Source organism: Xanthobacter sp. NM-59 (genome assembly GCF_021401125.1).
In the GTDB taxonomy this organism is placed as follows: domain Bacteria; phylum Pseudomonadota; class Alphaproteobacteria; order Rhizobiales; family Xanthobacteraceae; genus Xanthobacter.
This window is the reverse complement of the sequence record NZ_JACBFQ010000005.1, coordinates 1-115,343: the sequence shown is the minus strand read 5'-3', so window position 1 is coordinate 115,343 and position 115,343 is coordinate 1. Positions and strand designations below refer to the sequence as shown.

The following is a 115,343-nucleotide window of genomic DNA, read 5'->3' as shown; positions in this document are numbered from 1 at the left end:
GCGCCCTCGACGCTTTCGTGACGCCCGAGCGCGGTGTCTACCGTTCCGGCGAGACGGTGCATCTCACCGTATTGCTGCGCGACGCGCAGGGCCGCGCGGCCACCGGCGTGCCGCTCACCGTGGTGCTGCAGCGGCCGGATGGCGTGGAGGATCGCCGGCTCGTGGTGGCGGACCAGTCCGCCGGCGGGCGCACCGTGGACCTCACCTTGCTCAAGGGCGCCATGACTGGCACCTGGCGCGCGCGCGCCTTCACCGATCCCAAGCTGCCCGCCATCGGCGAGGCGAGCTTCCTGGTGGAGGACTATGTGCCGGATCGGGTGGAATTCACCCTGTCTGCCAGGGATGAGAAGGTCTCGCGCACCCGTCCGGCGGAGATCCTTTTGGAAGGCCGCTTCCTGTTCGGTGCCCCCGCCGCCGGCCTCGATGTGGAGGCCGAGACGGAAGTGCGCATTGCGGAGAGCCGCAAGGGCTTCGAGGGCTATCGCTTCGGCAACAGTGAGGACAATGTCTTCCCCGAGCGTCAGCCGGTGGCCGACGCGCCGCGCACCGATGCCGGCGGCAAGGCGAGCCTCAAGATTTCCGCCGCCAACCTGCCGCGCACCGATCGTCCGCTCGAGATGGAGACGCTGGTGCGTCTCGTGGAAGCGGGCGGCCGCGCCGTTCAGCGCACCATCGTGCTGCCCGTGGCGCCGGCCGGCAGCGTCATCGGCGTGAAGCCCCTTTTCTCCGACCGCGTGCGTGAAGGGGAGAGCGCGAATTTCGACGTCGCCGTGGTGGGCGTGGACGACAAGCCCCTGGCGGCCCCAAGCCTGACGTGGCGCCTCTCCAAGATCGAGACCCGCTACCAGTGGTACAAGGTGGGCTCCTCCTGGGACTTCGAGCCGGTGAAGGTGGTGACCCGCGTGGGCGAGGGGCGCCTTGCGACCCCGGCCGATGGACCGGCGCGCCTTGCGGTTCCCACCGAATATGGGCGCTACCGCCTGGACGTGACGGGCGATGGCCTGCCGCTGACTTCCCTGGCCTTCGAATCCGGCTTCGGCGGCGACGGCACGGCCGACACCCCCGACAAGCTGGAACTGACCCTGGACCGCCCGGCCTTCAGCACCGGCGATAATCTGGAGGCGACGATCACCGCCCGCACCGCCGGCACCGCCACTGTGATGGTGGTGAATGAGGGCCTGCTGGCACAGAAGGTGGTGCCCGTTTCCCCCGGCGCCAACAAGGTGAGCTTCAAGGTGGCGGAGAATTGGGGCCCGGGCGCCTATCTGGTCGCCTTCCTGCACCGTCCGCTGGATGTGGCGGCCGGGCGCATGCCGGGCCGGGCCATCGGCTTGGCGTGGTTCTCCGTGAACCGCGACGCCCGCACCCTGAAGGTGGAGCTCTCCCCGCCGGGCGAGATGCGGCCAGACCAGACCCTGGCCGTTCCCGTGCGCATCTCCGGCATCGAGCCGGGGGCCAAGGCGTTCGTGACGGTGGCGGCGGTGGATGTGGGCATCCTCAACCTCACCGGCTTCAAGCCGCCGGCCCCCGACGCCGTCATCTTCGGCCAGCGCCGGCTGTCACCCGAGATCCGCGATCTTTACGGCATGCTCATCGACGGTATGCAGGGCAATGCCGGGCGGCTGCGCTCCGGTGGTGATGGCGGCGAGGCGGCGCTGCAGGCGAGCCCGCCCACCCAGGCGCCGCTCGCTCTGTTCTCCGGCATCGTGCCGGTGGCGACGGATGGCACGGCCCTCGTCTCCTTCCCCATCCCCGCCTTCGACGGCACTGTGCGGCTGATGGCCATGGCCTGGAGCGCGGACAAGCTGGGCCACGGCTCCACTGACGTCGTGGTGCGCGACAAGGTGGTGGTGCTCGCCACCTTGCCGCGTTTCCTGGCTTCCGGTGACCGCTCCACCTTGACCGTTGATCTCGCCAATGTGGAGGCTCCCGCAGGTACCTACCGTCTGGACGTGACCGCCACCGGCGCCGCGGCCATTCCGCAACCGGCCGGCGAGGTGACGCTGGCGGAAAAGCAGCGCACGGCACTGCGCCTCGCGGTGGATGGCAAAAGCGTGGGGCCCGCCACCATCGACGTGAAGTTGACGGGGCAGGGGGTGGAGATCCTGCGCAGCTTCGCGCTCAATGTGCGGCCCGCTTATCCGCAGATCGAGCGGCGCACGGTGCGCACTCTGGCGCCGGGCGAGAGCCTCACTCTCTCCAAGGCGCTGTTGGGCGATGTCCTGCCCGGCACTGGATCAGTGGCGGTGAGCGTGACGCCCAACAGCACCATCGACGTGCCGGCGCTGCTCGCGGCGCTGGATCGCTACCCCTATGGCTGCGCCGAGCAGATCACCAGTCGCGCGCTGCCGCTGCTCTCCTACAATGACCTCTCCGCCCTCGTCGGCCGCGTGCCGGACCCGGGGGCGGATGGGCGCATCCGCGATTCGGTCACCCGCCTGATGGCCCGCCAGGGGTCGGACGGCTCGTTCGGCCTGTGGTCCGCCGGCGGCGAGGACACCTGGCTCGACGCCTATGTGGCCGATTTCCTCACCCGCGCGAAGGAAAAGGGCTTCGCCGTGCCGGAGCAGGCCTTCAACCTAGCCCTGGACCGGCTGCGCAACACGGTGAACCTGGCGGGGGCGGAAATGCAGTCCGGCTCCGAGGGGCTCGCTTATGCACTCTACGTGCTGGCCCGCAATGGCCGCGCGCCCCTGGGTGACCTGCGCTACATCGCCGACACCCGGCTGAAGAACCTCACCGGCCCCCTGGCCCAGGGGCAGGTGGCGGCCGCCTTGGCCCTGCTGGGCGATCGCACCCGCGCCGAGCGGGTGTTCAACGTGGCGCTGGAGGGCCTGCCTGCGACGCCCGCCGACCCGCAGGCGGGCCGGGCCGATTTCGGCTCGGTGCTGCGGGATGCGGCGGCGCTCACCGTGCTCGCCCGCGAGGCCGGCATGGAGAAATATGCCGACATCGCCCTGGCCCGCGTGGACGCGGCGCGCACGCGCACCGAGCGCACCTCCACCCAGGAGAATGCGTGGCTCATCCTGGCCGCCACCTCTCTCGTCAACAGCGCCAAGGCCATGGCCCTGGACGTGGACGGCGCCGCGCAGAGCGGCGTGTTCGGCCGCACCCTCTCCCGCGCTGATCTGGAGCGGGCGCCGCTCACGGTGCGCAATTCCGGGCCGGAGCCGGTGAAGGTGGTCGTCTCCATCAATGGCGCGCCGGTGGCGCCCGAGCCCGCCATTGCCCGCGGCTTCGAGCTGGAGCGGCGCTATTACACCCTGGACGGCAAGCCCGCCGACCCGTCCAAGGCCACCCAGAACCAGCGCTTCGCGGTGGTTCTGAAGGTGAACGAGACCGAGAGCGCCCTGGCCGACATCCTGCTGGTGGACTATCTGCCCGCCGGTTTCGAGATCGAAAATCCGAACCTCGTGCAGGGGGGCGAGGATGGGGCCTTCGCCTGGCTCGACGAGACCAGCGAGACCAGCCATGTGGAGTTCCGTGACGACCGCTTCGTCGCCGCCGTGACGCGCCAGGAGGGGGATGACCCGTTCGTGGTGGCTTATGTGGTGCGCGCGGTCTCGCCCGGCCGCTATGCCCATCCGCCGGCGGTGGTGGAGGACATGTATCGCCCCGACCGCTTCGCCCGCACGGGCAGCGGAACCGTGGAGGTGGCCCCCGCCAAATGAGCCCGCTCCACCCCGAGAGCCGGAAGGGCGTGCCTGGCGCGTCGCGCTTTCCATTGGCGGCGCGGCTGGCGGCGGTGACTGCTCTTGCCGTGGCGCTCATCGGTGGCGGCGCGGTGGCGGGGCTCGCGGGCCTGCGCGCGGCGGCCCCACCGGCGCCCCATCCGGCCGTCTCGCGGGAGGTGGTGGATCGGGAGGGGCGCCTGCTGCGCCCCTTCGCGCTGCCCGATGGCCGCTGGCGCCTCGCGGCCACGGTGGACGATGTGGACCCGCGCTTCATCGCCCTCATCGAAGCTTATGAGGACAAGCGCTTCGCGGCCCATGGCGGCATCGATCCGGTGGCCCTGGCGCGGGCCGCCTGGCAGGGGTTGTCGTCCGGCCGGGTGGTGTCCGGCGGCTCCACCCTCACCATGCAGGTAGCGCGGCTTCTGGAGCCGCCGCGCCCGCGCACCCTCTCCGCCAAGCTGGCCCAGATGCGCCGGGCGCTGGAGCTGGAAGCGCGGCTCTCCAAGGCGGAGATCCTCTCGCTTTATCTCACGCTTGCGCCTTATGGCGGCAATATCGAAGGGGTGCGGGGGGCCTCGCTCACTTATTTCGGCAAGGAGCCGCGCCGGCTGACCCTGGGTGAGATGGCGCTGCTGGTGGCGCTGCCCCAGTCTCCGGAAGCCCGCCGCCCCGACCGCGCCCTGGAGCGGGCCCGTGCCGCCCGCGCCCGCGTGCTCGACCGGCTTCTGAATGACGGCGTGATTTCCGCCGACGAGGCGCGCGTGGCGAAGGCGGAGCCCATGCCTCGCGGGCGCCGGCCCATGCCGCGCCTCGCGCCCCATCTGGCTGAGGACATGGTGGCCGAGCGGCCGGCCCTGTCCCGCCATCTCCTCACCCTGGACGCCCCCTTGCAGGAGCGTCTGGAAGCCCTGCTGCGCGAGCGCACCGAGGCGCTCGGCCGTGGCCTTTCCGCGGCCCTGGTGGTGGTGGACAATGACGGCGCGGAGGTGCGCGCCTATGTGGGCTCCGCCGATTTCGCCGATCGCGCGCGCGCCGGCGAGGTGGACCTTGCCCGCGCGGTGCGCTCCCCCGGCTCCACCTTGAAGCCTTTCATCTATGCGCTGGCGTTCGATGATGGCATCGCCCATCCGGAAACATTGATCGAGGACCGGCCCGTGCGCTTCGGTGCCTGGCGGCCGGAGAATTTCGATCGCGGATTTCAGGGCACGTTGTCCGTGCGCAAGGCGCTGCAGATGTCGCTCAACGTGCCAGCAGTGCGCCTTCTGGATGCGGTGGGCCCGCAGCGCCTCGCCAGTCGCCTGAAGGATGCGGGCGCGCGGCTGGAATTGCCCGCCGGCGCGGCGCCGGCCTTGCCCATGGGGCTGGGCGGCGTGGGAATCCGCCTGACCGACCTCGCCATGCTCTATTCCGCCCTGGCGCGGGGCGGGGAGGCGCAGCCCCTGGTGTATCGGCGTGCCGACGGTGCGGTCACGACGCCGCGGCCGGCCCACCTCGTGGGAGCGGTGGCTGCCTGGTATGTGGGCCAGTGCCTGCTGGGGACCCCCGCGCCGGAAAATGCCCTGGGCGGGCGCATCGCCTTCAAGACCGGAACGTCTTACGGCTACCGCGATTCGTGGGCGGTGGGCTTCGATGGCCGGCGCACGGTGGCGGTGTGGGTGGGGCGGCCCGACGGGCAGCCGGTGGCTGATCTGACGGGGCGCGCCGCGGCAGCTCCCCTGCTGTTCGATGCCTTTGCCCGCATCGTGCGTCGCCCGGCCTCCCTCGGCGCTGCGCCCCATGGCGCTCTGGTGGCGGGCAATGGGCGCCTGCCGCCGCCGCAACGGCATTTCGGCGGGGTGCTCGACGGCGCAGCCATGCAGGTCGTCTACCCGCCGGATGGGGCCCGCGTGGTCCGGGACGACGGCCAGACGCCCGATGCCGAAACGTCGCCGTTCGCGGTGAAGGTGGAAGGGGGGCTTCTGCCGTTGACCTTGCTGGTGGACGGGCAGCCGGTGAGCCATGCGCAGGATCGGCGCGTGCTGTTCTGGAACCCGGCCGGGCGCGGCTTCGCGCGCATCACGGTCATCGATGCGGCCGGCCGGGCCGATAGCGTCACCGTGCGGGTGGAATAGAGCGTTTTCAGGAAACGCGGAAACGCTCGAGCTCCGGGCAGGATTGCGATGCTTGAGCGCAAGACAAGAAAAATCCCGCACATCATGGATGTGCGGGATAAGTCTCGGGAGGAAACGAAACTCGGGAGGAAACGAAACTTCAGAGCCGGCCGGGCCGGCTGGAACTCAGTGGCGGGGATGGAGAACCGCGTGGGGCTCGTCCTCACGGCTCAAACCCATGCGCTCTGCCTCGCTATTGGCAAGGTGGGTGGGGTTTTCGAACCGATCCGCCATGCGGCGCGCATCAGCGACAGACGCGAAGAACTCGGACATCGCGGCGCCCACCCGAGCGATGAAACCATGCCCCTCATGGGCATTCGCGTGAACCGTAGCCATCTTCAACTCCATAAGCTGACGCAGAGATAAGCGGATCCGGTGCGTCGCAACAGGTGGCCTGCTGCATGGCACCAATGCGTCGCCTGAATGCGTCTCAGCCTGTGGATTATTCAAAAGGGGGCTGGACCGCCCCCCGCGAATTGCGTAATAAGCGCCCCTGCCTTCGGGCACACACCTCGAACCACCGCTCTTCCAGCCCCTCGGGCCTGGCGGCGGCAGGCGAGATGGTGGGGGATAGTTCAACGGTAGAACCGCGGACTCTGACTCCGTTAATCCTGGTTCGAATCCAGGTCCCCCAGCCACTCTCTTCCAAAATTCAATACCGTGATATGGGTCGCCTCCCAGGCGCCCCTTACGCGCGCGTCGCAGCCGGGCGGCGCTGGCCGTGTAGTGACTCGGACCAGATCCGCCTCGCGCTGTGGCGTTCGGCGTGCCCGGCAGGCTGACGGCGCTTTCAATCCGGGCTCTTCGATTGCGGCGGCCGGCGGGCTGGTGACTGGGCGGGCTGGTGGCTGGGCGGCTGGCGTCTTGGCGCCGAGAGGTGGCTTTACTCGCGAAGGCGACGATGGCCGTGATGGGCCATATTCCCAGTTTCAGATCTCGGCATCGTCCGGGCCGGGCTTCTGGCCCATTGGGGGCGGGTTGGCTTTCACGGTCCGGGATTATCGCAACAGGCCGCGCCGGATCACGCCTTCAGCTGAAGCCGCGGCTGTGAGATGGTGGCGATGCCGAACCGCCGCGGCGCCGGCTCGGCCGCCGTGAGGCCTCCGAGAAGGCTGCTCTTTTGCCTGTCGCGTGGGGGGCGGCAAGGGCTAGCCCTCCGCCCCCACCTCCTCCTCGGTCGGGGGGCTGTCCGCAGGGCGCCCGGCGAGGGTGGGCAGGGTGATGGTGAAGATCGCCCCGTCTGGCCCGTTGCGCACGCTCAGATTGCCGCCATGGTTGCGGATGATGCCGAAGCTCACGGAGAGGCCGAGGCCCGTGCCCTTGCCTGGCGGCTTGGTGGTGAAGAACGGCTGGAAAACGCGCTCCAGGATCGCGGCGGGAATGCCCCCGGCCGTATCGGAAACCTCGATGCGCACCTCCTTGGCCGTGGCGGGCTCGAGATCCCATGACACATTGATGGTGATCTGCAGCAGCGCGCCCGGCTCGCGCCCCGCACTGCTGTCCAGCAGCGCGTCACGGGCGTTCTGGAGCAGGTTGATGAGCACCTGCTCAAGCTGGTCCTGCCGGCACAGAACCTTGGGCGCGTCCGGCGCGATGTGGGTTTCCATGCGGATGTTGTCGAGCCGGATCTGCGCGCCCACCACCTGCAGCGCGCCTGCCACGGCATCGGCCGGGCTGCAGGGCTGAAGCTCGTCATCGCTCTTGCGGCCGAAGATGCGCATATGGTCGATGATGCGGCTCATCCGCTCGGTCTGCAGGATGATGCGATCCAGCTTGGCGGTGACATAGTCGAGCTTGACCCCTTGCTTCATCGCCGTCAGCGCATTGCTGGCGGCAAGGCGGATGACGCCAAGGGGCTGGTTGATCTCGTGTGCGAGGCCGGTGGCGACCTCGCCCAGGGAGGCGAGCTTCGACATCTGGTAGAGCTTGTTTTCCTCCATCCGGCGGCGGGTCTGGTCCACGGCGAAGACGACCACCTCGCGCTTGTCGGGGCTTGTGCGCTCGGTGGTCAGGGTCTTGATGGGCGCCACCACCATTTCCAGTTCCCAATCGCGGGTGCCGTCATTGAGGTGCTCGTTGCGCATCAGGGGAGCCCTGAGGCCGGCGACCAGGGTCCGGAAGCGGCCGCTGCCGGCAAATTTGCGCACGGCGGTGGCTAGGGCTGTGGTGGGCACGGCGCTGACTTCGCTGGGGCCGGTTTCATCCACATGCAGGACGCTGATGCCCGGAACGCGGCTGATGGCGCCGAGCACGTCGGCCTCGCGCTGCCGGGCCTGGGCCTCCAGCTCGCGGGCGTTGAGCCGCTTCTGCATGCTCATGTAGCGATTGGCGAGCAGGGCCAGGATCAACAGGGCCGCGGCCAGCCCCACCGCCGTTCCCCAGATGGCGGTTCGGAAATCCCGGGTCTGCTGCTGCACGAAATCGGTCGAATAGGCGACGACCACAGATATGGGGTAACGCTGCGAGTGGATGACGGCGCCGATGCGCTCCACCCCGTCGATCCGGCTCGTGAATTCATAAATTGTCTCCTTCGCGCCCATGATGCTCCGGAAGGCGGGGCTGTTGGAAACGTCTTCACCAAAGCTCGTCTCCTTGGCCGCACGGGCGCGAATGATGCCATCGTCGCCCACGAGCGCGATCAGCATATTGTCCTCAAGCCGCAACTGCTTGAAATATTCGATGAAGTCGGAGATCGCATAGGAAGCGACGACGACACCGCCAAAGCCGCCATTTCCATCATTCAGCGGCCGCGTCAGCTGCACCGTCCACAGGTTCGACACGCGTCCCAGGACAGGCTTGCTGATAAAGAGCTCTCCAAGGGCCGAATTGCGCTGCATGTGGACGCGAATATGCTCGCGGTCCTTCAGGTCTACGGGCTTTCCACTGGGCTCGGCGAGGTTGCTGGCAATCAGTATTCCATCCTTGTCCACCACTGCGAGTTGCACAATGGAGGTGGGCAGCTTGACTTCCTTCAGCGCCTCGTACGCTTGAAGTGGAGTCCAGTTGGCGTCGAATGTATTGGCGAAATTCTGAAGCAGGGCGTCGATGGGCTCAATGGAGCGTTCGAAGCTGTGCAGCAGAAGCTTGGCCATCTTGGCCGCGCTGTCCGTCGCCCTGTGAACCTCCGTCTGGCTGTGGAGGCTGTAAAGGGTCACTGCGGCTGCGAACGGCAGACAGCCGACCAGGATCAGCAGCGCCGCGAGCAGCAGCGTGACCGGGTTCAGAAAGCTCCGCAGCGGCGGGCTGTCATCACGACCGTCCATCGCGGCCCCCCAGCTTCACGAGCACCTCGCAGAACGGTTCGAGCGCGAACGGCTTGGGGAAGCAGGCGGCGGCCCCGGCGGCCTCGGCGCGGCGAATGTCCTCCTCGGAGGCATGCCCCGTCATCACCACGAATTTCATATGCCGGTCGGGAAAGGCGATCTTCAGCGCCTCGATCAGGGAGACGCCGTCCATGTCCGGCATGCGGATGTCGGTGATGACGATTGAAATGTCGCGATTGGCGCCAACGGCTTCGACGGCGTCCGCGGCCCGCCGCACGCAGACGGTGGGAAGTCCCCGCAAGGCAAGGGATTCCGCCAGTTCCTCGAGAAAATCGGGCTCGTCGTCCACGACCAGTAGATGGCTCATCGTCTCGACTGCGTCCTGACACGCGGGCGGATTTCATCAGCGCGTATGGAAGAACTGTGCTCGCCGCAGGGTCAACGAGGATTCACTCCGGGAATGAAATGAAAAAATCTGACCGGTCCGGATCTGCTGCGGCGGGTGGTATTATTGTGCATCAATGGGGGCGAATGGTATCGGCGGGACCTTGGCATTCCCTATGATGGTACTTATTTTTGATTGTAGAGCTTGTGCTCTCCTCGCATTGGGCGAAAATCCGGTTCGACAAAAAACAGTGCGGAGAATCCCGTATTTGACTTTTAAGGGGTGGGGATCGAACAGTTTTCCTTCTTGGGGGCGTGGCAATCCATCACAAACCGAAAGTAAGCCTCACCTCGCCTCAAGAGGTTCGGCTCCTCTGGTCAGGAGTTTGTAGAACCCGGCCTGGCATTAGGCTCGGGTCTGCGGCTTTCGCGGGCCAATGGGCGGAGCGGAACCACGCGAGTGTAAGTGGAGGCTCCGATCTGTCGTCCCGATCCGCCGCCCTTGGCTCGATGCAATCCCCTCGCGCCGAAGACAGGAAAGAACACCAAGACCATGAAGAAGCGGGTCCTCATTCTTGATGACGACGAGGCGTTCCGTGAGGATCTCGGTGAGTTGCTGGACATGGCGGGTCATGATGTGGAGGCCATCGGCAGCGTTGCCTCGCTCACTCCGGAAAGGCTTGGGCGATGTGATGTGCTGTTGCTTGATCTTTCCTTGCCGGGCCTTGATGGCACTGAGGCCCTGCGTCGGCTGTCCCGGTTTCCGCGACAGCCCGGGATCGTGCTGATCAGCGGCAGTTGCGAAGATATCATCTGCGCTGTGGCGGATGCGGCGCGGCTGCGGGGGACGCCGATCCTCGGCACCTTCAAGAAGCCGTTCGCGCCGGAGGATCTGCTGCGCCTCATAAATGCGGTTCCCGATCAAGCGGGAAGGTCGCCACGACGTGCGCTTGAGGCCAGCCAGGCGGATATTGCCGAAGCCCTTTCCTGCGCGATCACCCGCGGTGACCTGCCGGTGATGTTCCAGCCGAAGGTGGATGCGCGAACCCTCGCCTTCCATGGCGCGGAACTGTTGCTGGGCGATCACCTGCCGGGCATCGGGCACCTTCCGGTGCTGGAGGTGGTCGCCGCGGCGGCCAGCGTGCCGGGCCTCATGAAACGGCTGTCTCATTACACCCTCGACGCGGGGGCGCGGGGGTGCGCGCGGTGGCGGGCGCTGGGGTGTGAAGGGCCGGTCAGCGTCAATCTGCCAATGGACGTGCTGCTGGCCGCGGATGCGGCGCGGGAGCTCGCCGCGGTTGTGCGGGCGGCGGGCCTGGCGCCCGCGCAGGTGATCTGCGAGCTGACCGAGGATGCGCTTTATGACAGCTCCAGCGAGTGCCTGATGGCGCTGGCGCAGCTCCGGCTTGCGTGCTTCGGCCTTGCCCTCGACGATGTCGGGCAGCGGCAGAGCGGGCTGCTGCAGCTGGCGCGGTTGCCGGTGACGGAGCTGAAGATCGACATGGATCTTCTCCACCGTGCGCGCAGCTCGGCCAAAGCGGGGGAAATCTTCGCTTCGCTCGTGGGGCTTGGACGCCGGCTCGGCATGAGCGTGGTTGCGGAAGGCGTCGAGACGATGGAGGATCTCGCCAGGGTACGTGCCAATAAGGTTGACCTCATCCAGGGCTATCTCGTTGCTCGGAAGATGCCGATCGATGATTTGATGGCGTGGCTGATGTCGAATCGACAAGATCTGAATGTTCAAGACAATCTCGTCGGGGGGGATGCTCATGAATGCACAGACGCCACAAAATCCTTCCATATTGCTGGTGGATGACGACGCAGACAATTTGAGTGAGCTGCATGAAGGTCTGGAAATGCTTGGCATTCCGACCCTGACGGCCACAAGTGCGTCCGAAGCACTGGATCTGGTGGAGGTGCATCCGCATCTTCAGGTCGTGGTGACGGATCTGGAGATGCCGCGCATCGACGGCATCGAGCTGCTTCAGAAGCTTTCCGCACGCCGACGCCGGGCGCCGCTGGCGGCCATCGTGGTTACGGGCCACGCCTCGCTGGACCGCGCGGTGGGGGCGCTGCGGCTGCGCGCGGTTGATTTCCTGCAGAAGCCGGTGACCGCCGACGAGGTGGCCGGCGCCATTGCGCGGGCGTTGGCGCTGGTGGGCGGCGAGACGGCGCGGCCGCGCCCTCCGGCTCCGGCCACGCCGGGGGGCGTCGACTGGGCTGAATATCTGCGTGTGATGCTGGCCGCGCAGGCCGATCGCGCCGCGATCTTCGAGCCCAACCTCTTCGGCGATCCGGCTTGGGAAATGATGCTGGACCTGATGATGTCCGAGGCACACCGACGGGAAATCTCGGTGACGAGCCTGTGCCTGGCCTCAGGCGTTCCGACGACGACGGCCCTGCGCCGCATCGACGAGTTGATGGAGGCGGGGTTCGTCTCCAAGCATCCGGATCCTCATGACCGCCGGCGCATCATGGTGCGGCTGACGCCCCTGGGGCGGGAGCGCATGGAGGCGTTCGTGTTGCGCCAGTCCAAGCGGCTGGGACTCGAACTCGACTGATGGAAGACCAAAGGCCCGGAGCGGGTTTCGGGGCCTTTCGTCAAACCCACGCGCACCTGAATTCAACTTATGCTCCTCGCTTCGTCTTGATCTGAAAGTCAAGACGAAGAAGAGGTCGTTGTCTTTCTGCTGGCGTCCGCCTTCCGGCGGCGACGCGTTCGGCGGTGGGCCCATACGCCCCGCCCCATTCGATGCACCTGCAGAAGCATTAGGTCCCTGCCATCGGCACAAGCACCCTTTGCTGCGTTCAGCGCGGCGGGCGGCAGCGCTATGAATATCCCACGACGTCTCATGCAAATGGGTGTCATGATGGAACAGGACCCTGTAACGCACGCGGAGTACGATGACGCGCTTGATTCACCGTTCGGTCTGGATCTTGCTCTCGGAAGCGAATTTGGCGACGTCATAAGTATTTCTTCGATTGAACGCCTCCTGGAAAGCCTCTCATTCATACAGAATCCTAACGACACCGGCATGGTGGTTGGTGTTTCCGCTACAGCCGATGCGGTGGGGACGGATACTTTTACATCCCTTGACCTGTTGGTTCAGTTGCAGAGCTATTCCTGGGGTGCTGTGGCCGTGGGCTACGCGTCATTGGAAGCTTTGGCGACGGGGTGCGAAGGTGATGCCGTGCTGGCGCAGACGGATTGTGCCGTCGATTTCTACGGCGCCGATCTCATCGTGATCATTGACCGTTCGCAATACGGAGGCGGGTTGGCCGATGGCACCGTTTGGACGGCTTCGACCACTGACGTCTTGTTCCTGGCCATCGATATCGCGGGCTACACGCCGGCCAATGGTCCGGTGACACTCGAACTGGATTTCGATTCCGAATTCTGCCAGTTGCCATCACTCATCTCGGGCAACCTTGCGCTCTACAACATTGAAAACGTCGCCGAGGGCGATGATGGGGCCGTGACGGCCGATGTCTCGGTGCTGACCGTGGAAGACCTGCTCTCCAGCTCCTCGGCCACCCTGACGGCCGCAGTGGATTATCAGGACGATTGCGGCTGCGGGGGAGACCCCGGCACGGATCCCGGCACTGATCCTGGGACCGATCCTGGGACTGATCCTGGGACTGATCCTGGGACCGACCCCGGCACGGATCCCGGGACTGACCCTGGGACCGACCCCGGCACGGATCCTGGCACGGATCCTGGGACTGATCCTGGGACTGATCCTGGGACCGACCCCGGCACGGATCCCGGGACTGACCCTGGGACTGATCCTGGGACTGATCCTGGGACCGACCCCGGCACGGATCCCGGGACTGACCCTGGGACTGATCCTGGGACTGATCCCGGCACGGATCCTGGGACCGATCCCGGCACGGATCCTGGGACGGATCCCGGGACGGATCCTGGGACGGATCCCGGGACGGATCCTGGGACGGATCCTGGGACGGATCCCGGGACCGACCCCGGCACGGATCCTGGGACTGATCCTGGGACGGATCCCGGGACCGATCCTGGGACCGACCCCGGCACGGATCCTGGGACTGATCCCGGAACGGATCCTGGGACCGACCCCGGCACGGATCCCGGGACGGATCCTGGCACTGATCCCGGGACCGATCCCGGCACGGATCCTGGCACGGATCCCGGGACCGATCCCGGCACGGATCCTGGCACGGATCCCGGGACCGATCCTGGGACCGATCCTGGGACCGATCCCGGGACCGACCCTGGGACCGATCCCGGGACCGATCCCGGGACCGATCCCGGGACTGACCCTGGCACCGATCCTGATCCCGAAACGGGAGGTGGCTTTCCGAGTTGTTGGGCTGCGTGCGGGGCGCTTGTGGCAACGTTCCTGGGCGTTTTCTGTGGCTCCGCCGCGGTCGCGCATGGAGTTCCCGCGGACCAAGTGGAGGGGCCCTTCGGCTGGACCCCGCAGGGCGGACATGTGGACTTCAACCCGTTCCACTTTTGGTAATTGACGCCGGGCGGAAGACTCGGGCGTCGGGGGGGTGAGGCGCTGCCGCTTGATGGTGGCGCCTCACCGCTTCCCAGGGTTCCGCAAAGGGCCTCCTTCGCCCGCGCCGCAGAAGCGTGGCGGCGGTAGGCGCCGGACGCGCCACAGATCGGCTTCGGTCTGCTTCTTCAGCCTCACGCCTTGGCGCATGCCGCCCCGTTCGTCGGGCGGCCCTGTTCCAGCCAGCCCCCCTCCAACCCTCCCTTCCAAACTCCTGCCTCCGGGCCGCCAGTCCTTCGTGCCGCGAATGCAATGCGAGGGATCCGTGGGCGTGCCAGCCGCGCCCATGGCGGCACAGGCGAGGCGGACTTACCCCCCTTGGGCCGAAGTGATGTGTGCGCCCCGCGAGGCCCTTGGGCAGGCGCCGTCGTGGCCGCACGCTCTCCTCGGGCTGGGTGTTCCGTTGTCGTCAATGAGGTACGGCATCGCGGGAGCGCGAACATGAGCGGGGAGGGAGGGCAGGGGCACCGGGCTCACCTTTGGGCTGTCCATGGCGTTCGCCCCGTTGCTGCGAGCGGGGCGCGGCGGTGCGCATCAGCGCAGGAGGGACAGGCGCCGTGGCTTCTGCATGAAGCGCTGGAGGGCACGAAGGCGCATTTCGGCGCCGGGCCAGCGGAGCTTTCCGGCGTGCCAGCCCACGCAGTGCAGGCCGGGCAGGCCGCGGCTCTCTGTGGAGCCTTTCCCGCGGCCGCGTCGGCGGCCGAACAGGCGGCCCGAGAGGCCCGGGCGTGGGGTGCGGGCGATCAGCGCGCCGGGTGGGAAAAACGTGCCGCCGCCCATGATGAACGACAGGGCGTTCATGGCGATCTCTGGAGCGATGCCGGTGTGAATGAAGCCCTGGGCGCCCATGCGCAGCGCGCTGACGGCTTCCTCGTCTTCGCTGCGGTCGGAGATGATCACGAGCGGCGCGCCGGCGTAGTGGGAGAGCAGGCCCCCGATCCACCCCGACACGGTGCGATCATTGATCGACTGACCGCCGAGATTGAGGATGCACAAGGCCCAGGCCTGGCTGGGCTCAGGGGTGAATTCCGGGTTCGCCAGCTCCGATGGATCGAAGGGGCGAAGGGCCACGCCATGGGCTTCGGCCCATTCGTGTAAAAGGCGCTGGGTGCCCTCCCGCCTGAGGCAGAGGATATCTGCCACGAGGACCGACCTGGGCTCCGCTGAGACGAGAATGGACAAGGCGGCACCTGAGCATTGGATCCTCCTCGCAACGGCCTCGAACATCACGCCGGACAGACGGTCTATCGGATCGCACTCTCAAGGCCGAAGAGAGTTATTCAAATCATAGTGAAATCGAATAAATTCAACAATTTGTCCTGATGAATGACTCACCTTATCGGTGTAGTTGGTCCCCATTTTCGGCCAATTATAGAGTATTGCTGCGATGTTCTCCCTTCGGGCTTCTCGGCCTCTGATCTTGGCGCGCCATCCCGTCACGGCTGCCCCGCGCGCCGCCGCACACGGGACGAGCCGCATCGAGGTCGCGGGCCTAGAGCAGCAGCGGGGAAGAGACGGTTTCGGCTGCAAGGCTTGTGCGCGGGGCGGCCTCGCTCGCCGTTCCCTGCTCGATGCCGCAGAGCGCGGCCTGGGTGCGGTTAGAGGCGCCCAGCTTTCGCATGATCTGGCGGACATGCACCTTCACGGTGGACTCGCACATGGCGAGCTCCCGCGCGATGTGCTTGTTGGAGTACCCCTTTTGAAGCAGGCGCAGCACCGAGTTCTGCCGCGCGGTGAGGTTGGAGCAGTAACTGGCGTCCTTGCCCCCGCGGGATCGGGACCAGTCGTCGCTCCGGTCCGCTTCATTGGCGCGCAACAACGCATTGGCGGGAAAGTAGACGCCTCCGCCCATGATGAAACGCAGGGCCTGAAACACCACCGCCGGAGCGATGCGGGAGCAGATGAAGCCGCTCGCGCCCGCCTTGAGCACCTCCACCACCTCGCTCACTTCGTCATTGTCGCAGATGATCACAAGGGGCACCCGCGGCAAGTCCTGGCGCAGCGCTTCCACCCGCGCGCGCAGGCCAGGGCTTGAAAGGGACGCCCCGCCGATATTGAAGACGATGAGTTGTGCGTCCGTTTCCTCGATCTCGGACTTGATGTTCTCGGGCTCGAGTGTGTCCAGTTGAAGTTCATCTTCGCCAGCCCAGTCTTCCAGAAGCCGCCTGATGCTGGCACGCCGAAGCGGCAGATCATCAATCAGCATCAAACTCAACCGCCCCTGGGACTTTTCGATACCCGTGTGCATGACGCCCTCCGTCTTATTGCTCGCGAGTGGTGAAAGGTGGGCGGGTGTGACCCCGCTCCTCTCACCTGCCCACCCTGTCTTCGTTCGAAAGACGCCGCGCGGGGCGCATGAGATCGCCTCAGGATTTGGAGAGGAGGTTACGCATCTCCCCAATATTAAAATATAACCTTCAGCTACTCCCGCGTGACGTCAATACTATTAAGACTCAGTGCAGTCGTAGGAAGTAAATAAATGCCGCTCGATGCCAATCAAAGGAGGTATCGTTACCCAAGTACGCCTCATACCTCTGGCATCTAATGAATTACGCTTCGGCAGATACGCCATATGTGACGCACTTTGTGACGGAATACAACCCGAATTTATCAAAATCGCTAAATGGAAGTATTCCTTATTTATATATATATTTTCTGAATTCGGGTTGTGTTGGAGCTATATTCATACCTCCCTGAAGCTTCTTCTCATGGAATCTCGGATTGGCTCGAGGAGGTAATCAACGAATGTCCGTTCTTGGGTGACAATTAGTACCTCTGCCGGCATGCCGGGGAGGAGTTCTATTACATTCTTAAGTCGTGTTAGCTCTCCTCGATCAACCTGAACGCGTGCCAGAAAGTAGGCCTGGCCGGTGCCTTGGTCGACGAGCCGGTCCGCCGACACGGACGTAACGGTGCCGTCGATGCGTGGCAGGGCGCGTTTGGAAAAGGCGGTGAGGTGGATCTGCGCGGGAAGGCCCTGGTGCACCACATCGATGTCCACTGGCGAAACCCGGGCCTCGATGAGAAGCGGTTCGTCGTCGGGCACGATGTCAAGGATGGCTTCGCCCGGACGGATCACGCCGCTCAAGGTCTTGAAGTGGAGGTTCACGATGGTGCCGCTGATGGGCGCCGTCACCACGGTGCGGGCCAGCACGTCCCGGCTCGCCTGAAGCTGCTGCGTCAGGCTGGCGAGCTCCACGCGCACCTTGTCCATCTGTTCGGAGATGTCGTCGCTGCGCTCGGCCTCTAGGGAAAGGAGTTGGACCTGCGTCTCCCCGATCTCCTGCTTGGCGCGGGCAATCATGCCGAGATATTCGCCCCTGCGGCCTTCAATATCGGCGCGCGTGCGTTCCAGGGCCAGCATTTCGGGCTTGCGAATAAGGGCCTTGGCCAGCAGCACGCGCTTGCCCTCCAGCTCCTCGGCGATCAGTTGCAACTGCACCTGCGCGGCCGCCGCCTGGGCTTCCAGGGCCTTGATCTGCTGCAGGGATTGCTCGATCCGCTGTTGCAGGATCTCGCGCCGGCGTTGCAGCGACACGCGCCGGGTCTCGAATACCACGCGCTGACCGCGAACCACCGATACCAGCTCCTTGCTGGCTCTCGGCCCCACGAGCTCGGGCGGGAACTGAATGTCCGGCAGGTCCGCGAGCTCGGCGCGCAGCCGCGCCTGGGTGGCAAGCAGGGTATAGTATTGCCCGAGCTGGGCATTCATGGTGGATTCCGCCTGCACCCGCTCCAGAACGACCAGGGGCTGTCCGGCCTCCACGCGGTCGCCGTCGCGCACCTTCAGCTCGGAGATGATGCCGCCTTCCAGGTGCTGGATGGTGCGGCGGCTGCCGTCGGGGCTGATGACGCCCGATGCCACAGCGCCGCCGGCGAGGGGGGCCGTGAGACCCCACAGCAGGAAGCCGCCGAGAAAGAAGAAAATCAACAGCACGCCGAGGATGGTGGGGGCGTGCAGCGCGTGGTGCAGGGCGCCGTCGGCGCCGGGTGGGGGCGAGGATTTCCCGCGCTTTGGCTCGTCGAGCACGGTCAGGGACTGGGCCATTGGATGTCTCCCTTGGGCCACTTCGAGCGAGGCGAATGTCGGCTCGCCTGAAGGGAATGGATGTGCACAAATCATCGGAACGGCGGGCGCGGGTCCGGCTTCCGGCGTCACGACTGGGTGGCGTTGGGGGCGGGGCGGCTGTCGTTCACTGCTTGCGCGGGGCGCGTGCCGGGTCGCGGCCGGGCACGCGTCCGGATCTCAGGATGCCGGGGTCGCTGCGGCGGCTCCGTCCGCCGGGGCGATGCGTTCGGAGGGGGCCGGGCCGGAGGCCACGAACCGGAGGCGCTTCAGCACCTCGTCGCGGGGCCCGAAGGCCTCCACGCGCCCGTCCCGCAGCAGCAGGATCTTATCCGCCTGCACGATGGTGGAGGGGCGGTGGCCGACGATGAGCAAAGTGGAGCCGCGCCGCTTCATTTCCTCGATGGCGGCCGAGAGCGCGGCCTCGCCCTGCTGGTCGAGGTTGGCATTCGGCTCGTCGAGCACGATGAGCGGCGGCACGCCGTAGACCGCGCGGGCGAGGCCGATGCGTTGGCGCTGGCCGCCGGAGAGCCGATGCCCGCCATCGCCCACCGCCGTGTCATAGCCGTTGGGTAGACGCTGGATCATCTCATGGGCATGGGCCAGCATGGCCGCCTCGATGACGGTATGCTCGTCGCCACCCTTCATGCGGGCGATGTTCTCGCGCACGGTGCCGGGGAACAGCTCGGTGTCCTGCGGCAGGTAGCCGAGGTGGCGGCCCAGCTGCTCGGGGTCCCAATGGGCGAGGTCGGAGCCGTCGAGGCGCACCTCGCCGCTGGATGGCCGCGCCACGCCCACCAGGAGCCGGCACAGGGTGCTCTTGCCGCTGGCGGAAGGCCCGATGATGGCGATCGCCTCGCCGGGCTTGGCCTGGAAGGACACCTGGTGCAGCACCGGGCGCCCGCCCGGCGGCGTGTAGGTGACGGCATTGGCCGAGATGATGCCCGTGGGCGTGGGCAGCGCGAGCCGCCGGCGCTCATGGGGGGCCACCTGGAGGCGGCTCTTCAGGCGGTGGTACGCCACGCGGGCGACCGTGAAGTTCCGCCAGGTGCTCATGGCCAGCTCGACCGGCGCCAGGGCCCGGCCCAGCAGGATGGAGCAGGCGATCATGGCGCCGCCGGAGAGCTCGCCCTTTAGCACCAGATAGGCGCCGAGGCCGAGCGCGGCGGACTGCATGAACAGCCGCGCGAACTTGGTGATGCCGATGATGAGGCCGGCCCGCTCGCCCGCCGATTGGGCGGCGCTGACGCTGGCATCATTGGCGACGCGCCAGCGCTCGATCAGGTCCGGCAGCATGCCCATGGCGCGCACCACCTCGGCATTGCGGATCACCGTTTCCGCCTGGAGGGTGGCGCTGATCTGCGCCTGGCTCGCCGCCGCCGTGGCGCCGCGGGTGGTGGCTTCGTTCAGCAGGCCCAGGGCCAGCAGGATGAAGGCCGACGACACCGCCAGGATGCCCAGGGCCGGATGCAGGATCCAGATGAGCCCCAGGAATACCGGCGACCAGGGCGCATCGAAGAACACGCTCAGGCCCGGGGAGGCGACGAAGGCCTGGATCTGGGCGATATCCCGCAGCGGCTGCGCGCCCGAGGCGTCGCCCAGCAGGCGTGCGCGGACGCAATGGGCCAGGTAGACCGGCCCCAGCCGATCGGAGAGCCAGGAGCTCATGCGCACCGCGAGCACGGCCCGCAGGGCATCGAGTAGCCCCAGCAGCAGCATCGCCGCCGCCGTCATGATGGTGAGCAGCACCAAGGTGTTGATGCTGCCGGTGACCATCACGCGGTCGTAGATCTGCAACATGTAGATGGGCGAGGCCAGCATCAGCAGATTGATGGCCAGGCTGAAGAGCAGGAGGGTGCCGGCTGAGCGCCGGCACTGCTCCATGGCGAAGTCGAGCTCCGTCCCGCGCCCACCAGGCGCCTTGCGATCCCGTCGCGACATGACCCCTCTCCTCCCTCGTGCGCGCGTTGCCGGTGTCAGGCGATCAGGTTCGCGTCCACGAACAGGTCGTGCTGGATGAAGTAGGTGGCCGCCGCCTGCGCGGAGGCGACATCGGCGGTCGTGCCCACCACCACGTAGGTGGTATGGGTGGAGCCCACGAGCGACACCGCCACCAGCGATCCCGAGACCACCGTCAGGCCTGGCGACTGGGTGAGGCTGTTCACGTAGACGTCCTCGCCCGTCTGGTAGTCGACGATGAGGTTGGTTCCACCCAGGATCTTGAAGGTATCGACGCCGGCGGTGCCGCCGTCGGAGATGCCGTCTCCGTAGATGGTGTTGGAGCCGGTGCCGGTGGCCACCATCACGTCCGCGCCGGAGCCGCCGCGCATATTGTCGTTGCCCGAGCCGGAAACGATGGTGTTGCTCGCGGTGCTGCCGTAGAGCGTGTCGGAATAATTGGAGCCGATGATGTTCTCGATGGTGTTGAGCACATCACCCGCCGCATCGCCGCCGCTGCCGGTGGTCGCCGCTGCCGGGTTGGCCGTGAGCTGAAGGGCCACGGCCGCCGAGGAGGTGGAATAATCCACCGTGTCGATGCCATCGCCGCCAATCAAGGTGTCGGCTCCGGCGCCGCCGCGCAGCAGGTCGTTGCCCGCCCCGCCATCCAGCCGTTTCACGCCATCGCTGCCGATCAGCGTGTCATTGTAGGAAGAGCCCGTCAGGTTCTCGATGCCGGTGAGCTGGTCGCCCTGGGCATCGTTGCCGGTGCCCACCGTGGTGCCGGTGGAGCTGAGCGCCACATAGACGCCGCCAGCGGAGGTGGAATAGCTCGCCGTGTCGATGCCGTCGCCGCCGATGAGCACGTCGGCGCCCGCCCCGCCGCGCAGGGTGTCGTTGCCGGCGCCGCCCTCCAGGCGGTTGTTCTCCGTGCTGCCCACGAGGGTATCGTTGTAGGCGGAGCCGATGAGGTTCTCGATCTGGCTGAGCTGGTCGCCCTGGGCATCGCCGCCGGCGCCGGTGGTGACGATGTTGGGGTCGTCGCTGGCAAACAGCGCGACGCCCACGGCGCTGGACGAGGTGGAATAATCCGCCGTATCGATGCCATCGCCGCCGATGAGCCGGTCGGCATCGGCCCCGCCGCGCAGGGTGTCGTTGCCGGCGCCGCCGTCGAGCCGGTTGGCGCCGGCCCCGCCGACGAGCACGTCGCCATAGGCCGAGCCGATGAGGTTCTCGATGCCCGTGAGCTGGTCGCCCTCCGCATCGCCGCCGATGCCGATGGTGGTGGCGAGGGCATCGAGGGTCACAGTGACCCCGGCGCTGGAGGAGGAGTATTCCGCCGTATCGCTGCCGGCATTGCCGATGAGGATGTCAGCCCCCGCGCCACCCATGAAGGTGTCGGCGCCCTCGCTGCCGATGAAGGTGTCATCGAAGGCGCTGCCGATCAGCCGCTCGATGAGAATGAGAACGTCACCCTCGGCATCGCCGCCAAGGCCGGTGCCCGCTGCGGTGGGGTCGGCCGCGGTGGCGTTGAGCTGGATGGTGACGGCGGCATCGGAGGTGGAATAGTCCGCCGTGTCGAACCCGCTCTGGCCCACCAGGGTGTCCGCGCCCTTGCCGCCGGTGAGGGTGTTGTTGTTGGAGTCACCCACCAGCACGTCGTCGGACGCCGAACCGATGATGTTCTCGATGGAATTGAAGGTGTCGCCGGCGGCCGCGCCGGACGTGGCGTTGGCGCCGAGATCGACGCCGACGGCGCCGCCCGCCGAATAATCGGCGGTGTCGTTGCCGTCGCCGCCATCCAGCAGGTCCGCTCCCACGCCGCCGTCGAGCTTGTCGTCTCCCGCGCCGCCGTGGAGTTCATCGTCGCCGGCGCCGGCGAGCAGGTAGTCGTTGCCGTCGTCGCCGTTGAGCACGTCGTTGCCGTCGCCGCCGTTCAGGTCATCGTCACCGTCGCCGCCGGAGAGGATGTCGTCTCCGCTCGAGGCGTTCAGCATGTCGTTGCCGGCGCCGCCAATCAGCGTGTCGTTGCCGAAGCCCGCGAGCAACTGGTCGTCGCCATCGCCGCCATCCAGCAGGTCGTCGCCGTCACCACTGCTGAGCAGGTCCGCGCCCATGCCGCCATAGAGCTTGTCGTTGCCGAAGCCGCCGAGCAGCGTGTCGTTGCCGCCGCCGCCATAGATCTGGTCGTCGCCGAAGCCGCCGTCGATGGTGTCGTTGCCGCCCTCGGCGGTAGTGTTCACGCCATCGGGGATGCCATCGCCGTCATCGTCATCGGGCACGCCGTTGCCGTCCGCGTCGACGATGGCGTCGCCGATGAGGATGTCGTTGCCGTCATTGCCGCGCAGCACGTCGTTGCCCTGCAGGCCGATGAGCGTGTTGTCGAGGCTGTTGCCCGAGAGAATGTCGTTATAGGCGGAGCCGATGACGTTCTCGACGCGGATGATGGTATCGCCGGTCGCATCTCCGCCGACGCCGCGCGCGCTCTTGGTGGGATCGAGGCTGAGCGTGATGCTGACGTAGGAGGCGGAGGTGGAGTAATCCACCGTATCGATGCCATCGCCACCGTCGAGGGTATCGCTGCCGGCACCACCCCGGAGCAGGTCGTTGCCGGCCCCGCCATAGAGCTTGTCGGTGCCCGCGCCGCCGTCGAGGATATCATCGGTCGCTGCCGCGGTGAGGGTGTCGTTGCCGGCCCCGCCGTCCAGATAGTCGTTCCCCGTGCTGCTCGCGAGCACCGAGATCGTATCATTGCCGCCAAGGCCCTGAATCTTGAAGCTGCCCGAGGCCGTGAGCTGGTAGGTGTCCGCTGACGCCGTCAGCGAGATCAGCTGGTAGGTGGGGACCACCGTGGCCGTCGTGACGGAGAAGGCGCTGATGGTCGCGGCAACGCTCATGCCGTCCAGCAGGGCTGTGTTCTCCGTGGACGAAGTCGTGGTGCTGGTGGGGGTGGTCGAGGTGGACGATGCCGTGGACGTCTTCAGCGCGGCGGATGTGGAGCTCGTGTCCACCGTGGACGTCGTAGCCGATGATCCGAATACCACTCGTGAAATTCGTATAGCTTTCGGCATCTTTCACTCTCCTGTTTTCCGATCCATTGTTCGGATGGAGTGGGAGAAACCTTAAATGCCGTGCCCTACGCCAAACAACAGTCCACATGGGGCGCCCACCGTTTAGGCGGGTGGGGTGTAGGCATCTAATACTTAGGTGAGGTGACCTAGCGCAAACGCGTGCGGAATTATGAGAGTATATTGCGATGCAATATTATCGACGGTGCTATTGTGACTGAATAACTTCATATGCGAATAGCGTGATATCGGGCGCGGTAGGCGGGTGGTCGCTCGCCGGTACGGCCGATGCACCATGGATGCTGCATGTGGCAAAATAAAAAAAGAGCCCTGGTTGCGGCGGCACCAGGGCTCTCAGGCAACTGGAAACAGAGTCCGTTGCCGCTTCAGTGCGGCATTCAGGCGACCGCGGAGTAGCCCGACAGGGCGATGCTGGAGTAGTCGTCCGTGGTCACCACGGCGAGGTTCACCTCGGTGGCGCTGTTGTCGCCGACGGCCTGCACGTCGACATTGAAGCCGGCGAAGTTGCCGGAGATGTCGATGCACATGTCGAAGTTCACCGACGGGTCGAAGCTGCTGTCGTAATTGGTGTCGGTGGTGAAGTTGAGGTCGACCGAGGACGTGAAGTCATAGTTGACGTCCAGGTTCCAGTTGAAGTCGGTGGCTCCATCGCCGGAGGGATCGCAGTGCCAGGGATCGTAGGACATGTTCGTCTCCATTGCGAAGATGCCGGCTATCTCGCCGACACCGAGAAAGTAGATTTTCAGTTCTCTCGGGTCAAAAGAGCAACAGGATGACTAAACCAAGGGGGTATATTGCATAGCATTCCGCTGCCGTATGGATATGGTGGTGGTATGGCGCTGGAGCGGCGATGTGCGTGGGGGTATCTCTTGCCTGTATGTGATTGTACTTGTCTCGCGGTGCGCCTGCGGAGTGCCTCGTGTGCGGCTGGGCAGGGGTGGGTGATGGTGTGCCAGGGCGCTGCCTTGAGCGACGCGGATGCCAGCTTGCGTGAACACAGGGCGCCAATTCATGGGGCGGTCATGTTTCGTCGAAGTTGTGAAAAGGGGAGATGAACCCGCCCTCCGAGGCATGTCCTTTTGGAGGGCGGCTTCGCGGAGGATCGCGCAGCGGTAGCATGCCTCGCCGGTGATGTGCATAAGGCGTAAGCTACAAAATAAGCTTATCTCCTACCGCGTTCGGCTTCGGACTGCTCCTTGGGATAGTAAAGCCTAATCCCCAATTTCCTTCGACAGTGCCTTCGCTACACTGTTTGCGGCTCTATAGCGAGAGACTGCCATGTCAACCGCATATGCTTCGACTTTCAGCCTGAATCTGTCGGTCGCACAGACCGAGACCGTGGCGGACAGCGAAACAACATCGCTCGACACGACATCTCTGTCGCTCGATGTTAATGCTGAGGCGTCGCCCTCTACCTCAGGGGAGAGCATGGCCATCACCCTAGGTGGTGATGCCATCGCCATCGGGGAGGACACTCTGGCCACCGCGCAGGTGGATGTGAGCCTCTCCGGTGATGCGGATATGCAGACAGCCTACGCTTTCGGTGAATTTACCGCCTGGGGCTCTGGCGACGCCTCCAGCTATGCCGCTGCCACGAGCTATGTCGATTTTATCGGTGATGCCGATTACACGTTTGATCTGAATTATACTGCCGTGACCACCAGCTTTGATGGCTCCTCCTCCGAGTGGTCCGCCTCAGCTCTCACGGAGGTGTTCGCCTTGGACATCGACGGCATCCCGACCGGCGAGATCGACAGCACTCCCCTAACCGCTGACACGTCGACGGACGCCGACCCGGTTGCGGATATGACGGCAGTGACGCCGGACTGCGGCTGTGGAAATGACGACGGCTGGGACATGACGGTGGACGGAAATCTGGCGCTCTTCGATGTCACGGCAACGGCGGTTGGCGACGATAGCTTTACCCAGGTCGATTTCTCCGCGTTGACCGTAGAGGACCAGCTTTCAACCGTGTCGGTGGTGGTGACGGCTGCAATCGGTTAGGTCCAGCGCCACACGTTGCGCTGTATGTTGGTGCGGCTCCGTCGCGCAGGCTGGCCACGATCTGCGCCGGCCGAGCGATCTGCGCCGTCGGCGGCATCGTGCCTCCGGTCCGGCTACGCCCTCTTGCCCACACGACACCGCCGACACGACCAGGGCGGCCGCTGCCCAATCCGATCGGGAGCGGCAGACTTCACGAAACCAGGTGGCAAAGCTCGGCGCCGATCCAGGGTGAACGCTCTGTGCCGATTGACTGCTGATCGGCTGGACCGGTGCCCTCTTGAGGATCATCCCAGCATGAAGGCGTGTGCGCCGGGGCTTTCGGGGGTGGCATTGCCGTTCTGGCGGACGTGCGCGGGTACGCGCAGCGGTCGCGTTGGGGTGGGCCGTGCGGTTCGACCCAGCCCCTTGGGCATCCGCACGATGTGCCGCTGTGCTGGGCAGGGAGGGTGCTGCGGTGGCTCGGGCTCGCCAATCCGAGCGAACCTTCGGTAGCGGACAGCGAGGCAGATGCGCCGCACGGTGGCCAGGCTGCAGTGGCATCGCGGGCATTTGTGCTGCTTGCATCTTGCTGGGCAGCGAAGCGCTGCGCGGAATCGCCACTACGAGAGGTTCGTGCGGAGGAGGGGCGGTGTCTGAAGCCGCTCAAGCGCCCGGCCGGTTGCCCGGACGAGTGGGGCCTGCCCGCCGCTTTGCGGGGGCGCTTTCCTGCTGCGTTGCTGCGTCTCAGCTACGCCAGATGGCGTGGAAAGCGCGACGCTCCGCCGGCTTTTCACCGCTCAGGCGTTTATCGATCTTCACAGGATGAGAAACTATCTGCACACCGCGAATATGGCGATGCTGATTTGATCCGCAGACATGCCTGGCGCGCCGGTGAGGATGAAACTACGAACACTTATGTTTTTGAAATTAAAGCAACTTAAGAATGTCCGCTTTGTTGCCATCTGTCGAAATGTGGACGAACCTTAAGGGTCGCGCTGCCGACCTTCGACAGTATTGACTCGGTCTTCGGTTCCATTGCTCCGGACTCCGGCTCGCAATGCGATTGGCCCTATCGGAGCGGTGTAATTGCAGCTCCACGCTACCGATTATCCATCCAGCATCTTGGACGCAAAATCGCTGGCATCATGGCGTTCGTGCAGTTGGTTGGAAGGGGAGCCGGTGATGCGGTTGACCATACGCCCCCGCCTGACGGCCGGTCGTTCAAGGATCATGTCGGCCCAGCGCTGCACGTGCCTGTAATCCTGCACCTGCAGAAAATCGGTCGCCTCATAAAGCCAGCCTTTGGCGAGGCCTCCATACCAGGGGAACGCAGCGATGTCGGCAATCGTATAATCGCTGCCCGCTAGGAACGTGGTTCCTGCAAGCCTGCGGTCGAGCACGTCGAGCTGCCGTTTGGTCTCCATGGCAAATCGATCTATGGCATATTCGATCTTGGTCGGCGCATAGGCGTAGAAGTGACCGAAGCCTCCGCCCACATAGGGGGCGCTCCCCATCTGCCAAAACAACCAGGACAAGCATTCGGCGCGCGGACCGACACCGGTCGGGAGGAAAGCGCCGAACTTCTCGGCCAGATAAAGCAGGATGGCGCCCGACTCGAACACACGGATCGGTTCCGGGGCGCTGCGGTCCAGGAGTGCCGGGATCTTGGAGTTGGGATTGATCTCGACGAACCCGCTCCCGAACTGATCACCATCGCCAATACGGATCAGCCAGGCGTCATATTCCGCAGCCTCATGGCCGAGCGCGAGCAGCTCTTCGAGCAGGATCGTGACTTTTTGACCGTTCGGTGTCGCCAATGAATAGAGTTGCAGCGGATGGCGACCAACCGGCAGTTCCTTGTCATGCGTTGGTCCCGCCGTCGGACGGTTGATGTTCGCGAATCTGCCGCCATTGGCCTTGTGCCAGGTCCAGATTTTTGGTGGCGTGTATTCTGGCGAGTCGACCATCATAAAAACCTCATTTCTTTAATATATCCGAGTGGACAGCAGTGCACGTGCCAAGGAATTGGAGGTGCTACGAAGTTGATCCGAGCTATGATAAAGGGCTTCCATAATTGCCAGTCCACGCGTGAAGGTAACGAGGATCTCCGCGGTTTCTTCCGGCGATAGCTTGAGACCGGCGCGGATCTGATCGATCGCAAGCGCCGACTGCATGATCGTTCGCAGATCGTTCAGCAACTGGCGCAGACGCGCCTGAACGAGCTCGCCGGCAGCCTCCGATTCCGCGACCATCTTGGTTGTCAGGCAGCCTCGCGGCGGATGGCCTGCGGTCATATTCGCAATCGCCACGTCAAAGAAACGGTTCAATGCAACGGCAGCCGAAGGCGCATCGATCGCAGTGCGCACGTCCGCGAGAAAGCGTTGCGCGTAGGATTCGAAAGCCAGCAAGAACAGAGCTTCCTTGCCGCCATAGGCATTATACAACGAGCCGCGCTGGACCCCGGAGGCCTCGGCAAGATCGGACATGGAGGTTGCCTGCCATCCCTTCCGCCAGAAGACGTCGAGAACAGTCGCCAGCAGCTTGGCTTCGTCGAATTGTCGAACGCCCACCATTCTTGATTCCGTCCCTTTTTTGATTCTTGACACATCTGTTAAGATTGGCAATGCTGTCAAACATAGCCGATGTTCGTGCATTGGTGAACAGTCCCGACATCAGAGCCTGTGGCGCGCAATTGCGTGCCACAGAATGGGTATGGCAGCCCTTCGTCGACAGTGCGACCGTTCCGCGCTGATACGGTGACGTGCGCGGAAGCCAGTTTCTCCTCTTCTTCACCGATGGAAGGAAAACGCGAATGGTCTCGAATAGTCGCATCCGTTACGGCTACATCAATGTCATCGCTCCGGCCGAGCACAAAGGTGTCCTGACACTTGATGCCGCTGAACGCTACACGGAGGGCTTCGCCAAGCCCGCCTTATTTCGCCAGCTTGCGCCCATCAGCGTGAAACTCTCTCAAAGGGCTTTTTTTGATCAGGTGGATCCGGAAAAAACCCTGCAATGGCGCGCCAAGACAGGAGATCACGCCGTTTCCATGCGGTCGAAGGATGGAGCTTCCGACTACAATTATGTGACGGGGCGCATCGGAACCGGGCGCGAATTTCTCGACGATATTTATGAGCGCCAGATCGACGTCTACTCACATCTCGGCAGCATTTCGTCCGGTTACAACGACCCTTATGAATGGGGGAAGGAAACATTCAACCTCGTGAAGCAGGAGATTTTCGGGAACTCCTGGTTTGGGATCAATTCCTGGGACATCACGGGGCACATGTTTCTCGGGTACAGCACGCAGGAATACGGTGAGCCGTCCAAGGGGGCGGTTGGAAGCGACTGGCATATCTTTCCGACGCTGAACGTCTTTGTGATGATCGCCGGCATCAAGAAGTGGACCACGCGCCCGCCGGAACTCGGCGACCAGTTTCGCCACTACGATCTGATGTTCGCAACCAGCAGTGGGCGGGAGGCCCCCGGAGGCGATTTCGAGGGCGACGTCGTCTATCTTGAGCCTGGCGACGTGCTGCTCAATCCGCCATTCGAATGGCACAAGGTCCTGAACGCGCGCGGGCTGAGCATTGGCGCGGCCTTCCGGGTGATCGACACAGCATATCTCGATCGGCTCAAGGGGCGCTCGAGCCTCGATATCAGCAAGGTCGAGCGGGAAGGCAGGAACGCGTCGGATATCGAGGAACTGGCGCACTTTCTGACCAGCATCAACTATGCCTCTCGACACCTCAACCGTGCGCAGATGATTCTCAACGACATCGAATATGCCTATCTACGCAAACGCGGAGGCAGTGACGTCATCCAGATCGGTCACCAGTGACCTTGCCTCACGCCGAAGCGATGATCCGACGATGTCTCACAGCGCATCTCCTTCAAAAGCCCGCTTGAACGGCATCCTCTGCGGCCTCGCTTCGGCGTGTATCTGGGGCGCCTTTCCTGTCGTGACCCGCCTTGGGCTGACCCATACGCCGCTGGATGGCTACGATATCACTTTCATCCGGTATGCGGTCTCAGGGGTGGTGCTCCTGCCCTACCTAATGCGCGCAGGCCTCAGGGGACTCAGTTGGAAGGCCATCGCGTTGATGGTGGCCGGCATCGGTGCGCCATATATGCTGGTGGTCTCGTTTGGCCTCTCGCATGCGCCGGTCGAGCAATTCGCCGTCGTCACCCCGGCCAGCATGATTGTGTTTTCGACGCTCATCAGTGTATGGGCGCTGGGCATGCGCTTCGCAGCTCAAGCTTTGGCGGGCATAGCCATAATCATCCTTGGTGTCGCGCTCGCAGGGTATCAGGGTCTGACGTCACCCCACGCGTCGTCGCTGGCTTTCTTTATATTTCTCGCAGGTGGACTGCTTTGGGCCGTCTATACGGTCTCATCTAAGGTATATTCGACTTCAGCGTTGCATGGAACGGCCGTTGTGTCTGTGTTCTCAATGCTGCTCTACTCACCATTTTACCTTGCGCTCAACGGTGCGCGGCTTTTGGACATCCCAGTGATGGACCTTGTCGTCCAAGCCGTTTACCAGGGCTTGTTGGTGTCGGTCGCTGCATTATTCTTCTACAGCAGCGCCGTGCAGATGCTCGGCGCCGCGATCGGTGCCACCTTCGCGGCGTTGGTGCCGGGATCGGCGATCGTTCTGGCGGCGCTGATGCTTGGGGAACCCCCGAACATGGTGGCGATAGCAGGGCTGCTCATCGTAACCACGGGCATGGCCATGGCGCTGTGGCAACGGCACCCGGCACATCGTGCCTCCACACCTGCCACGGATCCGAAAGGCGTAATTCGATGATCGCGTGCGATCCGCCTGTCCGTGGCGATTGGAGACAGCGACGCAGTGATGGGGCGTCCGTCGTCAGGAGGATAGTCCATGCATGAAGCCAGATTGACCCTTTACGAGCTGGCTGGCGCCGACCTCGAATTGCGGTTCAGCCCCCATTGCTGGAAGACCCGAATGGCACTCGCGCACAAAGGTCTCGTGGCACGATGCCTGCCTTGGCACTTCACGGAGAAGTCGCGCATTGCGTTCACCGGCCTGGAGACGGTTCCCGTTCTTGAGGATCGCAACACGGCGATCGGCGACTCCTGGCAGATCGCCCAGCACTTGGAACAGAGTTATCCCGATCGTCCATCATTGTTCGGCCCAGCGGCCGCGCTTCCTTTGACTGCTTTCGTCAACCAATGGGTCGACGCGACGCTGCTGCCGGCAATGGCTCGTATCCTGCTGCTGGACATCCATCGTCTCCTGATCCCGGAAGATCAGACCTATTTTCGAGCGTCGCGCGAGGCACGCTTCGGCGCGACCCTCGAGGACATCGTCGCGCCGGTGGCGGACAATCTCCATCACTTGCGGCAGTCGCTGGCGCCGCTGCGTCGCCAGCTTCGTTCGCAGCCGTACCTTGCTGGCGCGACGCCGGCTTACGCGGACTATTGCGTCTTCGGCTTGTTCATGTGGGCTCGCTGCACCAGCAGCCGGGAGGTGCTGACAGCCGATGACCCCATCGACGCATGGCGCAATCGGCTCCTTGATGCCTTCGGCGGGATGGCTCGTTCGGCGACACGACCGTTTCTTCCATGCGTCGGAGGTGACGATGGCAGATGATCCACAGCTTGCAGACTATCCGGTGCAGTCTTCAGACAAGATTCGATTTGCCGACACCGACCGGCAAGGGCACGTCAACAATGCGGTGTTTGCGACTTTCCTCGAGACCGGACGCGTCGAGATCCTCTATGACTCCCGCACTCCCCTGTCCGTCGAGGGCGGCGAGTTCGTGATCGCGCGGCTGGAACTGGATTTCCGGGCTGAGCTGAAGTGGCCCGGCCATGTAGCGATCGGCACGCGCATTGCCTCGATCGGCCGCAGTTCGATGAAGCTCTCGCAGGTTCTGTTCCAGGAGGGCCGGTGTGCGGCTCTGGCCGAAACCGTGATCGTGCTCATCGACAGGCGCAGCCGGCGCCCGCGGCCTCTGCCACCTGGAGAAGCTGCGAGACTTAGGACGCTGACCGGGGCCACGGTGGAGCCATAGCGGAGGGCATGATGTCAGCACTTCAGGAAGGCGTTATCAGCGCCCCGTTCTTGCAGATCGCGCTGATCATCCTAGCCTGCCACATGTCTGGCACGGCGTTTCTGCGATGCGGGCAACCTCGCGTCATCGGGGAAATCGCCGCCGGCATCCTGCTGGGTCCCTTCCTGATGCTTATGATCGGCGAACAGCTTCACGCTCTCGTCTTTCCCGTTGGTGCGCAGGGCAGCCTTGGTGTGCTGGGCGAAATGGGGTTGGTCCTCCTGCTGTTTCAGGTTGGCCTGCGGTTCGAGGCGGCACATATGAACATGCGCGGCGAGGGCAGGACCGTGATCGCCGTGGCGATCGCTGGCGTCGTGCTCTCCTTCGGCCTTGGGGCTGGCGTTGGGGTTCTGTCCCATACTGCGATCGCACCCGGACAACCCAAAGCCGCCTATGTCCTGTTTTGTGGCGTGGCGCTCTCTATTACCGCGCTGCCGGTCTTGGCCCGGATCATTGCAGACCTCGATCTGGAAGGCACGGCAGCAGGGCGCCTCGGCATCGCCGCGGCCGCGGTCACAGACATCATCGGCTGGCTCATGCTCGCCACCATCGCCGCATGGGCGGCGGCCGGCAGCTCGCCCGAATGGGCTGCGGGTCGCCTCACCGGCGCGCTGGTCATCCTGGGGCTGGTGGCATGGGGTGCTCGCAAGTTTATGAGGCGGCTGCACAATGAAATAGGGCCGGACGATGGGGCCACATCGTCAAGCGCAGTCGCGGCTGTCATGCTGTCGTTCGCGCTGTTGTTCGGCTGGCTCACGAGCCAGGCGGGCTTGCATGGGGCGCTGGGCGGCCTGCTCGCCGGCGTCGTGCTGCGGGAACAGCGGCACCATTGGCAATCGCAGATGGAGGGGTTCGTCAATCTTGCTCTGGTGCCACTGTACTTCGCGTCCGCCGGCCTGAAGATGGAAGCGGGCGATCTCGCGCCACTTGATGTATGGCCATGGTTCGTTGCATTTCTCACCGCGGCCATCGTGGGCAAGGCGGGTGGAGGCTATCTTGCCGCACGCTGGTCGGGACTGCCCTCTGAAACAGCTGGATCCGTCGCGATCCTGATGAATGCGAGAGGGCTGGTGGAGATCATTGTGCTTTCTGTTGGCTTGGACCTGGGCCTGATTTCGCCGACGGCATTTTTCGTACTACTTCTGGTCGCGATCACGACGACCCTGATGACGACTCCACTTTTGAAGCTGTTCAACCGAAGAAAGTTCCAGGCAGCTTCGTTGGGTGAGCAGACGCCATGATGCCGAACGACTGCTTGGAAGTTCGCGGTGCGCGACGAGCTCTGACCACATAGGCAGAGATCGACGTGGAGGAGGCGATCTGGCGCATCGACGGCACCCGTACCAAGGTGCGCCGACCGCATGACGTGCCGCTGTCGCAGCAAGCGCTCGATGTGTTGCGCGAGGTGAAGGAGGTCGCTCGCATGAGCACGCTCGTGTTCCCCTCCATCCGCTCCAATGCCCGCCCCCTGTCGGAGAACGCCATGAACGCGGCGCTGCGGCGCATGGGTTTTACTCAGGATGAGATGACCGCACATGGCTTCCGGGCAGCTGCAAGCTCGATACTGAACGAACGGGGTTTCCGACCCGACGTGATCGAGGCCGCGCTCGGTGATCAGGATCAGAATGAAATCCGACGTGCGTACAACCGGGCGAGCTATTGGCCGGAGCGGATCGAGTTGATGCAGGCGTGGGCAGATTGCATTGATCGTTTGAAGCGAATGTCGTGAGGAAAGGTATCGCTTATGCGCTGGATGGGGCGCGGCGGCCTCACCGGCCATCGCTGCGCACTTCCTCCGGCAGCCACGCCGTGGGGTTGGCGACCCAGCGATCGAGGTCGGATTCCTTCCATCCGGCGCCGTTGGTGCTGATTTTCAGTTGGGCCGGAAACGTGCCCTCGGCGATCTTGCGGTAGATGGTGGGGCGGGACAGCCCGGTCCGGGCAAGGACGGTCTTCAGGCGGACGATACGGTCTGGTGCGGGCATGGCTGCGCTGCCTGTCGCCGGTTGTTTCTGACGGCCCCCGCTCCAGACAGAGCAAGCCGCCACGAGCCCGCAAGAGTATTTTTCGTATCGTCGTACCAGGGGGTACAGGCTGCGGAAAATAGGACCGCTCTACAACCCGATCCCCCGTCCTCGACCCCGGCCGAGGCCATGATTGAAGGCGAGGTCCTCGCCGAGGCCGCGGCCCGATTCGATCCCGATGCCGAGGTCTTTCCTGCGGCCCGCGAGGATGGATTCCATCTGCGGATCGCGTTCGAGGCTCGTCGCCATGTCCCCCATGGCCGACCGTGTGGCCTTGTAGCCGGACATGTCGCCTGTCTCGTATTGGCGTTGGCTGGTCCGGCCGAGGTCCCGCCAGCGCGCCACGAATCGGTCGGCACGGCGCTGCGGATCGGTGCGGATTTCGGTTTCGAGCTGGAGGGCGCGGATGGCGCGGGCGGGGCCGCCGGAAGCGGCTTCCCGGGCGAGTTCCGGGTTCTTCTCGTAGGCGGCTTCCGCATCGCGCGAGCCATGGGGCCGCACCTCCTCGAAGGCCTTGCGGGCGTCCTGCAAAGCCTTCACCTGCTCCGAATTCGCCTTGCCGCCCCGCTCCTGCACCGCGAAGATCGCATCCACGGCGCGGGCATGGCGGATGAGCGCCCTGGTGCGGGCGCGGCGCAGCACCGCTTCCGGGTCTTCCGCCACCGTCCTGTCCGGCAGGACCTTGCGCACGATCTCGACCACACACTCGCGGAAGGTGATCCCGCGCCGCTCGGCATAGTCCTGCACCGGATCAAGCTGCTCGTAGTCCGAGGCCATGTCCTTGGCCCGGTCGCGCGACAGGGTGCGGGCAAGCCGGTCCCGGTCGGCGAAGTCGTCGCGGCCGTAATGCAGGTCCAGACGCGAGCGGTGGCGCGACAGGGCGACATAGCTGCCATGGGCGTCGAGGCCCGGCGTCGCCAGGACCTGGGTGCGATCCACGGTCATGCCCTGCGCTTTGTGGATGGTGGCGGCATAGCCGTGGTCGATGCGATTGTAGTCCTTGAGGTCGAAGCCAACGGAACGGTCATCGTCGGTGCGCACGGACATGGATTGGTCGCTGACCCGCTCGATCGTCCCGAGGGTGCCGTTCTTCACGCCAAGCCCGCGCTCGTTTTGCAGGAACATGACGCGATCCCCGCTGGCGAAGTTGCGTTCGCCACGCTCGACTGTCACACGCACATCCTCGCCAAGGTCGCTGGCTTCCCGCATCCGTTCGCGGGCCGCCTCGTTGAGTTCCCGTACCTCCGCATTGGTGTGGGTGAGGATGATGCGGCTCTTGTTGGGCGACGCCTGCCGGTCGTGGTCCCAGCGGTCGATCAGATCGTCGCGCGCCTGTTCCCGTGTCGCCGCGGCGTGGACCATGCCGTGACTGTCATAGGCACGGATCGCATCTTCGATTCGGCCGGTTGCCAGATCGCGCGTGGCGTCACGCTGCCAGTCCTCCCGCTGGCGGCGGACCTCACCGATCTCCGCCCCGCCGTGGCGCTCATGGATAGAGCGGAACGCCGCGCCCGCCTCGATGGATTGCAATTGCTGCGGATCGCCGACCAGCACCACCTTGGCGCCGGCCTCGGCGGCATGGGTCAGCACCCGCTCCAACTGGCGGGTGCCGACCATGCCCGCCTCGTCGATCACCAGAACATCGCGGGACGTGAGCATGTCACGCCCCTGTCCCCAACCGTGTTCCAGGCTGGCAAGGGTGTGCGAGGCGATGCCCGATCCGCTTTCCAGATTCTCGGCGGCGATACCGGACAGCGCCACGCCCCGGACCTCATAACCCGCCGCTTCCCAGGCTTCGCGCGCCACGCCCAGCATGGCGCTCTTTCCCGTCCCGGCATAGCCGACCACGACGGCGAGATCGCGCCCATCCGTGACATGCGCCAGCGCCTCGGCCTGCTCGCCGGACAGGACCAGGCCGCGCGCTTCCGCGCGCGCCAGCGCCGCTTCGCGGCCCGCATCACGCACGCCATGGTGTTCCTTCTCGGCCATGACTTGGGCAGCGCGGTGCAGGCGCTGTTCGGCCTCGATCATGTCGCGGGTGGTGAAGCGATCCTCGCCGCGTCCGTCCTTGCCGAGTTCGACCAGCTCGGGCGCGTTGCGCATCGCGCCCATGACCGCGTTGAACTGGTCGATCCCGTCGCTGTGCCGATGCGCGAACATCGCCATATCGCGGCGCGTGAAGGTGGATTGCTGGTGCGTGATGGCATCCAGCGCCACCGAAGGATCGGCGATGATGCGGGCGCCATTGTTGCGGGTGATCTCGCGGTGCATCTCGGCACGGTCGGCGGCGTCTAACCCTTCGCCCTCGATCCGCTGCGCGGGCGCACCGATCTGGCTTTGCGGCTCCAGCGCGATGCCCTGCGCTTCCAGTCTGCGATGGTCGATCCGTGCGTCGATGTCGAGTTCGGCCAGCCGCTCGTTGGCCAGCTCGGCCCAGCGTTCGCGCCACCGCTCGACCATCTGGGTAACGTTCCAGTCCCGCACCTTCGGGCCGAAGCCATCTTCGTCCACGGATCGCATGGTCAGCATGACATGGGCATGGGGCTTGGGCGTCCCGTCCTCGGCCCTGTCCCAATGCACATTGAGGTCGGCGATCATGCCTCGATCGACAAATTCGGATTGCGCGAAGTCGCGGGCCAGCTCAATGCCCTGGGCCTCACTCATCTCGCGCGGAAGGGCGAACTCCACCTCTCGGGCAAGCTGGGCGTCCTTCCTCACCTCGAACGCCTCCACATCGTTCCAGAGCCGTTCGCGGTCGGACCATGCCACGGGCGCGTTCTCTGGCAACATGACCTCGGAATGGACGACGCCGCGCTTGGCGGAAAAGTCCTGCACGCGGTCGATGCGCTCGTCGCGCAGCCGCGAGGCCGAGCGGTAGGCGGCGGAGGCCACCGCGCTGGAGCCGGCCTTGCGGCCGATGACCTTGACGTGAAGATGATAGATCGCCATCGCGATCCGAACATCACCACGGCGAAGCGCACGTCGGAACGACGTATAAGCGCGCCCTCGAAACGAATTTCTCGGGACGGGCCGCCGCGTCTCACGCTGTCCCGGCAACATAGAAGCATTCCGCAACGCGCTCAATTAACCTCATCGCATCGGCAGCAGGCGAAGACGATGGGAACGACACATGCGCAAACCACGCGACTACGATTCCGAACTGAAAGCGCTGGAAGACAAGGCGCGGGAACTGAAAACGCGGAAGGTGCAGCAACTCGGCGATCTGGTGATTGCTACCGGGGCCGATGCGCTCACCCCCGACGAGCTGGCGGGGGCGCTGGTCGCCATTGCCGAAACGAAAGAGGCCGGAAGGCGGGAGGCGTGGGCGAAGCGCGGGGCCGCGTGGTTTCGGAGCAAGTCGCGACGATCTGCGCGCGGCGATGACGGCGGCAACGGCGGCGCTCCAGCGCAATCGGGCGGCGCGCAACCGGCATCAGGCGCAACGGGCGCGGCATGACATGAAGGTGTGGCAGGTCGAACGCCGCAAGCGCGCGAAACATCTGATTGAACTTGGCGGTCTCGTCGTCAAATCCGGCGTCGTGGACCTGACCGGCGACGACCGTGCCACCATCTACGGCGCGCTACTCTGGATGGCCGAAAAGCTCCGAAGCGAGCGAGGGGAACAGGCGCACGGCGTCTGGGCAAAACTGGGGAAGATGGCGTTCGAGAATAGCCGAGCATCAGTACCGCCAAACTCCCCCCTTCGACGTGCGTTGTGGTCAGGGGAAGAAGACACGCTCTGAGAATGTGTTTGAGAAGGGGACGATCGCGTTGCCATCGGCGCAGGAGGGCGACGGCGCCATGTCGCTGCGCTCGCGGTCCCATGACGCGGGTGTGGTAGACGCGGTCCCAGACGCTTTCGCGCTGCCAGCGGCGCAAAGAGTAAAAGATAGACCATCTGCCACGGTGGCAGATCATGGGGTAGCAGCCGTCACGCCATGCGGCCTACGGGAATTAGAGGATGGCATGCACCAGTTCGCGCAACGTCGCCTTCCTCGGCCACTCGCCCGAGCATGCTTCCCGGATCATGGGGGCGATCAGACCCCATTGTCCGTCTGTCAGGTCAGTGTCGTAGCGGTGGCGTGCGGGCAGCTTCGTCCCGGGCATAGGACGTTGGCTCGTCCCATGATTCCGACGCCCTATAAATCGCGAAAAACCTCCCCTGAGAGTCCTTCTCAATCGCCCTCTTAATGGGTGCAATTGGAGCGCGCTTTCAGCTTGACTCTACAACCGATAGCTAACACCGTTATATAGCCCAATCACGGGTAGTGGGAGATTTTGGACATGGCGCTTGCATCAGTTGCTCCCGAAACCGAATATACTGTGATCGTCGCAGAAGACGACCAGCAGCAGTTGCTCTGCATCTCCAAAGGGTTCGAATATATTCCCGAAAGCAAGAAGCATATCTATGGCCAGAGTACCCGACCTCCGCTTGAGGACTTGTTCCTGACGGAGCTGGATTTCTTTCGCGAGAAATTCCCTCGGCATGATATCTTCACGCTCGGGTCGAGCTGCGTATTCGGCGAAAGGTTCGTCAATTACCTGACCATCTGCGAGTTTACCATCGCCGACGAAGCTGCGTTCGAACGTCTGAAGCATGCGCTTTGGGAGTCGGATCAGGCGATCCGGAAGAAATTTCACGCTCTGTGGAAATGGGATATCGGTGCCGCGGAGGGCCTCAATATCGCGTTCATGGTCGGCTTCCTGGATCTGGCCTATTTCATGCAGCATCGGGCCGCGTTTCGTGGGGCGGCGCACAAGAACTATATGGGGAGCTTTACCACTCCAGACACGATCATCTCGTCCAGCGACTACAAGGTGCTGCATAACGGCGAGATCGTTCCTTTCGACATTCAAAAGCTCGACGATGCCGACCGGCACGTCGCCATGAACTACGAGAACATTCGTTTCGAGACCCGACCTAAGGCCGGCTGAGGTATACGAGATCGGATGCCGCGATCGTCCAAATATTTCGATCGCGGCATCCTCTTAAATATCCGTTATAGATCGTACTTTTTTAACAATCGATGATACAAAATTTGATTTCTGATTCGTGTAAGCGGCCCATGTAGGCCTACTTACTGTAATGGATGACTTCAGAGCTTCATATTCCGCAGCCACATCGTGGTGAGTTGCCAGGTAGTCGCGAAATATTATTCTGTCAGTCCACTGTCGCCCTTGATATTCAAGGACATGTACAACAACTTTTCGATAGATATTATTGGGCCAGCAAAGCCATGCGTGTGTTGGTGTATCACCTTCTGAGATATATCCATTCTGGACGAGCAAGCGGCTTGCTGGCGTTATTGCAAGCGGTGATACTCCAATCATTATGTCGACCACATCCTTCGCATATATAAAGCCAAGTGAAGTGCTTCCAATATGCTCTATTTTTGCATCTGGAAGTATCGTGCTAAGCACAGTTGCATGATGTGCAAACCGCTCTTGCCATTCGTGATGTGTTGGCGCTATTAGCGTGACGCTATCCATGGAGGGCTATTGCTGATTTCGGACAATGAGTGGTACTAAGCATCATAGCCTGAATTTGAGGCGATGTCCTCACTATCATTTTTGAATCTGACATCATGGATGTTCATCCGCAAGCGGTTTGCGCTCTACTACCGAGAGATTGCAGCCCCTCCCTGGAGGGAGGGCGGCCGAAAGCCGCGTCATCGAGGCGTTGATTACGCCGGCGCACCGTCGCAACGGAGATGATGTAGACATGTTCCCCGACCAGCGCCCCGACGATGTGGATGGGGTCAAGGCATAGACCTTGGCCACCTGTCTGACCTGGTGCATCAGCTTGTGGTCGCGCGCGAGAAGCGCGACGATTTTCTCGCACTTTTCCTCGTAGGTGACGTGAGCCCCTAAAGCTCCTCCAGATTTAGGTAGAGTCCGTCGCTCACGGAGACGGACGATGCGAGCCTCACGGTTCACTGAGGAGCAGATCATTGGGATGCTGAAGGAGCAGGAGGCGGGCGCGAAGACGGCGGACGTCTGCCGCAAGCACGGCATCTCCTCGGCGACCTTCTACAAGTTCAAGGCAAAGTGCGGCGGCATGGACGTGTCGGACGCCCGCCGGCTGAAGGCACTTGAGGAGGAGAACGCACGGCTGAAGAAGCTTTTGGCCGAGCAGATGCTGGATAACGCCATCCTGAAGGATGTGGCTTCAAAAAAATGGTGACGCCCGATGCGAGGCGCAAAGCCGTGGCCCACGCCTGTGCCGAGCACGGGGTGAGCCAGCGTCGGGCGTGTCAGGCGCTGGGCGTCGATCGCACCAGCGTGCGCTACCGAAGTGTGCGTCCCGACGATGCACGCCTACGGGAGGCCATGAGAGCCGTGGCCGGCGAGCGCCGCCGCTTCGGCTATCGGCGGATCCACGTCATGCTGAGGCGCCAGGGCATCGTCATGAACCACAAGAAGCTGCGCCGGCTCTACCGGGAGGAGAAGCTCCAGGTGCGCCGGCGCGGAGGGCGCAAGCGGGCGCTCGGCACGCGCCGGCCCATGGGGGTGCCAGATCGGATCAATGTCCGCTGGAGCCTTGATTTCGTGTCGGATGCCTTCACGGATGGACGGCGCTTCCGGGTGCTGGCCGTGGTCGACGACTTCAGTCGGGAATGCCTGGCGCTGGTGGCCGACACCTCGCTGTCCGGCCTTCGGGTGACGCGCGAGCTGGATGCGCTCATGGCCATCCGGGGCAAGCCCTCGGCCATCGTCTCGGACAACGGCACCGAGCTGACCTCCATGGCGGTGCTCAAATGGTGCCAGCAAATGGGCGTCGAATGGCACTATATCGCCCCGGGCAAGCCCATGCAGAACGGGTTCGTGGAGAGCTTTAACGGCCGGTTCCGGGACGAGTGTTTGAATGAAACCCTGTTCTCGAACCTGGCGCAGGCGCGCGCCACCATCAGCTCATGGAAGGAGGACTACAATCTGAACCGACCCCATTCGGCGCTCGGCCACCGATCCCCCGCCGAGTTCGCCGCAACAATCGCACTGGAAACCGTGGCCGCTTGAGGCCACAAATCAAACTGCGGACTCTCCCCTGAACCGGAGGAGAAAAGGGGCTCACGTCAATCGAACGCCTCTGGCGGTCGCTGAAATACGAGTGCATCTACCTCGATGCCTTCGAAACCGGTTCCGAGGCTCGGGCCGGGATTGGCAGGTGGGTCACCGACGACAATCGCACGAGGCCCCACTCGGCTCTCGGCGGCAGAACGCCGGAGGAGGTCCATACGGCCCGCGACGGCATCAACATAGCAGCGTAACGCACACCAGAACTACGCCCGGCAAAGCCACCAAACTGTCCGCCAAATGGGGACCACCTCAGAGAGGGATCAGCGTGTGCCGGCAACACGACGAACCTTACGCACCGGCGTCCGGCTCGCATTATTCTTCAAGGTATTCTCCGTCTCGAGGGCCTCACGCGCAGCGCGCAGCCTTGCGCTCTTCTCGCGAACCGCCTCAAAGTCGTTTCTATAGCGATCCATGGCGCGGGCTATGGATTCCTCCAGCTGGCGCGTACGCTCAGCGCTGGAGAGCTGGTTTTGATGAGTTGTAATTGGTCCCATCAGCTATAATAACACAATTTCCGGAAATTTTTCTATTCATGTCACGCTAATCTCTCCCAAAAAACAAAAAACTCCGCCTCATCGAGACGGAGCCTTTCGCTATCATCTTCAAGCGCGTCTCATGCCAACGCCAGTACATCCGTGGTCGATGGCATCAGAACATCACGCAGCTTGGAGATTGCCAGCCGAGCTCTTTCCGGACTTGTTGTCCCGAACGATTTCAAACTGAACCTTCTGCCCTTCGGCGAGCGTCTGCATGCCAGCGCGCTCAACGGCGGAGATGTGAACGAACACATCGGTCCCACCGTCGTCCGGCTGAATGAAGCCGAAACCCTTGGTGGCATTGAACCACTTCACGACACCGATATTCATGACGATTTCCTTTCAATCGTGCACAGGAGAGCTCGCCCGAAACCTCGGACGAGACAAATGCTAGAATTTGAAGGAAGTCATCACCAAGTGCGCAGAGGCACCAGAAAATCAGCCGTCAAAATCAGACAAATTCAAGATAGAGAGCGATTGTGTTTATGGCAAGGCCGGAAAATATTTAATCGGAACTCTCGGCCGGCACGCCAAGGCGACGCAGCTGGGATTCCCGCGCCACGCGCTCGAACGCCTCGTTCTCGCCCTTGACCCTATAGCTTGGCTCACCATTGTCCGGCGGCATCTCGCGGATGATCCGAAATTGCCCTGCCGGAGTCCGAAAGCCGGCAGCGAATTCGACCCAGCCGCCGATCTTGAATTTTGCGCTCATTGCCTCTTTTAGCACAGTTTATGGCGCGCCGCCGGGATCTCCGTGTAACGAGAGCTTTTATTTTTCTAGACATCTTCCATATGCATCAAAGCCTCTCAAGCTATGCTATCTTGAGGTTGGCCTCGGCGCGGAGGTCGAGGAGCCGTAATGAGAATTTTGAGCGTGCTGAGCTTCCTTCTTTGCGGCGGAGCTTCCACGGCCGTTGCGTATTCGCCCGAAATGACGCTCGATTTTACCTGGATCGGTATCGAATTGTGCGCACCGAGTGCCACAAGCCCAGAATTCCAGCTCGCCAACGTGCCGGCGGGGACGGTCCGACTGCGGTTCGTTCTGACCAATTCCAACAACGAAGCACTCGGAGCGAACGATGTCCCGCTGCCCGCGAGCGGTACCATCCCGCGCGGCGCGGTGCCCTTTAAAGCGCCGTGCAGCAGCGGAATGTACACATGGAGCGTGGAGGCACTCGGTGGTGACGATCACCCCCTGGCCCGGGCGCAGCTCGCTCGCCCGTATTATTGATGCCCCGGAAATGGCCGGGCCGGGGCAGCCAGCGCATCACGTGCCGCACGCCGCTGGCTCCGCCTCACCCGGAAATCACCGGTCGGGCGATCCCGCCGGCTTTGCGACGCGACGCTTGGGAGCTGCGATCAAACCTTCTCGCTGTGCTTTCTTGCGGGCCGCCTTCCGGTGGCGTCGCACCGCTTCCTGGTGCTCGCGGGCGCGGCGCTCGGACGGCTTTTCATAGGCGCGGCGCTGCTTCATCTCGCGGAAAATGCCGTCACGCTGCATACGCTTCTTGAGGACTTTAAGGGCTTGGTCGATATTGTTGTCTCGGACAAGAACCTGCAAAAGATATCCAATCTGCCAATCGCCCCGAATCCCTGACCACGGTGTGGCCACTCGGTCGGACCGGCCGGAGGAGCGCCGGCCGCCGGCATGATAGAAGGGTGGGCGCCGCAAAGCCATGGGGTTCGCGCTGGCCCATCGGTTCAGGCGACTTCCGCAGTCACCACCTTGAAGCCAACCAGTGTCGACGGTCCGAATGACGTGACCATCGCAACATCGGTGGCATCTCGCCCCCGAGCCATGAGGATGCGGCCGATGCGCGGCATGTTGTGCCGCGCATCGAAAGTGTACCAGCGGCCGCCGAGATAGACCTCGAACCAGGCGCTGAAATCCATGGGCGCAGGATCCGGCGGCACTCCGATGTCGCCAAGATAGCCCGTGCAATAGCGCGCAGGAATATTCATGCAACGACACAGGGTGATGGCCAGATGCGCGAAGTCGCGACACACTCCCTGCCTTTGCGTGTAAGCGTCGAAGGCGGTCTTGAGCGGGCTCGCATGGGCATAATTGAAGGCGATGTGCTTGTGCACAAAATCACAAATGGCCTGGACCAATGGCCATCCCTTGGGCACGTGACCGAACATCGACCAGGCGATGTTGCTCAGGCGGTCGGTCTCGCAATAGCGACTGCCGAGGAGAAACAGCAGCACATCCACCGGCAGATCTGAGAGCGCGTGCTGCGGCGCATCGGGAGCTACGTCATCCAACTGGCCACTGAACCGCCCCGGCTTTGCCGGAGGCCCCAACTCCTGAGAGGATGGGGCTATGACGAGCAAGACGACGAACAAGTTCTCGCCTGAGGTGCGTGCCCGTGCGGTGCGGATGGTGCTGGATCACGAGGCTGAACACCCTTCGCGCTGGCAGGCGATCGTGTCGATTGCGGCGAAGATCGGCTGCTCGGCGCACTCACTGAACGAGTGGCTGAAGAAGGCCGAGGTCGATGCCGGCAAGCGGGCCGGCGTGACGACGGATATGTCGGCGAAGCTGAAGGCCCTTGAGAGCGAGAACCGCGAGCTGCGGCAGGCGAACGAGATCCTGCGCAAGGCCTCCGCATATTTCGCCCTGGCGGAGCTCGACCGCCGGTCGAAGACATGATCGCGTTCATCGATGATCATCGCGGTGCGCATGGGGTCGAGCCGATCTGCAAGGTCCTGCCGATCGCCCCATCGACCTATCATGCGCATGTCGCCCAGCGGCTTGATCCCTCGAAGTGCTCGGCACGGGCGAGGCGGGACGCAGCCTTGCGGCCCCAGATCGAGCGCGTGTTCGCCGAGAACTTCGAGGTCTATGGAGCGCGCAAGGTCTGGCGACAGATGATGCGCGAGGGGTTCGATGTGGCGCGCTGCACCGTCGAACGCCTGATGCAGGGCATGGGCTTGGCCGGTGTGATCCGCGGCAAGCCGGTCCGCACGACCATCTCGGACAAGTCGGCCCCGTGCCCGCTCGACCGTGTGAACCGAATGTTCCATGCGCCGGCGCCGAACCGGCTCTGGCTCTCGGACTTCACCTATGTCAGCACCTGGGCGGGCTTCGTCTACGTCGCCTTTGTGATCGACGCCTATGCTCGCCGCATCGTCGGCTGGCGGGTGAGCCGGACCGCGCATGCCAGCTTCGTGCTGGATGCGCTGGAGCAGGCCCTTCACGAGCGACGGCCCGCTCATCGCGGCGGCCTGGTGCACCATAGCGACCGCGGATCGCAATATGTGAGCATTCGCTACACCGAACGGCTGGCGGAGGCCGGCATCGAGCCCTCCGTCGGCAGCGTCGGTGACAGCTATGACAACGCACTCGCCGAGACGATCAATGGCCTCTACAAGGCCGAGGTCATCCATCGTCGGGGGCCTTGGCGATCCTTCGAGGCCGTCGAGTTCGCCACGCTGACCTGGGTCGACTGGTTCAACCATCGCCGGCTGCTGGAGCCTATCGGCAACATCCCGCCGGCCGAGGCCGAGGAACGCTACTACGCCATGCTGGACGAGCAGAAAATGGCGGCGTGACTCAAACGAAATGGCCTCCGAGAAACCCGGAGCGGTTCACACTGTCGCGGATGATGAAATCCGTATGGATGGTGAGCTGGCCGGCCGGCGCGTTGATGACGTGACAGAAATTCCCAAAGCTGTCGTGATAGGTGTTGGCCGCGATCGCTGGATTGAACAGAGCGCGGTCGAGGGTCTCCAGATCGTAGATGCGGGAGGGATGCACGCTCAAGGTCAGGATCATGGGTGTCGGCTGGGGGCACGCATAGGAGATCTCGTAACCTGCGTGGATGAGCATCTGGACCTCTAGGATTTGCGGGCGTCGCCCGGGTGATCGGTTATGATGCGCGTGGCTCGAGACCGCGCATGGGGTGCAGTCTGTGCCTGAAGGGCTCTCACGTGAGCGGAACGACCTCTTTGTTGGCGGCGGATGAGATGCCGCCGGTCTCACTCTTCAATGCCGGTGGTCAATCCGCGTTCCTTCTGGTTTCGGATCACGCGGGAAACGCCCTACCTCGTGCAGTCGGGGACCTCGGTCTCGGAGCCGCGGACCGCGCGCGGCACATTGCCTGGGACCTCGGCATCGCCGAGGTGGGTCGGTCCTTGGCAGACCTACTCGATGCGCCACTCATACAACAGAACTATTCCCGCCTCGTCATCGACTGCAATCGGCCGCCCGGCACGCCACAGTCCATTCTCGAGACCAGCGACGGCACGCATGTGCCGGGCAACCAAGCCATTGACGTCATGGCGCGTCGGTCCCGCGAGAAGGCGCTCTTCGAGCCCTATCACGAGCGCATCGCCGCCGTACTCGACCAACGGCAGGCCGCCGGAAAGCCGACAATCCTTGTCGCGCTGCATAGCTTCACGCCTGTGTTCGGCGGCGTACAGCGTCCATGGCACATCGGCGTTCTTCATCAGCGTGACAGCCGCTTTGCCGGCACGCTGCTTGACCTGCTGCGGAGGGAACGCGACCTGACGGTTGGCGACAACGCCCCATATGATGTCTCGGACGCGACGGACTGGACCATTCCCGTGCACGGCGAACGGCGCGGCATCCTTCATGCCGGCCTTGAGATCCGCCAGGACCTGATCGCGCGCGCGCCGGATCAACTGGCCTGGGGCACGCGCCTCGCCGGCCTTCTGTCGGCGGCGCTGGTGGCGTCCGCCGACATGAGAACGCCATGTCTGCAACGCTCCTGAAGGGCACCCCGCCAGATTAGCACGCGGCGCCGCAAAGAGCATTGGCAGGCGGGTCGCATCTCGGCGCAGTTCTTGCTTAATTTGAAGGGTCTGACCTTTGGAGGGCGGGGTGTCGATCCCCGCCCGGTGTGCCAGATGTCTTCGGCCACAATGGCTGGAGGCCGGCGTTTCGGAACGGAAGGTCGGCCATGGACAACTTCGGGCGCAAGCGTGGCATATGCGAATGGAGCGACCTCGACGCCGACGACCTCGCCCTTGAGGCTGCCCTGGCGGACGATATCGGCCATCGCCTCTCACCCTTCCACCTGCTTTCGGTGCCGGGCATGAGCCCGCTTCAGCAGCGGGCCTGCTCGGAGCTCTGGACCCGGGATCGTCGCTCCGCGGCCCACGGTGCGCGCGCCGCGCGCGGGTTCGCCTACCCCGCCCGCGATGGGGAGAAGATCCGCCTCGGCTATCTCTCCAACGATCTCCAGGAGCACGCCACCGCCCACCTGCTGGTGGAGGTGTTGGAAGCCCATGACCGCGACGACTTCGAGGTTTTCGCTTACTCCTTCGGCGCCGACGACGGGCAGCCCATGCGCCGCCGGCTCATGGCGACGTGTGACCGCTTCGTGGACATCTGCGCCATGGACGACGCAGCCGCAGCCGAAGCCATTCACGCGGATGGCGTGGACATCCTCATTGATCTCAAGGGCTTTACCGCTCGGGCCCGCACGGGCATCGTCCTGCTGCGGCCAGCGCCGGTCATCGTCAGCTATCTCGGCTACCCTGGAACGATGGGCTCGGGCATCTGCGACTATCTCATCACAGACCGGTTTCTCACGCCCCCGCAGAGCGCTCCGGATTATGCGGAAGCCCTGGCCTACATGCCGCACACCTATCATCCCCACGGTCGCGGCACGCCGGTGGGGAAGAAACCGCAGAGGAGCGCGGCGGGGCTGCCGGATCACGGCTTCGTCTTCTGCTGCTTCAACCAGCCCTATAAGATTTCGCCGGAGATCTTCGACATCTGGTGTCGACTGCTGGCCCTGGTGCCGGACAGCGTCTTGTGGCTTTTGGACCACCCCCATGCGACCGGGAACCTGCGGAGCGAGGTCATCCGCCGCGGCGTGGATGCACGTCGTCTGATCTTCGGCGCCAACCTGCCGCAGGAGGCGCATCTGGCCCGGCTCCAGCTCGCTGACCTGATGCTCGACACCGCGCCGTTCAACGCCCACACGACGGCGAGCGACGCTCTGTGGGCGGGGGTGCCACTCATCACCTGTCCGGGCGCGACCTTCCCCTCGCGCGTGGCGGGCTCAATCCTCCACGCCATCGGGCTCGGCGACCTCGTCACCCACAGCCTCCAGAGCTATTTCGAGCTGGCCTTCAGCCTCGCCAGCGCACCCGATGAGATGGCCGCCATCAACGCGCGACTTGCCGACAACCGGCTTGCGACGCCCCTCTTCGATGTTGCAGCCTACACCCTCAGCCTTGAAGCCCTTTATCACGCTATGGTTGCGCGCCACCGCGCCAAGCTGCGGCCCTCCACAGTGAGCGCATGGGCGAAGTGACGGCATCCCTACCAGGTCCCCGGGACATCCGAAAGCCGCATTCCTCGCCGATGCTGGATCATCGCGAGGCTCGCCAGATCGGCGGCAAGGCTTGCGTATCCGCACCATCACAACATCTGGAGCCCTCCATGTCCCAGCCACCCGAGCATGCGCTACGCCTTGGCGTCGACGGAAGAATCGAGGCGCTCCACTCCCTTGAGGAGGCAGCCATCTTTATTCGGCGCCACCCCATGGGGGAATATGCTGGCTCGCTTCTGGACCAGATCGCCGGCGCCTCCAACCCTCTCCTGACGGGCCGTGCGTGGGTCGCTGTAACGACTTTCGCAGATGTCATGCAGCGCTCGGAGCGTGTCACTCTCACGCCCAGGATTTGAGCATGAGCCCCCTCACCAACGAGGATCGCGCGCGCGCCGTGTGCGCACGCGTCTTGCGCGCCCGTGGCATGATCGTCGAAGCCGACATTCAGGCCTTCGTCGACCGCTTCTGGCAGATCGTCGCCGCACAGCTCGATGCGCAGATCATTGATGTTTCTGGCCACCCGATTCCGCACACCCTCGAACAAGGCGTTGATGCCTACTGGAACTGGTGCCTGAAACACGCCGCGAAATAACTCAGCAGGAGAAGGGCAGTTCGGATTCAATCCGAGAAACGAGCCTATCGCCCGAGCGTGACCACAACATTCGACGTAATCAAGACGAATGGTGGGTTTGGCGCGTTAAGTCGAATATCCGCAACGTGGCGAGTGGCCAAAGGCCATTCCTCGTGGATCTCAGCCGGATCAAGAAGGAAACGACGAAGCGAAGGTCGCGTAGCACGCTGTGCGTCAGGCGCAGCCGCTCGATGCCCGATAGAGGGTCGCGTTCACAACCTCCCGTAGATCCGTTGTCCCGGGCGGCCGAGCGGCCTGGGGTTGGGCAAGGAGGGCGAAATCAGCGCTCATTCCCGATCCATCAGGTCACTCGAATAGCGCAGGCCACGACGTCTGTGATCGCTCTGGCCGGTTTCGCTCCAGGCCATCGTGGTCTCGATCAAGCTTCCCAACCTGAGAGAATCGCAACCTGCTGAAACCACCCAACTCTTTTCGGGTTGGGCTCTGAGAGAAGCCAATTGCGGGAAGCGGTAGGGCTTCCTTTTCGGCCCGCCGGTCTCGCCGGAGAGTGTTGCCGCCCTGCCTCCTCCCACGAGCCACTGTGGCAACCATCCGTGCGGTAGCGCCAACCGCCGCGCATTTTTGGATTCAAATATCGCTTTAAGCACATATGGTATGCAGAAAAGCGAAAACCGAACAATATGAATTTAGAACGGCATTGAACCGTGATATGATAGAATTATGGAAAACTCTTACCAAGATACTCTGCCTCCCCATGCCGAGGCATTAATTTCCATTGCACGCTGGGAGGGCGAAGGTGGCTCACCGATGCCTCGAAATGAGGCGTCGCGGCAGAATGGCACCTTGACGGATGCAGAGAGGCACGCGCTCGAATGCTTGGGCGCAGCCGTGGTCAAGGCGTGGAGCCAGCTGCCGACGGCTGTTCAACGTGCGCTCTTTTTGAAAATCGCCGCCAGCGCTGACGACGACCCAGCGCAGTTGAAAGCGCTCATCGCGCGCTTTCTTCACAGTCATAAGGACGCCTCCACCAGCAGGGCTGTGAAGACGGAGCTCGACCCGTGCAGAAATATTGGAGTGCCGGATGCCTCTGGCAGGTTCCGAGGGTGAACCGCAAAAGCACATCATGAATAAGATCATGAACGGCCTCGGGCGGCTTCCTCAGGAGCCAGCAGACCGGTTCACCAAGCCGTTCATGCGCTTCCTGCACATCGAGGCCATGGCCAGCGCAGCGCTCCTGATGGCCACGATCGTGGCTCTTGCCCTCTCCAACTCTCCTTGGTCGAAGCCGTTTCTGGCGATCTGGGAAACGCCCATCGGCCTGACGATCGGCGACATCAGCCTTTCCCGTTCCCTGCAGCATTGGATCAACGATGGCCTGATGACGCTCTTCTTCTTCGTCGTGGCCCTCGAACTGAAGCGTGAAATGGCCCTCGGAGAATTGCGCAATCCGCGGACCGTCGCGCTCTCACTCGCGGCGGCACTCGGCGGAATGGCGGTGCCTGCCGGCCTGTTTCTCGGGTTGCAGAGCGGCAGTGATGGCTGGCATGGCTGGGGCGTCGTCATGGCGACGGACACCGCCTTCGTCATCGGGGCTCTTGCGGTCCTGGGTCCCCGCATTCCATTGAGCTTGAGACTGTTCCTGCTATCGCTGGCGATCTTTGATGATGTCGGCGCGATCGTGGTGGTGACTGTCGGCTATGGCGGGTCTCTCTCCTGGCCGCCCCTCGTCCTGGCGGGCGTGGGTTTCGGCGTGGTGGCGGCCATCTCGCGGCTGGGAATTCGCAGCATCCCGATTTATTTCGCCATCGGTGGGGCCATCTGGCTGGCACTGGATGCGGGTGGCATTCACCCGACCTTAGCTGGCGTGATTCTCGGCCTGATGACCCCCGCCCGGAGTTGGGTCAGCGACATTCGCCTGCATGCCATCTTCGATCGGGTGGTGGCCTATCCGCCCGGCGAGCATTGGACCGGCGACACCGAGGGGCGACAGGACCTGCGGCGGGCCGGCATCGCCGCCCGCGAGGCGCTCTCGCCCGTCGAGCGACTGGAGATGCTACTCCATCCTTGGGTTGCGTTTGCGGTCATGCCGCTTTTTGCCTTGGCGAACGCTGGCGTCAGTATTGTGCCCTCCGAACTCCACCGCGAGCTTGCATTTGCTGTCTTCGCAGGCTTCGTTGTCGGAAAGCCGGCGGGCATCGTGATGTTCAGCGCTATTGCTGTCGCGCTGGGCCTCGGCAAACGACCGGCCGGGCTCTCCTGGGGCTTGCTGGCGGCGGGAGCCATGCTCACGGGTATTGGCTTCACCATGGCCCTGTTCATTGCCGAGATGGCATTCGACGGGGGGCTGCTCACGTCCGCAAAGCTCGGGATTCTGGCGGCGTCGGTGGTCTCCGCTGCCGGCGGGCTGCTGGCGCTGATCCTTCTGACATCCCCTGGACCGCGGCACTCCATTGCCGTCATGAGGTGACGTGGACGTCCACTGTCATGTTCTGGAAGGCGTTGCTGTTTCCCACGAAGCTGCCCTCAACCGGAATGGCTTGGCGGATGTCACGCACCACCGCCACCGGGATGAGGTTGAAGCCGCCCATGCTGCGATTGGTCGGATCAAACGGGATCCAGCCTGCTCCGGGCACGAACACCTCTGCCCAGGCATGGGTCGAGCCCCACCCCTGAGAACCCGCGAAAGTTCCCGCCGGATTGTAGAGATACCCCGAGACGAGGCGCGCGCCGAAGCCAAGGCTACGCACGGCCTCCACGAACAGCACCGCGAAATCCCGGCATGAGCCCCAGCCACGGTCCAGAGTGTGCTCCGGGGATTGCGTCCCCTCCTCGTCGCGGCTCTGATATGAGATCTGCTGCGACACGCCAGCACTGAGGTCCTGGAGCAGGGACAGCGTATCGGTGGGGTTTCCCCGAACGAAGCCCTGCGCCCAGCTTCGCAGCCGTCCGGAGGCGTCGGGGAACTGCGGCACGCCCAATGCCCCAAGATCCGTCCACTCGTCGTCGGAATAGCGAAACGGGAAGGACACGGCGGTGCCGGCGATGGCGAACACCGGCCAGGGCGCGGCATCGAGCTGCAGTTCCGTCGTGCTGTCGATCACCAGATGATCCCCGGCGACCCCAAAGGTCGCCGTGGCGACGGCGTTGCCGAACACATCCTGGGCCCAGTTCACGGTCGCTGCCGGCGTCAACGTGAGGTGGTTGGACATCACCCGCAGGTCGCGGCTTTCCCGGGGGCGAAGCATCAGCCGGTGAGGACCGAAGGTCACCGGCTGATGGAAGCGATAGGTGGTGCGGTGGTAGATCTGAAGTGTGATCAATGGGCGCTCTCCATCGGGCGGCGTCGGGTCATGAGGGCGTGGCGGGGATGCAAAGGCAAGCTTGCGCACATGGCGCCGCCTGAGGCCACGCGGCGAGGCTATCTTGGGCTCGATCGTGTGTCCACAGGAGACGGCACCACGCATCTCCCCAGCCGTATACACTGTATACTCAGCACAAAACGTACCAATTTTCCGATTGAAACTCATATAAATAAAAAGTCGTTGCTATTTCGAGCGTTCTGGCCCATATTTGAATTGTCGATAGAAAGCCTGATCAATTGGCTTCGCGCAGAACAAAATGCTGCGCACAACCAAAAATTCTCGCCAAAAAATGCGATTTCGACGCCCAGCCAGCAGGCTGGGAGCTAAATATTAGATCGAAAGGGTTTCCCATGACTGAGGGAACCGTGAAGTGGTTCAACGCCCAGAAGGGCTTTGGATTTATCGTCCCCGATGCAGGTGGCGGCGACGCCTTCGTCCATATCAGCGCGGTGGAGCGCGCGGGTCTCAGCGATCTGCGCGAAGGCCAGAAGGTGGGCTTTGAGCTCGTTGCGGACCGCAAGAGCGGCAAGATGTCCGCCGAAATGCTTAAGGACCTGAGCTGATTTGAATGGCCGTCGGACCGGACCCTTCCGGGAATGGCGGCCCTGCACATCGCGCGCCTGTCGCTGACCGCGGATGTACCGGCAGCTTTGACCGCGATGTGCCCCCCCTTCGCCCTGCAGGGCGTGCGACGCCTTGCTACCTCATTGAGGTTGCGAGGCGTTTTTCGTTTCACCCCCGGTATCAACCGATAGACTTCCAGGAGGCACCTATGGCCAAAGGCCAGCAACGCGGCAATCGCGAAGCCAAGAAGCCGAAAAAGATAAAGCAGCCTGAGGCCCAACCCCTCTTCGTCAAAGGGACTCCCGCGTCCACAGGAACTCCAAAAAAGAAGAGCTAAACTGAGGTACGGTCATGAACATCCGAACACGTGAAACCACCGTCACATTCGATCACCCTTTTCGCCTGGGCGGCGCCGATGCCCTCCTGCCGGCGGGGACGTATCGTGTGGTGACGGATGAAGAGCAGCTTCTTGGCGTCTCCTTCGTCGCGTACCGGCGTGTAGCGTCGATGCTGCATACCCCAGCGATTTCCACCCCTCAGGGGCGAAGTGCACGTCTCGATATCGACCCTGTCGAGTTGGAGGCCGCCCTGTTGAAGGATCGCCAACGATCGACCAGCAGCCGCGATTTGCCCTCGGCCGTCGCCGCCGATCAGATGAACGCCCCCTTCACAGGAGTGGCCAATGTCGCTCCAGTTCCGCCGCCTGTTCGCAGCCGACTTTTTTAGCGCGCGGATTTTCGGCCGGCGCCCAGGTGCGCCGCAGGCCATGCCCGACAGCGGAAAGGCAGCCAGATCGCCATGAATAAAGGCCTCAACATCGTTTTTCAGTCGCTCGACGCCGAGCACCTGCTCGCCCGGGTGATCTGGCGCGAGCAAGATGTCGGCGGAGGCACCCTCACGCTCGATATCCCTGTCCGTAACAGCGCTGACGCACCAAAAAGCAACGTCCAGCTCCAGGCGGACGCTCGGGCTCTGGCTATCCGCTTTGCCCGGGCGTTCGCCGATACTATCCAAGATTAGCTTACTGCATCGGCTGTCATGGACCGCGCTGCGGGGTAGAAAGTTTAGCTGCTGCCGGTTCCGTGGCCAGCGGGTTAAGTTAGCATAGCGGGCCTCGAACTCCATGGGGCTGAGATAGCCCAGTTTTGAATGACGTCTGCACAGGTTGTAGAAGCGCTCAATGTAATCGAAGACATCAGCCCGCGCTTCGTCTCGGGTGCGGTAGACCTTGCGGGCGGTCCGCTCGGTTTTCAGGGAAGAGAAGAAGCTCTCCATCACGGAATTATCCCAGACGTTGCCGGCCCGGCTCATCGAACAGGTGATGCCGTTATCGGCCAGAAGCCCTTGAAACTGCGCACTTGTGTATTGCGATCCCTGGTCCGAGTGATGCCGCAGGGAATCGGCCTTGCCGCGCCGCCAGACGGCCATCATCAGCGCATCCATGACCAGCGAGGTATCCCGCTCGGCCGTCATGCGCCGCCGACCCATCCGGCCAGCGTGGAGCGTGCCAGATCGACACCATGCCGGGCGAAGATCTGCGACTGCCGGTAGAGCGGCGTGTGATCGCAATATTTGCAGATCAGCACCTGCGCCAGCAGCGCCGGCGTCGCCAGACCGCCGGCAATCAACCGCTCCGGCGCGGGCGCCTGCGTGACGCTTTCGCAGACACGGCACGCGTATTTGGGCCGCGTGATACGGATCACCCGCAGCTGCGCCGGAACCCAGTCGAGCATCTCCGCCTGGCTCTCGTCGATGGCATGGAGAGGGCCACCGCAGCACGCGCAGACCTCGTGCTCGACGTCGATGAGCACGTCTTTGCGCGGCAGGTCATCGGGCCGTGCCTTGCGATGGGGCGGCCGCTCGGCCGGCGGCTCATCGACGCCTGGCCGGCACTCCCTGATGCGGGCGATGTCGCTGTCGAGATCTTCCAGCGCGAGCGCCACCTGATCGGGAGCGAGGCGTTTGGAACGGCGGCCGAACTGCCCCCGCTGCAGCTTCTTGATGATCGACTGAAGGCGCTCGATCTCGCCGTCGCGGCTCTCGACGACACCCACAATCTCGCGCACCAGCTGGTGCAGGAGGTCGACATCGGAGGGCAGGTTATCCAGATCGAGGCGCATGCGCTATTCTACTGCAAAACCGCGTCGCGCCCAGCTTAGAAGCCTTCATCTGTCGGCATTTGCGTGTCTTTTCATCCCGCCAGCGCCGGTTTCCAGACACGTTCCGGCGCACGCCAGTCGATGCCTTCGATCAGCATGGCCACACGTGCCGCCGGCGTTCCTTCGTCCAGCGCGACGGGCGCCAGCTTCGCGCGCTTCTTCTGCGCGACGCCGAACTGCACCCGCCAGCGGAACAGCAGTCCCGTGACGATGCCGTGCTTGCGCGCCACGCTCGACACGCTGACGCCCGCCTAGTCGCTCTCTAGTGCGATGGCGCGCTTTTCCTCGTCGCTGAAGACACGCTGGATCGGCTGCCGCGGCGCCTCCGGTTCGCCCTACGACGGAGCCGTCAAGAGGCCGTCCGCCGGCTTTTCGCTGGCACTAGTGCCAACGACCGGACGGGCGGAGGGGTGAAGATGCGCGCGCCAGTCGATCTCCACCTCGCCCTCGTCCAGCCGGTCGCGCCATTTGCGCAGGCTCGTCGGCGACAGATTGAGCGCAGCGGCGTACTCGCGCATGCCCATCCCGCTCCAGTTCATCGCCTCGACATGCATCGCCCAGAACGCCTGAAGCGCACGGTTGCGCTCATCCGTGCTCACGCTGAAGCGCAGCCGGGCGCGTCTCTTCTGGCGCTTTTCCTCGGCTTCACGGCGCTTCGACCGGCGCAGTTCCGCCTGATATTCCACATGCTTACGGGCCGCTTCCTTGCCGGCCAGATACTTCAGCCAGCGATCGAACGTGCACTTCCAGAGTCCGTGCTGGCGGCAATAGTTCGTCCGGTCCAGCCCGCTCTGCCGCCACGCCTCGATGTGAACAACCCAAAAGGACTGCCGCGCCGTGTTCTCGAAATGTCTCAAATTCATCGGAGATCCTCCATGCTACGAAGGAACCCGACATGCCCCGATTTTGCACCACGCCAATACTGTGCAGGGGCCGGACGCTTACGCAGCGGGAGAGTGATGGCAAGATAAAGCGGATTTTCAATCCGCGCTCGCATTGCTCGCAAAATCTTGTCTGCACATTGTTTTCTGCTTCAGAAAACGCGGGATTCGGTCATCGTGCATGGTGCACTGCTGCTCCTTTGCCTCAGAATATGATTTTGTATGAGTATGTTGAGGTGCTTCTCCTAAGAGGTGCCCATCGAATTTTCAACGCCACGGCAAGTTTTTCTACGCTATACTACGATAGCCGGATTTGAAGGCTTGAATGCCTCGAAACCAGCGTCAATTCTGCGCCCCATGGCAGACCGGGACGACAGTGATTTCCGTATCCGCGCGGGGCGGCTGCGCGCCGAGAGCACGCGCGCCCACCCGCGGGCACAGTCCTTCCTGAACCAAGTCCAGGCCGCCGCGCGCAAGGCCGGCGGAGCGTCGCCTTATGGCGATGGTCCAGCTGGGAAGGGAAGCGGGCGGTTCAATGCGCGCGGGCGCGGCGCCAGGGTGGTGGCCGGCTTCCCGGCGGAGGGACGGGGTCAGGACAAAGGCGGTCCGCGCTTCCGGTCCCGCCGCGTGGTGGTGAAGGCCCGCATCGTCAGGCTCAACCCCCGGCGCGGGGCATCGGGCATGCGCGGCACCGCCCGTACCGCCATGGACGCCCACCTCCGCTATCTGGAACGCGACGGGGTCACGCGGGAGGGCGAGAAGGGCCGGGCCTATTCCGCGTTGGAGGACGAGGCGGACGGCCGCGCCTTCGTCGAACGGGGGCGCGACGACCGCCACCAGTTCCGCTTCATCGTCGCTCCCGAGGATGGCGTCGAGATGGGCGACCTCAAGGGCTTCACCCGCGACCTCATGCGCCAGATGGAGCAGGACCTCGACACCCGGCTCGACTGGATCGCCGTCGATCACCACAACACCGGCCATCCCCACACCCACATCCTGGTGCGGGGCGTGCTCGATGATGGCCGCATCCTCAACATCGCCGGCGACTACATCGCCCAAGGCATCCGCCACCGGGCGCAGGAGCTGGTGACGCTGGAACTCGGGCCGCAGACCGAGCTGGAGGTGACCCAGAAGCTCCGGCGGGAAGTCGGGGCCGAACGGCTGACGCGGCTCGACCGAATGCTCCTCGCCGAGCAGGAGGAGCGCGGCATCGTCGACCTTCGACCCGATGCTACCGACAGCTATACGGTGCGGGCCAATCGTCACTTGCTGGTGGACCGCGCGAAGCGGCTGGAGCGCTACGGCCTCGCCGAAGAAGTCGAGCCCGCCCGCTGGCGGCTGAAGGCGGATGCGGAGCGCACGTTGCGCGATCTCGGCACGCGCAACGAGATCGTCGCGACCATGCAGCGCACGCTGGCCGATCACGGCCTCGCCGAGGAGCGGGGGACGGATCGCTACGTCCTCCACGGTCAGACCGTCACCGAGCCCATCGTCGGGCGGGTGTTGGCCAAGGGCCTTGCCGCCGGCGACGAGATGGGCGACCGAATGCACCTCGTCATCGACGCCGTGGATGGACGCACCCACTACGTGGAAACGGCGGACGCCACCCGGCTGGACGCGGTCGGACGGGGGCACATCGTTGCGCTCGATCCTATTCCGGTCAAAGCCGAGCCGCGGGCGGCGGACCTCAACATTCATGACCTTGCAGAACGCTCGGGCGGCATCTACCGACCGAGCTTGCATCTGGAGGCCGCCCGCCCGGAGATCGAGCGGATCAAGGGCGATCCGGAAGCCTACGTCCGCTCCCACGTGCGCCGGCTCGAGGCGCTGCGCCGAGCAGGCCATGTGGAGCGCATCGACGCCGACCATTGGAAGATCCCCGCCGATATCGCCGCGCGGGGTATGGCCTATGATGCGCGGGACCAGGCGAAGGACTTCTCCGTCCGCACGCTCTCAACCCTCAACCTTGACCACCAGGTAAGGAGCGACGGGGCGACCTGGCTCGACCGGGAGCTGGCCTCGCGCGAGCGGACGCCACTGGCCGAGGCGGGGTTCGGCCGGGAGGTGAGCGAGGCGATGGAGAGGCGGCGGCAAAGCCTCGTCGATCAGGGGCACGCGGTCCGGCTGGAGGACGGGGCGGTTCGGGCTCCGCGGGACATCCTTGCGCGCCTGGAACGAGCCGAGATCGCGCGCATCGGTCGCGAGATGGCCGCGGAACGGGGATTGGCCTTCGTCGAGGCGAAAGCCGGCGAATATGTCAGCGGCAAGCTCACCGGCTCCGCCAACCTCGCCTCCGGGCGCTTCGCCGTGATCGACGACGGCATGGGCTTCCAGCTCGTACCGTGGCAACCCACAATCGAGAAACGTATCGGGCAGTACGTCACCGGTACCGTGCGCGACGACGGCGGCATCGAGTGGAGCTTCGGACGCAAACGCGGGCTGGGGTTGTGAGACGTTCTCCCAAGGAGCGGCAGCACTGCGGGCAGGCCTTGTCTGCTGCGAAGCATTGGGCTGGACCTGAGCCAGCCCCTCAAGGCTGGCGCTGGCGCGCCCCCGCTGCGCGGCTCACGGCCTTGACCGGCTGCCCCCGGCCCGGCAAGGGCTCGGCAAGCAGATAAGGCGGATTGGGAGCGTGGGCGCTCCAAGAGCGATTGCAACGGATCGAACGACGTGCGGGGAGACATAGGCTTGGATCGAGAGCGTGGTGTGTCTTCTGAAAAGGCGCCTCTTCGCAGTAGGTTTTGAACGAAAGCTGTTCCGCCACCCAAGGCAATGAAAGCTGCAGTTTCTTCCGGCCGCACCGCCTTGCCTGAAGGAATTCGTATCAATCCTCGTCGGCTGCCCCGTCCGAAGGTGTGCCGTTGATGCGGTTCTTGAGGATGCTCGACGGCTTGAAGACCATCACTCGGCGCGGCGCGATGGGCACTTCCTGCCCGGTCTTGGGATTGCGGCCGATGCGCTGACCCTTCTCGCGGACGACGAAGGAGCCGAAGGACGCCAATTTCACTGTCTCGCCGCGCGCGAGGCAGTCGGCAATCTCTTTGAGGACCATCTCGACGAACTGGGCGGACTCGATGCGAGACAGCCCCACCTGCTGATAAACCGCTTCACACGGATCCACCCGCGTTATGGTCCGACCAGCCATTTATCCTCCAGCCCCAGAAAGCTCACGCAGCTCTGCGACCCACCACGCCCAGGGTCTCGCATTAGACCCCGATCGATTTCAGCAGAGCAGGACCCATCAATGTGACAAACGCCACGCTCTCGCGCACCCCTGTATCGGCGAGCTATGTTCCTCGCAAACTAGCTATGCACGCGCGGGAAGGTCAATGCAAAGGCGCCTAAAACGGCAGGGCGGCGGGCGGCCATTTGCGTTCTCGTCGATGATGCAGTTCGAACCACTCCGCATCGAAAGCACTGGTTGCAGGCGGGTCTTCCTGCTAGGTTACATGTAACCATGACGAGGTCCCATCACGTGCCCACGGCATCGACGCCCAAGTCCTCCCGCGTGAAGGTCCGGGATTATCGCGCGCGTCTGCGGTCCCAGGGCTTGCGGCCCATCCAGATCTGGGTGCCCGACGTGCGCGCACCGTCCTTCCGGTCGGAGGCACATCGCCAGTCGCTGGCCGTCGCGACGAGCCCCCATGCCGGTGAGGATCAGGCCTTCATCGACGCGGCATCGGATTGGGGTGATGAATGAGGCGTGGTGACATCTGGACCGTCGCCGGCGGCAAGGACTATGCGGGCAAGCCGCGTCCCGTTGTCATCGTCCAGGATGATACCTTTGACGCCACGGATTCGATCACCATCTGCGCCTTCACCACCGACGAGTCCGACGCACCCCTGTTCCGCCTTCCGGTGGCGCCCAACGAACGTAACGGGCTCAGGACCACGTGCCGCCTGATGGTGGACAAGATCACGACCGTCCCGAAATCCAAGGTCGGGATGCGCGTCGGGCGCCTGGATGATGAGGATGTCCTGCGCCTCAACCGGGCCATCGTGGTCTTCCTCGGATTGGCCGCATCTTCTGGGGCGAAGCGGCGGTCATAGAACCGGCGTGAGCAGTCCTCACCCGCTACAGCTGTCCAGCTACGCTTCTCCCTTTCCGTATCGGATAAGTATTTTTGCGCTGCTCTACAAGATCGTAGCCCAGCGTAAAATTAGGCTATTCTTGAACTTGTCCGATGGCGTGATCCTGCGGACATGCTCCGGTCACGCCCTCTTCGTCGAAGGAAGACAAGAACCATCGCGTCCTGCGAAGGGGTGATCCCGTCTTCTGGTTCTACCGGTGCGTCACGCTCGAAAGGATCGAATCCCGGCATCGGAAGGAACGGAAAATCTCTGAAACGCCTTGCGCCGCAAGACTCGCATGCGCATGATTCCGGCGTCTGGCACGTCACCGACGACTGGCCATCGACCGTCCCGATCACCACCGACGAGGTCGACGTGATCGAAGCATTCTTGCGGCAGGCGATCGACGCGCTTCTGAAGTGACGGCACCGAAGCGAGGGGAAGTCCGGCCATGAACGTGACCCTGCCTGTTGCGAGCCGCGCCGTGCTCTATCTCAGGGTTTCCACCACCCGGCAGGCGGAGGTCGACCTTTCCATTCCAGACCAGCGCCTTCAGACCGCAGCCTATTGCGAGCGGCAGGGGTGGCCGGTCCTCGCCGAATATGTCGAGCCGGGCGCCTCCGCCATGGACGACAATCGGCACGAGTTCCAGCGGATGATCGAGCGGGCGTGCGACGACGATCATCCATTCGATGTCGTCGTCGTCCACAGCTTCAGCCGCTTCTTCCGTGATGCCTTCGGGCTGGAGATGTACATCCGCCGCCTCGCCAAGCACGGCGTGCGGCTCGTTTCCATCACCCAGGAACTCGGGGACGATCCGGCCCAGGTGATGATGCGACAGGTCATCGCCCTGTTCGACGAATACCAGTCCCGCGAGAATGCCAAGCACGTCCTACGCGCGATGAAGGAGAACGCCCGGCAGGGCTTCTACAACGGGGCGCGCCTGCCGCTCGGCTTCACCCTCGAAGAGGTGGAGAAGCGTGGCCACCGCACCAAGAAGCGGATTGTCGTCGATCCCGTCGAAGCCGAACTCGTTCGACTCATGTTCGATCTTTATCTGCAAGGCGACGGCGCGTCCGGCCCCATGGGCATCAAGGAGATCACCAAGCACCTCAACGCCAGGGGCTATCGCACCCGGCTCGGCGCGAGGTTCGGTGTCGGCACCGTACATGGGATCCTGACCAACACCGTCTATGTGGGGGCGTGGAGCTTCAACAAGCGCAACTCCAAGACCGGGCAGGTGAAGCCACAGACCGAGGTCATCCCCATCGCCGTTCCGGCCATGGTCGACCGCACCATCTTCGACAAGGTGCAGAAGACCCTGAAGGCCAAGAGCCCGCAGAACAGCCCGCCGCGGGCCATCACCGGACCGATCCTTCTGACCGGCCTTGCCTATTGTGCGTCCTGCGGCTGCGCCATGACCCTGCGCACCGGCACGTCGAAGACCGGCAGGGTCTACCGCTATTACAGTTGCTCGTCCTCTGCCCGCGTGGGCGAGGCAGCCTGCAAGGGCCGCTCGGTCCCCATGGACAAGCTCGACCAACTCGTGACCAAGCATGTGGCGGAGCGCATTCTTCTCCCCGAACGACTGGAGGCGTTGCTCCACTCCGTTGCCGACCGGCGCATGCAGGCCGATGCCGAGGTCCAGGGCCGGATCGAGGATTTGCGCCGCGAAGCCGGAGCTACGGAAGACAAGCTCCGGCGGCTCTACGAACTGGTGGAGGATGGTCTCACCGACCTCGACGACATGCTGAAGGAGCGCATTGCAGCGCTCAAGTCCGACCGCGACCGGGCGCGGTCAGCCCTGGAGCGGATCGCGAACCGGGGTGTAGCCGGGCGGCTGGACCCGGACCGGATTGCCCGGTTCGGCCAGCTCATGCGCACCAACATCACCGAAGGCACGGTGCCGTTCCGCAAGGCCTATCTGCGATCCCTGATCGACGCCGTAGAGGTCGATGACCACGTCATCCGCATCCACGGTTCAAAGACGGTGCTGGAACGGGCCGTACGCGCCGATCAAGCCACCCATCCGGGGGTTCGCGGCTTTGTACGCAAGTGGCGCGCCCTAGGAGAATCGAACTCCTCTCTCCACCGTGAAAGGGTGGCGTCCTAACCGATAGACGAAGGGCGCTCAGGCGAGGGTCCTTATAGGGGGCGGATTCGGGTTCGGCAAGCGCCTTGGGGGAGTTTTCCAAAGGCCCTTTGTCGGCTCCAGGCAAAGAAAAGGGGCGCCTCCCAAGGGGCGCCCCAGTCGCAGAAAACGTGCCGATGAGAGGGAGGCGCGACGCAGGCGCCGAGCCTCCCGATTCATCACACCGAGTAGTACATCTCGAATTCGACCGGGTGAGGGGTCATCTCGAACCGGTGCACTTCCTGCATCTTGAGTTCGATGTAGGACTCGATGAAGTCCTTCTGGAACACATCGCCCTTCAGCAGGAACTCGTGGTCGGCCTCGAGCGAGGCGAGAGCCTCACGCAGCGAGCCGCACACGGTCGGGATCTGCTTCAGCTCGGCCGGGGGCAGGTCGTAGAGATCCTTGTCCATGGCCTGGCCGGGGTCGATGCGGTTCAGGATGCCGTCCATGCCGGCCATGAACAGCGCGGCGAAGGCGAGGTAGGGGTTCGCGCCCGGATCGGGGAAGCGGACCTCGACGCGCTTGGCCTTCGGGTTGTTGGTGTAGGGGATGCGGCAGGACGCCGAGCGGTTACGCGCGGAGTAAGCCAGCAGCACCGGCGCCTCGAAGCCCGGGACCAGACGCTTGTAGGAGTTGGTCAGCGGGTTGGTGAAGGCGTTGATGGCCTTGGCGTGCTTGATGATGCCGCCGATGTACCACAGGCAGTACTCGGACAGGTCAGCATACTTGTCGCCGGCGAACAGGGGCTTGCCGTCCTTCCAGATGGACTGGTGGACGTGCATGCCCGAGCCGTTGTCGCCGTAGACCGGCTTCGGCATGAAGGTCGCGGTCTTGCCATAGATGTTGGCAACCTGGTGGATGCAGTACTTGTAGACCTGCAGCTGGTCGCCCATGGTCACCAGGGTGTTGAACTTCATGCCCAGCTCGTGCTGAGCGGAAGCCACCTCGTGGTGGTGCTTCTCGACGGTCACGCCCATCTTGGCCATGGCGGCGAGCATCTCGGAGCGCATGTCCTGGGCGCTGTCGATCGGGGGCACGGGGAAGTAGCCGCCCTTGGTGCGCACGCGGTGGCCGAGGTTGCCGCCCTCATATTCGGTGTCGGCGTTGGTCGGCAGCTCGACGGAGTCAAGCTTGAAGCCCGTGTTGTACGGGTCGGCCTTGAAGCGCACGTCGTCGAAAATGAAGAACTCGGCCTCGGGGCCGAAGAACACGGTGTCGCCGATGCCGGTGGACTTGGCGTAAGCCTCGGCCTTCTTGGCGATGGAGCGCGGGTCGCGGCCGTAGGGCTGGCCGGTGGTCGGCTCCAGCACGTCGCAGACCATGGAGAGCGTGGTCTCCGAGAAGAAGGGGTCGATGTAGCCCGTGCTCAGGTCCGGCATGAGCAGCATGTCGGACTCGTTGATGGCCTTCCAACCGGCGATGGAGGAGCCGTCGAAGGCGGTGCCCTCGATCAGGAATTCCTCATCCACCATGCAGATGTCGAAGGTGACGTGCTGCCACTTGCCGCGCGGGTCCGTGAAGCGCAGGTCGACGTACTTCACGTCCTCGGCTTTGATCTTCTCGAGGACGTCCTTGGCCGTCATGGTCGTCATGTGGATGTCTACCTTTCTGCGAAAAACTTGGTGGCACCTTGGGGGGCGTCAGATGGCATCGAGGCCGGACTCGCCGGTGCGGATGCGGATCGCTTCCTCGACCGGAGATACGAATATCTTGCCGTCTCCAATCCGTCCCGTCTGGGCGGCGCGACGAATCGCGTCAACGGCCTTGTCCACCATCTCGTCGGCGAGCACGATCTCGATCTTCACCTTAGGGAGGAAGTCCACCACGTACTCGGCACCGCGATAAAGCTCCGTGTGGCCCTTCTGGCGCCCAAAGCCCTTCGCCTCGGTGACGGTGATGCCCTGCAGGCCCACGTCCTGCAGCGCCTCTTTCACCTCATCGAGCTTGAAGGGCTTTATGATTGCCTCGATCTTCTTCATGCGCTCCGTCTCCCCGTGGCCCGACCCGCCGCCGCATGGTCGAGCCGGCGACAGTTAAGCAGGATGTGTGCCATACGTCCGGCCACGGTTGGATGCCATCGAAAGCCGGCGAATGGGAGTCTAAATGAGTAACAAGTAATCACTATGACCAAGAAATGGGCGGCAGATGCCCTCGGGGCCAGCTGCGGGTGTGCACGAACTAGGCATAGCGGAGAGGATACCGGAGTGGATGCGCTTCTCGACCCCCAGGAAATGAGTCGGGCGGACCGCGGCGCCGTCGAAATGGGCGTTCCTTCGCTGGATCTGATGGAAAAGGCGGGCCGTGCGGTGGCCGATGTGGTCGCGCGCTGGCCGCAGTCCACGCGGGTGATGGTTCTGTGCGGCCCCGGCAATAATGGCGGCGACGGCTTCGTGGCGGCCCGGGTGCTGGTGCAGCGCGGCTTTCGGGTGCGGCTGGCCCTGCTGGGCGATCGCGTCCGACTTGCGGGCGATGCCGCGACCATGGCCGCCTTGTGGACGGGGCCCGTGGAGGCTGCGGACGCGGTGGCTGTGGATGAGGCGGATCTGCTCGTCGATGCCCTGTTCGGGGCCGGCCTGGCGCGTGATCTCGAAGGGGTAGCGCGGGCGCTGGTGGAGCGCATGGCGGCCTCGGGGCGGCCGATCGTGGCGGTTGACCTGCCCTCGGGCCTGGATGGCGCCACGGGGCAGGTGCGGGGAGCCGTGGCCCCGGCCCTGGAGACGGTTACCTTCTTCCGCCGCAAGCCCGGCCATCTGCTCGAGCCAGGCCGCAGCCTGTGCGGTCGCGTGCGGGTCGCCGATATCGGTATTCCCGACGCGGTGCTGGACGTGGTGAAGCCACTGGCCGCGGTGAACAATCCAGCGCTGTGGCGCGGACTATTCCCGGTGCCGCGGCGCAACGGGCACAAATATGATCGCGGCCACGCGGTGGTGGTGAGCGGCGGGGCCTGGACCTCGGGTGCGGCACGGCTTTCAGCCCGCGGCGCCTTGAGGGCCGGAGCCGGGCTCGTCACGGTGGCCTGTCCGGCGCTCGCTCTGCCGCTTCATGCGGGGTCTTACGCGGCCATCATGGCGCGCCCCCTGGAGCGGCCCTCCGATCTTGCGGCGCTATTGAATGATGCGCGGCTCCACTCCGTATTGCTCGGGCCGGGCCTGGGGGTGGGGGCCACCACGCGGGAATTGGTGGCCCTGGCGGCGCCGGGCCGGCGGCTGGTGCTCGATGCCGACGCGCTGACCTCTCACGCGGGGGATGCTGCGGCTGTGGCGAACCTTGCCCGGCAGGCCGAAGCCCTTGTGATTACCCCCCATGACGGGGAGTTCGCGCGCCTGTTCCAAGGCGTGGCGGAGGTGCTGGACGCGCCGGGCAAGATGGAGCGGGCCCGCGCGGCGGCGCGCCATCTTGGGGGCGTGGTGATTCTGAAGGGGGCGGACACGGTCGTGGCCGCGCCTGACGGTCGGGCCGCCATTGCGGAGAACGCGCCGCCCTGGCTGGCGACGGCGGGGGCAGGGGATGTGCTGGCCGGCTTCGTCCTGGGCCTGCTGTCGCAGGGCATGCCCGCATATGAGGCCGCCGCGGCCGCCGTGTGGGTGCATGGTGAGGCCGCGTGTGTGGGCGGGCCGGGGCTCGTCGCGGATGATCTGCCGGAAGCGCTGCGCACGGTGTACGGACGGCTTTTCGAAGCGCTGGGCGCCGAGTGACGGTGTGCGCTGCGGCGCACACGGGCAGGAGGGACCCTGCGCAGGATGTGGAGCGCGTTCTCCCCAGGGCGTTTCCGGGGCCGTTGGGCGCGGGTTTGCGGGAAGGAAAAAGCGCCCCGGTGAAACGACAGGCTGCTTCGGCGTTGCCATGAAACACTGGCGCGCCTTGCCCGGCGAAAGGCGCGCCGCCCGTGGGGCCGATGGGGCGGCGTCCGGAACGGATGTACGCTTCGCGCCGGATCTTCGGGGGAGAGGTGGCTGCGCGGCCGCTTGGGCCTTGAAGTGTGGGTCTTCCGAAACGTCGCGCCTCAGGCCGGGCTGAGGGGGTTCGGGGCGGCGTCAATGCCACGGCTGCCGGCATTCCCTCGTGTTGCCCGCGAGCGGGCCGCGCCGCGCGGATCGACGCGTGCCCCCGTGCGCTCTGGCGCGGGGGCTGGCTGTCTTGGTGCGGGGCTCGGCGAGGGGCCCCTTGGGGGGGCTTGAGCCCTCGTCGTGCGCGGCCGCTCAGGCCGTGACCTGATAAGTCTGCGCCGCCACCAACGCGCCATCGCCGCCGCGCTGGGCAACGACGGACCACTTTCCGGGTGTTTCGGCCTTGAAGGCCACCCGCGCGGTGCCATTGGCGGGCACGGGCACGGTGTCGTGCCACCAGGGGCTCCAGCCGTCATACTTGGCATCGAGAAGGCGCGAGGGGTGGCCGTCGATGCGTACCGTGACCGGCGTATCCAGCGGATTTTCCAGCGTCAGCACCACCACGCGCCCCACCTTCACGCTGCCCAGCGAGGGGATGGCTGCACCCGCAGGGGCCTGATCGAGCCTGAACGTGAAGCGGGCGGCGTCCGCCAGCGGCAGCTCGGCCGGCAGTCCATTGCTGGGCAGGGGGGCGGGCGGCCCGCTGGGCGCCGTGCCGCCGGGCCCCACCGGGGTAACGATGGCAAGCTGGACCGGCTCCTGGCTGTTCTCAATGGACAGAATGGCGGGGTCCGCCCCATCCAATGTCACCGCAAGGTCGATGCGTCCGCCGGGAGCGATCTGCACGCGCGAATCCTTCGGCGCGAAGGGCTCGGCCGGCTGGCCATCCACCGCGATCACATAGGTGGCCGGCGCGCTGACCTTGATTCGCAGGAAAAGAGGCGTCGCATTGACGAGGCGCAGGCGCGTGCGGCCGCTCGCCGGTCCCTGGAAGGTGGGAGAAATGGCGCCATTCACGGGAAACAGCGGAAGGCCGGTTTCCGGTGGGAAGCTCTGGATGAACAGAACGTGGTCCGAATCATAGGCCGGCGCGCCGTCTTCCTCCACCACCAGGGCACCGGCGAGGGCGCGCCGGGCCAGCGCCGGATCGGCGGCATGGTACCAGTAGGTGCCGGCGTCACGCAGGGTCAGGCGAATGTCGGAATGGCCCCCGGCCGCCACGGGCTGCGACACATCGGTGCCGCTCGCGGTCCGCACCCCATGCCAGACCAGCGAGAGATTTTGCTGCAGCCCATTGTTCAGGGAAACCGCAAGCTCAGCGCCCTTCTTCACGCGCAGAAGTGGGCCGGGTAGCGCCTGATTGAACAGGGCGATGGACCCTTGGCCGGCAATCTCCGGCAGGCTGCCTTCCGCTGCGTTCAGCGCAATGGGGCCAGTCTGGCCTTGCGCCAGCGCCGGAAGCGACGGCAGCACGAAGGACGAGCAGGAGAGGGCAGCGGCCCCCTTCAAGACGGTACGCCGAGAGAAGGTGTGCGTGCTCACGCGAGGCTCTCCAAAGGGCAATGCCGCGCCCCCGGCGCCCCCTTCGGGCCGGTGCGACGGGCCGCTTGCGGGACCTTCTTACGTCGCGCCCAAAAGGGCAAGCGCCATTGCTTGGCCGCGCCGGGTCCATTGGCATGGCCCGCCGGGGTGCGCGGGGATGGCCGGGCCGCGGCAGCCTTGCGCTGGCGGGGGAGGGCCACCATTTTCTTGCTGCGCCCCGTAAAGAGCATGATATAAGCCGCGACCCGACCGGCGTTCGCGCGCCGGGTCGAGCCTCCCATAGTGCGCCGCCCTCCGGGGCGCGGCAATGGTACGCGGCAACGGTGATTGGCGCATCGGGCGGCGGCGCGGGCCTTCCAGTCTGCATCCGGCGGCCGAGGCCGAAGGGTGAAGCCGGGAGCCGGCTGCGGCACGCGGGCGTGGCGGAACTGGTAGACGCGCGGGATTTAGGTTCCCGTGACGCAAGTCGTGGGGGTTCGAAACCCTCCGCCCGCACCACGGTGCCGGTTTCATCCAGGTCGCAACCGATCGTGCCGCTGCCTTGTCGCGGCGCTCAGCCCGGTCGCGGGCTGCATGGGGCTCGTAAGGCTGTTTTTGCGCCCCCTTCAAGGGGGTGCGCTTTGTCGCGTGGCGGCGGCCCGGGCCGTGGCTGCCACCGGATTTTCAAGTTCCCGCCCCTGTGCGGCGGCAAGGATGTGAAGGCAAGACGATGCAGGTGACCGAGACCAAAGCCGAAGGCCTCAAGCGTGCGTTCCGCGTGGTGGTTCCCGCCGCGGACCTGGATGCCAAGGCCGACGCGCGCCTGAACGAGATCAAGGGCCAGGTGAAGCTCAACGGCTTCCGCCCCGGCAAGGTGCCGGTCGCGCATCTCAAGCGCGTCTACGGCAAGTCGGTCATGAGCGAGGTGATCGAGCAGACCGTCAATGACACCAACGGCCAGATCGTCGAAGAGCGCGGCTTCCGCCTGGCGCTCCAGCCGAAGGTGACCCTCCCGCAGGAGGATCCCCAGGGCCAGGGCCTGCTGGATGGCGGCAAGGACCTCGCCTACGATCTCGAAATCGAGATCCTGCCGAAGATCGAGCTGGGCGACTTCAAGACCATCGCGGTCGAGAAGCCGGTGCTGGACGTGACCGACGCCGAGGTGGACGAGACCGTTCAGCGCATTGCTGATTCCAACCGTCCGTTCGCCGCAAAGGAAGGCCCGGCCGCCGATGGCGACCGCGTGACCATCGACTTCACCGGCTATGTGGACGGCGTGAAGTTCCCCGGCGGCGAGGGGCAGGACATCGACCTGCTGCTCGGCTCCAAGAGCTTTATTCCCGGCTTCGAGGAGCAGCTGGTGGGCATCGCCACCGGTGAGAGCCGCACCATCTCCGTGACCTTCCCGGAGGATTACGGCGCGGCTGAGCTGGCCGGCAAGGCGGCCACCTTCGAGGTGACCTGCAAGGCCGTTGCCGCTCCGGGCGAGGTCGCCCTGGACGACGAGTTCGCCAAGACCCTTGGCATGGAGAGCCTGGAGAAGCTCAAGGGCATGGTGCGCGAGCGCATCGGCGCCGAGCATGCCGGCGTCGCCCGCCAGAAGGTGAAGCGCGCGCTGCTCGACGCCCTCGACACCATGCACAAGTTCGACGTGCCCGAAGGCCTGCTGACGCAGGAGTTCGAGGGCGTGTGGAACCAGGTGCAGCAGGACCTCGCCGCCCAGAAGCGCAGTTTCGCCGAGGAGGGCACCACCGAGGAGGAGGCGCGCGCCGACTATCGCAAGATCGCCGAGCGCCGCGTGCGCCTGGGTCTGGTCCTTGCGGAAATCGGGGAGCGCAACAATATCCAGGTGTCTGACGACGAGGTGACGCGCGCGGTCGTCGAGCGGGCGCGTCAGTTCCCCGGCCAGGAACAGCAGGTTTGGGAGTTCTATCGCAGCAATCCGCAGGCGCTGGCTTCCGTGCGTGCCCCCCTGTTCGAGGAGAAGGTCGTGGACTTCCTCCTGGAGCTTGCCAACGTCACCGAGAAGCCGGTGACCAAGGAAGAGCTCTATAAGGTGGAAGAAGAGGACGCGGCGGCCTGACGAATCGGGTCGCTTTCGTCCAGCATGAGCCCCGGGTGGCGCGCTTCGGCGTGCCACCACTTGCGCCGTAGACACGACAGCGCGCCGGGATTGCAGACTGGGGCCCCCCTCCTGGGTCGCCGATCTGGACCGCAAGCGCCCGAGGACCAAAGATGCGTGATCCCATTGATACTTATATGAATTACCTCGTTCCCATGGTGGTCGAGCAGACCAACCGTGGCGAGCGTGCCTATGACATTTACTCGCGCCTTCTGAAGGAGCGCATCATCTTCCTCACCGGTCCGGTGGAAGATGGCATGTCCACCCTGGCGGTGGCGCAGCTTCTGTTCCTGGAAGCGGACAATCCGAAGAAGGAAATCTCGATGTACATCAACTCCCCGGGGGGAGTGGTGACGTCGGGTCTCGCCATCTACGACACCATGCAGTTCATCAAGCCCGCGGTGTCGACCCTGTGCATTGGCCAGGCCGCTTCCATGGGCTCGCTGCTGCTGACCGCCGGCGAGAAGGACATGCGCTTCGCCCTGCCGAACGCGCGAATCATGGTCCATCAGCCGTCCGGCGGCTTCCAGGGCCAGGTGACGGACATCATGCTGCACGCTCAGGAGATCCTGAACCTGAAGAAGCGGCTGAATGAAATCTATGTGAAGCACACCGGGCGCGACCTCAGCGTGATCGAGGATGCGCTGGAGCGCGACAACTTCATGACCTCCGAGGCCGCCAAGGAGTTCGGGCTCATCGATTCCGTGATCGAGAAGCGCCCGACCGACGAGGCCCCCAAGAGCGCGTGATCAACGCCGGGAAGGCGGTTGCGCCTGTTGGCGGAGGCGCCTTCTCGACCAGTTTGGGGATGATCGCTGTTTGTCCCCCTTGCGTGCGGTGCGAGATCGCGCTTGCATGTCGTTAAGCCGGCATCGGATGCCGCGTGTCGGCCCTCGCCACCGTTGGCGGGGGCCGCTGCGTTTCAAGGTCCAAGCCGCGATTGGCAAGGACCGGCGCTGACGAGACCGGGCGACGACGCGAACGAGCGGCGGCCGTGGTCTGCTTTAACCAGCTCCCACAATGCCGCAGGGAAAGCTCCCGAACTGCCTTGATCGCGCCGTTGGAGGGTGATTGGCTGACGGAAGGCCAAGAACTCGAAAGAGACCAAACGGGATTGGCGAGCTTCTTGCTTGGTTCAATCCCCCACTGGTGATCTGTACGACACAGGCGCGTTTTGTGTCCGTATCGATAGATCGTAGGAGACGAAGATGAGCAAGACCGGCGGCAGCGACAGCAAGAACACGCTTTATTGCTCGTTCTGCGGCAAAAGCCAGCATGAGGTCAGGAAGCTCATCGCCGGACCGACCGTGTTCATCTGCGACGAGTGCGTCGAGCTGTGCATGGACATCATCCGGGAAGAGTCCAAGTCCTCTCTGGTGAAGTCGCGGGATGGGATCCCGACCCCGAAGGAGATCCGCAAGGTTCTCGATGACTACGTCATCGGCCAGGACCATGCGAAGAAGGTCCTCTCGGTGGCCGTGCACAACCACTACAAGCGCCTCAATCACGCCACCAAGCACGGGGACGTGGAGCTCGCCAAGTCCAACATCCTGCTCATCGGCCCCACGGGCTCGGGCAAGACCCTGTTGGCGCAGACCCTGGCGCGCATCCTCGATGTGCCGTTCACCATGGCCGACGCCACGACCCTCACCGAAGCGGGTTATGTGGGCGAGGACGTGGAGAACATCATCCTCAAGCTGCTCCAGGCGGCCGACTATAATGTCGAGCGGGCCCAGCGCGGCATCGTCTACATCGACGAGATCGACAAGATCAGTCGCAAATCCGACAATCCGTCCATCACCCGCGACGTGTCGGGCGAGGGTGTGCAGCAGGCGCTTCTGAAAATCATGGAAGGCACGGTGGCCTCCGTTCCGCCCCAGGGTGGCCGGAAGCATCCGCAGCAGGAGTTCCTGCAGGTGGATACCACCAACATTCTCTTCATCTGTGGCGGCGCGTTCGCGGGCCTCGACAAGATCATCTCGTCGCGTTCCAAGGGCTCCACCTCCATCGGCTTCTCTGCCAAGGTGGCCCCGCCCGAGGATCGCCGCCCCGGCGAGCTCTTCCGCGAGGTGGAGCCGGAGGATCTGCTGAAGTACGGTCTTATCCCGGAATTCATCGGCCGTCTGCCCGTGCTGGCGACGCTCGGCGACCTGGATGAGGAAGCCCTGAAGAAGATCCTGGCCGAGCCGAAGAACGCGCTGGTGAAGCAGTACCAGCGGTTGTTCGAGATGGAGAATGTGGATCTCACCATCCACGAGGAGGCGCTGGGCGCCATCGCCCGCAAGGCCATCGAGCGCAAGACCGGCGCCCGCGGCCTGCGCTCCATCATGGAAGGCATCCTGCTCGACACCATGTTCGACCTGCCGGGTCTGGAAGGCGTCGAGGAGGTTGTGATCTCCCGTGAGGTGGTCGAGCAGAATGCGCGCCCCCTCTACATCTATGCGGACCGCGTCGGTGACGCGGGCGCCAGTGCCTGAGGGCGCGGTTCCGACACTTTGCCCCCGCGCCGCGTGCGCGGGGGACCCTGAGCTTTTTGACCGATTGGCCGTTTATCGCTCACCCCGTGTTGTTCTTCTGGGGTGCTCGCACCAGCCCTTGAAACGGGGTGGTGGCGTATCCATGTTCTTCCCGAAAGATCCGGTCTCCGTGCTCGGACCTCATGCCTCCCGCGGTGTTCACCGCTTCAGCATTGAAAAGCCGTTCCGGTAACCCGGCTGCGTGCACGCGCGGCAGCGCCTTCGCGTGTGCACCAAAGAAAGGATTGGGTCATGACGAGCCAGAAGCCGCGCCCCCCGCTCGTTGCCGGTGTGTCGCAAACTTACCCTGTGCTCCCGCTTCGGGACATTGTGGTTTTCCCTCATATGATTGTTCCCCTGTTCGTGGGTCGCGAGAAGTCTATCCGCGCCCTTGAAGAGGTGATGCGCGGCGATACTTACATCCTGCTCGCGACCCAGGAGAATGCGTCCGACGATGATCCGGCGCCCGAGGCCATTTATGGCGTGGGCACGCTGGCGACGGTCCTGCAGCTCCTGAAGCTTCCCGACGGCACCGTGAAGGTGCTGGTGGAGGGTGTCTCGCGCGCCCACGTCTCCCGCTACACCGATCGCACCGACCTTTATGAGGCCGAGGCCCTCATGCTTGAGGACGATGCCGGCGACCAGGTCGAGGCGGAAGCGCTCGCGCGCTCGGTGGTGACCGAGTTCGAGAATTATGTGAAGCTCAACAAGAAGGTGTCGCCGGAAGTGGTGGGTGTCGTCGGCCAGATCGACGACCACTCCAAGCTTGCCGACACCATCGCCTCGCACCTCGCCGTGAAGATCCCGGAGAAGCAGGCGGTGCTGGAGACCGTGAAGGTCTCCGACCGGCTGGAGAAGGTTCTGGGCCTCATGGAGAGCGAGATCTCCGTGCTCCAGGTGGAAAAGCGCATCCGGTCCCGCGTCAAGCGGCAGATGGAGAAGACCCAGCGCGAGTACTACCTCAACGAGCAGATGAAGGCGATCCAGAAGGAACTGGGCGACGAGGACGGCAAGGACGACCTTCAGGAGCTGGAGGACCGCATCAAGCGGACCAAGCTCTCCAAGGAGGCGCGTGAAAAGGCTACGCACGAGCTGAAGAAGCTGCGCCAGATGTCGCCCATGTCGGCGGAAGCCACCGTGGTGCGCAACTATCTGGATTGGCTCTTGTCGATCCCGTGGGGCGTGAAGAGCAAGATCAAGAAGGATCTCAACTACGCCCAGGAGATTCTGGACGGCGAGCACTATGGCCTCGACAAGGTCAAGGAGCGCATCGTCGAGTATCTCGCGGTGCAAAGCCGCGCCAATAAGCTCACGGGTCCCATCCTGTGCCTCGTCGGCCCGCCCGGCGTCGGCAAGACCTCGCTCGGCAAGTCCATCGCCAAGGCGACGGGACGTGAGTTCGTGCGCGTGGCCCTTGGCGGCGTGCGCGACGAGGCGGAAATCCGTGGCCACCGGCGGACCTATATCGGCTCCATGCCGGGCAAGGTCATCCAGTCCATGCGCAAGGCCAAGAAGGCCAACCCGCTGTTCCTGCTGGACGAGATCGACAAGATGGGCGCGGATTTCCGCGGCGATCCGTCCTCGGCCCTGCTGGAGGTGTTGGACCCCGAGCAGAACAAGACCTTCGCGGACCACTATCTGGAGGTCGACTATGACCTCTCGAACGTGATGTTCGTGACCACGGCGAACACGATGAACATCCCGCCGGCCCTTCTTGACCGTATGGAGGTGATCCGCATCGCCGGCTACACCGAGGACGAGAAGGTGGAGATCGCGCGCAAGCACCTGATCCCCAATGCCTTGCAGAAGCACTGTCTGTCGACGAAGGAATGGTCCATCGACGACGCGGCGCTGCAGACCCTCGTCCGGCGCTACACCCGCGAAGCTGGTGTGCGCTCCCTGGAACGCGAAATCTCCACCCTCGCCCGCAAGGCGGTGAAGGAGCTGATGCTGTCCAAGAAGAAGTCGGTGAAGGTCACGGCCAAGAATCTCGAGGATTTCCTCGGGGTGCCGCGCTATCGCTACGGCCAGATGGAGAGCGAGGACCAGGTGGGTGTCGTCACCGGCCTGGCCTGGACCGAGGTGGGCGGCGAGCTGCTGACCATCGAGGGCCTCATGATGCCCGGCAAGGGCAAGATGACGGTCACCGGCAACCTCAAGGATGTGATGAAGGAATCGATCTCGGCGGCGGCATCCTATGTTCGCTCGCGGGCGGTGGATTTCGGCATCGAGCCGCCGCTGTTCGAGCGTCGGGACATCCACGTGCACGTTCCCGAAGGGGCGACTCCGAAGGACGGGCCCTCCGCGGGCGTGGCCATGGCTACCGCCATCGTTTCGGTGATGACGGGCATTCCCGTGCGCCGCGACGTGGCCATGACGGGTGAGATCACCCTGCGTGGCCGGGTGCTGCCCATCGGCGGCCTGAAGGAGAAGCTCCTGGCGGCTCTGCGCGGCGGCATCAAGAAGGTGCTGATCCCCGAGGAGAACGCCAAGGACCTCGCCGATATTCCGGCCAACGTGAAGAACGCGCTGGAGATCGTGCCCGTGTCGCGGATGGACGAGGTGCTGAGCAACGCCCTGGTGCGTCCGCCGGAGCCCATCGTTTGGGAAGAGAAGCCGGTGAATGCGCCGGTGGCAGGCGATGATGCCTCGGGAGTCGTTGCGCACTGAGGCTTTGCGCCGGATGGGAATACCCTGTCCGGCCCCCTCACCCGCAAGGGAGTAGGGGCGGGCGCAAGCTTGGTGTCGGCTCTTTCTCGGAAGGAGCCAAGTTTAGCGATTTCAAGGGCTTAGAGAATGAGGACGGGCGGCTCGAAACTCGAGTCGCCCGTCTTTTTTTCGCTATTGCAATGCTGGAAATCGTGCATTGGTGCGGGTTTGAAGCGGATGGTGCTTGCAAATGCCGTATTTTCCGTGATGCTCGCGGCGATCGTCGGGGCCCTGCCCCTCACGATTCGCGTTTTGACAACGGAAGGGAATGGTCAGATGACCACCAAGAACGAACTGATCGCCGCGGTGGCTGAGGAGGCCAAGCTGACGAAGACGGCTGCTGCGGCTGCCGTGGACGCCACCTTCGACATCATCGCCAAGGCGCTCAAGCAGGGCGAGGAAGTCAAGCTGATCGGTTTCGGCAGCTTCTCGGTGGTGACCCGCGCCGCCCGCGAGGGCCGTAATCCTCGCACGGGCAAGCCGGTGAAGATCAGCGCCTCCAAGGCGCCGAAGTTCACTCCCGGCAAGGGCCTCAAGGAAGCCGTCAACGAGTGATCCCGCGGTTCGGACGTCGCGATAGAAGCGCGACGTCCGAACAAGGCAGGGCGTTCGAATTCCGTTCTCGTGCGGCCTCTCATTCGCAATCGAAAGAGCAGGGCGCCGAGGCGGGGTCGCGGGGCGCCGCCATTGGGGCGGCGTCCATATAGATGGCTGCGGTGCGCTCCGCGCGGCAGCGACCGGGGCTCCCGGCGGCGGGGCATCCAAGGTGAAATCCGCCTGAGTAAGGCCATTCGTGTGCATGCGCGCATGTCGGTGGAGCGTGTTCGAATCGCGCTTGGCCTAGGCTGTGATCGGTGGTCGCCTCCGTCTGACGCATGGGTGCGCGACAGGCGGGCATGCGGCCTCCCCTGCGCGCCGTTCTCCGCGATATTTCCTCTAAGCGTATCGCCTCATGTCGGGAGGTGGGGGCGGCCTGATTGCCCGCCTCGGCTTCTGGCTTTGGGGTGCAGGGGCTGCGTGGGCGTCGCTTGTGGGCCGCCCCTGTCGGCGGGCCCTGTCGTGCCGGCGAGCTTGTGAAGGCGTTGTGCCGGCCGGTGGCAGCCTCACTGGGCTTTCGGTGCCGTGCCGGGGTGGGGCACCGTGCATCAGCGTGGCAAGGCAGGCGTGGAAGGCGATCTATGGCCTTGCTGGCGCGCGCCGGTGATGATTAAAGGGCGCATGCCGCAGGTGGGGCGGTTAGCTCAGTTGGTAGAGCATCTCGTTTACACCGAGAGGGTCGGCGGTTCGAGCCCGTCACCGCCCACCAGTGTTTTCAAGCACCTGCAATCTTGGCCTCCGCATGGGAATGGCGGGGGGACAAAAAAGCCACTGTTGGTTTTGGTTCGCGATTCTGGCTTTGCCGGGAGTGGACTCTGCGCGCGCCGGTGCGCCGTCCGGGCGGCGGTCGCAGCGGGTTGCACCCCACTTGCCGCGTGGCCACGGGCAAAGATGTGGCGGCCCCGGTGCACCGGGGCGGTGCTGCACCATTTGCGTCTCGCCGGTGTCGTGGCGATTGGTGAAGCCGGCTTGCGCCCGTCATCGCGCACCGGCGATGCCGAATCTCCACCGTTCGGAATTTTCGGGCGCGGCTTCCTTTTTTGTCCGCTCGAAGTTGGAGCACCTGAGAGTGGGCTCAATTTCCCTTCGCTGCGAGAATGATGAGCTGGCGCGGCTTTGCGCGGTATCCTGGGAAAGCTATCCACACCCTTGTCATAAAATCGTTCGGGCTCGCTTGACGGAGAAGGGCGAGGTGCCCTATCAGAGCGCTCTCGACGGCGCAACGCACTAGCGCAGCGCCGGTTGGGGGTGTAGCTCAGTTGGTTAGAGCGCCGGCCTGTCACGCCGGAGGTCGCGGGTTCGAGCCCCGTCACTCCCGCCATTTAACTGGGCAATCCCCGGATCAGAGCAGATCCCTAAAGTGCCCTTGAAATCCAGAATTTATTGTCTCTTCAACGTCATCGCTGATGCCGCGGCTTTGCGCACGGCGAGCGTCGTTTGGAGAGCGTGGTGTGCTTCCTCGGGGTTCGCGGGGGCGGCGCTGATTTGCGTGCTCGGATTGGCCTTGCCGGCTGCCGCGTGCCCGGTGGATGTTCGACCCAGTCCGGCGCTCGTACTGGCGGCGCCCGCTGTTCAGAGCCTGCGCGAAGGCGGCCCACTGCGTATCCTCGCCATTGGTTCATCGAGCACCACAGGTGTGGGCGCTTCGCGGCCGGAGGCCACCTATCCCGCTCAGCTCGCCCACCGTCTCGTGGAAATGCTGGGGGAGGGCAGCGTCGAGGTCACGAATGCTGGTGTCTCTGGCGAGAGCGCGCCGTCTACCCTGAAGCGCCTGGAAGCGTTCCTGACCCACGGGGAGCGGCCGGATCTGGTGATCTGGCAGGTGGGAACCAATGACGTGATCTTCGGCGGCAATCCGGAGCGTCTGACGGCACTGGTGCGGCGCGGTCTGGAGGCGACCGCCGCAGCGGATGTGGCGACGATTGTCGTCGACCAGCAATACTTTCCGCTGATCCTGGATGTGGGGCGCTACGAGCAGTTTGTGTCGGCGGTCGATGACACCGCCACCGAGCGAAACGTGCCGCTGCTGCGGCGCTACGCGATGATGAAGCAATGGGCGGCGGAAGATCCAGCCGGCTTCAAGGGGCTGTTTGCCTGGGACCATTTCCATATGAATGACAAGGGCTATGCGTGCCTCGCCCAGCAGCTGGCGGATGCGATCGCGCAGGCGGTGAGCGCGGCGAAAGCGCCCCCGCCGCCGGCCGGTGCCCTGCGCCGGCCCGATGCTGCGCTGGCGCGTTGAGGCCGGCGGAGGCCTCAGAAAGGTGGCAGCATCCCCATTGCGGGGCGGCCGAGCCTAAGGCCGGGACGCTTGGGGTTCAGGTGAAGACAGTTGGCGCGCGACGCGCATCAAGCCCACGCAGGGGAAGTTCCCCCGATTCCGGGAAGCCGGGAGGCTGTAGCGCCGCTCCGAAGGCGGCGCCACGGCCGGAAGTGCGCTGCTAGTGGGCCTCTCGCGGCCGGGTGCGCTCGCCTGCGCGCCTCGGCCGCCCTTCACGGAAACGCGGGGGCAATTTCAAAAATGCAGGTGGAAGTATGGCGCGTTTGATGCGCTGCTCCATGCGCGTCACGGACGCGGAGAGGAGGGCGGAAGACTGGGCTGGCGTCCCGCCCGTCGGAGCGGCCCCGCGCCTGTAGGGGGCGGTCCTCTGGGATCGGAGCGCTGCGGGGCAGGCAGAGGAGTGGGGGCGTTTCCGCACGTCCCCAGTGCATGGCAGGAGGGGCCAATAGGGCGGCGCCGCCGGTCTCTCCGGCAACGCCGCAGGGCAATGGCGAGCTTACTGCAGGGTCGAGGCCGCGCGGGCCTTTTCCGGATCTTCGCAGGCCCGCAGGTCCTCGGCCAGCTTTTCCAGAATGCGCTGCACCTCATGGCTCGCGGTGTTGAGCGTGGCGAGCGCCTCGAGGGCTTCCTGCGGGCGGTTGGCCTCGTGATGCTGAAGCACAAGCTGCGCCGCGGCGTGGACCTTGCGGTGCGGTTCCACCAAGGAGGCGAAGGTCGGCAGACGCCGGATCTCCGGGATGTTCACCGATTCATACCACTTGCCGAGGCGGCAGTGCTGATGATCGGGCACCTCGTGGGCATGCCACTCGCACCGGCCCATCAGCACATCCACCACGTGCTTCTTGAACAGCACATGGTCGATCTTCGCCATCTCGCAGAGGGCGACCGGCGAATCGGCATTGAACCAGTCGTGGGCGGAGCTGGAGAAGCGATCGTTGCTGTTCTGCAGGCTGGTGGCCATGCGCATCAGCATCTGCTCGTTCTCGGTGGAGAGGCCCGCGCTCTGGCACACGCGCTCGCCAATCTCCTCGCTGGCGATCTTCTGCTGCGACAGCACGGTGGCGATGGCGTCCATGCTGCGGGCGACGGTGTTCACCGTGCCATCGATGGCGGTGACGGCGGCGGACACCTGCTCGATGTCGTCCATGCTGGCGGCCACGGCCTCCTCAGAGCGCGCCATGGCTTCGCCCATGCGGGTGATCACGAAGCGCATGCCTTCCACCCGCTTGCCGATTTCCTCGGTGGCGGCGCCGGTCTGGTTGGCGAGGGCCTTCACTTCCTGCGCGACGATGGCGAAGCCCTTGCCGGCCTCGCCGGCCCGGGCGGCCTCGATGGTGGCGTTGAGGGCCAGCAGATTGGTCTGCTTGGCAATGGTGTCGATCACCTTCAGCACGTCGGCGATCTGGTCGAAGGCGTTCACAAGCTCGGTGGAGCGCTTGCGGGTCTCGTCCGTGGCGTCGCTGATGGCGGTGGTGGTGGTGCGCAGATTGTCCACCGCTCCGGTGGCGCGGGTGGAGGCCTGGCTGGCATTCTGCGCGTCGGTCAGCGCATCGTTGCTGGAGCGCGAGATGTCCTCGATGCTGGTGATGAGCTCGCTCACCGCCGAGGCCACGCTCTGCGAGCCTTCCGTCGCGCGATGGGTGTTGCGCGTCAGGTAGGCCAGCTCGATGGACACCTCGTTCACGTTGGAAACGGTGTCGGCCAGATTCTTCAGGTTCCGCAGGTCGCGCTGGTGGGCTTCGTCAATGATCTGGCGGGTGAGGGCGCGCACGGCCACGGTGCTTTCCACGGCCGCCACGGCGGAGGCGAAGCGGCGACCCACTTCCTTCAGGCCCGCCGCGCGGCCCGGCAGGAACACCTGCCGGGACATGCGCACGCAGGTGGTCTCCATGGCCGTGTCCAGGGCCTGCAGCAGCGTGGCGGAGGGCAGGCCCTCATTGAGCATGCGCTCGACCGCGGCATTGGACGGGGCATCGTAAAGCTCGCTGATCGCGTCGCCGATTCGCTTGGCAAGGCCGAGCTCCAGCCCGGCCGTCGCCGCGGCGATGCCCATGGCGATCTCGGCGTGTGCTTGCTGGTTGTGGACGTCGGCGGCGTACGAGACGGCGGACATGGGCGCTCCCGTTATCATTGCGTTGGCCGGCAGCACCCTGACTTGCGAATGCGGCTCACGGCGGTTGGGACGAGTCTCCTGCCGCTCTTGTATCCCTTCACGGCTCCGTGAAACCCTCCGGAATTTCCCTAACCCGCTACGGCATCTGCGCCAATGGCGGTTCTGCTCCTGATGACAATTTTGTTTGCGCTCCCATGAAAGGGGAAAGGCATGGCGCGCGCGTGCGCCCCGGTGTGGCGCACGCAATCTAAGCTTGAAGTTGGCCTTGGCGTAGCGTTATGCACGCACGTCGAGATTGGAAGGGCCGGGGGGCGCAACTTCGGTGGATGACGCTCGCACGTCTGTTTCTGTTCCCCTGCGCGCGCTGCCTGAACATCTGCTCGGGGCGCCGTCGGGAGAGATTCTGGCCGTCGATGGCGTCGACCTGTCCGCCGTGCGCGAGGCGGCCGAGCTGATCGCTCCGGCTGTTGGCGGGCGGCGTCTGCTGTTCGCCGGCCTGCCGGCGTGCGCGTCCGCATCGCAGCTGGTGGAAGCATGGCTCGGGCAGCTCGCCCGCGCGGCCCTGGGCCTGTGGCCACGCTGGCTTGAGGACGAGACCTTTCCTGCCGTCGGCCGCGATACCCTTGCGCGCCTTGCCGTGTCCGCGACCGCGCGGGAAATGGCGGGCGCCCGGCCCGAGCTGCTCGCCCCCTGGCTTGAGAAAGCGGGCCTGCTGGCGCTGGACGGCGTCGCGCCCCGCGTGCCCGGCACGCCGGCGCAGACGGAGCTGTCCCAGCTCGCCCGCGTGGTGTGCCCGGCCGGCCTCGTGCTGGTGACGCAGGTGGCGGATGCGGCCGCGCCGCAGGCGGCGGCTTATGTCCATGGTCTGGAGTGGATCGCCCGCCACATGCCGGGCGCCGTGGTGGTGCTGTTTCGCGAGCCGCCGCCGCCCGGCACGCCGCTGGAGCGGATCCGCCATGGCGTGGTCTCGGTCGCATTGGAAGAGCCGCTGGGCCCGCCTGTTCCGCTGCCGGATGATACCATCTGGCTGGAGCCGTGGCGCGGCGCGCCCCATCCGCTGAGCGAGATCGAGCAGCGCATCTGGCGCCTGGTGATGGCGGACAGCGAGCTGGCGCCGCTCTTCACCTTCAACCAGCCCGTGGAGACGGTCCGCGGCTCGCGCCCCCGTGTCGATCTGCTGTGGCGCGAGGGCCGGCTTGTGGTGGAGCTGGACGGCTATGCCGACCACGGCACCCGCGGCGCATTCCTGCGCGATCGCCAGCGGGATTTTGAGCTCGCGCTGAGCGGCTACACCGTGTTGCGCCTCGCCAATGAGGAAGTGCAGCAGGATTGCGGGCTCGCCGTGCAGAAGATCCGTGATCTCGTCAATCATCGCCGGCGGGTGGGCCGGCAGGAGGGGTGAAATGGCTGCAAGGACCAAGACGGAGGATCGGCAGGCGGCGCTGTTGCTGCGCGCTTTGCTCGCCTGCGAAGCCGGTGGCGCGTTCCAGAAGGACCTTTCGCCCGAACCCTCGCCCAAGCTGCGCCAGCCGCTGGAGGACGAGGGGCTGATCCGCATCAGCAAGAAGAACCGCTCCAACTGGATCGAGCTGACCGAGAAGGGGCGCGAGCACGCCCAGCGCCTGCCGCCCCCCGAGGCGGAGGTGACGGCAACCGCCAAGGGGACTTCCAAGGGCACCCGGGCCAGCGAGGATGCGGAGCGGGAGAAGGAGGCTCTGGTGCTGCTCGGCCTGATCGCGTGCGAGGAAGGGGCCGCATGGCAGCATGAGCTATCGCCCCAGCCCACCCCCAAGCTGCGCGCGGCGCTGCAGGCCAAGGGGCTCATCCACATCACCAAGAAGGGCCGCTCGAACTGGATCGAGGCCACCGACAAGGGCTGGCACTGGGCCGGCACCCACCTTTCCGAGCTGCTGCCGGAGACGGCTTCCGGCGCCGCTGGCGTGTTGCGGCAGTGGCTCGCGCGCCTGGACACCTTCATGAAGGTGAAGGGCCTCGTGCTCGCCGATGTGATGGCGCCCGTCGAAACCGCCGCCGTGAGTGCGGCGCCGCTGGCCAGTGCCGCCAATGCCGCGCCCGCGGTGCCGGTCGGGGATCTGCCGGCGCGCATCCGTTCCGCCTATCTCGCCGTCACCGGCGGCCGCCTCGCCACCCGTGCGTTGCTTCGCGATATCCGCCCGCGCCTGCCCGACGTGCCGCGGGAGGTGTTGGACGCGACGCTGAAGCAGATGCAGCGCGATCAGGCGGCCATCCTCTATCGCCTCGACAACACGGTGGAGCTGACTGCCGCCGACCACGCCGCCGCACTCCACATTACCGGCGAGCCCCGCCACATTCTCTGGATCAACGCATGAACGCGACGGCAAAAGCAGCCGCCTCCCAGCTGGCGGCATTTCAGTCGGTGGACTTCAACCCCACCCGGCAATTGAAGAGCGTATGGCGCGAATCCCCCTACGAGGTGGCCGCGCTCCACGCCCAGGCCACCCGCGAAATCCTCGACTATTTCGACCGCGAAACCGAGGATATCGAGCCCGATAACGAGCCGCGCGGCTGCGTGGTGCTGGGCCCCGCCGGGCATGGCAAGACCCATCTCATGGGCCGGCTGCGCCATGCGGTGTGGGCGCGGGCGGGCTGGTTCGTGCTGCTCGACCTGGTGGGGGTGAAGGACTTCTGGTCGTCGGTGGCCCTCGGCTTCGTCAATTCGCTGCAGGTGAAATTGCCGGATGGGCAGACCCAATATAACAGGCTGATCCTGGTGCTGGCGGAGCTGCTCGGCATCAAGGGCAAGGCTGGCGACATCGTGGGCGCGCGCGGGCAGGCGGCGGGCGAGCGCATGCCTGAGCTGGCCAAGCTGTTCCGCGACGCCCTCGCCAGGCGTTACCGGGCCGAGATCATCAACCATCGTGATGTGGTGACGGCGTTGATCCTGCTGGCGTCGGACGATCTCGACCAGCAGTCCATTGCCCATGCCTGGCTCCAGGGCATGAGCCTGGACCCGCAGGAGCTGCGCGCCCTGGGCTTCATCGGCGTCAGCGATCCCATGAGCGTGGTGAAGGGGCTCTCCTGGCTGATGAGCCTCGTGGGGCCGACCTTGATCGCGGTGGACCAGATCGACGCCATCGTCTCGGCGGCCAACATCGAGACGGTAGCCGTCAGCGGGGGGCAGGAGGTCACCGAGGCGGTCGCCGTGGTGGAGCAACTGGCCCAGGGGCTGATGGATCTGCACGAGGTCAAGCGCCGGGCGGTGGTGGTCATCTCCTGCCTGGAGGCGACCTGGGCGGTCATCAAGCAGCGCTTCACGGCGGCCGTCACCGCCCGCTTCCAAGCGCCGCTGGAGCTTCAGCCGATCCCGGACAGCAGCCGCGCGGCCTCGCTGGTGGAGATGCGCCTGGCGGCGGCTTACGCGGCCGTGCACTTCAAGCCGCCTTATGCCACCTGGCCCTTCCGGGGCGAGGCTTTCGATGAGGTAGTGGGGCTTTCGCCGCGCGAGCTGTTGCAGAAGTGCGAGCAGCACCGCCTGACTTGCATGCGCAACGGACGCGTCAGCGAGCTCACGAGCTTCGGTGGCTCTAAGCCGCCCGTTGAGCCGGTGCCCGTCTCCTCCGACCTCGACGGTCTTTATGCCGAGGCCTATGCCGCCGCGAACGTGGCCGACCTGTTCGCTCCGGAGCGCGAGGACGAGCTGCGCGAGCTGTTCGCCGACGCGCTCCAGTTCTTCTCCCGGCAGCTCACCATGCCGGAGGACGTGGATTGCGCGCTTCAGGCTGACCCCGACCAGAAGCGCCCCTCGCTGCATGGGCGCCTGACCTTCACTTTCCGCGCCAAGGGGGATCGCGAGGAGCATTATTGCTTCCGCGTGCTGACACACATCAACGGACCCGCCTACCTGTCGCGCATCAAGGCGGCCATGACGGCATCCGGCATCGGCCGCGGTCTGGCGGGACGCCATCTGTTCCTGTTACGGACGGGGGCGCCGCCGAGCGGGCCAAAATCCCAGCAGCTCACGGCCGAGTTCCTTTCCGCGGGAGGCCGCTTCATCGCGCCGGTGGAGGCGGATCTCAGGGCTTTCGCCGCGCTGCGGAGCCTTGCCGGAAAGCCGCATTTCTCCGATTGGCTGCGGCAGAGGAAGCCCCTGTTCGAGACGCCCTTATTCCAGGCCGCGGGCCTGTGCCCGCCGCCGTTCCTGCCGCGCGAGATGCCGCCCACGCGCGGCACCGAGACCTTGGATCCGCAGATGGACGGGCAGGGCGCAGCGCCGGGAACGGGGCAGACGCTGCCGACGGATATCGGCGGCACCGGTCCGGGTCCTCGCGTACGGGGGCGGGACCAGGATGAAGGCCAGGGGGCTGGCCGCGTCAATGGAGGCCAGGGTATCTCCTCGACCCGCCAGGGCATCCCCTCGACCCGCCAGGGGAATGGCGAGGACGAGCCGGTGGCCCTGTCCGATGAAATCCTCATCGGACATCGCATCAGCTATCAGGGGCCGGGCGAGCCGGTGGGGCTCAAGCCTGCCCTGCTCAACCGCCATGTGGCGATCTTCGCCGGCAGCGGATCGGGCAAGACGGTGCTGCTGCGGCGGCTGGTGGAGGAAGCAGCTCTGGCCGGCATCCCCTCCATCGTGCTCGACATCAACAACGACCTCGCGCGCTTGGGTGACCCTTGGCCCACCATTCCGGACGCCTTCTCGCCGGAGGACGCGGCCAAGGCGGAGCGCTACCAGAGCCGGGCGGAGGTGGTGGTGTGGACGCCGGGCCTCGCGCGCGGCAACCCACTGGTGCTGAACCTGCTGCCCGACTTCGCCGCCATCGGCGACGGCCGCGATGCGGAGAGCGAGGACGAGCGCGCCCAGGCGGTGGACATGGCGCTCTCGACGCTGGAGCCCTACACCATCGGCCGCGGCCAGAAGGCGAACGAGCGCCGGGGCGTGCTGGCCGACGCGCTGCGGCTGTTCGCGCGGCAGGGCGGGGGCAGCCTGCGCGATCTCGTCGGCCTCCTCGGCGAGCTGCCCGACGGCTGCACGGAGATCAGCCAGGCCGAAAAGCACGGCCGGGCCATGGCCGACCAGCTCTTGTCCGCCATCGCCACCAATCCGCTCCTGCGCTCCGAGGGGCAGCAGCTGGATCCGCAGCTGCTGTTCCACGGGCGCGACCCACGGCGCACTCGGATTTCGGTCATCAACCTGTCCGGCCTGCCGTCGGAGAGCGCGCGAGAGGCCTTCGTCAACCAGCTGCAGATGACGCTCTTCACCTGGCTGAAGCAGCATCCAAGCCCCACCGGCCGGCTCTATGTGCTGGACGAGGCGCAGAATTTCGCGCCCTCGCAAACGGCGACGGCTTGCCGCGCCAGCACCCGCTCGCTGGCGGCGCAGGCCCGCAAATATGGGCTGGGCATGGTGTTCGCCACGCAGCTGCCGCGCGGGCTAGACAATGGCATCGTTTCCAATTGCACCACCCATTTCTATGGCCGCATGAGCTCCTCGGCCACGCTCGCCGCGACGCGTGAGCTCATGGACGCCAAGGGTGGGGCGGCGGACGATCTGGGCAAGCTGGAAAAGGGCATGTTCTACTTCTCCACCGAGGGCTTCCCCCGTCCGGTGAAGATCCGCACGCCCCTGTGCCTCTCCTTCCATCCGGCGAACCCGCCCGGCGTGGACGAGGTGGTGCGGCGCGCGCAGGCCTCCGCCAGGGTGGGGGCGGGCGATGCGGGTCGCGCGCCGCGTGAGGAAGTCGCAGCCACTCAGGAGACCTGAGCAGTCCCCCACGTCGGGGCAGCGGGGCCGGTGCGCGCGGCCGGCTTGCGGTTGCGTCTGGACCTGAAGTCGTGACATGGCTGGCGCGCGCGGGGACCCCGCCGCGCCGCATCACGCGCGGTGGGCGCACGCCTGCGCCGGCATCGGGGGTGGAGCAGCATCATGTCCGTTCGGCCGATCGTGAAGTTTCCGGATCCGAGCCTGCGCGCCGTGGCCGAGCCGGTGACCGTCTTCGACGACGCGTTGCGCCAGCTCGCCACGGACCTGCTGGACACCATGCGGGCGGCGCCAGGCATCGGCATCACCGCGCCGCATATCGGGGTGGCCAAGCGCGTCGTGGTGCTGGAGCTCTCGGCCGAGGATGGGGTGCGGACCTATGTCAATCCACGGATCCTCTGGGCCTCGGACGAGCGGGTGCGGCATCCGGAGGGCAGCGTTTCCATGCCGGGCGTGGTGGACGAGGTGGACCGCGCGGCGCGGGTGCGTGTCGCCTATCAGGATTTGGACGGGGTGGAGCAGGAGGAGGAGGCCGACGGTCTGCTCGCCGTCTGCCACCAGCATGAGATCGACCAGCTCGATGGCATCTTCTGGCTCCAGCGCCTGTCGCGCCTGAAGCGGGAGCGTGTCATTCGCCGCGCTGAGAAGCTGCGGCGTACGGCGGCGTCCGCATAGGGCGCGGCTTCCGCACGGGGTGCGTCGGCGTTCAGAGTGCAGGGGGCGACAGGGGGTGAGGGGCTCCAGGAGGCGCCAAGGGGAACGTTCCCTCTCCCGCTTGCGGGGGAGGGTGAGGGCAGGTGCCCTCCGGCAAGTGCGGGGGGCATTGAAAGCGCGGTGGCCGAGACCATCTTCTTTCACCTTTCAGCGTGCCTTCTCCCTTTCTTGTCCCCTCGTGCGGCCCTTGTCTTTTGCCGCGCCTCTTGCCCCTTCCCAGCAAGCGGGAGAGGGAGCGAGGAGGGCATCGAGCGGGCGAGCGTTGCTCGTGCCCCTTCACAAAGCTGGATGTGAAAACGGCGCCGCCCCTGACTGGAGCCGCGCCGTTTGCGATGATGTCTTGTGCCACTGCACTCACGCCCGTGCCGGCGGGCGTAAAGCCCTCGGAACCGGGCGCGCGCCCCTGGGCGTCAGTACACGCTTTCGTAGATGCCCTGGATGTCGGCGCGGGTCATGTCGCGGGCATTGCAGGCGATGAGCCGGCGGATGCCCACGTCCACTTCCTCCGCCATGGAGGGAATGGCATCGCGCGGCACGCCCAGGTCGCGCATGCGGATTTCAAGACCCGTGGACGGCACCAGGGCTTCGATGTCCGCCACCAGCGCCTCGGCCGCCTCGGCGTCGGAAGCGAAGGCGCGGCCCGGCAGGGTCTGGCGGGCCAGCTCGGCATAGAGCGGGGTCGCCACCGGCAGGTTGAAGCGCATGATGGGCGCCATGACGATGGCGTTGGAATGCCCGTGCGGCACGTGATAGCGCGCCCCCAGCGGATAGGCCATGGCATGGATGGCGGCCACCGAGGCGTTCACGAACGCCATGCCCGCCAAAAGCGAGCCCTGGAGCATGGCGGCGCGGGCCTCCACGTTCTTGCCGTCCTTCACCGCGGTGCGGATATTGCCGGAGAGCAACTGCAGCGCCTTCACCGCCAGCGCATCCGCCAGCAGGTTCTTGGAGGTGCGGCTGGTGAAGGCCTCGATGGCGTGCACCATGGCGTCGAGGCCGGTGGCGGCGGTGATGCGCGGCGGCAGGCCGAGCGTCAGCTCGGGGTCGAGCAGGGCCACGTCCGGCAGGAGCTGCGGCGCGTAGATCGCCTTCTTGCGGCCCTCCGCGTCGGTCACCACCGACACCCAGGTGACTTCCGAGCCGGTGCCCGCGGTGGTGGGCACCTGGATCAGCGGCACCCGCGCGCCCTTGGCGAGGTTGGTGCCGTACATCTCCTCGATGGGCTGGGTGGAGTTGATCATCAACGCCACCAGCTTCGCCGTGTCGAGCGAGGAGCCTCCGCCGATGCCGATCACGCCATCGGCCTTGAATGCCCGCGCCCGCTCCACGGCCGCCAGCACCACCGACACGGGCGGATCGGCCGCCACGTCGGAGAACACATCCACGGCGATGCCCATTTCGGCGAGCGACGCCTTGGCGGTGTCGGCAAAGCCCAGGGTGACGATGCCGGGATCGCACACGATGAGCACGCGGCTGGCGTTAAGGTCCTTCATCAGCGCGCCGAGCTTCAGGAGGCCGCCGGCCTCGCAGACGATGTGGCGCACACTTCTGAACGTATAGTTCATGGCACTATCCGGATTATCTGAGTGAGATCGATGGAATGGGCGCTCAGCGGATGCCGCCGAGGCACATATACTTGATCTCGACGAAGTCATCGACGCCGTACTTGGAACCTTCGCGGCCGATGCCGGATTCCTTCACGCCGCCGAAGGGGGCCACCTCGGTGGAGATGATGCCCTCATTGATGCCGAGAATGCCGTATTCCAGCGCCTCCGCCACCCGCCAGATGCGGCCGATGTCGCGGGCATAGAAGTAGCCCGCAAGACCATATTGGGTGGCGTTGGCCATGGCGATGGCCTCTTCCTCGGTCTCGAACTTGAAGAGAGGGGCCACCGGGCCGAAGATCTCTTCCGAGAACAGCTCCATGTCCTGGGAAACCTCAGTGAGGATGGTCGGCTCGTAAAAGTTGCCGCCCAGCGCGTGGGGCTTGCCGCCGGCCAGCACCTTGGCGCCCTTGGCCACGGCGTCCTTCACCAGCCGGTCCACCTTGGTGAAGCCCTTCTGGTTGATGAGTGGGCCGGTGGTGACGCCCGCCTCATCGCCCGCGCCCACCTTCATGGCGGAAACGGCCTTGGCCAGCTTCTCCGCGAAGGCGTCATAGACGCCGGCCTGAACCAGCAGGCGGTTGGCGCACACGCAGGTTTGGCCCGCATTGCGGTATTTGGACATCATGGCCCCGGCCACGGCGGCGTCGAGGTCGGCATCGTCGAACACGATGAAGGGCGCGTTGCCGCCCAGCTCCAGGCTCACCTTCTTCACGGTGCCGGCGCACTGGGACATCAGCAGCTTGCCGATGGGGGTGGAGCCGGTGAAGGAAAGCTTGCGCACGATGGGGTTGGCGGTCATCTCGCCACCCACGGCGGCGGCCTGCATGGTGGTCACCACATTGAACACGCCGGCGGGAATGCCTGCGCGCTCGGCCAGCTCAGCCAAAGCGAGGGCGGAAAGGGGCGTGTCCTCCCCGGGCTTCACCACGGCGGTGCAGCCGGCGGCCAAGGCCGGGGCCACCTTGCGGGTGATCATGGCATTGGGGAAGTTCCAGGGGGTGATGGCGGCCACCACGCCGATGGGCTGCTTGATGACGATGATGCGCTTGTCGGCGCCGTGGCTGGGGATCACGTCGCCATAGATGCGCCGGCCCTCTTCCGCGAACCACTCGATGAAGGAGGCGCCGTAGGAGACCTCGCCGCGCGCTTCCGCCAGCGGCTTGCCCTGCTCGGCGGTCATGATCTGCGCCAGGTCTTCCTGGGCGGCCATGATGAGCTCGTACCACTTGCGCAGGATGACGGCGCGTTCCTTGGCGGTCTTGGCGCGCCAGGCGGGGAGGGCGCGGTCGGCGGCCTCGATGGCGCGGCGGGTCTCATCGGCGCCCATGTCCGGCACCTGGGCCAGCTCGGAGCCATTGGCCGGATTGGTCACGGCGAAGGTCTTGCCCGTGTCGGCGGCGGTCCAGGCGCCGTCGATATAGGCCTTGTCGCGCAGCAGCGCGGTGTCGGAGAGGGTAAGAAGGGCCATGGCTTGATGCCTCCTCGGCAGGAATTCGGGTAACCGGTGATGGCGGCGTCGGGGTCGCCATGCTTCTCACGCGGCACAGGCATGGACGCCCCGGCTCGGCGGCGCAACGCACAGGTCGCTGATGTCCACGGGATGCGGAACCGGCAGGGCATGGGCTGGTGCCGGTTCGTACGTGGACGGGGGAAGGGGCCGGCGCAGGAGCTGGCCGTGTCCTTCCGGACACTTGGCCCCGGAGCCGTGCGCGTTATCGGGCAGGTCTTGCCCAAACGCCGCGCGGGCTCGGGCAATGGCCCGCGAGGCGCGTTGGGAAGCGCGCCCCCGGGCCGCTAGCCTTACAGCACCGACTGGTAGATGGCGAAGGCGTCATCCTTGGAGACGGGGCGCGGATTGTTCATCAACAGCCGCTCCACCTTCATGGCGTCCACCGCGAGGCGCTCCAGGTCCGCTTCGGCCACGCCCACCTCGGTGAGGCGCTGGGCGAAGGGCATGCGCGCCACCATCTCCTGCATGAAGCCGATGAAGGCATCGGCCGCCGCATATTCGCTGGAGAAGCGCTGGCCCGGCAGCACCACCCCCGCCAGCTCCGCATAGAGCGCGGTGGCGGCCGGTTTGTTGAAGTGCAGCACCGGGGTGAGCACCAGCGCGTTGGACAGGCCGTGGGGTACATGGAAGTGACCGCCGAGCGGATAGGCCAGCGCGTGCACCGCCGCCACTGGGGCATTGGCGAAGGCCATGCCCGCCAGCATGGAGCCCTGCAGCATGGCGGAGCGGGCTTCCACGTCGGCTCCGTCGGCGATCACGCGATCCATGTTGGCCGTGAGCAGGCTCAGGGCCTTTACCGCGAGCGCATCGGAGACGGCATTCTTCTTGTGCTTGCTGGTGTAGGCCTCGATGGCGTGCACCATGGCGTCGATGCCGGTGGCGGCGGTGACAGCCGGCGGCAGGCCGGTGGTCAGGGTCGCGTCCAGCACCGCGATGTCGGGATAGAGCAGGGGGCTCACCACGCCCTTCTTCTCATGGGTCGGGGTGGTGACGATGGAGATGGGCGTCACCTCCGAGCCGGTGCCGGCGGTGGTGGGCACCTGGATCAGCGGCAGGCGTGGCCCGCGCGCGAGGCCGATGCCATAGATCTCGGGCAAAGCCTGTTCCGCGCCCAGCAGCAGGGCGACGAGCTTCGCCGTATCCATGGAGCTACCGCCGCCAATGCCGATGATGGTGTCGGCCCCCGCGGCCTTGGCGGCCGCGACGGTGGCGAGCACCACCTCTTCCGGCGGATCGGCCTGGACGTCGGTGAACACCTCCACCGGCTGGCCGGCGGCGGCGAAAGCCTCAAGAACGGGCGCGATCACGCCGAACTTCACGAGGCCGGCATCGGTCACGATCATCGGCCTCTTTGCGCCGAGCTCCGCCGCGAGGGCGGGCAAGCGCGTGGCGCCGCCGATCTCCTGGATGACGTAAGGGGTGGTTTCGAAGGAGAAGTTCAGGTTCATCGCGAATGCTCTGGAAACGAGGACGGGGGCGGGGTCAGTTGGTGGTGACCACGCCGCGCTCGATGTTGAACACCTGGTCGACGAGATCGGACGAGTGGGTGGCGTCGGATTCCGAGAGGAGCACGCACAGGCCCTCGCTGCGCAGCTTGCCGATCACCTCGGTGAGGCGGCGGGAAAGCACCGGCGCCACGCCCTCGAACGGCTCGTCGAGCAGCAGCAGGCGCCGGGCGGGCATGAGCGCGCGACCCAACGCCACCAGCTTCTGCTGGCCGCCGGAAAGCTGCAGCGCCTTGCGGTCGCGATACTGGGCGATCTCCGGCATCAGCGAATAGATCCACTCCAGCCGGGCGGGGGCATCCTTCAGCTTGTTGGCCCAGGCCGGCATCAGGATGTTCTCTTCCACCGTCAGCGAGGGGATGAGGCGGCGGTCCTCCGGCAGGTAGCTGATGCCCATGCCGGCGCGGGTATGGGCCTCCTTGTCGCCGATGGAGGTGCCGTCGAACACGATGTTCCCGGAAATGGCGGTGAGGCCCATGATGGAGCGGATCAAGGTTGTCTTGCCCGCGCCATTGCGGCCGATGAGGCCGACCATCTTGCCCGAGGGGATTTCCATCGTCACGCCGCGCAGGATCGGGATGCCGGCGATGGAGACGTCGAGATTGGAGATGGCGAGCGTCATGCCACGGAACTCCCCTGCTGCGCGGCGCCCTTCTGGCTGGCGCTCTTGTGGTCGGTGTGCCCGGTGACGAGCTCGCGCACGCGCTCATTCGCCAGCACCGCGTCGGGCGGACCGTCGGCGATGATTTCCCCGCTGTAGAAAGCGAGGATGCGCGAGACGTAGCGGCGCACCACCTCCATGTCGTGCTCCACGAACAGCACGGTGAGGCCGTGATGGCGCACCGCGGCCATCACAGTGTCCATCAGGTCGCCCTTCTCGTCCACGCTCACGCCGGAGGTGGGCTCGTCGAGCAGCAGCATCTTGGGATTACCGATCATCGCCATGGCGATGTCGATGAGCTTGCGCGAGCCCTGGGGCACGGCGGTCACGCGGGCATCGCGATAGCTCGCCACCTTGAACTCGGCGAGGATCTCCTCGGCCTTGGCCACCCGCGCCTTGGTGTGCAGGGGCTTCAGGAAGGAGGGGTGCGGGCTCTCGGCGGCGGCGAGCGCGATCACGAGATTGTCCAGCACCGTCAGTTCCGGGAAGAGCTGGGCCACCTGGAACGAGCGGGCAAGGCCCGCGCGGGTGATGGCGCGCGGGGCGAGGCCCAAAATGGCCTTGCCGTCCATGAAGATCTCGCCGGAGGTGGGCGGCAGATAGCCGGTGACCATGTTGATGAACGTGGTCTTGCCCGCGCCATTGGCGCCGATGACGCCGACGATCTCGCCCTTATCGATCTTGACGTTGAGGTCCTTGGCGGCGGTGACCGCCCCGAACGACTTGTTCAGCTTGCGGGTTTCGAGGATCGGGCTCATGCGCGGGCGCCTCCCGTGCGGGTGTTCGAGGTGGAGGAGGGGGCGGCGGAAACCGGGGCATCCACCCGCGCGCGGGTGAACAGGCTCCACAGGCCCTTGGGCAGGAACACAACGATGCCGAGCAGGGTGAAGCCGAGGATCATCTGCCAGGCATTGGGCAGGAACTCGATGGCATAGGTGCGCACCAGCGAGAACACGATGGCCGCGAGGAACGGCGCGAACACGCTGCCCGTGCCGCCCAGGAGGGCGATGAAGACGAATTCGCCGGAGGTGGTCCAATAGGCCATGTCGGGGTCCACATGGCCGGTGGCCAGCGCCGTGAGGCCGCCGCCCAGCGCCGACACCGCCGCCGCCGCCACATAGTTCGCGTAATTGATCCAGCGCGGGGACAGGCCGAGATATTCGACGCGCACCTCGTTCTCGCGGATCGCCTCGCAGGTCATGCCCACGGAGGAACGGTAGTAGCGGTTGAGGAAGAAGGCCACCGCCGCCGCCGCAATGACGGTGAGCACGAACACCGCGTGGGTGGCCTGCTCGCCGCCGGAAATGGTCTGGCCCAGCAGGGTCCAGCTGTTGACGTTGAAGCCGTCGGTGGAGCCGAGCTCCTGGCTCTTCACCAGCACGCCATAGAGGATCATGGAGAAGGCCAGCGACAGCATCGCGAAATAGATCTCGCGATAGCGGGTCATCAGCAGGCCCAGGATCATGGCGAGCACCACCGCCGCCACCACACCGATGGCGAGCAGGACGAGGCCGGCGGAGATGCCCAGGAACTGGCCACCCATGCCGACCGCATAGCCGCCCACGCAGTAGAACAGGCCTTGGCCGAAGGAGACGAGGCCGGCTTTCATCTGCATCACCACGCCCTGGACGACGAGAGCCTTGGCGAGGGCGACGGTGAGAAGGAAGATCAGCCAGCCGGGGGCCGCGAACAGCCCGCCCAGGAGCAGGACGACCGCAAGGCCGATCAATGCGAGTTCAGTCTTGTCGAGGCGCATGGGTCAGATCTTCCTTGCGAGCGTGCGGCCGAACAGGCCCTGCGGCCGGATGGCCAGCACCAGGGACATGACGCCGTAAATCACGAACAGCTCGAACTGGGGGGCGAAGTGCACGGCGGCGGCGCGGGACAGGCCCAACAGCAGCGCGCCCACGGCGGCGCCCTCGATGGAACCCATGCCGCCAACGACCACCACGGCGAAGGCGAGGACGATCACTTCCACGCCGATGCCCGGCACCACCGAGATGGACGGCGCGGTCAGCGCACCGGCCAGGGCGCCGAGCGTGGTGCCGATGAGAAAGGTGAGGGTGAACATGCGCCGCACGTTCACGCCCATGGCCCGGGCCACTTCCCGGTCATGGATCACGGCGCGCAGGATCTTGCCCAGATTGGTGCGCTCCAGCCACGCCCATAGGGCAACGCCCACGGTGATGGCGATGCCGATCAGCACCAGGTCGTAATTGGAGACCTTCAGCCCGGCGATGGTGGAGCGGCCGAGCGCGGTATAGGGCTGGTAGGCGAAATACGGGTTCACGCCGAACACCAGCTTCATGCCGTCCTCGAGGATCAGCAGCAGGGCGTAGGTGATGATCACCATCAGGATCTCATCGCGCCCATACATGAACTGGAGCAGCCCGCGTTCCACCGCGAGGCCGACCACGAGGCCGGCCACCAGCGCGGCGCCGATGAGGATCAGGAAGCTCATGCCGGCCGATCCCGACCCGTCGGCGAAATACCAGCCGATCGCGGACGCGGCCGTGTAGGCGCCGATGGCATAGAAGGAGCCATGGGCCATGTTGAGAATGCGCATGACGCCGTAGATCACCGTCAGGCCGGCGGCGACCAGGAACAGCCAGGACGCATAGATGGTGCCGTCGATCAACACGGCGAAAAAGCTCAGCATAGGACCGCATCCGTCTTGGGGGACGTCGTCTTGGGAGCGTCGTCTCGGGGGCGAACGGGCCGGCGGCGGGGGAGCCGCCGGCCCTCGGGTCACGGGATCAGTGCCGGTCAGGCGATCCCGATCTGGGAACGGCACGCCGGACGGCGCGCCGTCGCCTGGGTCAGTTGCACTTGGCGCCGGGGAAGCCGGCCTTGATCCAGGCGTCGGAGGTGGTGCCGTCCGGCGGGGTCACGCAGTCACCCGAGAAGGTCATGACGTTCTCGATGGTGGCCTTGCCGGTCTTCGGATCATACTTGTAGGTGCCGTAGGAGATGGGCTGCACGGCCTGGTGGCCATCGGCGCGATCCATCTTCACGGTGCCGGCGACGGACTCGAAGGTGGAGCCCTTGAAGGCGTCGGAGATGGCGTCCGCGGTGGGCACGGTGCCGTTGCCGCCACCGGCCTTCTCGGCCGCCGCCTTCAGGCCGAGAATGGCCTGGGCCATCTTGGTGGCCGGATAGGTGGGGGCCATGGAATAGGTGTCGGTGTAGGACTTCACGAACCAGTCGTTCAGGGCATTCTTGGGGGCGAAGGCGCCGAACGGGCCGCGGGCGCCGATGATGGAGCCGTTGGGGGCCTGGTCCTTGAAGCGGTCGAGGGCGGACTCGCCGCAGGTCAGCACCACGGTGGCGTCGTCCAGCAGGCCGCGGGCATTGGCCTGGAGCACGAAGGCTTCCATGTCGCCGCCCCAGAAGGAGGAGTGCACCACCTCAGGCTTCTTCACCGAGAGCGCCGAGATTTCAGCGCCATACTGGCCCTGGAACACCTTCGGCATCTGGTTCTCGACCACCTTCACCTTCGGCATGGTCTGGGCGATGGCGAGGGTGAAATCGTGCCAGCTGTCCTGGCCCCAGGCATAGTTCTGCTGAATGCCGGCGATCTTGGTGATGTCGGGCTTGGTGGCCGCGAGGTAGCGGGCCGCGCCGATATTGTCGACAGCGGCGTCGAGGCCGGTGCGGAAGCTGTACTTAGGCTTCGTGTCCTCCGAGAACAGGCGCGAGGTGCCGCAATCATAGAACACGGTGAGCGCCTTCAGCTCTTCCGCGACCGGGGCGATGGCAAGGCAGTCGCCCGAGGAGATGTAGCCCACCACGGCGTCCACCTTCTGGCGCTGCACCAGGTTGCGGAACTCTTCCACCTGCTTGGTGGCGCCGCCGGCCTCGTCGATGATGACGGCCTCGATCTCGGCGCCGTTGATGCCCTTGGAGGCGTAGGGGGCGGGCAGGGCACCCTTGTTCAGGCCTTCCACGATGACCTTGGCGGCATTGGCGGAGGGAATGCCGAACGGGCCGGCGGCCGGGCCGGACAGGAAGGTGACGATGCCGACGCGGAACTTGCCGTTCTCAGCCGCCTGGGCGACGCCCGCCAGCATGGTGGAGGCGAGGGCGGCGGCGGCGACACCCGCCGCGATGCGACCGGCGACGCGCGTGGTCGTGGATTGGGCGTTCTTCACTTGAGGTTCTCCCTTTTGAACCGGATTGTCATTGGGTGGGGCTGTCGGCCCCATGGCGAGCGGCGGCGCGGCGGGCGCGCACGAGGTCGGGCGGCGGGCGCAGGTCCTCGGCCGAATAGGCGCGGATGTTGCCCAGCATGGCCTTGGCGGGGGGGAAGTGGTCGTTGGGAACTGGGGTGCCCACGGCCTGCGCCTGCAGGATCTGGTGGGTGAGCGGATCGATGGCGGAGGCATAGCCCTCCGGATCTTCCGGCAGCTTCAGGCGCATGCCTTCGAGCGCATTGATCAGGGCGGTGTCGTCAGTGGCGTTGCCCACCTCGGCCACTGCCTTCGCGATCGCCACCATGCCGGTGTATGCCCCCTCCGCCGCATAGGTGGGATAGCGCCCCACCATGGACCGGAAGCCCTCCACGAAATGGCGGTTCTCTTCCGTTTGCGGCCAGTTGTTGTGGTGGCGGGCGGAGAGGATGAGGCCGGGCGGCGGCTGGGCGCCCAGCTGCACCAGCACGTCGTAATTGGCGCCGGTGTCGAAGTTCGCGACCCGCATCTGGGAGAACAGGTCGGTGGCCTGCGCCTGCTTCAGGAAGGCCAGGAAGTCGCCGCCCCACAGCGCCGTCACCACGATATCCGGCTTCAGGTCCTTCAGGGCCTGGATGTAGGAGGAGTAATCGGGCTCGTAGAGCTTGGGCCACAGCTCCGCCACCACCTCGTATTTCATGCCCAGCCGGTCCATGGACGCCAAAAGGTCGTCGCGGGAGACGTGGCCGTATTCGTAATCGGGATTGAGGATGGCGATGCGCTGCCACGGCTCCTTGGCGCGGATGTCGCGCAGATAGCGCGCGCCGGCCGCGTTGGAGGTCCAGCTGTCGTTGGAAACGCGGAAATAATGGGGATGCTCCGCCTCGATGGTGAGGCGGGAGGAGGCGTGGTCGGTGCCGATGAGGATGATGTTGCGCCGCCGCGCCACGTCGCTCACCGCCTGCGCCACGCCGGAAGAGACCATGCCGCACAGGAAGTTCACATGGTCCTTGTCGATGAAGTTCTCAGCCAGTCGCAGGCCGTAGGAGGCCTTCGAAAGCGCATCGTCGACGATCACCCGCAGGCGCGGACCGGGCTTTCCCGTCACCCGCCCATCGGCGATGTCCTTCAGGGCGAGGCGGATGCCCTGCACGCTGTCTTCGCCGTAAATGGCCGCGCGGCCGGTCATGGGATAGATGCAGCCCACCACCGCGTCCGCTTCCTTGGGAGAGGCGCCGAGCTCGATGCGCTCCGCGTGGGCGGCAAGGCTGGCGCCCATCAACAGGCAGCCGGCGAGCGCGAGGCGCTTCAGCGCGCTTCGCATCCCTCGGTACACCGGATGATGACCCAGCTTCCGCGTCTCCACGGCTCCATCCTCCCTTTCGAGCGCTCGCTCGTTTCATTTTTGTTAGGGAGGGAACAGCAAAGGCCGTGCCAGAAGGAGGCGGGCGCGTAGCGGCTTGCAGAGCCTTGCGATTTTCGCAGGGGCGATGATCGGCGCGCGCAGGGCTGAGCGGAAAGCGCTCCCCTGAGCGGCGCTCATGAGCGCTTTCCGCTCAGGGCCGCTCAAGATGAGCGGGCGGAGCGGGCCCGCTCAGAGGCCCAGGCGCTGGAGCCGGCGCTTCAAGGCGTGGCGGGAGATGCCCAGGGTCTCCGCCGCCCGCCCCTTATGGCCGCTGGAGCGGCTGAGCGCTTCCAGCAGCAGCTGGCGTTCGGCGTGGTCCATCTGGTCGTCGATGGTCACGGTGGGGAGGGCTTCCGGCTCGCTCTGGGGCGCCGCCGGATGGGGCAGGGCGCCGCGCAGCTCCTGGGGCAGTACGCCGGGGGTGATGGTCTCGCCGGGATAGAGAATGGTGAGCCGCTCGATCAGGTTTTTCAGCTCGCGCACATTGCCGGGCCAGGGGTGGGCCTGGAGCAGGGCGGCCGCCTCGGGCGCGAAGGAAATGCGCGCGCATCCCTCCTGGTGGGCATAGCGGGCGGCGAAATGGTCGGCCAGCACCAGCGCATCGCCCGCCCGCTCGCGTAGGGCGGGCACCGCCACGTTGATGACGTTGAGCCGGTAATAGAGATCCTCGCGGAACTGGCCCTCGCGGACCAGCGCCGCAAGATCGCGATTGGTGGCGGCCACCACGCGCACATTGCCGGTGTGGACGCTGCCCGCGCCCACTGGGCGATAGGTGCCATCCTCGAGGAAATGCAGCAGCTTGGCCTGCAGGGCCAACGGCACCTCGCCGATTTCGTCGAGGAAGAGCGTGCCGCCCTCCGCCACCGCCACAAGGCCGGTGCGCTTCTGGTGGGCGCCCGTATAGGCGCCCTTCTCGGCGCCGAACAGCTCAGCCTCGATGAGCTGCTCCGGCAGGGCGGCGCAGTTCACCTCCACGAAGGGCTGGTCGGCGCGGCGGCTGCCGGAATGGATGGCGCGGGCCACCAGCGCCTTGCCGGTTCCCGACTCGCCATGGATGAGGATGCGCGAGGTGCCGCTGCCCGCCACCCGCTCCACGGCCTCCCGCAGCGCCACCATGGCCGGGCTGGCGCCGATGAGGCTCGCGGTGGAGAGCTGGCGGCTGCGGTGGTACTCGATCTCCTCATGCATGCGCCGCCGGTCGAGGGCCTGGCGGATGCAGTGGATCAGCTCGTCGAGCTCGAACGGCTTGGTGAGATAGTCCACCGCCCCGGCCTTCACTGCCTGCACGGCGGCGCGGGTGTCGCCATGGGCAGAAATCATGATGACGGGCAGATCGGGGGAGAGGGCCTTCAGCCGTGCCAGGGTCTCCATGCCGTCCACCTCGGGCATGCGCAGGTCCACCAGGGCAAGGTGGATCTCGCTGGCGCGCACCGCGTCGAGGGCGGCGGCGCAGCTGTTCACGCCCGTGGGCTTCAGCCCTTCCTTCTTCAGGGCGTAGACCAGGGAGCGCACGAAGGGCGCTTCGTCGTCCACCACCAGAATGGATGCGGCCTGCATGGCTTGGCGTTCCTCCTCAGGCCCCTTCGCGGGTCGGGTCCGCCGCTGGGAAGCTCAGCGAAATCAGCGTTCCAACCCCGAGGGTGCTCTCGATATTCATTGTGCCTTCATTGGCTTGCACCATCTGCTCGCTGATGGTGAGGCCGAGCCCCGATCCCGTCGGCTTCGTGGTGAAGAAGGGGTCGGTGACGCGGGCGATGTCCGCCCTGGCGATGCCGTGACCGTCATCGGCGATCTCGATGACGGTGCGCTCCCCCTCCCGGCGCGAGCGGAAGGTGACTGTGCCACCGCGGGCGCAGGCCTGGATGGCGTTCAGGCCCAGATTCACGAGGATCTGTTGCATGTGATCCTCGTCCGCCAGCAGGCCGACGCTGGAATCCCCGGTGGAGGCCAGGTGCACGCCGTGCTCGGCGGCCACCGGCTTCAGCAGAGTGGCGGTGCGGCGCAGCAGCTCGCGCACCGCCTGCGGGCCGCGGGCGGCGGGGTGGGGACGGCCATAGGTGAGTAGGTCGTTCACCACCCGGTTGAGGCGGTCCACCTCCGCTTCCAGGTCGATGAGCAGCTCGCGGCGGTCCTCGTCCGGCTCGTCGCGGCTCAGGCTCTGCACGGTGGTCTTCATGGTGGCGAGGGGGTTTCTCACCTCGTGGGCGACCCCGGTGGCGAACTGGCCCAGCACCGCCATCTTCTCCGTGTGCACGGTGCGGTCGATCATCTCCTTCACCCGCTCCGCCATGGTGTTGAAGGCGGAGGAGAGGGCGTTGATCTCATCGGCTTGGCGGGTCATGGGCAGGCGATAGGTGAGGTTGCCGCTCGCCACCGCGTTCGCGCCCTCCACCAGCAGGTCCACGCGTCGGCGCATGCGCAGGCCCAGATGGACGAACAGCGCCACCACCACGATCATCACCAGCGCGCCGCCCACATAGAGCCAGCTCCGCGCCGAGCGCAGCGACGAGATCAGGTCGGGCGAGCGGCGGTCGCGCATCAGTCGCCAGCCCGGCAGCACCTCCGGCCCCGGCGCCAGCTCGCGCGCGTCGGTGATGGGGCGGCCGGTGGCGTCGAGGATGGCGCCTGAGGGGGTGGACAGGAGCAGCCGCACGATGGCGCTGGTGTTGGATTTGTCGAGCTGCTCCGTCATCGAGGCGAGGCGCACGTGCAGGGCGACGCTGCCGCCGGTGCCGTTGGCGCTCTCGCGCATGGGCCGGCGCAGCAGAATCCACCCCGCGCGGCCCGGCTCCGGCAGCGTGGGGCCGATGATCTCCACCCCGTCCTTCACCACCAGCGGCAGCCCGGCGATGGACCAGCCCTTGGTGGTCCAATAAGGCGGGCCGGAGGCCGCCTGGCCGGCAATGGCATATCTGAGCTTGTCGTGGGCGTCGAAGAACAGGATGCCGTAAAGGTCCGGAACGTCGGCTTCCAGCCGCAGCAGCGCGGCAATGTCGGCGGTGGCCGGCCCCTCGGGATTGGCGAGGAAGGCGTTGAGGCCCGGATAGTTGGAAATCTTGGCGAGCTGGTACTGCATGGTTTCCAGGAAGGCGGCCATGCGATTGGCGGTGGCGGCCTCCTGCGCCGATTGGCGCTCGCCCACCAGTGTGGTTTCCAGTTCCTTGGTGAAGCGGTCATAGAGCGCGCCCACGCTGACCAGGGCCACCGCGAAGATGGTCACCGTCACCACCACATAGCGGCCCACCACGCTGGACAGGCGCGGATATTGGCCGCGAAACAGGCGGCGCAGGCGTCGGGAGCCGCCAAAAGCGGGGCCGGCTGGCATGGGGTGCGGATCTTCGATGGACAAGATGGCGAGCACCTAACCACAGGTTCCGCCAAATCCAAAAGCGATGAAAGGGGCGCGGGTGTCGAGATGGTGGTGCAACCATGCGCGGCCACCTTTGCGAGCCTCCGGGCCCGGGGCCACGCGGGGCTGCGGGAGTGTCGGTTCGGGCTCAAGGCGGAGATGGTTATTTTCAGCCTGGGCATGCGAGGGTCGTGGGCAACGGCGCGGCTGCCCCATTGGCGCCGTGTTCGCGGGGTGGTGTCGCAGCGTCCGCAACCGGTGCGGACGGCTGCCTTCGAGGTTCAGGATGCTTTCGCCCCTCCGTGTCGCCGCTGCTCTCGCCTTTGTCAGCCTTGCTGCTCCGGCGGCCTTCGCGGCCTCCATCACCGTCACGGGACAGGCGAAGGTTTCGGCCGAGCCCGATTCGGCGATCTTTTCCACCGGCGTGATGACGTCGGGCAAGACCGCGGCGGATGCCGTCAGCGCCAATTCCAAGGCCGTGACCGCCTTGATCGAGGCCATCAAGGCCGCCGGCGTAGAGGCGCGCGACATCGCCACCTCCAATTTCTCGCTGCAGCCGCAATATGCCAGTTCGAACTCGGCCAAGGAGGCGCCGCGGGTCGTGGGCTTCGAGGTGCGCAACAGCGTGCGCATCACCGTGCGCGATCTGGCGACGCTGGGGCCGCTGCTGGACAAGATGGTGGAGGCTGGCGCCAACCAGGCTTCGGGCCTCGCCTTCACTTTGTCCAACCGGGCCAAGGTGGAGCAGGACGCGCGCGTGGCGGCCGTGAAGGATGCCATGGAGCAGGCCAAGGTGGTGGCCGATGCCGCCGGGCTGCGGCTGGTGCGCATCGTCTCCATCCAGCCGGAGGCCGACGGCTCCGGCCCCATCATGCCCGCGCCCATGCTGATGAAGGCGGAAGCGCGCATGGCGGTGCCGGTGGAGGCTGGCGAGGTTGAAGTGCGCGGCCGCGCCACCATCGTCTACGACGCCGAGCCCCAATGATGCCCAGCGGCCGACTTCCCCTGAAGCGCGGCTGTGATAGATCAGGGACTCTGACTGATCTTTGATCATGCTCGCGGGGTGCGCCACGGCGCTGCACCCCGCGGCTTTCGGGACCCGAGGCGGATCGCTGATGTCTGTGGTTGGCAATGGACACCCGGGGCGGCGGGTGCAATATGCCGCTCTACCCTACCGTGTGCGCGCGGATGGGGAAGTGCAGATCCGCCTCATCACCTCGCGTGAGACGCGGCGCTGGGTTATTCCCAAGGGGTGGCCCATCAAGGGGCTGTCGCCGGCCAAGACGGCGGCGCGAGAGGCCTATGAGGAAGCCGGGCTGATGGGGTCCATCGCCCGCGAGGCCATCGGCATCTACACCTATGAGAAGAATCTCGGCCTGCGCTCGGTCCTGTGCGATGTCATGGTGTTCCCGCTCAAGGTGAAGCGGCATCTGCACAAATGGCCCGAGCGCTCGCAGCGCTACGGCTTCTGGTTCTCCATCGATACCGCCGCCGCCGCCGTGCAGGAGGAGGATCTGAAATGGCTGATCCTCGCCTTTGGCGACCAGATGGCCGCGCGGCGGGCGGCCAAGCTGAAGGCCGCGGCATCCGCCGATGGCGCAGGCAAGCAGAAGGCTGTCAAGGGCGAGGGCAAGGCCAAGACGAAGCACGTCGGTGAAGCCGCGCTGCTGGCCCCCGCGCTGCCCGTGGTGGCCCCGGACGCAAACGCTCTCAGTGAGGAGCCGCCCAAGCGCGGCGCAAAGGGCCAGACCAAGACGCGGGCGAAGTCACGCGCGAAGGAAGCCTCCAAGCGCTCGGACGAGCTGGAGCCGGCTCTTGCGCCGCAGGCCGAGGCGCCCGCCAAGGCTTTAGCCACGCCCAAAACTCAGCCCGCCAGCGCGGTCAAGCCCAAGAGCGCGGCCAAGCCCAAGAGTGAGGTCAAGCCCAAGAGCGCGGCCAAGGCCAAGAGTGCGGGTAAGGCCAAGAGTGCGGGTAAGGCGGAGGGCAAGCCTCAAGATTCGGCAAAGAGTGCGGGGGGCGCCAAGACCAAGGACGCGGTGGCTGAGGACCGTGTCGTGCCACCGCAAGCCCCTGTGGCCGAGACGGCGGCCAAGCGCGCGAGCGCCCCGGCGGGCGGTGCCAAGGGCGTCGCCACGACGCCGCTGGCCCGGGCGAAGCCGGCTCTCAAGCCCCAGGCTTCATCCCGGCCGAAGTCCCCGGCGAAGGTTCAGGCCAAGCCCAAGGCTCTGCCCCCAATCGCATCCAAAGCTGCGGTGACGGCCAAGGCCCCGGCGGCGTCGCCGATCGCGGTCAAGCCGGAAGCCAAGCCCGTCGCCAAGCTCAGGCCCGTTGCCAAAAGCAAGCCCATCGCCAAGCCGAAACCTGCGCCCAGGGCTGAGATCAAGGCAAGTCCTGTGGTCAAGGCAGCTCCCGCGAGCCGGGCGAAGCCGGCGGCCGCGGGGGGTGCGGTTCCGTCCAGGGCGAGCAGGCCAGCCAAATCCGGGCCATCGCTGGAGGCGACCGGCGGTCTGACTCAGGGCCCGATGGCGCCGACGCCCAAGGCGGGAAAGCCCGCATCCTCGACCAACAGGACGTCGCCCGACGGCACGGGGGCGCAGGAGGCTCTTGCGACCAGCAAGGCCGCGAAGCGCAAGGGTGGTACCGGTGACGCGAAGAAGGCCGCCTCGACGAAAGCGGCCGGGGCCAAGGCTGAGAGCCTCGAAAGGGGAGCCCAACCCGCAAGCTCCAAGCCTTCGAGAAAGGCTGGCAAGAAATCGAAATAGGTGGCGGCCGCGCTGTCTGGTGGCGTGCGGCCGCGAGCATGTTCCCATGTCGCGGTCTTGAGGAAATGCTGCCGTCGATTGAGTTGACGGGCTTTTTCACGCGGGGGGAGCGGCTTTGCTCGACACCGGCCGGGCCCTCCCGCCTCAGGCGCCCCCTGGTGCCGAGAGCCGGTGGGAGCGGGCCAGATCTCGATGATGTCACTGGCTCCGTAGGGGGATTTCATGCTGTGTGCGGTGTTTGGCAAGCGGGCGCGAAGAGGGTAAGAGGCGCGCAGGGCGATCACAGCCGTCGGCCGCCCCGTCGCGAGGGAACGCCATCCGGGATGAATGATGACGAGGGACGTTATCGGTGACCGTGAAGACAGATCTCGATAACGGGTGGAGCAGGCGCGGGCTGATACGCTGTGCCGTGCTGCTGGCGGGCACCGCCGCCGCTTTCGCCGTGCCACGGCCCGCCTGCGCCAAGGACCCCATCGCTGTTCTGGCCGCGACTGGCCGCCCCGGCATCGGCACGCTGGAAGCCATCGCCGGCGGCGTGAAGGTCGAGCGCGACGGCGTACCCCTGCCGGTGGCGCAGGGAGATGCGCTGATCGTCGGCGATACGGTGTTGACCGAAGGCACGGGCCGCGCGCTGCTGCAGCTCGGCAATGCCACTCAGCTTCGCCTGGGGGGCGACACGCAATTGCGCATCGATCATTTCACCCCCGGCGGCGAGGCGGCCCTGACCCTGCGCGACGGCGCCATGCTCTACACCCGCTCCGCACGCGGCCAGCAGCCTCCGCTGAGCGTCACCGCCCCGTTTGGAGAGGTGGCGGGCCGGGCCGGGCGCCTGTTCGTGGGCCGGGTGGAAGGGCAATATGGCGTGGCGCTGATGCGCGGCAGCGTGAAGGTGGAGGCCGGCGGCGACGCGCTGAACCTGGAGCCGGGCGACGCTGTCGACATTCCGCGCAACGGCGTGATGCCCGCCGTGCGCCAGCCCTGGAGCGAGGCGCGCATCCGCCTGGCCCTGTCGCTGGTGGAATAGCCGTCAGCCGGTGAGCATCTCGATGCGGGCGGTGGCACGACGGATGCGCCCGGCGAGCAGCAAAGCAAGATTGCGGACGATCCGTTCCCCCGCTCGCGGGTGCGTCTCCTGGAAGGCGCGGAAGTCGTCCATGGAAAGTTCCATGCACACCACTTCCCCGTCGCTGCGCACGCTGACCGTGCGCGGCTGCTCGATGAGCGCGAGTTCGCCGAAAGCCATGCCGGGGATGAGGGTGTCGATGCGTGTGCCACGGCTGTCGCGGGCGCTCACCACGCCCCGCAGCAGGAAGTAGATCCGGGTCGGCGCTTCATCGAGCGGCATGATCTCGGTGCCGGCGGCATAGACGGACCGGCGGCACAGGCGGGTGAGCTCCGCCAGTTCCTGCGGCGCAAGGCCGATGAGCAGAGCCTGGCGCGCCAGATCGAAGTCCGCGGCGCGCTCATGGAAGCCCCCGTGGCGATAGATGATCTGGTCTTCCGCCCATTCCACCGCCGCCTCATAGGTGGGGAAGATGCGCACCTGGGCGCCTTCGTTCTTCAACGCCCACACCCGCGGTTCCACCGGCGCGCCGGGGCTGACGCCGGCCACCACCGTGGTGGTCGTGGCAGGGAGCTGGGTTTTCAGCATGCCCAGCAGAAGCGCCATGGCCGCATCGGTGATGGTGGTGACGCGATGCAGGTTGAGAATGAGGAATTCCGGCACCATCCCCGGATCGGCGAGGCGCCGACTCACATAATCCATGCTGGCGAAGGAGAGCTTGCCGGCCAGCTCCAGCACGCGAATGGCGCCGGGGCAGGCGGCCAGGATCTCATCCTCCCGCTGCTGGCGCCCGGGCTTGGCCGGCACGGTGTGGAAATCATAGTCCGCGAGCACGCAGGCGCGCACATCGTCCCGCCGCGAGAGCATGTGCAGGTCGAAGGCCTCGGCGATCATCTCGCAGGTGCGGATGCCGCGCACGCTGTTGCCGTGCTGATCGAGGCGGGGCGAGAAGGTGCCGAGCCCGAGCTGCGCCGGCAGGGCCGCCAGGATGCCGCCGCCCACCCCGCTCTTGGCCGGCACGCCCACCCGGTAGATCCACTCGCCGGCATAGTCGTACATGCCCGAGGAGCTCATCACGGCGAGGGTGCGGGCGATGGCATAGGAGGAGGCCACCGCCTCCCCCGTTACCGGATTGACCCCGTGATTGGCGAAGGTCGCGCCCATGATGGCGAGGTCGCGCGCTGTGACCAGCAGCGAGCACTGGCGGAAGTAGACATCGAGCACATCATCGACCGTGCCGCGGATGCCGCCATAGTTGCGCAGCAGATAGGCGATGGCGCGGTTGCGGTCGCCGGTGGCGCGCTCGGACAGGAAAACCGCCTGGTCCATCTCCAGCGTGCGCCCGGCGAAGCGGCCGAGGGTGGCGGCGATCAGGCCGAAGGCATCCTCGCCCATGGCGTCGGCGATCAGGCCGCTGCAGGCGATGGCGCCGGCATTCACCATGGCATTGAAGGGGCGGTTGTCAGTGGTGAGGCGGATGGAGTTGAAGGCGTCGCCCGAGGGCTCGACGCCGATGGCCGCCTCCACCTGATCGGCCCCCAGGGTGTCCAGCGCGAGAGCGTACACCATCGCCTTCGAGATCGACTGGATGGTGAAGGGCACCATGGTGTCGCCGGTCTCGTAGACATGCCCGTCAATGGTGGCGAGGGCGATGCCGAACTGGTCCGGATCCGCCTTGGCCAGCTCGGGAATGTAGCTGGGCACCGCACCGTCCTTTAGGGCGGCGAGGCTGTCATGGGTGTCGATCAGAAATCGAAGCAGGGGGGTCTGGAGCACGGCAATCCGAAGGGCGGCACGGGTGGACACGGTCCGCTGCCAGCGGGCCACTGGAAGCATCAGCTGAATTCAACCGGAATGCCTGCCGCTCCGCACCATGAAAATGCTTCAGATCGACAATTTATACCGTCGCTTGCCCCCGTGGCCGACGCGCGACGGATTTTTGGGAGGGGATGAGCGCTCTTCGCCCGCGTCACGTCACCTGTCGTTTGGCGAGCTTTCGGGCCAGGGTCCGGCGGTGCATGCCCAGGCGGCGGGCCGTCTCTGAGACGTTGAATCCGGTTTCCGCCAGCGTTTCGTGGATGCGCTCCCATTCCAGGGTCTTCAGGGAGCTCTGGCGGGCGCTGAGCGGCACATCGGGGTCGCCCTCCACGCGGCCGAAGGCGGCCTCGATGTCATCGGCATTGGAGGGCTTGGCCAGATAGTGGCAGGCGCCGAGCTTGATGGCCTCCACGGCGGTGGCGATGCTGGCGAAGCCGGTGAGCACCACGATCCGCATGCGCGCATCCAGCTCGTGCAGCCGGCGCACGCAGTCGAGTCCCGAGGCGCCGGAGGTGCCGGACAGCTTCAGGTCCACCACCGCAAAGCCGGGGTGGAAGGTCTCCAGCAGCGGGTCGAGATCCTCGGGGCGCAGGCACACGCGCACCTTGTAGCCGCGCCGCTCCAGGGAGCGCTGGAGGGCGCGGGCGAAAGCGCCGTCATCCTCCACCACCAGAAGGTTCTTCACCGGCGCGGTGGTGGCGGGAGTTTCAGGGGCGTTTTCGGCCTCAGGCGGCATCGGTCACCTCCGGTGCCGGTCCGCGCGGCGGCGTTTGGGCAGCGATGACGGCGAGCGCGCGCACCGGCAGCTTCAGCTCCACCCGTGCGCCCCCCTCCGTCTGGTTGCTGGCATGGATGGCGCCGCCCAGCTTACGCAGCACATTCACCGCCAGGAACAGGCCGAGCCCGCGACCGGGCCCCGCCTTGCTGGACTGATAGGGCGTGCCGAAGCGGGCGAGCGCCGCCTCGGAAAACCCCGGCCCGTCATCGGTGACACGCACCACCAGATCGTCCCCTTCGAGCAGAGCTTCGATGCCCACCTTCGCGCGCGAGGCTTCCAGCGCATTGTCGAACACATTGAAGAGGGCTTGCTCGATGACGCTGTCGCTGGCGATCTCCACCTGGGAATCGAGGGCATTGCGATAGTCGAGCGCGGGCGGGCGGCGGCTGTCGGTCCAACGTTCCACCATGTCGTCGACGAATGTGGAAAGGGTGCAGCGGCGGGCATCCTCGCCCCGCGTCTCGCCGGCGGCGATGAGGATGTGAGAGACGATGGTCTTGCAGCGCGCCAGGGCCGCCTGCATCTCGTCCAGCTCCTCGGTCAGTTCCGCGTCGTCGCGGAACTTCGGCATGTGGCGCCAGTCATTGAGGATCACAGCCAGGGTGGAGAGCGGCGTGCCCAGCTCATGGGCCGCGCCGGAGGCGAGCAGGCCCATGCGCACCACGTGCTCTTCCTCCGCCGCGCGCTGGCGCAGCTCCGCCAGGCGCGCATCGCGCCGGCGCAGGTTCTGGTTGATGCGGGTGACGAACAGCACCACCAGTGCCGAGGCCAGCAGGAAGCACAGGAACATGCCCTGGGTGTGGAGGTCCGTGACCAGCTCGCCGGAATGGAAGCCGGGCATGGGCAGCGGCCGATAGAACCACATGAGCGCGACAAAGCACGCGCTCGCCACCCCCACGATGACCCAGGTGGCCCGCGGCGAAAGCAGGACCGCGCCCAGGATCACCTGGAGCAGGTACAGCGAAATGAAGGGGTTGGTGGCCCCGCCGCTGAGATAGAGCTGGATGGTGAGGGCCGCCACGTCCGCCAGCAGCTCCGCGCACAGCTCGACATCGCTCACCTGTCGCGGGCAGGTGCAGCGGCGGATGGAGATGAGGTTCAGCCCCATCAGCAGCAGAATGACGAGGCCCATCTCCATGACCGGCAGCGCGATGCCCAGCCACAGCTGCACAACGGCGATGGCGAGCACCTGGCCCGCCACCGCCACCCAGCGCAGGGTGATCAGCAGCCGCAGGTTCCGGCAACTGGCATCGGCATCGGTGGCCGGATCGCTCATCGCCGGCCACCTCGCGGACTGGAAGGGCGGGCAGGGGGCGCGGCATGGCCCGGCCAAAGGCGGGATAAAGGCAAGCCTGACATCATGTCCAATGATCGTGACGGAAGGGCATGGTCGGGGTCAAGGCGCGCGATGACCCGATAACCCGGCGCACCCAACGGGCACGGCGCCGGTGGAGGCCGGCGCCGTCTGGTGTTGCATGTGCCGCGGGCCGCGGGGGCCCAGCCGGCGCGGGGTCAGGCCTTGCGGCGCTCGGCCTCGGCGCGGGCGCGGTCATCCATCAGCTCATACCACATGGCGTTGAGCACGGCGAAGGCGGCGGCCAGAGGCAGGCCGAGCAACCAGGCGAAATACCACATAGCGTCTCTCCTTCCTCAGTAAGCGTGGCCGGAGCCGTCGGCGATGGACCCCTGGTCCACCTTCCCCCACAGCACCTTGTAGACGAAGCTCGTATAGGCCACGACGATGGGCACGAACACCAGGGCCACGATCAGCATGATGAACAGCGTCATGTGGCTGGAGGACGAGTCCCACACGGTCAGGCTCGAGCGCGGGTCCACGGTGGAGGGCAGGATGATGGGGAACATGGAGAGCCCCACCGTCGAGATGATGCCGAAGATGGACAGCGAGCTCATGAGCAGCGCGCCGATCTCCGAGCGGGCCCGGAACAGCACGAAGGCCAAAGCCGCCCCGGCGAGGCCGAGCACGGGGCCCGCGATCATCCAGGGATGGGCCGCATAATTGGCGAACCAGACATGCGGCGCCACTTCCACCGTCTTGGCCAGCGGGTTGGAGGGCCCATCGACCACGAACGCGCTGGTGATGCGGTAACCGTTGATGCCGGCATAGAGCCAGACGCCGCCCAGCACGAACAGCACGATGGTGACGAGCGCCGCCATGGAGCCCACGGCGCGGGAGCGCTCGGCCACCGGCCCCTCGGTCTTCAGCACCAGCCAGGCGGCGCCGTGCATCACCAGCATGGCCACGGAGACGAGGCCGGCCAGGATGCCATAGGGGTTCAGAAGCTCGAACAGCGTGGTGCCATCATAGAAGATGCGCAGCTCGTCGTTGAAGTGGAAGGGCACGCCCTGGAGCACATTGCCCACGGCCACGCCCATCACCAGCGCCGGCACGAAGCCGCCGATGAACAGCGCCCAGTCCCAGGCCGACCGCCAAGCGGCGCTCTCCCGCTTCGAGCGATACTTGAAGCCCACGGGCCGCAAGATCAGCGCGAACAGGATTGCGAACATGGCGAGGTAGAAGCCGGAGAAGGACACGGCATAAAGCGCCGGCCAGGCGGCGAAGATGGCGCCGCCGCCGAGGATCAGCCACACCTGGTTGCCTTCCCAGACCGGGCCGACCGCGTTGATGACCACCCGGCGCTCAATGTCCGTCTTGGCCACGAAGGGCAGCAGCATGCCGGTGCCGAGGTCGAACCCGTCCATCAGCGCGAAGCCGATGAGCAGCACGCCGAGCAGCAGCCACCAGATGACGCGGAGCGTGTCGTAATCGATGAGTGTGTGAAGGATCATGACCTTACTCCGCACCAGCGAAGGCGTGGGGAATGAGCTCGGCTTCCGGCCCTTCGTCCGGCTCCGGGCCCTTGCGGATGGCGCGGACCATCAGCGTCATCTCGATGATGAACAGCACCGAATAGATGGTCACGAAGCCCACCAGGGTCGCGAGCACCGTGGTGGCGCCGAGGCTGGAGACGCCGGCCACGGTGGGCAGCACGCCTTCGATGTTCCAGGGCTGACGTCCCACTTCTGCCACCACCCAGCCGAGCTCGGCCGCCAGCCACGGCAGCGGGATCACCAGCACCGCGAGCCGCAGCAGCAGCGGGTAGCGGTCCAGCTTCCGGCGGGCGGAGAGCACGAAGAAGGTGGCGAGGAACAGGATGAAGAAGAAGCCCAGCCCCACCATGAGGCGGAACGACCAGAACAGGGTCGGCACACTCGGCACCGTATCCCAGGCCGCCTGCTTGATCTGCTCGGCCGTCGCCTGGCGCGGATCATTCACATAGCGCTTCAGCAGCAGGGCATAGCCAAGATCGTGGCCGTTTTCCTCGAAGGTCTGCTGGGCAGCCGGGGGAATGGCGGCACTGTTGCCGGCGGCGCGGATCTGCTGCAGGGCGTCGAACGCCTTGATGCCGTTGTGAATGCGCCCTTCCGCCTTGCCCACCAGCTCCTCGATGCCGGGGATCTGGGTGTCGAGCGAGCGGGTGGCGATGAGGCCCAGCGCCCACGGGATCCGCACGGCGAAGTGGGTCTCGCGTTCGCTCTGGCTCGGCAGGCCGATCAGGGTGAAGGCGGCGGGGGCGGGCTCGGTCTCCCACATGCCCTCGATGGCGGCGAGCTTCATCTTCTGGTGCTCGGTGGCCAGATAGCCGCTCTCATCGCCCAGCACCACCACCGACAGGGAGGCGGCAAGGCCGAAGGAGGCGGCGACCGTCATGGAGCGCTTGGCCAGATCCGTGTTGCGGCCCTTCAGCAGGTACCAGGCCGAGACGCCGAGCACGAAGATGGAGGCGGTCACATAGCCCGCCGACACCGTATGCACGAACTTGGCCTGCGCCACGGGGTTCATCACCACATCGAAGAAGTTCGACACTTCCATGCGCATGGTCTGCGGATTGAAGACCGCGCCGACGGGATTTTGCATCCAGCCATTGGCCACCAGGATCCACAGCGCCGACAGGTTCGAGCCGATGGCCACGCACCAGGTGGCGATGAGGTGGCCCACCTTCGACAGCTTGTCCCAGCCGAAGAAGAACAGGCCGACGAAGGTCGCCTCCAGGAAGAAGGCCATCAGGCCCTCAATGGCCAGCGGGGCGCCAAAGATGTCGCCCACATAAAGGCTGTAATAGCTCCAGTTCATGCCGAACTGGAATTCCATGACAAGGCCGGTGGCGACGCCGACGACAAAGTTGATGCCGAACAGCGTGCCCCAGAACTTGGTCATCTGGCGCCAGATGGTTCGGCCGGTCATCACATAGACCGTCTCCATGATGGCGAGCAGCACGGAGAGGCCCAGCGTGAGGGGCACGAACAGGAAGTGATAAAGGGCGGTCATCGCGAACTGCAGTCGCGAGAGGTCGAGTGTGTCGAGGGCCATGAGGTCTATCGGGCGGATCCCGCCTCCTTTCGATGGGTGGCACGCCGGTCGAAATCGCCGGGGCCGGCGATGGACAGACGCCGGAGGCGCTCCATCGCGATGAGGGTCGCAGGCGCGCCCGCCCGCCGGCCGGCGCCTGGGGCGCGGTGCGGCATGGGGTGGGGCGCCGAAAGCTGGTGTTGTCCTGAAAGCGGGACGAACGCGGCGGGTGTCGAACCGGTTCGTGTCATGGATGGTGCCTTGGAATGTCCCTGCGCTGGCCGAATTCAAGCCATGGGGCGTTCTCGCGCCGCCTCATGCGAGGGCGCGAGTGGACAAACTGTCCAAGGCCGTGCGCCCCACCCGCGCCCCGTGGTGCGCGGCGCGCCACGAAATCGCCGTGACAGCAACATGTTCCGGCGGGGCGATGCGCGGCGCCCGGGTCCGATGTTGGACCAAACGCCGCGGCGCCGCGGATGGGGGAAAACCTCTCCGGTGGACCCGGGAAGGCGGCCGAAAGCATGCCGGGCGCATCCCCCGGCGCTCGCGCTCCAAAGCGGGCAATGACCGGCCTTGGGGGCCCGCCAGTGCGGTTGCGCCGCGTGCTCCGGAGCCTTTCCGAGCGCCGGGGAGCCGGCGCGCGTAAATGGGGAATCGCGCCAAGGCAAAGGGATGGCCCCGTTCGCCGTTGCGGCGGACACCCGGGCGAATCTAGGGGCTGCGGCTGGGCGAGGGGCCATAGCCGTCCTTGGCCGACACCGCCGCTGCCCCTCCGCTCAACGGCAGCCGTGAACGCACAGAGGGGCGAGACCGGGAAACCCGGCGCGGACGGACGACGAATCCGGCGCCGCCGCCGAGGATGGGCCCGGCGGCGATGCGCTCAGTGGAGCGAAGTAGGGCTGATTTCGACGGGGGCGGCGGCCGCCTCGGCGGGCTGGACCTGCGCCGTCGCGCCCTGGGTCGCGCCTTGGGCGGCCACCTCCGGTGTGGCGGCGGCCTGTGCGGGTTCCGGCTTCGGGGGCGGATTATCGCAGAAGGTCTTTGAGGTCTCGGTCCACTGCCCCACGCCGGCCTGCACCAGATTCTTCATCACCCGGCAGACATAGCGGTGCTGGGCGACAGTGTTCTTTGGGCCTGCATTGTAGCGGGCGAGGGCCATGGTCCAGCTGCCATGGCGCTTGCGCAGCTCCTGAAGAAAGCGCGCCGCCTGCTCCACATTGAGCCGGGGATTGAACATTTCCTCCAGATTGTTGAACTCTTCCTTGTGCCAGTAATAATTGACCTGCATGCAGCCGATGTCGATGAGCTGCACGCCACGGCCATTGGCTTCACGGAAAAGCTTCAGGGCATCCTGGAGATTGTTGGAGATATAGTCCTTGCCCTCGATGTAGAGCGTATAGGGCTGAAGAAAGCCGCCATATCCGCTCTCCGTCAGGCCGACGGCATAGAGGATCTGAAGCGGCACGTTGTACTTCTTGGAGGCGCGCGCCAGCTCGCGCTCGCAGATATTGGGCGGGCCACCCTTCCGCGCGCCCTTTGCCGGAGGGCTTGCCGCGCTGGACGTGCGCACGGGCGCGCCCGCGGTGGTCGGCGCGGGTTTCGCCGGCCTCTGGGCCGGCAACGTGGATGTGCTCCTGGTGGCGTCCTTCGACGGATCCTTGGGCGCGTCCTTGGGCACCGGCGGAGTTTCCCGCATGGGAATGGTGCCGAAGGGCGTCGCGGATGCCGCGTTAGCCGTCAGCAAAGTCAGAAGAATGCCGAGAGCGAGATTGCGCATCTTCGCCTGCCTGGTCCCTGCGGGAATTCCCCTCATTTCTCCCCTGTTCACGTTGCCCGGGGCTGTCCTGATCGGCGCTGGAGCCCGTGGAAGGCTGATTGGTGTTCCATGCCGGCCGGACCGAGGCTTCCACCGGGCTGGAGATGTTCCGCACGATATCGAGATTGTCGACCTTCGTGCCGCTGGCTTCGATGATCCGCACCAGCGCGTTCTGGTCCTGGGCCAGCATCTGGGCGGTGGCCGCCTCGCTGGCGCGCACCCGCACTTCCAGGCCGTTCGCGGTCAGGCGCATGTGGATCACCACCCGGCCGAGGCTCTCCGGCGTCACCGCCATTTCAAGGATGCGCACCGGGCCCTGCGTGGTGGTGTTCGGCCCGGCCGGTTGCCCGCTCTGCATCCGCGCGGCTTCCTCGGTGATGGCGCGGCTCACTTGGGCCGCGGTGGCCATGGGCAGGCTGGTGATGCTGCCGAAGCCGGAAGTCGTGCCGTTCAAGCCGGTCATGCCGGTCGTTCCGGTCGTGGTCGCCGACGTGGCGGCCTCGCCCGTGGTCCCTCTCACGTTCGTCTCGGCCTCGGCCTTCACCGCCGCCTCGGTCGCTGCGAACTCGCGCGCGGCGGCCTTCTGCATGGTGCCCGTCGCCTGGGTGCCGGCAGCGGCTTCTCGGCTCGCCTCACCCTTGGCCGCGCTCTTCGCCGCGCGTTGCTGGTCGAAGTTCAACACCGGGGCGAAGTGGGTTTCGCGGCGCGTGACGCTCACCTGGATGCGATTGGTGGGCGCATCGCCATCGGCGGAACCCGGGCCGCCTGACGCGGCTCCATCCGCCGCCTGACGGTTGGACGAGGACTGCTTCGCGTCTTCGCCCTGGGTCTTCGTGCCGTCGGCCGCCCGCTGCTGGACGGTGGGCGCCGCTGCCGCGGCAAGATCGGCCAGGGTGTTTGCCGCCAATGTGGAGGCGGTCGCCTCCTTGGCGGGGGTGGTCAGGTTGTCCGCAACGGCTTTCTGCTTCGCGTCGCCGGCCTTTTTCGTGTCCTTGGTGGCGGGGCCGTCGTCCTGGGAAGCCTTGGCGGTCTCGTCAGTGGCCTGGTCGTCTTCCGTCACCTGGTCGCTCTGCAGGCGGACCTCATCGCGACGAATGCCACTCGCGCGCGGAGCCTCCGGAAGAGCGGCGCGCACGGGCTCGGGCTCAGCCGCGTCGGCGTCCACGGCAGTTGTGTCGGCATCGGGCTCGGCGTCGGTCTGCGCGCGAGTATCCCTGCCATCGAACGCCGCGGCTTTTTCGGGCCGCCCATGGCGCGTGGCCTTGGGCGTGGCCTGCCCGTCATTCGCGGCCTCCGCGGGCTGGAACGACGCAGAGCCGGCCTTTTGCCCGGCCGCGTCATCCTGCGACGCGGGCTGCGGGTCGACAGCAACTTCCGCGCCATCGTCAGAAGCGTCGGCGGGGGGCTCCTCCCCATTATCCCACCGCTGCAGCAGCTGACCGAAGCTGGCGGCGTCGCGGGCGGAAAGGGTCTTGGTCTTGCTTTTCACCTGGACGTCGGAGACCTCCGCGTCTTCGGCGCCGGCCGTCTTGCCCGCGCTGGCGGCGTCCGCGTCCGCCTCTCCTCCCGCTTCCTTGCCGGCCTCTTGGGTCAGGTTCGAGAAGAGGTCACCGAACTGGTTGTCCGCGCTCTTGGCCTTGCCGTGGGTGCCATGTCCGACATGGGCCGCGGTGGAGCCCGTGGCCGCGGAGGTGGCGAAGGAGATATCGTTGGGAGAGGTCATCGTGGCGCGGCCTTGAGTAGCGCGTCGATCTTCGTGAGAGCTTCGCGGGCACGGGACATGGCGGGCGAGGATTTCGCGTCTTCGGGAACTGGCGCAGCGTGTGGCTGTACCCGCTTGTCCTGAAGCGAAACCTGATCCGCCTGGCGCAGATTGTTGGCGGCCGCGAGGGCCGCATCGGCAAGGGCCGCATCGGCCGGGTCGAGGCGGTTGCGATCGACCTTTTTCAAAGCTTCCGCCGCCGCCTGGAAGCGATCCGGCATCACCGCCTGTGCGGCGCCCAGGTAAACCTGCGCCCGCTCCGCATCAAGGCTTGCCTTGCCTGCCAGCTCGCTCGCACGCCTGGCGGCGCCGGCCGCCAGCGCGGTCTTGCCTTCCATCAGCGCCGCGCGGGCCACCAGCAGATACATCTCGCGCCGCCCCTGGTCGTCCAGCACGGCGAGCAGGGCCTGAAGCCGCTCCAGCCCGTCGGCGGAATCGCTGGTCTGCATGTGCGCGAGCGCGCTGGCGAAGCGCTGCCGGAAATTGTCGGCATAGGCGGACTGGTTGAAGCGATACAGATATTGCCGGGAGAGCCGCTCGAAGGCGGGCATATCGTTCGCCTGGGCAGCCACCAGGATCTCGCGACGCAGGGCCGCTTCCTCCACCAGCGTGCCCGGGGCCAGGAGACGCGAAAGGTCCAGCAGGGCGGCGGCCTTGCGTGAGTCCTGGCGCACGGTCAAGGTGGCCTGCGCGAGCGCGATCTGCGCTCCGAGCATGTTTGGCAGCTTGCGGGCATCCACCTCGCCCAGCTCCCGCAGCGCGGCCTCCGCGCGACCTTCGACATAGAGCAAGGTGCCCAGCAGGAGCTTTTCGTCGATGGCGGGTCGCGGGTCGCGGGTGATGATCGCGCGCAGCACGTTCGGTGAGCCGCCGCTGAGGAAATAGCTGATGAGCGCTCGGGCGTTGGCCGGGTCCTGCCACACGGCGGGATCGGCGGCGCCGAACGCTTCATCCATGTCGGCAATCATCGCGCGCTGCGTCGTCACGCCTTCCATGGAGCCGGCGGCGATGCGGTCTTGCAGTCGCTGCAGCCGCCGCACCATCTCTACCGGCGCGATCGCCGAGGCGCTCCTGGGCGCGGGCGCCTGGACGGGGGGCGATGCAGGGCCAGGCGCTCCAGGAACCTCGGGCGCCACCGTTGCCTGCGGGGCGCGCTCAACGGCCGGCGGAGTTGAAGTCGCCGCGTTCATGCTGGCGGTCGCGGGGGGCGCCGCTGTGGCAGGCGCGGGGGCGGCCGGTGGCGTGCTTCCTCCATCCGCGGCAGGCGGCGGGGGCGGCGTGGCCGGGCGCTCGGTGCTGGCAGCGGGCGGCGACGCGGGGGCCTCACCAGCCGCGGCCGCAGGTGTCGACGTGTCGGCGGGAGGGGGAGCCGAGCCGGTGGCGGGCGCAAGGTCCGGCCGCAATTCGGTGCGTGTCGGCGCAAATGCCGAGATCGGCGCCGCTGCGGGGGCCGGGCTGGGAGCCGGAGCGGGCGCTGCGGCGGGCGCCGGCGCATGATCGACCGCGACCGTTGCCGGCGCCACCGGAGTGGGAATGCGCGGCTCTGCGAGGGCCGGAGCGACCGGGCGGGTCGGGGGAGCAAGGGGGCGCGTGGCGGGCGGCGGCGCGCTGGGAGCTGCAGGCGGGGCCGCTGCCGTTTCGGCCGCCGGCGGCGCGATCGCCGGCCGACGCGGCGGCAGCGGCGCATTGGCG

90 protein-coding genes, 5 tRNA genes, 6 pseudogenes and 1 other annotated feature (1 of these 102 running past the window's edge) are annotated in these 115,343 nt (G+C 65.6%); of the genes and pseudogenes, 49 read left to right on the top strand and 52 right to left on the bottom strand.

The window, feature by feature from the left end; all coding sequences use genetic code 11:
• The 4 genes from L0966_RS11385 to L0966_RS11370 form a co-directional block, all read left to right on the top strand.
• Window positions 1–3,671 carry the 3' portion of an alpha-2-macroglobulin gene (locus L0966_RS11385; protein ID WP_234052019.1) on the top strand. 1,672 nt of this gene lie to the left of the window's left edge, so 3,671 of the gene's 5,343 nt are visible here — the last part of the coding sequence; its start codon lies beyond the left edge, outside the window; it ends in the stop codon at window positions 3,669–3,671.
• Window positions 3,668–5,785: a penicillin-binding protein 1C gene (gene pbpC / locus L0966_RS11380; protein ID WP_234052018.1), complete on the top strand. Its 2,118-nt coding sequence runs from the start codon at window positions 3,668–3,670 to the stop codon at window positions 5,783–5,785. Before L0966_RS11385 ends, pbpC begins: the two co-directional genes overlap by 4 nt.
• Window positions 5,786–5,833: 48 nt before the next feature.
• Window positions 5,834–6,190, top strand: a complete 357-nt coding sequence (locus tag L0966_RS11375) for a hypothetical protein (RefSeq protein ID WP_234052017.1) — start codon at window positions 5,834–5,836, stop codon at window positions 6,188–6,190.
• A 198-nt stretch (window positions 6,191–6,388) separates the two neighbouring features.
• A tRNA-Gln gene (locus L0966_RS11370) sits at window positions 6,389–6,462 on the top strand.
• A 510-nt stretch (window positions 6,463–6,972) separates the two neighbouring features.
• Here L0966_RS11370 and L0966_RS11365 read toward each other — a convergent pair.
• The gene (locus L0966_RS11365) at window positions 6,973–9,087 is read right to left on the bottom strand and encodes an ATP-binding protein (RefSeq protein ID WP_234052016.1); all 2,115 of its coding nucleotides are present in this window, start codon (window positions 9,085–9,087) and stop codon (window positions 6,973–6,975) included.
• Entirely contained in the window at window positions 9,074–9,454 is a 381-nt protein-coding gene (locus tag L0966_RS11360) for a response regulator (RefSeq protein WP_234052015.1), read from the bottom strand. The genes L0966_RS11365 and L0966_RS11360 overlap by 14 nt, the downstream gene beginning before the upstream one ends.
• Window positions 9,455–10,024: 570 nt before the next feature.
• Here L0966_RS11360 and L0966_RS11355 point away from each other — a divergent pair.
• The 3 genes from L0966_RS11355 to L0966_RS11345 all read left to right on the top strand — a co-directional run bounded on the left by L0966_RS11355 (window position 10,025) and on the right by L0966_RS11345 (window position 13,967).
• Window positions 10,025–11,287, top strand: a complete 1,263-nt coding sequence (locus L0966_RS11355; protein WP_234052014.1) for an EAL domain-containing protein — start codon at window positions 10,025–10,027, stop codon at window positions 11,285–11,287.
• A gap of 40 nt (window positions 11,288–11,327) precedes the next feature.
• Window positions 11,328–12,032, top strand: a complete 705-nt coding sequence (locus tag L0966_RS11350; RefSeq protein ID WP_234052013.1) for a response regulator — start codon at window positions 11,328–11,330, stop codon at window positions 12,030–12,032.
• A 474-nt stretch (window positions 12,033–12,506) separates the two neighbouring features.
• Window positions 12,507–13,967, top strand: coding sequence for a hypothetical protein (locus L0966_RS11345; RefSeq protein WP_234052012.1), 1,461 nt, complete (start codon window positions 12,507–12,509; stop codon window positions 13,965–13,967).
• Window positions 13,968–14,540: 573 nt separating this feature from the next.
• Here L0966_RS11345 and L0966_RS11340 read toward each other — a convergent pair.
• From L0966_RS11340 to L0966_RS11310, 6 genes are all read right to left on the bottom strand, one after another.
• Window positions 14,541–15,149, bottom strand: coding sequence for a hypothetical protein (locus L0966_RS11340; RefSeq protein ID WP_234052011.1), 609 nt, complete (start codon window positions 15,147–15,149; stop codon window positions 14,541–14,543).
• 349 nt (window positions 15,150–15,498) lie between these two features.
• On the bottom strand, window positions 15,499–16,254 hold the full coding sequence (locus L0966_RS11335) for a response regulator transcription factor (protein WP_234052010.1): 756 nt from the start codon (window positions 16,252–16,254) through the stop codon (window positions 15,499–15,501).
• A 435-nt stretch (window positions 16,255–16,689) separates the two neighbouring features.
• Window positions 16,690–18,054 (bottom strand): HlyD family type I secretion periplasmic adaptor subunit, encoded by a 1,365-nt coding sequence (locus tag L0966_RS11330; protein WP_234052009.1) that lies wholly within the window; start codon window positions 18,052–18,054, stop codon window positions 16,690–16,692.
• Between the two features lie 198 nt (window positions 18,055–18,252).
• Window positions 18,253–20,013: a type I secretion system permease/ATPase gene (locus L0966_RS11325; protein ID WP_234052008.1), complete on the bottom strand. Its 1,761-nt coding sequence runs from the start codon at window positions 20,011–20,013 to the stop codon at window positions 18,253–18,255.
• Window positions 20,014–20,048: 35 nt separating this feature from the next.
• Window positions 20,049–23,021, bottom strand: a complete 2,973-nt coding sequence (locus L0966_RS11320) for a beta strand repeat-containing protein (RefSeq protein ID WP_370640718.1) — start codon at window positions 23,019–23,021, stop codon at window positions 20,049–20,051.
• Between the two features lie 455 nt (window positions 23,022–23,476).
• Complete coding sequence (locus L0966_RS11310; protein ID WP_234052007.1) at window positions 23,477–23,785, bottom strand: hypothetical protein; 309 nt, start codon at window positions 23,783–23,785, stop codon at window positions 23,477–23,479.
• A gap of 592 nt (window positions 23,786–24,377) precedes the next feature.
• Here L0966_RS11310 and L0966_RS11305 point away from each other — a divergent pair.
• Window positions 24,378–25,103, top strand: coding sequence for a hypothetical protein (locus L0966_RS11305; RefSeq protein WP_234052006.1), 726 nt, complete (start codon window positions 24,378–24,380; stop codon window positions 25,101–25,103).
• 1,085 nt (window positions 25,104–26,188) lie between these two features.
• Here the strand turns inward: L0966_RS11305 and yghU are convergent.
• Both yghU and L0966_RS11295 read right to left on the bottom strand, forming a co-directional pair.
• Window positions 26,189–27,049 (bottom strand): glutathione-dependent disulfide-bond oxidoreductase, encoded by an 861-nt coding sequence (gene yghU, locus L0966_RS11300; protein ID WP_234052212.1) that lies wholly within the window; start codon window positions 27,047–27,049, stop codon window positions 26,189–26,191.
• A gap of 18 nt (window positions 27,050–27,067) precedes the next feature.
• On the bottom strand, window positions 27,068–27,655 hold the full coding sequence (locus L0966_RS11295) for a TetR/AcrR family transcriptional regulator (RefSeq protein ID WP_234052005.1): 588 nt from the start codon (window positions 27,653–27,655) through the stop codon (window positions 27,068–27,070).
• Window positions 27,656–27,894: 239 nt separating this feature from the next.
• Between L0966_RS11295 and L0966_RS11290 the strand changes: the two genes are divergently transcribed.
• From L0966_RS11290 to L0966_RS11265, 6 genes are all read left to right on the top strand, one after another.
• Window positions 27,895–28,923, top strand: a complete 1,029-nt coding sequence (locus L0966_RS11290) for a hypothetical protein (protein ID WP_234052004.1) — start codon at window positions 27,895–27,897, stop codon at window positions 28,921–28,923.
• 64 nt (window positions 28,924–28,987) lie between these two features.
• Window positions 28,988–29,893: a DMT family transporter gene (locus tag L0966_RS11285; protein WP_234052003.1), complete on the top strand. Its 906-nt coding sequence runs from the start codon at window positions 28,988–28,990 to the stop codon at window positions 29,891–29,893.
• Window positions 29,894–29,971: 78 nt separating this feature from the next.
• Entirely contained in the window at window positions 29,972–30,703 is a 732-nt protein-coding gene (locus L0966_RS11280; RefSeq protein ID WP_234052002.1) for a glutathione S-transferase family protein, read from the top strand.
• Window positions 30,693–31,127: an acyl-CoA thioesterase gene (locus L0966_RS11275; RefSeq protein ID WP_234052001.1), complete on the top strand. Its 435-nt coding sequence runs from the start codon at window positions 30,693–30,695 to the stop codon at window positions 31,125–31,127. The genes L0966_RS11280 and L0966_RS11275 overlap by 11 nt, the downstream gene beginning before the upstream one ends.
• An 8-nt stretch (window positions 31,128–31,135) precedes the next feature.
• A complete protein-coding gene (locus tag L0966_RS11270; protein ID WP_234052000.1) occupies window positions 31,136–32,407 on the top strand; it encodes a cation:proton antiporter in 1,272 nt (423 codons plus the stop codon).
• Between the two features lie 65 nt (window positions 32,408–32,472).
• Complete coding sequence (locus L0966_RS11265; RefSeq protein ID WP_234051999.1) at window positions 32,473–32,895, top strand: site-specific integrase; 423 nt, start codon at window positions 32,473–32,475, stop codon at window positions 32,893–32,895.
• Window positions 32,896–32,935: 40 nt separating this feature from the next.
• On the opposite strand, the gene L0966_RS11260 is transcribed toward L0966_RS11265, so the two are convergent.
• On the bottom strand, window positions 32,936–33,151 hold the full coding sequence (locus L0966_RS11260; RefSeq protein WP_234051998.1) for an AlpA family transcriptional regulator: 216 nt from the start codon (window positions 33,149–33,151) through the stop codon (window positions 32,936–32,938).
• Between the two features lie 129 nt (window positions 33,152–33,280).
• Complete coding sequence (traA, locus tag L0966_RS11255) at window positions 33,281–36,139, bottom strand: Ti-type conjugative transfer relaxase TraA (RefSeq protein WP_234051997.1); 2,859 nt, start codon at window positions 36,137–36,139, stop codon at window positions 33,281–33,283.
• A gap of 181 nt (window positions 36,140–36,320) precedes the next feature.
• Here traA and L0966_RS11250 point away from each other — a divergent pair, with 181 nt between their 5' ends.
• The 3 genes from L0966_RS11250 to L0966_RS11240 all read left to right on the top strand — a co-directional run bounded on the left by L0966_RS11250 (window position 36,321) and on the right by L0966_RS11240 (window position 38,125).
• The gene (locus tag L0966_RS11250; RefSeq protein WP_234051996.1) at window positions 36,321–36,647 is read left to right on the top strand and encodes a conjugal transfer protein TraD; all 327 of its coding nucleotides are present in this window, start codon (window positions 36,321–36,323) and stop codon (window positions 36,645–36,647) included.
• Between the two features lies 1 nt (window position 36,648).
• Entirely contained in the window at window positions 36,649–36,933 is a 285-nt protein-coding gene (locus L0966_RS11245; RefSeq protein ID WP_234051995.1) for a conjugal transfer protein TraD, read from the top strand.
• A 541-nt stretch (window positions 36,934–37,474) separates the two neighbouring features.
• Window positions 37,475–38,125: a hypothetical protein gene (locus L0966_RS11240; protein WP_234051994.1), complete on the top strand. Its 651-nt coding sequence runs from the start codon at window positions 37,475–37,477 to the stop codon at window positions 38,123–38,125.
• A gap of 54 nt (window positions 38,126–38,179) precedes the next feature.
• Here L0966_RS11240 and L0966_RS11235 read toward each other — a convergent pair whose 3' ends face one another.
• The gene (locus L0966_RS11235; protein WP_234051993.1) at window positions 38,180–38,680 is read right to left on the bottom strand and encodes a GrpB family protein; all 501 of its coding nucleotides are present in this window, start codon (window positions 38,678–38,680) and stop codon (window positions 38,180–38,182) included.
• 427 nt (window positions 38,681–39,107) lie between these two features.
• On the opposite strand from L0966_RS11235, the gene L0966_RS11230 reads away from it, so the two are divergent.
• Both L0966_RS11230 and L0966_RS11225 read left to right on the top strand, forming a co-directional pair.
• A protein-coding gene (locus L0966_RS11230; RefSeq protein ID WP_234051992.1) for an IS3 family transposase occupies window positions 39,108–40,207 on the top strand; the annotation gives its coding sequence in 2 pieces (ribosomal slippage) (window positions 39,108–39,360 and window positions 39,360–40,207; 1,101 coding nt in all).
• Between the two features lie 59 nt (window positions 40,208–40,266).
• A pseudogene (locus L0966_RS11225) lies at window positions 40,267–40,458 on the top strand (integrase core domain-containing protein); the annotation flags it as partial.
• Window positions 40,459–40,923: 465 nt separating this feature from the next.
• On the opposite strand, the gene L0966_RS11220 reads toward L0966_RS11225, so the two are convergent.
• Complete coding sequence (locus tag L0966_RS11220; protein ID WP_234051991.1) at window positions 40,924–41,133, bottom strand: cold-shock protein; 210 nt, start codon at window positions 41,131–41,133, stop codon at window positions 40,924–40,926.
• A gap of 67 nt (window positions 41,134–41,200) precedes the next feature.
• Between L0966_RS11220 and L0966_RS11215 the strand changes: the two genes are divergently transcribed.
• Both L0966_RS11215 and L0966_RS11210 read left to right on the top strand, forming a co-directional pair.
• Complete coding sequence (locus L0966_RS11215) at window positions 41,201–41,527, top strand: hypothetical protein (RefSeq protein ID WP_234051990.1); 327 nt, start codon at window positions 41,201–41,203, stop codon at window positions 41,525–41,527.
• Window positions 41,528–41,662: 135 nt separating this feature from the next.
• Window positions 41,663–42,034 (top strand): hypothetical protein, encoded by a 372-nt coding sequence (locus tag L0966_RS11210; protein ID WP_234051989.1) that lies wholly within the window; start codon window positions 41,663–41,665, stop codon window positions 42,032–42,034.
• Between the two features lie 75 nt (window positions 42,035–42,109).
• Here the strand turns inward: L0966_RS11210 and rpsU are convergent, their stop codons facing one another.
• Both rpsU and L0966_RS11200 read right to left on the bottom strand, forming a co-directional pair.
• Complete coding sequence (gene rpsU, locus L0966_RS11205; RefSeq protein WP_234051988.1) at window positions 42,110–42,364, bottom strand: 30S ribosomal protein S21; 255 nt, start codon at window positions 42,362–42,364, stop codon at window positions 42,110–42,112.
• A 140-nt stretch (window positions 42,365–42,504) separates the two neighbouring features.
• Window positions 42,505–43,077: pseudogene (locus tag L0966_RS11200) on the bottom strand (transglutaminase family protein); the annotation flags it as partial.
• A 49-nt stretch (window positions 43,078–43,126) separates the two neighbouring features.
• On the opposite strand from L0966_RS11200, the gene L0966_RS11195 reads away from it, so the two are divergent.
• Window positions 43,127–44,358, top strand: a protein-coding gene (locus tag L0966_RS11195; RefSeq protein ID WP_234051987.1) for an IS3 family transposase whose coding sequence is annotated in 2 segments (ribosomal slippage) — window positions 43,127–43,421 and window positions 43,421–44,358 — 1,233 coding nt in all. Because the reading frame shifts where the segments join, the coding sequence is not laid out codon by codon here.
• Window positions 43,411–43,527 (top strand) — a sequence feature (AL1L pseudoknot). Its footprint overlaps the gene before it by 117 nt.
• Window position 44,359: 1 nt before the next feature.
• Here L0966_RS11195 and L0966_RS11190 read toward each other — a convergent pair.
• Window positions 44,360–44,635, bottom strand: a complete 276-nt coding sequence (locus L0966_RS11190) for a hypothetical protein (RefSeq protein ID WP_234051986.1) — start codon at window positions 44,633–44,635, stop codon at window positions 44,360–44,362.
• A 101-nt stretch (window positions 44,636–44,736) separates the two neighbouring features.
• Between L0966_RS11190 and L0966_RS11185 the strand changes: the two genes are divergently transcribed.
• From L0966_RS11185 to L0966_RS11175, 3 genes are all read left to right on the top strand, one after another.
• Window positions 44,737–45,540: an N-formylglutamate amidohydrolase gene (locus L0966_RS11185; RefSeq protein WP_234051985.1), complete on the top strand. Its 804-nt coding sequence runs from the start codon at window positions 44,737–44,739 to the stop codon at window positions 45,538–45,540.
• A 188-nt stretch (window positions 45,541–45,728) separates the two neighbouring features.
• Window positions 45,729–47,093 (top strand): UDP-N-acetylglucosamine-peptide N-acetylglucosaminyltransferase, encoded by a 1,365-nt coding sequence (locus L0966_RS11180; protein WP_234051984.1) that lies wholly within the window; start codon window positions 45,729–45,731, stop codon window positions 47,091–47,093.
• Between the two features lie 376 nt (window positions 47,094–47,469).
• The gene (locus L0966_RS11175; protein WP_234051983.1) at window positions 47,470–47,703 is read left to right on the top strand and encodes a hypothetical protein; all 234 of its coding nucleotides are present in this window, start codon (window positions 47,470–47,472) and stop codon (window positions 47,701–47,703) included.
• Window positions 47,704–47,922: 219 nt separating this feature from the next.
• Here the strand turns inward: L0966_RS11175 and L0966_RS11170 are convergent.
• Together L0966_RS11170 and L0966_RS11165 are read right to left on the bottom strand one after the other, a co-directional pair.
• Window positions 47,923–48,110 (bottom strand): annotated as a pseudogene (locus tag L0966_RS11170) (transposase); the annotation flags it as partial.
• Between the two features lie 394 nt (window positions 48,111–48,504).
• The gene (locus L0966_RS11165) at window positions 48,505–48,717 is read right to left on the bottom strand and encodes a hypothetical protein (RefSeq protein ID WP_234051982.1); all 213 of its coding nucleotides are present in this window, start codon (window positions 48,715–48,717) and stop codon (window positions 48,505–48,507) included.
• A 118-nt stretch (window positions 48,718–48,835) separates the two neighbouring features.
• Here L0966_RS11165 and nhaA point away from each other — a divergent pair, with 118 nt between their 5' ends.
• Entirely contained in the window at window positions 48,836–50,170 is a 1,335-nt protein-coding gene (gene nhaA, locus L0966_RS11160; RefSeq protein WP_370640730.1) for a Na+/H+ antiporter NhaA, read from the top strand.
• On the opposite strand, the gene L0966_RS11155 is transcribed toward nhaA, so the two are convergent.
• On the bottom strand, window positions 50,160–51,023 hold the full coding sequence (locus L0966_RS11155; protein ID WP_234051980.1) for a transglutaminase family protein: 864 nt from the start codon (window positions 51,021–51,023) through the stop codon (window positions 50,160–50,162). The two genes, nhaA and L0966_RS11155, sit on opposite strands and share 11 nt — an antisense overlap.
• 392 nt (window positions 51,024–51,415) lie before the next feature.
• On the opposite strand from L0966_RS11155, the gene L0966_RS11150 reads away from it, so the two are divergent.
• Window positions 51,416–51,628, top strand: a complete 213-nt coding sequence (locus L0966_RS11150) for a cold-shock protein (protein ID WP_234051979.1) — start codon at window positions 51,416–51,418, stop codon at window positions 51,626–51,628.
• A gap of 1,108 nt (window positions 51,629–52,736) precedes the next feature.
• Here the strand turns inward: L0966_RS11150 and L0966_RS11140 are convergent.
• From L0966_RS11140 to L0966_RS11125, 4 genes and pseudogenes are all read right to left on the bottom strand, one after another.
• Window positions 52,737–53,078 (bottom strand): annotated as a pseudogene (locus L0966_RS11140) (IS3 family transposase); the annotation flags it as partial.
• Window positions 53,079–53,098: 20 nt separating this feature from the next.
• Complete coding sequence (locus tag L0966_RS11135) at window positions 53,099–53,749, bottom strand: IS66 family transposase zinc-finger binding domain-containing protein (RefSeq protein ID WP_234051978.1); 651 nt, start codon at window positions 53,747–53,749, stop codon at window positions 53,099–53,101.
• Window positions 53,750–53,820: 71 nt separating this feature from the next.
• Complete coding sequence (locus L0966_RS11130) at window positions 53,821–54,027, bottom strand: hypothetical protein (protein ID WP_234051977.1); 207 nt, start codon at window positions 54,025–54,027, stop codon at window positions 53,821–53,823.
• 96 nt (window positions 54,028–54,123) lie between these two features.
• Window positions 54,124–54,645: a hypothetical protein gene (locus L0966_RS11125; protein ID WP_234051976.1), complete on the bottom strand. Its 522-nt coding sequence runs from the start codon at window positions 54,643–54,645 to the stop codon at window positions 54,124–54,126.
• A gap of 381 nt (window positions 54,646–55,026) precedes the next feature.
• Here L0966_RS11125 and L0966_RS11120 point away from each other — a divergent pair, with 381 nt between their 5' ends.
• Window positions 55,027–57,120, top strand: a complete 2,094-nt coding sequence (locus L0966_RS11120) for a DUF3363 domain-containing protein (protein WP_234051975.1) — start codon at window positions 55,027–55,029, stop codon at window positions 57,118–57,120.
• Window positions 57,121–57,493: 373 nt separating this feature from the next.
• Here L0966_RS11120 and L0966_RS11115 read toward each other — a convergent pair whose 3' ends face one another.
• Window positions 57,494–57,814, bottom strand: coding sequence for an integration host factor subunit alpha (locus L0966_RS11115; RefSeq protein WP_234051974.1), 321 nt, complete (start codon window positions 57,812–57,814; stop codon window positions 57,494–57,496).
• Window positions 57,815–58,126: 312 nt separating this feature from the next.
• On the opposite strand from L0966_RS11115, the gene L0966_RS11110 reads away from it, so the two are divergent.
• From L0966_RS11110 to L0966_RS22535, 3 genes and pseudogenes are all read left to right on the top strand, one after another.
• Window positions 58,127–58,369 carry an antitoxin MazE family protein gene (locus L0966_RS11110; protein WP_234051973.1) on the top strand — a complete coding sequence of 81 codons (243 nt, stop codon included), beginning with the start codon at window positions 58,127–58,129 and terminating at the stop codon, window positions 58,367–58,369.
• Entirely contained in the window at window positions 58,366–58,719 is a 354-nt protein-coding gene (locus L0966_RS11105; protein WP_234051972.1) for a type II toxin-antitoxin system PemK/MazF family toxin, read from the top strand. Before L0966_RS11110 ends, L0966_RS11105 begins: the two co-directional genes overlap by 4 nt.
• A 472-nt stretch (window positions 58,720–59,191) precedes the next feature.
• A pseudogene (locus L0966_RS22535) lies at window positions 59,192–59,605 on the top strand (recombinase family protein); the annotation flags it as partial.
• Window positions 59,606–59,632: 27 nt separating this feature from the next.
• On the opposite strand, the gene L0966_RS22530 reads toward L0966_RS22535, so the two are convergent.
• The gene (locus L0966_RS22530) at window positions 59,633–59,911 is read right to left on the bottom strand and encodes a hypothetical protein (RefSeq protein ID WP_370640714.1); all 279 of its coding nucleotides are present in this window, start codon (window positions 59,909–59,911) and stop codon (window positions 59,633–59,635) included.
• On the opposite strand from L0966_RS22530, the pseudogene L0966_RS22525 reads away from it, so the two are divergent.
• Window positions 59,798–60,289, top strand: a pseudogene (locus L0966_RS22525) (recombinase family protein); the annotation flags it as partial. The gene L0966_RS22530 and the pseudogene L0966_RS22525 sit on opposite strands and share 114 nt — an antisense overlap.
• A 249-nt stretch (window positions 60,290–60,538) precedes the next feature.
• On the opposite strand, the gene L0966_RS22520 reads toward L0966_RS22525, so the two are convergent.
• The 4 genes from L0966_RS22520 to L0966_RS11085 all read right to left on the bottom strand — a co-directional run bounded on the left by L0966_RS22520 (window position 60,539) and on the right by L0966_RS11085 (window position 62,853).
• Window positions 60,539–60,703, bottom strand: a complete 165-nt coding sequence (locus tag L0966_RS22520) for a hypothetical protein (RefSeq protein WP_370640713.1) — start codon at window positions 60,701–60,703, stop codon at window positions 60,539–60,541.
• Between the two features lie 93 nt (window positions 60,704–60,796).
• Window positions 60,797–60,871: transfer RNA gene (locus L0966_RS11095), tRNA-Glu, on the bottom strand.
• A gap of 179 nt (window positions 60,872–61,050) precedes the next feature.
• Window positions 61,051–62,466, bottom strand: coding sequence for a type I glutamate--ammonia ligase (gene glnA / locus L0966_RS11090; protein WP_234051971.1), 1,416 nt, complete (start codon window positions 62,464–62,466; stop codon window positions 61,051–61,053).
• A 48-nt stretch (window positions 62,467–62,514) separates the two neighbouring features.
• Entirely contained in the window at window positions 62,515–62,853 is a 339-nt protein-coding gene (locus tag L0966_RS11085) for a P-II family nitrogen regulator (protein WP_234051970.1), read from the bottom strand.
• A gap of 225 nt (window positions 62,854–63,078) precedes the next feature.
• Here L0966_RS11085 and L0966_RS11080 point away from each other — a divergent pair, with 225 nt between their 5' ends.
• Entirely contained in the window at window positions 63,079–64,569 is a 1,491-nt protein-coding gene (locus tag L0966_RS11080; protein WP_370640711.1) for an NAD(P)H-hydrate dehydratase, read from the top strand.
• Window positions 64,570–65,073: 504 nt separating this feature from the next.
• Here the strand turns inward: L0966_RS11080 and L0966_RS11075 are convergent.
• A complete protein-coding gene (locus L0966_RS11075; protein WP_234051969.1) occupies window positions 65,074–66,303 on the bottom strand; it encodes a multicopper oxidase family protein in 1,230 nt (409 codons plus the stop codon).
• Between the two features lie 413 nt (window positions 66,304–66,716).
• Here L0966_RS11075 and L0966_RS11070 point away from each other — a divergent pair.
• The 9 genes from L0966_RS11070 to L0966_RS11030 all read left to right on the top strand — a co-directional run bounded on the left by L0966_RS11070 (window position 66,717) and on the right by L0966_RS11030 (window position 76,468).
• A tRNA-Leu gene (locus L0966_RS11070) sits at window positions 66,717–66,801 on the top strand.
• Window positions 66,802–67,012: 211 nt separating this feature from the next.
• Window positions 67,013–68,365, top strand: coding sequence for a trigger factor (tig, locus tag L0966_RS11065; RefSeq protein ID WP_234051968.1), 1,353 nt, complete (start codon window positions 67,013–67,015; stop codon window positions 68,363–68,365).
• 152 nt (window positions 68,366–68,517) lie between these two features.
• Window positions 68,518–69,153, top strand: coding sequence for an ATP-dependent Clp protease proteolytic subunit (locus tag L0966_RS11060; RefSeq protein WP_234051967.1), 636 nt, complete (start codon window positions 68,518–68,520; stop codon window positions 69,151–69,153).
• A 459-nt stretch (window positions 69,154–69,612) separates the two neighbouring features.
• A complete protein-coding gene (gene clpX / locus L0966_RS11055) occupies window positions 69,613–70,881 on the top strand; it encodes an ATP-dependent Clp protease ATP-binding subunit ClpX (protein ID WP_234051966.1) in 1,269 nt (422 codons plus the stop codon).
• Window positions 70,882–71,172: 291 nt separating this feature from the next.
• Window positions 71,173–73,590 (top strand): endopeptidase La, encoded by a 2,418-nt coding sequence (gene lon / locus L0966_RS11050; protein WP_234051965.1) that lies wholly within the window; start codon window positions 71,173–71,175, stop codon window positions 73,588–73,590.
• A gap of 315 nt (window positions 73,591–73,905) precedes the next feature.
• Window positions 73,906–74,184 carry an HU family DNA-binding protein gene (locus L0966_RS11045; protein ID WP_234052210.1) on the top strand — a complete coding sequence of 93 codons (279 nt, stop codon included), beginning with the start codon at window positions 73,906–73,908 and terminating at the stop codon, window positions 74,182–74,184.
• 675 nt (window positions 74,185–74,859) lie between these two features.
• Window positions 74,860–74,935, top strand: a tRNA-Val gene (locus L0966_RS11040).
• Between the two features lie 535 nt (window positions 74,936–75,470).
• Window positions 75,471–75,547, top strand: a tRNA-Asp gene (locus tag L0966_RS11035).
• Between the two features lie 39 nt (window positions 75,548–75,586).
• Window positions 75,587–76,468: an SGNH/GDSL hydrolase family protein gene (locus L0966_RS11030; protein WP_234051964.1), complete on the top strand. Its 882-nt coding sequence runs from the start codon at window positions 75,587–75,589 to the stop codon at window positions 76,466–76,468.
• A gap of 535 nt (window positions 76,469–77,003) precedes the next feature.
• On the opposite strand, the gene L0966_RS11025 is transcribed toward L0966_RS11030, so the two are convergent.
• Window positions 77,004–78,620 carry a methyl-accepting chemotaxis protein gene (locus tag L0966_RS11025; protein ID WP_234051963.1) on the bottom strand — a complete coding sequence of 539 codons (1,617 nt, stop codon included), beginning with the start codon at window positions 78,618–78,620 and terminating at the stop codon, window positions 77,004–77,006.
• A gap of 322 nt (window positions 78,621–78,942) precedes the next feature.
• On the opposite strand from L0966_RS11025, the gene L0966_RS22515 reads away from it, so the two are divergent.
• The 4 genes from L0966_RS22515 (at window position 78,943) to L0966_RS11005 (ending at window position 85,038) form a co-directional block, all read left to right on the top strand.
• Entirely contained in the window at window positions 78,943–80,022 is a 1,080-nt protein-coding gene (locus L0966_RS22515) for a DUF559 domain-containing protein (protein WP_234051962.1), read from the top strand.
• 1 nt (window position 80,023) lies between these two features.
• Window positions 80,024–80,971, top strand: a complete 948-nt coding sequence (locus L0966_RS11015) for a hypothetical protein (protein WP_234051961.1) — start codon at window positions 80,024–80,026, stop codon at window positions 80,969–80,971.
• Entirely contained in the window at window positions 80,968–84,366 is a 3,399-nt protein-coding gene (locus tag L0966_RS11010) for an ATP-binding protein (protein WP_234051960.1), read from the top strand. The genes L0966_RS11015 and L0966_RS11010 overlap by 4 nt, the downstream gene beginning before the upstream one ends.
• Before the next feature lie 162 nt (window positions 84,367–84,528).
• Complete coding sequence (locus L0966_RS11005) at window positions 84,529–85,038, top strand: peptide deformylase (RefSeq protein ID WP_234051959.1); 510 nt, start codon at window positions 84,529–84,531, stop codon at window positions 85,036–85,038.
• A 449-nt stretch (window positions 85,039–85,487) separates the two neighbouring features.
• Here L0966_RS11005 and L0966_RS11000 read toward each other — a convergent pair whose 3' ends face one another.
• From L0966_RS11000 to L0966_RS10950, 11 genes are all read right to left on the bottom strand, one after another.
• Complete coding sequence (locus L0966_RS11000) at window positions 85,488–86,642, bottom strand: iron-containing alcohol dehydrogenase (RefSeq protein WP_234051958.1); 1,155 nt, start codon at window positions 86,640–86,642, stop codon at window positions 85,488–85,490.
• Window positions 86,643–86,685: 43 nt separating this feature from the next.
• Window positions 86,686–88,152 (bottom strand): NAD-dependent succinate-semialdehyde dehydrogenase, encoded by a 1,467-nt coding sequence (locus tag L0966_RS10995; protein ID WP_234051957.1) that lies wholly within the window; start codon window positions 88,150–88,152, stop codon window positions 86,686–86,688.
• Between the two features lie 332 nt (window positions 88,153–88,484).
• The gene (locus tag L0966_RS10990; protein ID WP_234051956.1) at window positions 88,485–89,642 is read right to left on the bottom strand and encodes an iron-containing alcohol dehydrogenase; all 1,158 of its coding nucleotides are present in this window, start codon (window positions 89,640–89,642) and stop codon (window positions 88,485–88,487) included.
• A gap of 34 nt (window positions 89,643–89,676) precedes the next feature.
• On the bottom strand, window positions 89,677–90,321 hold the full coding sequence (locus L0966_RS10985) for an ABC transporter ATP-binding protein (RefSeq protein ID WP_234051955.1): 645 nt from the start codon (window positions 90,319–90,321) through the stop codon (window positions 89,677–89,679).
• Window positions 90,318–91,118 carry an ABC transporter ATP-binding protein gene (locus L0966_RS10980; RefSeq protein WP_234051954.1) on the bottom strand — a complete coding sequence of 267 codons (801 nt, stop codon included), beginning with the start codon at window positions 91,116–91,118 and terminating at the stop codon, window positions 90,318–90,320. The genes L0966_RS10985 and L0966_RS10980 overlap by 4 nt, the downstream gene beginning before the upstream one ends.
• Window positions 91,115–92,116, bottom strand: a complete 1,002-nt coding sequence (locus L0966_RS10975; RefSeq protein WP_234051953.1) for a branched-chain amino acid ABC transporter permease — start codon at window positions 92,114–92,116, stop codon at window positions 91,115–91,117. The genes L0966_RS10980 and L0966_RS10975 overlap by 4 nt, the downstream gene beginning before the upstream one ends.
• Window positions 92,117–92,119: 3 nt before the next feature.
• Complete coding sequence (locus L0966_RS10970; RefSeq protein ID WP_234051952.1) at window positions 92,120–93,019, bottom strand: branched-chain amino acid ABC transporter permease; 900 nt, start codon at window positions 93,017–93,019, stop codon at window positions 92,120–92,122.
• A gap of 160 nt (window positions 93,020–93,179) precedes the next feature.
• Window positions 93,180–94,511: an ABC transporter substrate-binding protein gene (locus L0966_RS10965; RefSeq protein WP_234051951.1), complete on the bottom strand. Its 1,332-nt coding sequence runs from the start codon at window positions 94,509–94,511 to the stop codon at window positions 93,180–93,182.
• A gap of 28 nt (window positions 94,512–94,539) precedes the next feature.
• Window positions 94,540–95,895: an ABC transporter substrate-binding protein gene (locus L0966_RS10960; RefSeq protein ID WP_234051950.1), complete on the bottom strand. Its 1,356-nt coding sequence runs from the start codon at window positions 95,893–95,895 to the stop codon at window positions 94,540–94,542.
• Between the two features lie 228 nt (window positions 95,896–96,123).
• Entirely contained in the window at window positions 96,124–97,491 is a 1,368-nt protein-coding gene (locus L0966_RS10955) for a sigma-54 dependent transcriptional regulator (RefSeq protein ID WP_234051949.1), read from the bottom strand.
• A gap of 16 nt (window positions 97,492–97,507) precedes the next feature.
• Window positions 97,508–99,283, bottom strand: coding sequence for a PAS domain-containing sensor histidine kinase (locus L0966_RS10950; RefSeq protein WP_234051948.1), 1,776 nt, complete (start codon window positions 99,281–99,283; stop codon window positions 97,508–97,510).
• A 286-nt stretch (window positions 99,284–99,569) separates the two neighbouring features.
• Here L0966_RS10950 and L0966_RS10945 point away from each other — a divergent pair, with 286 nt between their 5' ends.
• The 3 genes from L0966_RS10945 (at window position 99,570) to L0966_RS22510 (ending at window position 103,069) form a co-directional block, all read left to right on the top strand.
• Window positions 99,570–100,268, top strand: coding sequence for an SIMPL domain-containing protein (locus tag L0966_RS10945; RefSeq protein WP_234051947.1), 699 nt, complete (start codon window positions 99,570–99,572; stop codon window positions 100,266–100,268).
• Between the two features lie 130 nt (window positions 100,269–100,398).
• Window positions 100,399–102,045, top strand: a complete 1,647-nt coding sequence (locus L0966_RS10940; RefSeq protein WP_234051946.1) for an NUDIX domain-containing protein — start codon at window positions 100,399–100,401, stop codon at window positions 102,043–102,045.
• A gap of 349 nt (window positions 102,046–102,394) precedes the next feature.
• Window positions 102,395–103,069 (top strand): FecR family protein, encoded by a 675-nt coding sequence (locus L0966_RS22510; RefSeq protein WP_234051945.1) that lies wholly within the window; start codon window positions 102,395–102,397, stop codon window positions 103,067–103,069.
• Window positions 103,070–103,072: 3 nt separating this feature from the next.
• Here L0966_RS22510 and glsA read toward each other — a convergent pair whose 3' ends face one another.
• From glsA to L0966_RS10890, 9 genes are all read right to left on the bottom strand, one after another.
• Complete coding sequence (gene glsA / locus L0966_RS10930) at window positions 103,073–104,944, bottom strand: glutaminase A (RefSeq protein WP_234051944.1); 1,872 nt, start codon at window positions 104,942–104,944, stop codon at window positions 103,073–103,075.
• Between the two features lie 133 nt (window positions 104,945–105,077).
• Complete coding sequence (locus tag L0966_RS10925; protein WP_234051943.1) at window positions 105,078–105,662, bottom strand: response regulator transcription factor; 585 nt, start codon at window positions 105,660–105,662, stop codon at window positions 105,078–105,080.
• Complete coding sequence (locus tag L0966_RS10920) at window positions 105,652–106,980, bottom strand: ATP-binding protein (RefSeq protein ID WP_234051942.1); 1,329 nt, start codon at window positions 106,978–106,980, stop codon at window positions 105,652–105,654. The genes L0966_RS10925 and L0966_RS10920 overlap by 11 nt, the downstream gene beginning before the upstream one ends.
• Window positions 106,981–107,216: 236 nt before the next feature.
• Window positions 107,217–107,339 carry a cytochrome bd-I oxidase subunit CydX gene (gene cydX, locus L0966_RS10915; RefSeq protein ID WP_234051941.1) on the bottom strand — a complete coding sequence of 41 codons (123 nt, stop codon included), beginning with the start codon at window positions 107,337–107,339 and terminating at the stop codon, window positions 107,217–107,219.
• A gap of 15 nt (window positions 107,340–107,354) precedes the next feature.
• A complete protein-coding gene (cydB, locus tag L0966_RS10910) occupies window positions 107,355–108,512 on the bottom strand; it encodes a cytochrome d ubiquinol oxidase subunit II (RefSeq protein ID WP_234051940.1) in 1,158 nt (385 codons plus the stop codon).
• A 4-nt stretch (window positions 108,513–108,516) separates the two neighbouring features.
• Window positions 108,517–110,094: a cytochrome ubiquinol oxidase subunit I gene (locus L0966_RS10905; RefSeq protein WP_234051939.1), complete on the bottom strand. Its 1,578-nt coding sequence runs from the start codon at window positions 110,092–110,094 to the stop codon at window positions 108,517–108,519.
• Window positions 110,095–110,953: 859 nt separating this feature from the next.
• Window positions 110,954–111,850: a lytic transglycosylase domain-containing protein gene (locus tag L0966_RS10900; protein ID WP_234051938.1), complete on the bottom strand. Its 897-nt coding sequence runs from the start codon at window positions 111,848–111,850 to the stop codon at window positions 110,954–110,956.
• Window positions 111,804–113,612 (bottom strand): flagellar hook-length control protein FliK, encoded by a 1,809-nt coding sequence (locus L0966_RS10895; protein WP_234051937.1) that lies wholly within the window; start codon window positions 113,610–113,612, stop codon window positions 111,804–111,806. The genes L0966_RS10900 and L0966_RS10895 overlap by 47 nt, the downstream gene beginning before the upstream one ends.
• Window positions 113,609–114,607, bottom strand: coding sequence for a chemotaxis protein (locus L0966_RS10890; RefSeq protein ID WP_234051936.1), 999 nt, complete (start codon window positions 114,605–114,607; stop codon window positions 113,609–113,611). The genes L0966_RS10895 and L0966_RS10890 overlap by 4 nt, the downstream gene beginning before the upstream one ends.
• Window positions 114,608–115,343 lie beyond the last annotated feature (736 nt).

Bases quoted from the DNA above. Each gene is read 5' to 3' on its own strand.
- pbpC (WP_234052018.1), top strand. From the start codon at position 3,668: ATGAGCCCGCTCCACCCCGAGAGCCGGAAGGGCGTGCCTGGCGCGTCG.
- L0966_RS11375 (WP_234052017.1), top strand. From the start codon at position 5,834: ATGCTTGAGCGCAAGACAAGAAAAATCCCGCACATCATGGATGTGCGG.
- L0966_RS11365 (WP_234052016.1), bottom strand. From the start codon at position 9,087: ATGGACGGTCGTGATGACAGCCCGCCGCTGCGGAGCTTTCTGAACCCG.
- L0966_RS11360 (WP_234052015.1), bottom strand. From the start codon at position 9,454: ATGAGCCATCTACTGGTCGTGGACGACGAGCCCGATTTTCTCGAGGAA.
- L0966_RS11355 (WP_234052014.1), top strand. From the start codon at position 10,025: ATGAAGAAGCGGGTCCTCATTCTTGATGACGACGAGGCGTTCCGTGAG.
- L0966_RS11350 (WP_234052013.1), top strand. From the start codon at position 11,328: ATGCTTGGCATTCCGACCCTGACGGCCACAAGTGCGTCCGAAGCACTG.
- L0966_RS11345 (WP_234052012.1), top strand. From the start codon at position 12,507: ATGGTGGTTGGTGTTTCCGCTACAGCCGATGCGGTGGGGACGGATACT.
- L0966_RS11335 (WP_234052010.1), bottom strand. From the start codon at position 16,254: ATGCACACGGGTATCGAAAAGTCCCAGGGGCGGTTGAGTTTGATGCTG.
- L0966_RS11330 (WP_234052009.1), bottom strand. From the start codon at position 18,054: ATGGCCCAGTCCCTGACCGTGCTCGACGAGCCAAAGCGCGGGAAATCC.
- L0966_RS11325 (WP_234052008.1), bottom strand. From the start codon at position 20,013: ATGTCGCGACGGGATCGCAAGGCGCCTGGTGGGCGCGGGACGGAGCTC.
- L0966_RS11310 (WP_234052007.1), bottom strand. From the start codon at position 23,785: ATGTCCTACGATCCCTGGCACTGCGATCCCTCCGGCGATGGAGCCACC.
- L0966_RS11305 (WP_234052006.1), top strand. From the start codon at position 24,378: ATGTCAACCGCATATGCTTCGACTTTCAGCCTGAATCTGTCGGTCGCA.
- yghU (WP_234052212.1), bottom strand. From the start codon at position 27,049: ATGGTCGACTCGCCAGAATACACGCCACCAAAAATCTGGACCTGGCAC.
- L0966_RS11295 (WP_234052005.1), bottom strand. From the start codon at position 27,655: ATGGTGGGCGTTCGACAATTCGACGAAGCCAAGCTGCTGGCGACTGTT.
- L0966_RS11290 (WP_234052004.1), top strand. From the start codon at position 27,895: ATGGTCTCGAATAGTCGCATCCGTTACGGCTACATCAATGTCATCGCT.
- L0966_RS11280 (WP_234052002.1), top strand. From the start codon at position 29,972: ATGCATGAAGCCAGATTGACCCTTTACGAGCTGGCTGGCGCCGACCTC.
- L0966_RS11275 (WP_234052001.1), top strand. From the start codon at position 30,693: ATGGCAGATGATCCACAGCTTGCAGACTATCCGGTGCAGTCTTCAGAC.
- L0966_RS11270 (WP_234052000.1), top strand. From the start codon at position 31,136: ATGATGTCAGCACTTCAGGAAGGCGTTATCAGCGCCCCGTTCTTGCAG.
- L0966_RS11260 (WP_234051998.1), bottom strand. From the start codon at position 33,151: ATGCCCGCACCAGACCGTATCGTCCGCCTGAAGACCGTCCTTGCCCGG.
- traA (WP_234051997.1), bottom strand. From the start codon at position 36,139: ATGGCGATCTATCATCTTCACGTCAAGGTCATCGGCCGCAAGGCCGGC.
- L0966_RS11250 (WP_234051996.1), top strand. From the start codon at position 36,321: ATGCGCAAACCACGCGACTACGATTCCGAACTGAAAGCGCTGGAAGAC.
- L0966_RS11245 (WP_234051995.1), top strand. From the start codon at position 36,649: ATGAAGGTGTGGCAGGTCGAACGCCGCAAGCGCGCGAAACATCTGATT.
- L0966_RS11240 (WP_234051994.1), top strand. From the start codon at position 37,475: ATGGCGCTTGCATCAGTTGCTCCCGAAACCGAATATACTGTGATCGTC.
- L0966_RS11235 (WP_234051993.1), bottom strand. From the start codon at position 38,680: ATGGATAGCGTCACGCTAATAGCGCCAACACATCACGAATGGCAAGAG.
- L0966_RS11220 (WP_234051991.1), bottom strand. From the start codon at position 41,133: ATGAATATCGGTGTCGTGAAGTGGTTCAATGCCACCAAGGGTTTCGGC.
- L0966_RS11210 (WP_234051989.1), top strand. From the start codon at position 41,663: ATGAGAATTTTGAGCGTGCTGAGCTTCCTTCTTTGCGGCGGAGCTTCC.
- L0966_RS11190 (WP_234051986.1), bottom strand. From the start codon at position 44,635: ATGCTCATCCACGCAGGTTACGAGATCTCCTATGCGTGCCCCCAGCCG.
- L0966_RS11180 (WP_234051984.1), top strand. From the start codon at position 45,729: ATGGACAACTTCGGGCGCAAGCGTGGCATATGCGAATGGAGCGACCTC.
- L0966_RS11175 (WP_234051983.1), top strand. From the start codon at position 47,470: ATGAGCCCCCTCACCAACGAGGATCGCGCGCGCGCCGTGTGCGCACGC.
- L0966_RS11165 (WP_234051982.1), bottom strand. From the start codon at position 48,717: ATGACTGTGAAGAAAGCGCGCGATGAGCGCTTTCAACTGCGCTGGGTC.
- L0966_RS11150 (WP_234051979.1), top strand. From the start codon at position 51,416: ATGACTGAGGGAACCGTGAAGTGGTTCAACGCCCAGAAGGGCTTTGGA.
- L0966_RS11135 (WP_234051978.1), bottom strand. From the start codon at position 53,749: ATGCGCCTCGATCTGGATAACCTGCCCTCCGATGTCGACCTCCTGCAC.
- L0966_RS11120 (WP_234051975.1), top strand. From the start codon at position 55,027: ATGGCAGACCGGGACGACAGTGATTTCCGTATCCGCGCGGGGCGGCTG.
- L0966_RS11115 (WP_234051974.1), bottom strand. From the start codon at position 57,814: ATGGCTGGTCGGACCATAACGCGGGTGGATCCGTGTGAAGCGGTTTAT.
- L0966_RS11110 (WP_234051973.1), top strand. From the start codon at position 58,127: ATGACGAGGTCCCATCACGTGCCCACGGCATCGACGCCCAAGTCCTCC.
- L0966_RS11105 (WP_234051972.1), top strand. From the start codon at position 58,366: ATGAGGCGTGGTGACATCTGGACCGTCGCCGGCGGCAAGGACTATGCG.
- L0966_RS22530 (WP_370640714.1), bottom strand. From the start codon at position 59,911: ATGTACGGTGCCGACACCGAACCTCGCGCCGAGCCGGGTGCGATAGCC.
- glnA (WP_234051971.1), bottom strand. From the start codon at position 62,466: ATGACGACCATGACGGCCAAGGACGTCCTCGAGAAGATCAAAGCCGAG.
- L0966_RS11085 (WP_234051970.1), bottom strand. From the start codon at position 62,853: ATGAAGAAGATCGAGGCAATCATAAAGCCCTTCAAGCTCGATGAGGTG.
- tig (WP_234051968.1), top strand. From the start codon at position 67,013: ATGCAGGTGACCGAGACCAAAGCCGAAGGCCTCAAGCGTGCGTTCCGC.
- L0966_RS11060 (WP_234051967.1), top strand. From the start codon at position 68,518: ATGCGTGATCCCATTGATACTTATATGAATTACCTCGTTCCCATGGTG.
- clpX (WP_234051966.1), top strand. From the start codon at position 69,613: ATGAGCAAGACCGGCGGCAGCGACAGCAAGAACACGCTTTATTGCTCG.
- lon (WP_234051965.1), top strand. From the start codon at position 71,173: ATGACGAGCCAGAAGCCGCGCCCCCCGCTCGTTGCCGGTGTGTCGCAA.
- L0966_RS11045 (WP_234052210.1), top strand. From the start codon at position 73,906: ATGACCACCAAGAACGAACTGATCGCCGCGGTGGCTGAGGAGGCCAAG.
- L0966_RS11025 (WP_234051963.1), bottom strand. From the start codon at position 78,620: ATGTCCGCCGTCTCGTACGCCGCCGACGTCCACAACCAGCAAGCACAC.
- L0966_RS11015 (WP_234051961.1), top strand. From the start codon at position 80,024: ATGGCTGCAAGGACCAAGACGGAGGATCGGCAGGCGGCGCTGTTGCTG.
- L0966_RS11010 (WP_234051960.1), top strand. From the start codon at position 80,968: ATGAACGCGACGGCAAAAGCAGCCGCCTCCCAGCTGGCGGCATTTCAG.
- L0966_RS11005 (WP_234051959.1), top strand. From the start codon at position 84,529: ATGTCCGTTCGGCCGATCGTGAAGTTTCCGGATCCGAGCCTGCGCGCC.
- L0966_RS11000 (WP_234051958.1), bottom strand. From the start codon at position 86,642: ATGAACTATACGTTCAGAAGTGTGCGCCACATCGTCTGCGAGGCCGGC.
- L0966_RS10995 (WP_234051957.1), bottom strand. From the start codon at position 88,152: ATGGCCCTTCTTACCCTCTCCGACACCGCGCTGCTGCGCGACAAGGCC.
- L0966_RS10990 (WP_234051956.1), bottom strand. From the start codon at position 89,642: ATGAACCTGAACTTCTCCTTCGAAACCACCCCTTACGTCATCCAGGAG.
- L0966_RS10985 (WP_234051955.1), bottom strand. From the start codon at position 90,321: ATGACGCTCGCCATCTCCAATCTCGACGTCTCCATCGCCGGCATCCCG.
- L0966_RS10980 (WP_234051954.1), bottom strand. From the start codon at position 91,118: ATGAGCCCGATCCTCGAAACCCGCAAGCTGAACAAGTCGTTCGGGGCG.
- L0966_RS10975 (WP_234051953.1), bottom strand. From the start codon at position 92,116: ATGCGCCTCGACAAGACTGAACTCGCATTGATCGGCCTTGCGGTCGTC.
- L0966_RS10970 (WP_234051952.1), bottom strand. From the start codon at position 93,019: ATGCTGAGCTTTTTCGCCGTGTTGATCGACGGCACCATCTATGCGTCC.
- L0966_RS10955 (WP_234051949.1), bottom strand. From the start codon at position 97,491: ATGCAGGCCGCATCCATTCTGGTGGTGGACGACGAAGCGCCCTTCGTG.
- L0966_RS10945 (WP_234051947.1), top strand. From the start codon at position 99,570: ATGCTTTCGCCCCTCCGTGTCGCCGCTGCTCTCGCCTTTGTCAGCCTT.
- L0966_RS10940 (WP_234051946.1), top strand. From the start codon at position 100,399: ATGTCTGTGGTTGGCAATGGACACCCGGGGCGGCGGGTGCAATATGCC.
- glsA (WP_234051944.1), bottom strand. From the start codon at position 104,944: ATGCTTCCAGTGGCCCGCTGGCAGCGGACCGTGTCCACCCGTGCCGCC.
- L0966_RS10925 (WP_234051943.1), bottom strand. From the start codon at position 105,662: ATGCCGCCTGAGGCCGAAAACGCCCCTGAAACTCCCGCCACCACCGCG.
- L0966_RS10920 (WP_234051942.1), bottom strand. From the start codon at position 106,980: ATGAGCGATCCGGCCACCGATGCCGATGCCAGTTGCCGGAACCTGCGG.
- cydX (WP_234051941.1), bottom strand. From the start codon at position 107,339: ATGTGGTATTTCGCCTGGTTGCTCGGCCTGCCTCTGGCCGCCGCCTTC.
- cydB (WP_234051940.1), bottom strand. From the start codon at position 108,512: ATGATCCTTCACACACTCATCGATTACGACACGCTCCGCGTCATCTGG.
- L0966_RS10905 (WP_234051939.1), bottom strand. From the start codon at position 110,094: ATGGCCCTCGACACACTCGACCTCTCGCGACTGCAGTTCGCGATGACC.
- L0966_RS10900 (WP_234051938.1), bottom strand. From the start codon at position 111,850: ATGCGCAATCTCGCTCTCGGCATTCTTCTGACTTTGCTGACGGCTAAC.
- L0966_RS10895 (WP_234051937.1), bottom strand. From the start codon at position 113,612: ATGACCTCTCCCAACGATATCTCCTTCGCCACCTCCGCGGCCACGGGC.
- L0966_RS10890 (WP_234051936.1), bottom strand. From the start codon at position 114,607: ATGGATGAAGCGTTCGGCGCCGCCGATCCCGCCGTGTGGCAGGACCCG.